This window comes from Casimicrobium huifangae (assembly GCF_009746125.1).
In the GTDB taxonomy this organism is placed as follows: domain Bacteria; phylum Pseudomonadota; class Gammaproteobacteria; order Burkholderiales; family Casimicrobiaceae; genus Casimicrobium; species Casimicrobium huifangae.
In genome coordinates this window covers 3,846,334-3,961,676 of the sequence record NZ_CP041352.1, presented here as the reverse complement: position 1 = coordinate 3,961,676, position 115,343 = coordinate 3,846,334, and the positions used below count along the sequence as shown (strand labels likewise).

The window sequence follows — 115,343 nt, the reverse complement described above, 5'->3', positions numbered from 1 at the left end:
CGCGGCGCCGGATGTCAGGACCGGAGCAGGCTACGATCATCTTTTCTCAAAAATGCCCATCTGATATGGGCTAATAGCGCATTTTCATCGAAAGTCGACTTTCGCAATTTTCCGCTATGAACCCTTATGAAATGGTAGTTTCATTAAAAAGCCAATATGACGATGCCCTGCCTTCCGGCTTGAAACGTCGCCGTCGCTACCTATAATTAGCACTCATCAGGGGCGAGTGCTAACAATCGGATTTCTCCGCAGTTAGCGCTCGCTACGGTTGCATCCTCTACGCAGGTTGCCAATCGTCCGCCAAGGCCCGATGCGGCTGGCGGATGCCTCCGATTTCAAAACCCGAGAATTGTTCAAGGAGAACTCTTCATGTCACTGAAACTTCGCCCCCTGCACGATCGCGTGATCGTCAAGCGCCTGGAAGAAGAGCGCAAAACCGCGTCCGGCATCGTGATCCCGGACACCGCCACCGAGAAGCCCGACCAGGGTGAAGTGCTCGCCGTTGGCCCCGGCAAGCGTGACGACAGCGGCAAGCAAAACGCGCCGGACGTCAAAGTGGGCGACAAGGTCCTGTTCGGCAAGTACGCCGGCCAGACGGTCAAGGTGGACGGTGATGAACTCTTGGTCATGCGCGAAGAGGACATCATGGCTGTCGTCACCAAGTAACTCGGGCGTACGCAACCGATTGCTTCGGCAATTCCAGATTCAAAAACTAATCAACGAACCCAATTTCGGGCGCCGCGAGCCGGGATGAGCACAAGGCGCCGTTGACCGACGTGTACTGATGTACACGAGGTCGACGGCAACGCAGTGATCGCCCGGCGCAGCAAGCCCAGGAGAAAAACATGGCAGCTAAAGAAGTTGTATTTGGCGGTGACGCACGTGCCCGCATGGTTGAGGGTGTGAACATCCTCGCCAACGCAGTCAAAGTCACGCTCGGCCCGAAAGGCCGCAACGTGGTGCTCGAGCGCTCGTTCGGCGCCCCGACGGTGACCAAGGACGGTGTCTCGGTCGCCAAGGAGGTCGAGCTCAAGGACAAGCTCATGAACATGGGCGCGCAGATGGTGAAAGAGGTTGCATCCAAGACCTCCGACAACGCTGGTGACGGCACCACCACCGCGACCGTGCTGGCCCAGGCCATCGTGCGCGAAGGCATGAAGTTCGTTGCCGCCGGCATGAACCCGATGGACCTCAAGCGCGGCATCGACAAGGCGGTCACCGCCCTCGTCGCCGAGCTGAAGAAGGCCTCGAAGCCGACCACCACCAGCAAGGAAATCGCTCAAGTCGGTTCGATCTCGGCCAACAGCGATGACTCGATCGGCAACATCATCGCTGACGCGATGGAAAAAGTCGGCAAGGAAGGCGTGATCACCGTTGAAGACGGCAAGTCGCTCGAGAACGAGCTCGACGTCGTCGAAGGCATGCAGTTCGATCGCGGCTACATTAGCCCCTACTTCATCAACAACCCGGACAAGCAACTGGCGTTGATGGACAACCCCTACATCCTGCTGCACGACAAGAAGATCTCGAACATCCGCGATCTGCTGCCGACGCTGGAGCAAGTGGCCAAGGCTGGTCGTCCGCTGCTCATCATCGCTGAAGAAGTCGATGGCGAAGCGCTGGCAACCCTGGTGGTCAACAACATCCGTGGCATCCTGAAGACCGTTGCCGTCAAGGCCCCGGGCTTTGGCGACCGTCGCAAGGCCATGCTGGAAGACATCGCCATCCTGACTGGCGGCACCGTCATCAGCGACGAAGTTGGCCTCAAGCTCGAAAGCGTCACACTGGCTGATCTCGGCCAGGCCAAGAAGATCGAAGTGGGCAAAGAGAACACCACGATCATCGACGGCGCCGGCAAGGAAGACACGATCAAGGGCCGTGTTGCCCAGATCCGCAAGCAGATCGACGAAGCGACCAGCGACTACGACAAGGAAAAGCTGCAAGAGCGCGTGGCCAAGCTGGCCGGCGGTGTTGCGCTGATCAAGGTTGGCGCTGCGACCGAAGTCGAAATGAAAGAGAAGAAGGCCCGCGTTGAAGATGCGCTGCACGCAACCCGTGCCGCCGTTGAAGAAGGCGTGGTCGCCGGTGGCGGCGTTGCGCTGCTGCGCGCCCGTCAGGCTGCTGGCACGATCAAGGGTGACAACCACGATCAGGAAGCCGGCATCAAGCTGGTGCTGAAAGCGATCGAAGCGCCGCTGCGCGAGATCGTTGCCAACGCCGGTGGTGAGCCGAGCGTGGTGGTCAACGCCATCCTCGCTGGCAAGGGCAACTACGGCTTCAATGCCGCCAACGACACCTACGGCGACATGATCGAAATGGGCATTCTCGACCCGACCAAGGTCACCCGCACCGCGCTGCAAAACGCCGCATCGGTCGCAGGCCTGATGCTCACCACCGAAGCCATGATCGCCGAAGCGCCGAAAGACGACGCACCGGCGATGCCTGGTGGCGGCGGGATGGGTGGAATGGGCGGCATGGGCGACATGGGCATGTAACGAGCTTCGTCTCCGGGCGCATTGCTTCGTTGCGCTCGACCTCGCGTACGTCAAGTACGCGTCGGCCGAGCGCGCCTCGCACTGCATCCCGGATACTCGCTCGTTGGCTGCTCCAGCCAACCGTAGCAAAACAAAAGGCACCTTCGGGTGCCTTTTGTTTTGTTTGTCGTCAGCGAAACAGGACCTTGGCGCAGCTAAACTGGTGCGGTACTTGCCTCTTTCTGTTCATGCTGCCTCGTTCATCGCTCTTTCGTTCCCTGCTGCTGTCACTTGCGGTGACATTTGGCCTGCTGTCTGCCGCCCTGGCCGGTCCGGTCCGTGACGGCAATTACGCCGGGCAGCTGCAGTGCAGCGCGGTAATCGGCAACCCGTCGAACGCTGGCTGGTCGTCGCCCGTTGAATTGCAGGTGGTGGGCGATACCGTGCTGTGGCAGCGTGGCAATGGGCAGTTCAGCGAGTCAGCGCAGGTGCGTTGGTCACGCGGTGGCTTCGAGATTGACGCGCTGGGCGCGTGGTCGCCCGCCTCGCGCAAGCAGGGGCGTTGGCGTACCGTGGGCTCGCTGCGACTGGAGGGCAACGCAGTCGCCGGTGCCATGCGGCAGATTTCCACGGCCGGGGACCAGGTATTCCGGCAGTGCAGCGTGAACATCCCAGTCACGCTCGCCGCTGCCACCCGCGCCGCTCCGCCAGCACCGTTGCCGCAACCGCCGCATGATCCAGTGCGCGCGCAGGCGACCGAGGACTGTGCGTGGAAGGGTGGAGCTGCGTGCGCAAACATGCTCAATGTCGAAGCGCGGGCACAGGCGAGTGACGCCAACGGCAACGCCGCAGCCGCGCGGGCGGGTGGGGATCAGCGGCGTCCTCCCGTCGGCAACGCAGGTGCTTCGGGCGCGGTTGTGGTCCCGCAACCGGGTCCGGCAGTTGTGCCGCAAGCGCCGCCGACCATGGAGCCGCCAATCACACCGCCTTCGTCAGGAGTGACCGCCAGTAGCGCGCCGTTTGCGCAGCCGGGAGCGACGCCGCAGCAGTCACCGGTCTCGACGAGCGTCGCCGATGCAACCCCCACGCCGGTGCCCGGCGCGGCGAATCCCTCGTTCCCAGTGGCAACGACGGCGGCAGACATAGGCAGCGCCCGTCGCTACATCGCGGCGGGCACCTTTGGCAGTTACTGGATCATTTGGGTGATCGTCGGCGCGGTACTGACGTTCTATCTGCCGCTGTCGTTCCTGCTGGCCAACCCGGCGGGCGCGATCAGCCAGTTGAGCTTCATGAACCTGCTCGACATCTTCAACCGTACCGGCAAGATCCGGCCCTACGCGGCCGAGGCACAGTCGTGGGCGATGATGGGTCTGTTCGGCGTCGCGATGCTGGTGACCGGCCCGCTCATCATCTGGTTCAACGCGGGGGTGCCGTGGGTGCACGGCAAGGATGGCGCCAATACGACGATCTGCTGCGTTGAACGACCTGAGTACACCGACGACAAACGGTTCGCCATTGATCTCTATCGTGACGACCCGTTCCTGCCCTGGTACATGATCAAGACGATCCTCACCAGCAAGGCCAACGGCCCGTGGAAGCTGCGTGTGCTCGACATCGAACGCGCGCAGTTTGTCGATCTGCGCGGCTTTGGCAAGACCGAAGATCAGGGCTCGACACTGGTGCTGGACCACAATGAAAAGTACCTGAAGACGCAAACCAGCGCTGATCGTTTGCGCATCATGGTCGAACGCGAACCGGTCGTGGTGGTGGACATCCCGGCCTCCGGCGTCGGCCTTCGTCGCTGGCCGACCAATGAGGGGCAGCAGGTCTCGCCTTACACTGTGATCAAGAAGGGCGGCAACGTCACCTATGAGGCGCAGGACGCACTCCGTCGTGGTGTTGCCGCATTCCCGGTTGCCGACGTCACCGACGCTGGTGCCCGCACACCGCTGTTGCTGGCACGCGAGAAGCCGGACAACGATGGTCTGCTCGGTGCGCTGAAAGGGCTATGGAGTCTGGTCGCCGACTGGGAGCGCTTCGCCTGGGTCGACGCCAACACCGGGCAAGTCAGGAAGACGGTCACCCTGTTCGGCAATGCCCGTCACGCCGGCAGCACGCCGGATGGCGGCGCGCATGTCTTCGTCGCGACTGGGGGTTATCTGAAAGTCGTCCGTACGCCGGAGCTGCGTAGCGGCGACTGATTCGCGCCGTCGCCGGCCAGATTGGCCCGGTGTTTCGCGAAAGGCGGAACCGGGCGAGCGGGCCGTAGCAGCGCGACGTACACTGAACCCATGCGCAAGCTGAAGTCACCTTCCCGCCGCCACGTCGAGGCCGAGCTTGCCGTGCTCCGGGCGTTGCCGCAGGTGCTCAATGTCGCTGCGCTCGAGCGTGGTGAAGCGCTGTTGACCGGTTATCACGGCGACTTGTCGACCGACGAAACGCTGTATGTGCTGCGTCTGTGCGCCTCCGGTTGCCAGGCAGCAGGACGCTGGCTCGAAGGCCTCCAGTTTGCCAGGCGCGGGCTCGATCTGGCGATTCGCGAACATAAAGCACGCGACAAGATTCCGCTGCTGGCCATTAGCGGCAATATCCACCTATTCCTGCAGAATTTCCACCTTGCCATTCGCGCCATGCGCGAAGCAATCACCATCGCCGAGCAGGAGCACCTGCCGGACGAGCAGGCCAAATTGCTGCAGAGCCTGGGACCGATGTACGCTCAGCTGGAGCAGCATGACACCGCGCTGTCGCTGTTCGAACGGGCCTGTGCGATCGCCACCACCAAACCGCTCGCTGCGGTTCGTACGGCGGCGCTCAACAACATGGCACGCGAGTATTGCGCGCTGGGGCGTCTGGATGAAGCTGCCAGCAAAATCGACGAGGCGATGACCATCGCGCAATCGCCCGTGTTGCGTGAATGGCTGCCCAACCTGCTGCATACGCGTGCCGAAGTCGCTGCCCGCCAGGGCCGATTGGCGGATGCCGTGGTTGACGCTGATGCGGCTGCCGTGCAGTTGCGCAGCCGCCGCAACGTTCATTCCTTGCTGCGGGTATTGATCGATAACGCGCGCTGGCTGGTCGCGCTTGGTCGTCATGATGACGCTCGCGCCCGGCTGGATGAAGCTGCCATGCTGCCCGCCGATCCGTCGCTGCACGCGATGCGTGAAGACGCCGCGCTGGCCCGCGTCCAGCTCGAACGCGATGCTGGCGATGTCGATCGCACGATGGATGCCGTTACCGACTTTCTCGCTGCCCGAGCCGACGCACATCGGGTGCATCTGGCAAGCCAGCGTATCGCCGTACAGTTTGTCGAAGAAGTGGAACGCACCGAGGCGCGCGGGCGTCGCGAGTCGGCAGCGGTCAACGAACTGACTTTGCGTCTGATCGAAACTCAGGCCGAGGCGCAGAAAATGGCGCGTCAGGTGGCGCGTGACCCGCTGACAGGAGCGCTCAATCGCGTCGCCTTCGAGGCGGCGATTGGCAAGCTGGCCGGCGGTCCGCAGCAACCGGTGGCGTTGATCATGATCGATGTTGACGACTTCCGCGCCATCAACGCCGAGCGCGGCCACCTCGCCGGCGATGCCGTTCTGGAGGGTGTTGTCGAGCGCTTGCGGCAGGCGCTGCGTGTCAATGACCTGATGGGGCGTGCTGGCGACGATGAATTTCTCGTGCTCTGTCCCGGTGTCGGTCCGCGCATCGCAGCAGCGATTGCAGCGCGGGTGTTGACCAAAGTTTCGGAGAGCCCGGTGGTGCATGACGGCAAGGCGATCGCAGTGACCGTCAGCGTCGGTGTGGCCTGCGCGCATAGCAAGGCGCTGGCGACGCTGCCCTATTTGTTGAAGCGGGTTGATGCGGCGATAAGGCGAGCCAAGCAGGCCGGCAAGAACCGCGCAGTGACGGTTCGGGTCAACGACTGACCCAACCGACGCCAGCCACGACGGTGGTTGCTTTCGCAGCGTGTAGCATGCGCCTTCGCATCCACTGTATCTGCGATTGCCGCGACTGCGTCAATGGCTGCTGACTCGCGCTGACCATCATGCCTGCCCCAAACCTGCGACCACTGGTGGTGGATCTCGACGGAACACTCTGCCGCACTGACACCCTGTGGGAGACATTTTTCGCGGCTTGGCGGCGGCGCTGGTGGCTGCCGCTGGCGGTGCCGCTCTGGCTACTGCGTGGGCGCAGTGCGTTCAAGCGACAGCTCGCATCGATGGCGTTGCCGGACTTCCCCAGCTTGCCCTGGAACACGGCAGTTGTCGATGCCCTGCGCGACGCGCGTGCGGCAGGGCGCACCACAGTGTTGGCCACGGCTGCCGATGACCTCGTGGCGCAAGCTTGTGCTGCTGAGCTCGGCCTGTTTGACCGGGTGATCGCGTCCGACGGCATACGCAATCTGAAGGCGCATACCAAGGCGGAACGACTGGTGCCACTGTTTGGCGAACAGGGCTTTGACTACATCGGTGATTCCCGCGCTGACCTCGCTGTATGGCCACACGCAGCGCAGCGCTTCACGGTGTCATCGCTGCTGCCGGCGGGCGGGCAGCGGTTGCCGGGTACACCCGCCGCAGGCGGTGTCGGTCGTTGGCTGAAATTGCTGCGCGTGCGGCATTGGGTCAAGAATGTGTTGGTCTTCGTGGCACCGCTTGCCGCTCATCAGTGGGCGGTGGCGGCGTCCTGGCACGCTACTTTGCTGACATTTGCCGCCTTCTGTGCTGTGTGTTCATCCATCTACGTGGTGAACGACCTGTTCGATCTCGCATCCGACCGGGCGCACCCAAGCAAGCGGAGACGGCCATTGGCGGCCGGGGATCTGCAACTGGCGCCTGCAGCGTTAGCGTCCGGGGCGCTGCTCGCTGGTGGTCTTGTGCTGGCCTGGTTCGCCGGATGGGCCGCCGTCGCGGTGATCGGTGCCTATGTGCTGGTGAACGCGGGCTATACCAGCTGGCTCAAGCGGTTGCCGGTGTACGACGTATTCTGTCTGGCTGGCCTCTACACGTTGCGCATTGTTGCTGGTGCGGTGGCAGTTGGCGTGCCGCTTTCGGCATGGCTTGCCGCGTTTTCCGTATTCGCGTTTCTGAGTCTGGCACTGTTGAAGCGGGCAGCCGACATTGATCGTCTGGCGCCTGACCAGGCGCTGCCCGGCCGTGGTTACACGGGGCGAGACGCAGCCTTCGTCAACGGTTTTGGTGTCGGGTCAGCGATTGCCGCCTGTCTGGTGCTCGCGCTTTACGTGGCGAGTGACCAGGTCAGCACGCTATACGGCGATCCGCTGTGGCTGTGGGGCATGGTGGCGGTAGTGCTGCTGTGGCTCGCCCGGATGTGGCGTCTGGCGATGGCGGGCCTGATGGACGATGACCCGGTATTGTTCGCCACCCGTGACGCGGTCTCATGGGGGTGCGCACTGGCAACCGGGGTCTGCGTTGTGCTGGCGGTTTAGCCAGCTGCGGCGATTTGCAGGCCGACGCGACAACGGCCGTTGTGAGGTCACAACGGCTGCAAGGCTGGTGAGCTTCTAGTGCACGGTGCGCGCAGCGAAAAAGCCGTTGCGATCAATGCTGCGCACCCAAAGCGTCAATTCCCGGTCACCGCGCATGACTTTCAGCGGGACTCGGACGCCTGCTTCGCCGCGCGCCCACACTGCGCGATAGAACTCAGCCAGCGTTTTGACGGCGGTGGGCCCGACGGCAGCAATGATGTCACCGCGCTCCAGCCCGGCCCTGTCACCGGGGCCATCCGGAGAGAGGCGACCGACGTTGACACCATCTTCATCCTCGAACGTCGTGATGCCCAACCACGGCCGCTGCGCACCCTTGCGCTGGCCGGTTTCAATCAGCTCATCGAGGATCGGTTTCAGGATATCGACCGGTACGAACATGTTGCCGGGTATGCCTTTGCCCTTGCCGTCGGCATCACGAACAAACAGCGAGCCGACGCCTACCAGCTTGCCCGAAGGCTCGATCAGCGCCGCGCCGCCCCAGTCGGCAATCGGCGGAAAAGTGAAGATCGCACTGTCGAGCAGATATTCCCAGCCGCCGGTGAATTCGCGGCGGGAGGTAACAAAGGCCGGAGCAATGTTGCCGCGCGCACCAGCAGCGAGCACGGCATCCTTCTCCTTGAGTGCCCTGGCGTCGCCCAGCACGAACGGTTCGCCCTGTGCTGGTGCCAGCAGACGCACGAGGCCTAGCCCGGTCTCCTGGTCGAAACCCGCCACTTTGCCGGGAAGCCTGCGGCCCTTGTGGTCGGTGATTTCCACTTCATCGGCCTCCATGATGAGGTAGCCGATGGTGAGCACGAGACGCGGCGACAGCAGCACACCGTTGCCTTCACGCTCGGCACCCAGCGTGGCATTGCTCCGGGCCGACGGCGCCGCCAGCGTCCGCAGCTTCACTACTCCCGAGATCGCCTTCTCGATAACCTCCGCGCTCATTTTGTCGGAGAACTTTTCACCCGTCGTTATGTCCTGGGCGAGCGTGGCAAACGCCGCAACAATCATCGCCAGCGTGGCAAAACCTGCGAACAAAGTGGTCAATCGGCGCATCGTCTCGCTCCTTGCTGCATCGGTGAACGACAAACCCTGGCCGTGGCCATAGCGTTGCTTTTCGGGGCAGAAACACTGCAGCACGGCTTGCCTGCCTAAAATACTCGCATGAATCAGGCCAATACCGCAACCGAAGTTTCTCTGTCGGTCGCCGAAAGCACACAAACGCCCGTAGCGACAGCGCGGCAACCGCGCAAGCTGCCGTTCTCGCTCACGCGCGAGGGCAAACGCCTGCGCAACATTGTGGGTGCCGCAGTCACCGATTTCGGCATGATCAGCGAAGGCGACCGCATCATGGTTTGCCTCTCGGGCGGCAAGGACAGCTACACACTGCTCGACCTGTTGCTCGCGCTGCAAGTGGTGGCGCCCGTGAACTTTGAACTGATCGCTGTCAACCTCGATCAGAAGCAGCCGGACTTCCCCGAGCACATCCTCCCGCAGTATCTCGAACAGCTCGGCGTCAATTTCAAGATTGTTGAATCGGATACGTACTCCATCGTCACACGAGTGCTCGAGGAAGGCAAGACCATGTGCTCGCTGTGTTCGCGGCTGCGCCGCGGCATTCTCTATCGCACCGCGAAGGAGTTGGGCTGCACCAAGATTGCGCTCGGACACCACCGCGAAGACATCCTCGAAACCTTCTTCCTGAACATGTTCTACGGCGGCAAGCTCAAGGCAATGCCGCCCAAGCTGGTCTCCGACAACGGCGAACACATTGTCATCCGCCCGCTCGCCTATGTGCGCGAGAAGGACATTGTGAAATACGCGAAGGAGCGCGAGTTCCCAATCATCCCCTGCAACCTTTGCGGCTCACAACCCAATCTGCAGCGCGCCGTGGTCGGCCGCATGATCGAGGACTGGGACAAGAAATTCCCCGGCCGCGTCGAAACCATGTTCCGCAGTTTGCAGAATGTGGTGCCGTCGCATCTGGCGGATTCGAAGCTGTTTGATTTTCAGGGGCTATCTTCCGTTCGTGGTGAGCCTGTCGAACCACACGCACTGGCGCAGTTCGACGGTGGCGACACTGCCTTTGACGTCGATCCCGAAATTGAATCAGCCATGCAGCGCGACGCGGTGCAGGCGCAGACCGACAAGCCCGTGTTCGCCGCGGTCTCGGCGCAATGAGCGCATCAACCGCGAATCTGACAGACGTCCTCATCGTCAAGGGCGCCTGCCCGCACGACTGCCCGGACACTTGCGCTCTGGAATATCACGTTTCCGATGGCAAGCTGGTCGACGTCAAGGGTTCGTCGACGCACAGCGTCACGGCCGGCGTGCTGTGCACCAAGGTCGCGAAGTACCCGCTGCGTACCTATCACCCGACCCGAGTCAAAACACCGCTCAAGCGCGTTGGCGCCAAGGGTGAAGGCAAGTTCGCACCGATCTCGTGGGACGAGGCACTCGCGACCATAGCGGACAAGTTCAGGTCAATCATCACGGACCACGGGGCCGAGGCGATCCTGCCGTACAGCTACGCCGGCAACATGGGCATGCTGCAGTACGGTTCGATGGATCGCCGCTTCTTCCACGTCCTCGGCGCTTCGCAGCTCGACCGCACCATCTGTGCGAGCGCCGGCGCGGCCGGCCTCACGGTGACGCTGGGCTCGCGCCTTGGGACCGACATTGAGGCCTTTGCACACAGCGAGCTGATCATCCTGTGGGGCACCAACCCGATCACGTCGAACCTGCATCTGTGGAGCCGCTGTCAGGAGGCCAAGCGGCGCGGCGCCCGGCTGATTGCGATTGATCCCTATCGCTCACTGTCGGCCGAGAAGTGCCATCAGTGGTTGCCAATCAAGCCCGGCACCGACGCCGCGCTGGCGCTGGCGATGATGCACGTATTGATTCGCGACGACCGTCTCGATCACGAATACATCGCTCGCCACACCCTCGGCTTTGGGCCGCTGAAAGAGCGTGTCGCCGACTGGACGCCAGAGCGTGCCAGCGCTATTTGCGGTATTCCGGCGGCAGACATCGAAGCGCTCGCTGCAGCCTATGGGGCCACGAAGAAGGCCGCCATCCGGCTCAACTACGGCATGCAGCGTCACGGTGGCGGTGGCATGGCGACGCGCACGATTGCCTGCCTGCCGGCGTTGACCGGCGCGTGGCGCGAGGCGAGCGGCGGCCTGCAGCTCTCTACCTCGGGCGCTTACCCGATGAATCTGGGCTATCTTGAGCGACCGGATCTGATGCCAAAGCGCGGCGGTAAGCTGCCGCGCGTGGTGAACATGAATGCGCTCGGCGATGCGCTGACCGTTACCAACGATCCACCGGTCAAATCGCTGTTTGTCTACAACTCCAATCCCGGCGCGGTTGCACCCGATGGCAACGTGGTGCTGCGCGGCCTCGCCCGCGAGGATTTGTTCACTGTCGTGCACGACGTGTTCATCACCGATACCGCCCGCTTCGCCGACATTGTGCTGCCGGCGACGACCTCGCCCGAGCACGACGACATCAACCGCAGCTACGGTCACTACGATCTCGTCATCAACCGGCGTGCGATTGCTCCGGTCGGCGAAAGTCTGCCCAACACCGAGCTGTTCCGTCGTCTCGCGCGGACAATGGGTCTCACCGATCCCTGCTTTGGCGAGGACGACGAGTCTCTGATCCGCCATGCCTTCGACTGGAATCATCCTTCGCTCGCCGGCCAGTCCTTCGACGCACTGGAACGCGACGGTTTCCTGCGTCTGAACTACCCGAAAAAGGACGGTTTCATCACCCCGTTTGCCGATGGCGGCTTTGGTACGTTGTCTGGCAAGTGCGAGTTCTATTCGGAAACCTTGGCCAGTCGCGGCCTTGACCCGCTGCCAAACTACGTGCCACCGCACGAAGGTGACGCGAGCGACGTGGCGAAGGAGTTCCCACTGGCACTGAACACGCCGCCGCTGCGCAACGCCATGAACAGCACCTTCGGCAACATTGACGAATTGATGGCCGGCTATGGCGCGCCGACGTTGCAACTGCACCCTGCCGACGCGCAAGCCCGCGATCTCACCGACAGCCAGCGTGTACGCGTGTGGAACCGCCGCGGCAGCATGCAGCTCACCATGCGGCTGAGCGAAAACACCCGGCCGGGCGTCGCCACCATTCTCTGGGGGCACTGGCGCAATCATCCCGGCGCCGATGGTTTCGTCAACGATCTCACCAGCCAGGCGCTGGCCGACATGGGCGGCGGCGCCACGTTCTACGATTGCCGGGTTGAGGTGGCTGCGCTATAAGGCTGCTTTCCGCTCTCGACCTCTTCACGAGCTTGCGCCATGCCCTATGCCCTTGGTGTAGTTGATCTGCTTATCGTCGTTTTCTTCGCCACGCACGTGCTGCGCACCGGGCGCCCCTGGTACTGGATCATGATCATGACGATGGCGCCGTTTCTCGGCAGCCTGATTTACTTCATCAGCGAGTACCTGCCGGAGATGCGCTATTCACGCGGCGGCCGCAAGGTATTGCGTGCAGTGGAGGCCGCCGTTGATCCCAATCGGGCAATGCGCGAGGCGGAAACCGAATTCGAGCGCTCGCCGACGGCTGCCAACCGCGCTGCGCTGGCGGCTGCACTGTCCGCAGCCGGTAGCTACGACGAAGCCATCAAGCATTACGACGAGTGCGCCAGTGGCAGCTACGCAAAGGATGTGCATTTCGTGCGCAGCCTTGCTGCCACCAATCTGCTTGCAGAGCGCTGGTCCGCTGCGCGAGCCAGCTACGAGCGCCTCTTCGCCCTCGGCAAGGATGCGCGGCAGCCGGACGACGATCTTGGCTACGCCTTTGCGCTTGCGCGTCTGGGCGATGGCAGTGCCGATGCGGCCTTCCAGCACGCCGTCACCACCGCCAATGGCCCGGTGGCCCGTTGCCGCTATGCGCAGTATCTGGACGAATCGGGCCGTCGCCGTGAAGCGCGCGAACTCTACGAGCAGGTGGTCAAGGAAGGCCGCCTCGCGCCCGCCCACACACAGGATTTGCACAAAGCCTGGTACAGGCTGGCCGCCGATGCCCTGAAAGCGCCGTAAGGATCATGGCCGATTCCACTACCAACGGCGTCAAAGCAGGATTTCTGTCATGGAAAAAATAGTCAAGACCGACGCCGAGTGGCGTGCCCAGCTCACCCCGGAGCAATACCGAATCACGCGCAAGCATGGTACCGAGCCCGCGTTTTGCGGCGGCTTCTGGGACCACGACAAGACTGGTGTCTATCACTGTGTCTGCTGTGACTTGCCGCTGTTCGCCAGCGACAGCAAATTCGATTCTGGCACGGGCTGGCCCAGCTACTTTCGTCCGACGGTCGCTGATCATGTCACGATGCACGAGGACAACAGCTTCGGCATGCGGCGAACAGAAGTGCTCTGCGCCCGCTGCGATGCCCATCTGGGCCACGTATTCCCCGACGGGCCGAAACCAACCGGACTACGCTACTGCATCAACTCCGAGGCCCTGCAGTTTGTAGAAACTGCGCCGGGCTGAAACCGAGGGCCGTAGCGGCCCTCAATCCAATGCAGAATCAGGCCGCCATTCCAAAACGGATGCGACCATCGTCACCGACGTTACGTGTGAGCCGCCCAATTCGCCAGCCGTGATTTACGTGCGCTACCGCTTCGGCGATGGCGAAGAAGAGCTGGTGATTGTCGAGCTTGCGGCGGAACAGCGTGGGGATCAGATCTGCTGCGGTTTTTGGACTTTCGGCGACGGCGCCGTAGAGCTCGTTCATGCGGTCTTCGTGGTGCGTCTCCAGCGCTTGCACGCGTGTCGCGATGCCACTAAACGGCAGTCCATGCGACGGCAGCACCAGGGTGTCGGCTTCGCAATACTTGAATGCCTGCAACGAACTCACGTAGTCAGTCACCGGGTCAGCAAGTGGCGTCACCGGCCACACATTGATGTTGGTGGAAATCTTCGGCAGCAGCATGTCGCCACTGATCAATACCTTCAACTCTTCGCAGTAGAAGCTCAGGTGCTCCGTGGTGTGACCGTAGCCACCGATCGCTGACCAGAACTTGCCACCCATTTCCACCGTATCGCCCGGCATGATGCGGTTGCAGCATGGCGGGCGCGTGGGCACGCCAAAGCTGTAGGTGTTGCCGCGATTGGCCGTGACATCAATCTGTTCTTCGGTCAGGCCGTGCGCCCGGAAAAACGCCGCCAGATTGCTGCGCTGATAGGCGCCACTACCCTCAGCCACGCTGTGCGCAGCGAGCAGTTCAGTCAGACTCATTTCCACAATGATCGCGCCCTGCGAGGTGGCGAAGTGCTCAGCCAGCCATTGCGCGTTGCCCAGGTGATCCGGGTGATAGTGGGTCACGACAATGCGCTTGAGCGGCTTGCCGCCCATCGTCTGCGCAAAGTGCTGTTGCCACAGCGCCCGCGTTGCATCGACGCCGAAGCCGGTATCGACCACTGTCCAGCCATCGCGCGGGTCGTCCGCACTCGCGGGTTCCTCGATCAGCCAGAGATTGATATGGTCGAGCGCGAATGGCAGCGGCATGCGGATCCATTTGATGCCGGGTGCGATGTCGATGAACTCGCCGGGTGCGGGCGGCGCAGCGTGCGGGAAGGAGAGTGCAGCAGTCATGCAGCCGATAGTAGCCGAATCGGTCGTCGGTTGACGTTAACGTCAACTTATCACGACACGATCAGGTGCGTTGCCATAAACTCCATGCATGCCAGAACCCATTGCTACTGCGCCCGGCGCACCGGCGACCGCTCGTCGCGAAACCTTCACCATTACCGAGCTCGCTGATGAGTTTGCGCTTACCACGCGCGCCATCCGCTTCTACGAAGACCAGGGTCTGCTCGCGCCGGAGCGGCGCGGCACGCGGCGCCTGTACACGCCGCGCGAGCGGGTGCGGCTGAAGCTGATCCTGCGCGGCAAACGGCTTGGCATGAGTCTGGCCGAGATCGCCGAAATCCTTGATCTTTACAAGGCGGACAACAGTGAGCGCTCGCAGCTCGAGAAATTCCTCGAAGTGCTGGCGCGACGTCGCGACATGCTGGAGCAGCAGCGCGAGGACATTGATGTCGTGCTCGCGGAAATTTCCGCGATTGAGAGGGACTGCCGCAAACGGTTGAAAGCGGCTCAATAAGCCAACCGTGTTCGGGCTGCGCAGACGCGGTCGACGACGACAGAATTTGAAGTTACGTTGACGTAAACGTCAACGTGTCGTCTAGAATGCTGACATGCTGACTGCGCAAAAAACAACCGATATCCTCAACATCCTGCAGGCGCAGGGCGCAATGCGGCTGATCGGTGCGCGCGTGACGGAGGTTGACGAAGGCGTGGTCGAGATGGAAGTTGACTTCAAGCCGGAGCTTTCGCAGCAGCACGGCTACTTCCATGCCGGCATCATCGCGACGCTGGTCGATACCGCCGGTGGCTGCGCAGGAGCCACCATGATGCCGCCCGGCAGCGGTGTGCTGACGGTGGAATACAAGCTCAACACGATGGCGCCCGGGGACGGCGAAAAACTGCGTGCCCGCGCCGAGGTCATGAAGTCAGGCCGTACGCTGACCATCACTCAGGGCAAGGTGTGGGTGATGAAAGACGGGAAGGAGACGCTCTGCGCCATGATGCAGCAGACGCTGATCGCACTGCCACAGAAATAGCACTCTGTAGGAGCGGTTTTGCCGCGACCTGCTTCGCCGCCGCGTTCGAATGCGGTCGCGGCAGAGCCGCTCCTACAGGAGGCCACCATGCAGTTCCCGCAACTCAAGTTCGACCTGGGCGAAGATATTGACATGCTGCGCGACAGCGTGCATGCGTTCGCGCAGGACGAGATCGCGCCACGTGCGGCCGAGATCGACCGCGACAATCTGTTCCCGATGGATCTATGGAAAAAGATGGGCGATCTGGGGATTCTCGGCATCACCGTGCCCGAGGAGTACGGCGGTACCGGGCTCGGCTATCTCGCGCATGTGGTGGCGATGGAGGAGATCAGCCGTGCCAGCGGTGCAGTGGGTCTGTCCTATGGCGCACATTCCAACCTGTGCGTCAACCAGTTGAAGCTCAATGGCAGTGACGCGCAGAAGAAGAAGTATTTGCCGAAACTGATTTCTGGCGAGCATGTGGGTGCGCTCGCGATGAGCGAGCCGGGGTCGGGGTCGGACGTGGTCAGCATGAAGTTGCGTGCAGACTTCAAGGGCGACCACTACGTGTTGAACGGCAACAAGATGTGGATCACCAATGGGCCCGACGCCGACACGCTGGTGGTCTACGCCAAGACCGATCCCGGCCTGGGCCCGCGCGGCATCACCGCGTTCATCATCGAGAAAGGCTTCAAGGGCTTTTCGACGGCGCAAAAGCTCGACAAGCTGGGCATGCGCGGCAGCAACACTTGCGAGCTGGTGTTTCAGGACTGCATTGTTCCTGCCGAAAACGTTCTCAAGGAAGTTGGCAAGGGTGTCAATGTGCTCATGAGCGGCCTTGACTACGAGCGCGCGGTGCTTGCCGGCGGTTCGGTCGGGCTTATGGCGGCGGCACTCGATGTAGTGATCCCGTACGTGCATGAGCGCAAGCAGTTCAACCAGTCAATCGGCGAATTCCAGCTCATGCAGGGCAAGCTGGCGGACATGTATTCGACGTATTCAATGTGCCGTGCCTACCTGTACGCCGTCGCGCAAGCCTGCGACCGGCAGGAGGTCACCCGCAAGGACGCGGCAGGCGTGATCCTGCAGTGCGCCGAAAAGGCCACCTGGATGGCAGGAGAGGCCATTCAGGCGCTCGGCGGCAACGGCTACATCAACGAATACCCGACCGGGCGCATCTGGCGCGACGCCAAGCTTTACGAGATCGGCGCGGGCACCAGCGAGATCCGGCGCATGTTGATCGGGCGCGAACTGTATAACGAGACTAAATAGCTCGCTTCGCGAGCAGGACGAGAGCGCTACGCGCAGGACGAAGGACGAATGATGTCGCGCTTCGCGCTAAGACGCAAAGCTTCACCGACCAGCCTGCTCGATCAATGCTTTCTGCCCTGCCCCAATGTGACGTTCGCACGCAATAATGTCGGAATGAAATTCTCAGTTTGCAAACCTTTGCGTCCTAGCCCGCAACGCGGGCGTCGTCCTTCGTCCTTCGTCCTTCGGGGGCAGCCCGATATGTCCTTCGTCCTGCGGGCGCAGCCCGCATGAGCGCTTCGCTCCAACAACTGTTCGCCAACAACCGCGCCTGGGTGGATGGGGTGTTGCGCGACGATCCGCAGTTCTTCGAGCGGCTCAAGCACCAGCAGGCGCCGGAATACCTCTGGATTGGCTGCTCGGACTCGCGAGTTCCCGCCAACCAGATCATCGGCCTGCCACCGGGTGATGTGTTTGTGCATCGTAACGTGGCGAACGTCGTTGCGCACAGCGACTTGAACTGCCTGTCGGTGCTGCACTTCGCGGTCGAAATTCTCAAAGTCAAGCATGTGTTGCTGGTCGGGCACTACGGTTGCGGCGGTATCGCGGCGGCCTACGACAATCTGCGCCTCGGCGTGGTGGATAACTGGCTGCAACATGTGCGCGATACGGTTGAAGCGCATCGCGCCAGCCTGCATGCCATTGAAGACCGCGACGCCAAGCTGCGTCGTTTGTGCGAGCTGCACGTGGCCGAGCAAGTCGTACACGTTGCGCGTACCACGGTCGTGCAGGACGCGTGGGCACGCGGACAGACGCTGACCATTCACGGTTGTGTTTACGGCATCGAGGACGGACTGCTGCGCACACTGGATATTGATCTCTCCGGTCCAAATGATGTTGATGCAGTGTCCGCCCGCGCGTTGAATGCCATCGAGTCACGAGCTGGCGAGGCGATTGCGCCGCATCCGGCGGTGCCAACGCCATGACCCGCAACCACTGGATGTTGTTCGGTTTCTTTATCGCCATCATTGGCATGGGCGTGTACGCGGTCGCGCCGCTCGCAGGTCGCCTGCTTGTGTGGCTCGGTGCCGTGCTGGCATGGCTGGGCATTGCGCTCGCCATTGAGCGCAAGCCGTGGCCCCCGGCCGGTCGTACGCTCCTGCAGGCCATCGTCGGTGCTGCCGCAGTGGCTATTGCCATGAGTGCCACGCGCTTTTCACTCGCGGGCGTTGGCCTTGCCACCGTGCTCGGCGCCGTGATCGGCGCGTTTGCCTCGCGCTGGACCCGCTTTTTCGTCAAGCCATGAACACAACCCTGTAGGAGCGGCTTTGCCGCGACCAGCGCCGGCCGGTACCAGGCAGGTCGCGGCCCCGCCGCCCCCATATCTCAACCATCAGGAGCAACCATCATGTCCGACCCCATCGTCATCGTCAGCGCTGCCCGTACCCCCATGGGTGGCATGTTGGGCGACTTTGCGGCCCTTTCTGCCAGCGATCTCGGTGCAGTGGCCGTGAAGGCTGCGGTTGAGCGGGCAGGGCTCAAGCCGGAGCAGATCGAGGAAGTGATTCTGGGCAACTGTTTGATGGCTGGGCAAGGGCAGGCGCCGGCGCGGCAGGCAACGCTGAAGGCGGGCTTGCCGAAAGAAGTCGGCGCACTGACACTGACCAAGATGTGCGGCTCCGGCATGAAGGCGGTGATGCTGGCGCATGACGCCATCGTGGCCGGTTCGCGCGAGGTAGTGCTGGCCGGGGGCATGGAGTCGATGACCAACGCGCCCTACCTGCTCGCCAAGGGCCGTCAGGGTTACCGCTACGGCCACGCCACGGTGTATGACCACATGGCGCAGGACGGGCTGGAAGATGCCTACGAGCGCGGCAAGGCAATGGGCGTGTTCGCCGAGAGTTGTGCCGCGAAATACGGTTTCACCCGCGAGCAGCAGGACGCTTACGCCATCGACTCGCTGAAGCGGGCGCAGACCGCCATTGCTGACGGGTCGTTCAAGTGGGAAGTGGCACCGGTCACGGTGAAAGGGAAGGCCGGCGATACCGAGATCGCCAACGACGAGCAGCCGCCCAAGGCAAAGCTGGACAAAATCCCGACGCTGAAGCCGGCCTTCATCAAGGACGGCACCATCACTGCGGCCAACGCTTCGAGCATCTCCGACGGTGCCGCAGCACTGGTGTTGATGAAGGCGTCAAAGGCCGCGGCGCTGGGGCTGAAGCCGCTGGCACGCATCGTGGCGCACGCAGAGCACGCTCAGGAGCCGGCATGGTTCGCTACCGCCCCCGCCGGTGCGATGAAGAAAGTGTTCACCAAGGCGGGCTGGACACCCGCCGAGGTTGATCTGTACGAAATCAACGAAGCCTTCGCCAACGTGACGATGGCCGCGATGAAGGAATTTGATCTGCCACGCGAGAAGGTGAATATTCACGGCGGCGCCTGCGCGCTCGGCCACCCGATCGGCGCCTCGGGCGCCCGCATTCTGGTGACGCTGATCGGCGCGCTGCGCAAGACGGGCGGCAAAAAGGGCGTCGCGTCGCTGTGCATTGGCGGTGGCGAAGCCACGGCGGTGGCCATCGAAATGATCTAGGGCGTGTTAACACTATTTTCGCGAGTGCGGCGGTCGTATTTTCGATGCACGCGATGTTGCCAAATAAGGCGCGAAGGCCGCCGTGGTGCGGGCATGGAGCGAAGCGACAAGCTTGTCGCAAGGACTTCGCAACAACACCGGGCGCCGCTTTTGGCTGCTCCGTACGACACGCCCCGCAGGGTTGCAGCGAGACGGCGCGTCTGCCGCGTCGCCCTGCTTGGCCGTGGAACCACCACGGCCTGCGCAGCGCTCCTTGCATCCATCGCCGACTCGCTGCAACGCATCTCGTGAAAATAGTGTTATCACGCCCTCGCCGGTGGATTCGCGGCACAATGTAGGCGAAGCCTGCTGTACCGCGCCTGCCAACGGCGCGTGACACCGTCGCAGGCCGGACCCACAGCGAGAAAAACATGGCAAAAACAGTTCTTATCGTCGGCGCCAATCGGGGTTTGGGCCTCGAGTTCGCCAAACAGTACGCAGCGGATGGCTGCAACGTCATCGCCACCTGTCGCCGTCCGGCCGAGGCTGCCGAGCTGCGTCGCGTTGGCGTCACCATCGAAGCGCTCGATACCAGCACCTCGTCGTCGATCGAGGCGCTGGCCAAGAAGCTGGCCGACGAATCAATCGACGTGATGATCTGCAATGCCGGTGTCTACGGCCCGCGCAGCGATGGCCTGACCGACATGCCGACGGAGGATTTCGATCTCGTGATGCGCACCAATGTGCTCGGCCCGTTGCGACTGACGCTGGCGTTTGCGCACAACGTGGCCAGGGCGCGCGGTGCCATGGTGTTTCTGTCGTCGCGCATGGGCTCGATCGGCACCATGAGCAGTTCGTCCGGTATCGCCTATCGCGCCAGCAAGGCGGCGCTCAACGCGGTGGTGAAAGCCACGTCGCTGGAGCTGGGCAAGAAGGGTGTTCGCGTAATGGCGCTGCATCCTGGCTGGGTGCGCACCGACATGGGCGGGCCGCAAGCCTCGCTGACGCCGACCGAGAGCGTCGCCGGCATGCGCCACGTCATTGAGAACGCGTCCGACAAGCACGGCGGCTTTTTCGACAACACTGGCGCCACCATTCCCTGGTAGTCAATTTTCTGGCCGCGCTGACGTGACAGCTTTTCGATGTAATCCTTGTTTGATGTGGGCTCAGGCGAAAAATTCGCCAAAGTCGACTTTTCCTGATTTTTCGTGCAAGCCCTCATCTGGTAACGCTTTTGCAGAAAAGTCACTGGTGCTGGCACTTGCGGTACCGAGAGGCGATCGGTGAGCGAATCCCGCGTCAAGGCAAGCCTCGCGCCACTGCTGGCGCAGTTGCCACGCAGCCCCAGCGACCGCTGGCCCGCAGGCGAGCCGTTCGTCCGCGCGCTGGCTCATGGTTCAATGAGTGTCGAGCTGTTTGCGCCGAACGAACTCGACCGCCAGAAACCGCACGCTCAGGACGAGCTCTACTTCATCCAGCGCGGCAACGCGACGTTAACCATCGAAGCGGTGGCGCACTCATGCGCATCGGGGGATGTGTTCTTTGTTGCAGCTGGCCAGGATCACCGATTTACCGATTTCAGTCACGACTTCGCCACCTGGGTCGTGTTCTGGGGGCCGCAGGGCGGCGAACAATCATGAGGAATCGAGCCGCACATGCTGCTTAACGAAGACCAGCGCATGGTGCGCGACAGCGTCCGCGCATTCGTGCAGGAACGCATCGCGCCCAAGGCCGCGGCGTGGGACAAGTCACACGAATTTCCTGCGGCCGAACTCAAGGGCCTCGCCGAACTCGGCTGCTACGGCATCGCCGTGCCCGACCAGTATGGCGGCGCCGGGCTCGACTACATGACGCTCGCGATCATCCTCGAAGAGATCGCGGCCGGCGATGGTGGCACCAGCACGGTGGTGTCGGTCAACAACTGCCCCGTGTGCTCGATCATGATGAGCTTCGCGAGCGAGCAGCAGAAGCAGGACTGGCTGGTGCCGCTGGCGCGCGGCGAGATGCTCGGCGCGTTTTGTCTGACCGAGCCGCACGTCGGGTCCGACGCCTCGGGTCTGCGCACGACCGCGACCCTGGACGGCGATCACTATGTGCTGAACGGCGTCAAGCAGTTCATCACATCGGGCAAGAACGCCGACATGGCGATCGTGATGGCGGTGACCGACAAGGCGGCCGGCAAACGCGGCATCAGCGCATTCATCGTGCCGACCAAGACTCCCGGCTACACGGTCGCACGCATCGAGGACAAGCTGGGCCAGCATTCGAGCGACACCGCGCAGATCCTGTTCGAGAACTGCCGCGTGCCCGCGAGCCTGATGATTGGCGAGCCGGGCGCCGGTTACAAGATCGCGCTGGCCGGGCTCGAAGGCGGCCGCATCGGCATCGCGTCACAAAGCGTGGGCATGGCGCGCGCAGCGTTCGAGGCGGCGCTGCGTTATGCGAAAGAGCGCGAGGCCTTCGGCAAGCCGATCTTCGAGCATCAGTCGGTGCAGTTCAAGCTCGCAGAGATGGCAACACAGATCGAAGCGGCGCGGCAGTTGATTCATCACGCCGCGAGCCTCAAGGACGCAGGCGTGCCCTGCCTGACACAGGCCGCGATGGCCAAGCTGTTCGCCAGCGAAATGGCCGAGCGCATCTGCTCCGACGCGATCCAGATTCATGGTGGCTATGGCTACGTCACCGACTTTCCGGTCGAACGCATCTATCGTGACGTTCGCGTGTGCCAGATCTATGAAGGCACCAGCGACATCCAGAAGATCCTGATCGGGCGCGGGCTGGCGACGGGCGCGCACGAGGCCGCATGACCGCTGCCGACGCCATCGTCACCATGTACCGGCCCGTCGGGCCGGTCGAGCTTCAGCTCGTGCACGATTCGGGTGACAAGCTGTGGCCGCCGCGGCTACCGGACCAGCCCATCTTCTATCCGGTGACCAACCAGAAGTACGCGGCCGAGATTGCGCAGCAGTGGAACGTGCGCGACAGCGGTTACGGCGCCGTGACGCGCTTCGCAGTACGTCGCGAGTTCGTTGACCGCTACGAGGTGCAGCAGGTCGGCGCATCGCATCACACCGAATGGTGGATACCGGCCGAGGATATCGACGAGCTCAACCGCAACATCGTCGGCAGCATCGAGGTCATCGAGGAATTTGGCGTCAAGCAGGACAAGTAAATGGCATCAGCAATCGACTTCTACTTCGACTTCTCCTCCCCTTACGGCTATCTCGCCGCCGAGATGATCGAGGAGCTCGGGCAACGCTGCGGGCGTGCCATCAACTGGCATCCGATCCTCCTCGGCGTGGTGTTCAAGTCCACCGGCGGGCAGCCGCTGACGCAGGCGCCGATGAAGGGGCCGTACTCCGAGAACGACTTCCGGCGCAGCGCGGCGTTTTATGGCATTCCGTACAAGGCGCCCAGCCTGTTCCCGATCGCGGGGCAAAACCCATCGCGGGCCGTGCTGTGGATGCAGAAGAACCACCCGGCGCACGCGAAGAAGTTCGCGCTCGAGCTGTATCGGGCGTTTTTTCGCGGTGATCGCGACATCAGCAAGCTCGACGTCGTGGGTGACATCGCGGCCGGGCTCGGCTACAGCGCCGACGAGGTGATCGCTGCGACGCAGACAGACGAGATCAAGAACCAGCTCAAGGGCGAGGTCGAGGCGGCCATCGCCAGGGGCGTATTCGGTTCACCGTTTTTCATTGTCGATGGCGAACCGTTCTGGGGCGCCGACCGACTGCCGATGCTCGAGCAATGGCTCAAGCGCGGCGGCTGGAAATACTAAGGTTCGCGCATGCCAGTCATTGAATCGAAACTGAATCTCCGCGACGCAGCGACTGTCGCGTCGACTGCCGCCATGCAGGCGCTCGTCGACGACTTGCGCGCCAAGCATGCCGCCGCGGCGCTCGGCGGCGGCGAAGGTCCGCGTGCCAAACACACCGCGCGCGGCAAACTGCTGCCGCGTGACCGCGTCAAGCAGCTGCTCGATCCGGGCTCGCCGTTCCTCGAACTGTCCGCGCTGGCGGCGTACGAGATGTACAGCAACGAGTCACCGGGCGCCGGCATCATCACCGGTATCGGTCGCGTGAGCGGGCGTGAGTGCGTGATCGTGGCCAACGACGCGACAGTCAAGGGCGGCACCTATTACCCGATGACCGTCAAGAAGCATCTGCGCGCGCAGGAGATTGCTGCGCAGAACCGCCTGCCGTGCATCTATCTGGTCGATTCGGGTGGCGCCAACCTGCCCAATCAGGACGAGGTATTCCCCGACCGCGAGCACTTCGGCCGCATCTTCTACAACCAGGCGACGATGAGCGCCGACGGCATCGCGCAGATCGCCGTGGTGATGGGATCGTGCACGGCCGGTGGCGCCTATGTGCCCGCGATGAGCGATGAGTCGATCATCGTCAAGAATCAGGGCACGATCTTCCTGGCCGGCCCGCCGCTGGTCAAGGCCGCGACTGGCGAGGTGGTGAGCGCCGAGGACCTCGGCGGTGGCGACGTGCACACGCGGCTGTCGGGCGTAGCCGATCAACTGGCGCAGAACGATCCGCATGCGCTGGGCATGGCGCGCCAGGTCGTCGGTCACCTCAACACGGTCAAGCCGGCGCAACTCGCGATGAGTGAGAGCGTCGAGCCCCTGTACGATCCGCATGAACTCTACGGCGTGATCCCGACCGACACGCGCAAGCCGTTCGATGTGCGCGAAGTCATCGCGCGCATCGTCGATGGCAGCGAGTTCGACGAGTTCAAGCCGCGCTACGGCACGACGCTGGTGACCGGCTTTGCGCGCATCTACGGCATGCCGGTCGGCATCGTCGCCAACAACGGCGTGCTGTTCTCGGAGTCGGCGCTCAAGGGCGCGCACTTCATCGAGCTGTGCTGCCAGCGCAAGATCCCGCTCGTCTTCCTGCAGAACATCACGGGCTTCATGGTTGGCCGCAAGTACGAGAACGAGGGCATCGCGCGCAACGGCGCCAAGATGGTCACGGCGGTCGCCTGCGCCAGGGTACCCAAGTTCACGGTGATCATCGGCGGCAGCTTCGGCGCCGGCAACTACGGCATGTGCGGCCGCGCCTATTCGCCACGCTTCCTGTGGATGTGGCCCAACGCGCGCATCAGCGTGATGGGCGGCGAGCAGGCAGCTAGCGTGCTGTCGACCGTGCGCCGCGACAACATCGAGGCCAAGGGGGGCGCGTGGTCCAAGGACGAGGAAGATGCGTTCAAGGCACCGATCCGCGAAAAGTACGAGCGCGAAGGCCATCCGTACTACGCGACGGCACGTCTGTGGGACGACGGCATCATCGATCCGGCGGACACGCGGCGGGTGCTGGGTCTTGGGCTGTCAGCGAGTCTGAATGCGCCGATTGAGGACACACGGTTTGGCGTGTTCAGGATGTAGCAGATGAAAACACTGAAAATTGAGCGCGATGCGCGTGGCGTGGCGATGGTGGCGTTCAACCGCCCCGAAGTGCACAACGCCTTTGACGAGACCATGATCCGTGAGGTGATCGAGGCCTTTCGCGATCTGGGTGAAGATGAATCGGTGCGCGTGATCATCATCGCCGCCGAGGGCAAGAGCTTCTGCGCTGGTGCCGATCTCAACTGGATGAAACGTGCGTCCGAGTACGACGAGGACCAGAACCGCGAGGACGCGGGCGAGCTCGCGCTGATGCTCAACGCGATCTATGCCTGCCCCAAGCCTGTGATCGCGCGCGTGCAAGGCAATGCGTTTGGCGGCGGTGTCGGCGTCGTGGCAGCGGCCGACATCGCGATCGGCGTGTCTGACGTGCAGTTCGCATTGTCCGAGGTCAAGCTGGGCATCATCCCGGCTGTGATCAGCCCGTACGTGATCGAGGCCATGGGCGCTCGCTATGCCCATCGCTACTTCATCACGGCCGAGCGCTTCTCGGGATCGGAGGCCTACCGCATCGGCCTGCTGCATGACCTGGCACCGTCAATCGACGCGATGGACGAGATGATTGCCGGTCTCTGCACCGTGCTGCTCGGCAACGGCCCCAAAGCCATCGAGGCTGCCAAGAACCTGATCCAGGCCGTCGCACAGAAGCCGATCGACGACGAGCTCATGGAAGACACCATCGAGCGCATCGCCCAGATCCGCTCGACGCCCGAAGCGAAGGAAGGCATTGGCGCTTTCCTTGCGAAGCGGCGGCCGGACTGGGTGAAGGAATAGCTTATGTTCGCCAAAATTCTCATCGCCAATCGTGGGGAGATTGCTGTTCGCGTCGCCCGTACCGCGCGCCGCATGGGCATCCAGACCGTCGCGGTGTTCTCCGAAGCCGATCGTGATGCGATGCATGTTGCCGCGTGCGACGAGGCGTATTGCATCGGTGGCGCTGCGCCGAAAGAGTCCTACCTGCGCGGTGACAAGGTGCTCGAGATCGCCAAGCTCACGGGCGCGCAGGCGATCCATCCCGGCTACGGCTTCCTGTCCGAGAACGAATCGTTCGCGCGTCAGTGCGCCGACGCCGGCATCGTGTTCATCGGACCGCCGCCTGCTGCGATCGAGGCGATGGGGCTCAAGGCCGAATCGAAGCGCCTGATGGAGAAGGCCGGCGTGCCGCTGGTGCCGGGCTATCACGGCAGCGACCAGAGCGAGGCCTTGCTCGCGTCCGAAGCAAAGCGCATCGGCTTTCCGGTGCTGATCAAGGCCAGCGCTGGCGGCGGTGGCAAGGGCATGAAGGTGGCCGAGAGCGAGGCCGACTTTGCGGCGGCGCTGGCATCGGCCAAGCGCGAGGCGAAGAACTCGTTCGGCGACGACAATGTGTTGATCGAACGCTATCTGCAGCGCCCGCGCCACATCGAGATCCAGGTGTTCGCCGACGAGCTCGGTCACTGCGTCTACCTGTTCGAGCGCGATTGTTCGCTGCAGCGCCGCCACCAGAAGGTCGTCGAAGAAGCGCCCGCGCCCGGCATGACCGAGGCGCGTCGCCGCCAGATGGGCGAAGCCGCCTGCGCCGCGGCACACGCCGTAGGCTACGTCGGCGCGGGCACCGTCGAGTTCATCGCCGAGCATGACTTTGCGACCTCGGGCCGCTTCTACTTCATGGAGATGAACACGCGGCTGCAGGTCGAGCACCCGGTCACCGAGATGATCACCGGGCTCGACCTCGTCGAGTGGCAGTTGCGCGTCGCTTCGGGCGAACGCCTGCCCAAGCTGCAGGACGAGCTGCGCATCGACGGCCATGCCTTCGAGGCGCGCGTCTACGCCGAGAATCCGCGCAACCAGTTCCTGCCCGCGATCGGCCCGATCGATCTGCTGCGCGCGCCCGCGACCAACGCCGACGTGCGCATCGACACCGGCGTGCGCGAGGGCGATGCGATCACGCCACACTACGACCCGATGATCGCCAAGCTGATCGTGCATGGCGACAATCGCGAGCAGGCGCTGCAACGCCTGGCGCTGGCGCTCGACGACTATGCCGTCGTCGGCTTCACCAACAACGTGGAGTTCCTGCAGCGCGTTGCGCGGCACCCCGCGTTCGCGGCCAGGGAGATCGATACCGGTTTCATCGCGCGTCACGCCGACGCGCTGCTGCCGCCGCTACCGGTGCCGAGCGACGCGGCACTCGCGGCCTGCGCGCTGGTCGAGGCCGCCGCCGCGCGTGCGGTGGCGCAGGACGCCGCGCGTCGCGCCGGCAAAGCTTCGTCGCCGTGGGCGCTGGCCGATGCGTTCTGGCCAAACCAGCCCGATTGCGGCATCGACTTCGACTACGCACAGGGCGAGCAGCGCCTGGCCGTCAGCGTGATCGCGGACGGCGACGGCTATCGCATCCGCATCGCCGGCCGCGAACTGCGCGCCCGCGCCGACATCGATGGCGAGCGCATCACCCTCACGCTGGGCGACGCGCAGCGCGGCGCGCGCGTGCTGCGCTCGGGCGGGCACCGGGTCGTGCTGCTCGCAGGCGAGCGGTTTGAGTTTGACGCCGTCGACCGCTACGCGCCGCCCGAGTCCGAGGACGGTCATGGCGGCCATCTCGTTGCCCCGATGCCGGGATCAGTGGTCAGCGTGCTGGTCAAGGTCGGCGACACGGTCAAGAAGGGCCAGCCGCTGATCATCATGGAGGCGATGAAGATGGAGCACACCATCGTGGCACCATTCGACGGTGCCGTCGAGGCGATCTACTTCGCGGCGAAGGAACAGGTCAAGGAAGGCGCCGAACTGGTCGCGCTGGCCGAGGCGAAGGCCACCGCCTAGCGCGGCGCGCTGCGCAGCTTGTGCAGCAGCCGGTCCGCGCGCTCGGGCCGGAACTGCGCCAGCCACGCGATGCGGCCGAGCAGTTGCGACCGCTGCGCGTCGTCCGGCGGCGCATTTACATGGCGGTGCACGGCCGCCTTCAATGCGTCGTAGTCCTGACGGCACAGGTTCATCGTCTGGTTGACCACGATGCCCGTCACGCGCTGCCGGTTCGACTGCGGCATCACCAGCGTCTTGCGTTCGTTGAGCAGCCAGCCCTCGGTCGCGACGATGGTCCGTACCTGATCGACGAAGCGCAGGCTGTTGCAGTCGCTGGCATCCGTCGAAAACGTCAGGTCATCCGCGTAGCGCGAATAGCGCATGTCCCAGGCCGCCGCCAGCCCTGACAGGCGGCGGTCGAGCCGATACGCGATCCAGTTGGCGAGCGCCGGCGAGGTCGGCGCGCCCTGCGGCAGATGCGGCACGCACAGCGTCTGCTGCCAGTCGCGCACGTGTCCGACGATGCGGGTCTGCGACGCAAACGCATCGTGCCGGCGCAACGCCGCGCGCAGCGCACCCGCGCGCTGCACCGATGTGCACAACGCCGTTAGTGCGGTGGCAACGCGCGGCGGCATGCCCAGGCGCAGGAACGCGCTGTGCACGCGCCCGGCGGTGATGGACGTGAAGAAGTCCGCGATGTCGAGGCGCAGCACGAGGCGTCGCCCGCTGTGCAACGCCGCATGCGTCAGCGCCGAGCGACCGCGCACGAAGCCGTGAGCGGCCGGATGCAGATCGGCGGTCGCCAGCACCTCGCGCAGCACGCGTCGCTGCAAGACGCGCAGGGCATCCTGCGGTTGCTCGATCACGCGCAGGCCACCACTCTGCTTGCGCATCACGAGCAGCCGGAACGCGTGCGGCGTGCGGCTGGTGCGCAGTGCGGCGTCGAGTTCGTCTTCCGATATCTCGATCCGTCGCGCGAGGTCAGCAAGCGGCTGCAGGCCGGACTCGACCCGCGGCGGGTCAGACCCGGCCGTCGCCGCAACCGGCCAGATGCGCGGCAGATCCGCCTGCAGGCGTGCACGGCGTGCCTGCAGCCCGGCGACCCAGTCGGCGTGCTCGCCGCGCTCCTTCTCATCGGCCGCATGCGCCAGCGTCGCCGTGATGTCTTCGATCGCTGCAGTCAGCAGGACAGACTGAGTGACCAGACGCTCGAACGCGGGCAGCTTGCGGATACGTGCCGCGAGTTGCGCTGCGCTCCAGTGCGGCCACGCCAGTTCGGCGTGCAAGGCCAAATCGCGTCGCGCGGCACCAAGCAGCGCCGAGCACCCCACGAATCGCGCCGACGCGCGAGCGGTCAGGGCGCGCGCCGTGAGGGAACGGCCCGCCGTGTGTTCGGCCAGCATGAAAGCGGCCAGCGCGTCGGCGATGGCGTCGACTTCGGGGGGCGGAGTGGTCTCGGAGGGCACGGTCGCTGGCAATCAGGGTGTCGGGTGACCGTGCGTACGCCACGCAGTTCGCAGCTTCTCACGTGATGCGCGCGAGCGCATCCGGCGAGTGCCAACGCATAAACCAGCCAGACGATCACCCGGGGCAACCCCGGGCGCCGGGAACCTGCCGAAGCACGCTTCCGGTCACAACTGGCGTACGCCACGGTCACGCCAATCATAGTGCGGCAATGGCCCGCGCGCGACCGTGACCGCGTCACGCACGGCAAAATAGCGGCATGAAGATCCTAGTCCAATCCACCGGCCTCGACATCGTGCCCGGCATCATCGCCGAGCTGCGCAAGCATCAACCTGACTGGCAGTATTTCGCCTGGCCGTCCGACGAGCCCTGCGACTACGTCGTGGGCTGGAAGCCGCCGGCCGAGCTGTTCGCGCGGCAACCCAAGCTGAAAGCCGTGATCAATTACGGCGCCGGCGTCGACGCCATCCTGGCGATGGGTGCGGTGCCCGCGCATCTGCCGATCGTGCGCCTCGAAGACGCCGGCATGGCGCAACAGATGGCCGAATACGCGATCTACGGCGTGATCCACCACCAGCGCCACATGCAGATCTACCTCGCGCAGCAGCGCGACAAGCACTGGCAGCAGCACGAAGACCGCGGCAATGTGCGGCGGCCCACCGTCGGCGTGCTGGGCCTCGGCGAGATGGGCGGCACCGTCGCGACGCGGCTCGCGGCGTTTGGCTATACGGTGCAGGGCTGGTCGCGATCGCAGCGCCAGATCGATGGCGTCAAGACCTTCGCGGGTAGCGACCGGCTCGCGGCCTTCCTGGCCGGCACCGATGTGCTGGTGTCGATGCTGCCGCTGACCAAATCGACGCGCGGCCTGATCAACGCACAGACGCTTGCGCAGCTGCCGCGCGGTGCGTTCCTGGTCAACGCGGGCCGCGGCGGCCATCTGGTCGATGCCGACGTGCTGGCGGCGCTCGACAGTGGCCAGCTCGGCGGCGCCCTGCTCGACGTCTTTCACGAGGAGCCGCTGCCGAAGGATCACGCGTATTGGTCGCACCCGAAGGTCATCGTGACGCCGCACATCGCCGCGACCACGCCGATCAAGGACGCCTGCGCCCAGATCGTCGCCAAGATCGGCACCATGGAGCGCGGCGAGCTTGTGTCGGGCATCGTCGATCCCAAAGTGGGTTATTGATCAGCGAAGCGAGGTCAGCATGAAGTACCCGAGCCGCGTCAGCATCGTCGAAGTCGGCGCCCGCGACGGCCTGCAGAACGAAAAGCAGGAGGTCACGGCTGCGGTCAAGATCGAGCTGGTCAATCGCCTCAGCGCGGCGGGCTTCCGCAACGTCGAGGCCGGGTCCTTCGTGTCGCCCAAGTGGGTGCCGCAGATGGCGACCTCGGCCGACGTGATGGCCGGCATCGAGCGCAAGCCCGGCGTCATCTATTCGGTGCTGACGCCCAACCTCAAGGGCTTCGAAGGCGCGCTCGCGGCCCGTGCCGACGAGGTGGTGATCTTTGGCGCCGCATCCGAGGCGTTCTCGCAGAAGAACATCAACTGCTCGATCGCCGAAAGCATCGAGCGCTTCCGTCCGGTCGCCGAAGCCGCCAAGGCGAACGGCATGCGCGTGCGCGCCGCCGTGTCGTGCGCGCTCGGCTGCCCCTATCAGGGCGAGGTGCCCATCGAGTCGGTCGTCGATTGCGTCAAGCGCTTCGCCGATCTCGGCTGCGACGACATCGGCATCGCCGACACCATCGGCGTCGGCACGCCGGCACGCACCTCGGCGGTATTCGAGGCGGCGGCCAGGGCCTATCCGCTGGCGCAGATCTCCGGGCATTTCCACGACACCTACGGCCAGGCCTGCGCCAACGTGCTTGCCTGCCTCGAGCTGGGCGTGTCTACGTTCGACACCTCGGTCGCCGGCCTCGGCGGCTGCCCGTACGCCAAGGGCGCGACCGGCAATGTCGCGACCGAGGACGTGCTGTACATGCTGCACGGCATGGGCATCGAGACCGGCATCGACCTCGATCTCGTCTGCGAGGCGGGCCAGTTCATCTCGCAGGCGCTGGGCCGCGCGCCGCACTCGCGCGTGAACCGGGCGCTGGCGGCGAAGCGGGCCGGGTAGTGGCCTGGCGCCCGCAGCGCATGCCGGCCTTTATCCTCCCTTCGTCGTCCCGCTTCCATTCTGCGTCGGGACGACGAATCAAAATTGGTTCGCCAGCTAACCATGTGGATCGACAGCCACTGCCACCTTGACGCCCCCGACTTCGACGCTGATCGCGACGAGGTGGTGGCGCAGGCGTCGGCGGCGGGGGTAGCGGCGATCGTCAACCTGCCGGGCCACGTTGACCATTTTGCCAAGGCCAGCAAGACGCGTGAACGCTACGGCTGCATCACGGGCTTCGGCATCCATCCCATGTGGGTGGCGGGGCCGTCGGCGCATTCTGCACGCGAGCACGTCGCGGTACTACGGGAGTGGGTGCAGCGGGAGAAACCCGAGCTCATCGGCGAGATCGGTCTGGATTTCTTTATCCCTGACTTCAATCAGGAGGAGCAGGAGTGGTTCTTTGCCGAGCAATTGAAGATTGCTCGCGATTTCGATCTACCGGTGTCACTGCATGTACGGCGCAGTCAAGACCACATCCTGAAGCATCTTCGCCGCATCCGCGTGTGTGGGGGATTTGCACACGCCTTCAACGGCAGCGCCCAACAGGCTGCGGAATTCATCAAACTGGGCTTCTGCCTGGGTTTTGGTGGTACGGCGACCTTTCCGCAGGCGCAGCGTATCCGTGCGCTGCTACGCGAGATACCCATTGCAAACGTGGTCGTCGAGACTGATGCACCCGATATTCCTCCCAGCTTTCTCGGCACGATGAGCTCGCGTACCCGCAACAGCCCGGTGTACTTGCCGCAGATAGGACAGATGCTGGCGGAAGTCCGAGGCATGTCGCCCGCCGCTTTCGCTGCTGCAACTACTGCCAACGTGCGGCGAATCGTAGCGTCACGACTTGTTTCACAGGAGGGCGACTGAGGTGAGTTTCCGATATCTGCTGACCCCGGGAGGGGCGGAAGCGCCTCCAGCTGAATCGCCTTGCGTGAAGATTTGTGTCATCGAAGCGGACGGACTTTGCGTGGGGTGCGCCCGCACGCTGGAAGAGATCGCACGCTGGCAGCAGATGACGCCGGCACAAAGGCAGGAGGTGATGGCGCAATTGCCTTCCCGTCGACGGGCGGATGGTGCGTAGCAACCGCCTTGTGGGATAGCGTCAGCGGCCCTGATGCGCGGCGCAACGTGCAAAAGTTGCCGATGACTTCACGTCGATAGCCGTATCATCTTTTTGTCAGAGGGCCCATTAGCTAAGGGCTAGGCGGTCATTATGCGGAAAGTCGACTTGGTGGCGAATGGGCCGTGAAGCCCAATTTGAATGCGGCTTTGCGGATCAAGCTGATAGTGTCAGCGACGATCGCCCTTGGGTAATGGCAATACGTCGCGTGACAGAGCAGCCATGAAAAAAGGGCACCTAAGCGCCCTTTTTTGATCTGTCGATTCGATTAGAAGCGATGGATCAGGCCGATGGCCGGCGTGTTGAGCTTGCCGCCCGTTTCGTTCTTCATCGAAGAGAAGTACGCGTAGAACTGCGTACGCTTCGAGAACGTGTAGTCATACACGAGCGAAACGTGCTTGCCGCCACCGATCGACCAACGGCTCACGAGCTGAGCAGCCGTCGGAGCGGTGTAGCCAACCGGCGGAGTCCACGCCCAAGCAGCGCCATTGTCGCGCTGGCTGTATTGAACGCCGACGTTATGCGCACCCAGCGGAACCTGCGCTGCTACGTCGAAGTATTTCATCTTCAACGTGCCGGTCGACAGTTTGTAGCTGGTTACGTCGTAGGAACCGTCGATACGGGCAACACCGAAGTTGTAGCGGCCGTAGACGCGGAACGCGTTCTGGTCATGGGCACCGGTGGTGACGCCGGCGAGACCACCGAAGTCCTTATGCAGTGCGTAGGTGGCGCCGAGGGTAACCGGGCCATTCGAGTAAATAAGGGACGTATCCCACAGACGAGCCTTCGGCGATGCAGCTTGCTCTTCGATGAGCGAGTACATCGTGCGGAGCTTGAAGCCGCCCATCGTCGGCGTCGCGTAACTAATTGCATTAGCAGCGCGAGCGTCGAAGTGACCCGTATTGTTGGCGCCAGAGGTGCCGCCGCGGCCGTAGTTCGTGAACAGCTGGTTGAAGCCGAAGCCAGGACCGCCTGACAGACCGTTGTTACGGTTCTGCGCACCGGTCGAACCGATGTTCTGGTGAGCAAGACCGAGCACGTCATCGTACGGCGTCAGGCCATAGCCAAACTTGACTTCGCCCCAAGCCGTGCCGGCAAGACCAACCCATGCCTCACGACCCCACATGACGCCGCCGCCGAGGCTGCCGTCGTCAGAGCCGAAGCTGTTTTCGAGCTGGAAGAAAGCGCTAAGACCACCACCGAGGCTTTCCGAGCCACGGAAGCCGAAGCGCGACGAGTTGGCTGTCATGCGGTTGACTGTAGAACCGCTGCCACCTTTGCCGATCGCCGTATTCGGATCTTGCGAGCCGCGGTTCGATTCGATCGAGGTGTTGATGTAACCGTACAGCGTGACGTTCGCGGACTGTGCCTGAGCAGCAACTGCTGCACACGCAACCGCAACGCCAAGCGCGATTTTCGTAAATTTCATGAAAGTACCCTTTTGCAAAGCTGGTATTGGACTTGGCAACCTCACACGAGCAGCGATGGCGGTAGCCACCGCCGCTCTAGTCAGATCGCAGTTACATCAACACAAATTAGAACTTGTGCTTGACGCCAAGACCAAGCAGGCTGGCGGTCATGCCGTTAACACCGGCGGTCGACCAAGCGGTGTTGCCGTCAGCTACGCAGACCAGACCCTTGTTCTTGCACTGGTAGTACACGGCATACGCTTCGGTACGCTTCGAGAAGTCGTACTCACCGAGCAGACCGAAGGCTTGAGCCTTGGCGCTACCCGACTTGCTTTGAGCCAGTTGCAGACCAACGCGAGCCGAGCCGAACGGCACGGTGACGCTGCCGATCAACGGCTTGGTCTTGTTGCCAGCGGTGTCTTTGTTCTCGATGTAGGTCAAGCCAGCGTAAGCAACGCCGAAGTTGTACGAACCGCCAACGATGAACTGCTTGTTGGAAGCGGTTGCCGCAGCGTTCTTCTGATCGCTGAAGCCGACGCCCACGTACAGCGGACCGTTTTTGTATTCGATGTTGCCGCCGAGGGTACGCGAACCCGAGGACGTGCCAGCAACTTCACCCAGCGCCCAAGCCAGCGACGCGGTCAGACCGCCCATGTTCGGGGTCTTGTAGTACACCTGATTGTTCTGGCGCAGCGTGTTGGCGAAGAAGCCACCCATGTTGGCAACAGCCGACCAGCCGTTCAGGCAGCCGCCGAACGAGTCGTCCGAGTTGCACATCACCCAGAAGTTCGGCGAGTAGTCACGACCCATCTGGATCGAGCCGAAACCACCGGACAGACCGACGTAGGCGCGACGACCGAACAGCAGGCCGCCTTGACCGAGCGAGCCATTGTCAACGTTGAAGCCATTCTCAAGATTGAAGAACGCATTCAGACCGCCGCCAAGGCTTTCAGAGCCGCGCAGGCCCCAACGCGAACCGGAGATGCCGCCGGACACGAGGCCAGTCGTGGAAACCTTGTTCGCGGCTACGGTCGGTGAACTGCCACGCTCCGATGCCAGGTAGGTGTCGATGATGCCGTACAGCGTGACGTTTGCGGTTTGAGCCGACGCCGCGCCAGCTGCAATCGCGCTCACTGCCAAAGCAACGAGTTTCTTGTTCATAACAGTCTCTCCTCAGATATTGACGGTCGACACCGCATCACGCCGCACATTCATGCTCGAGGATTTGATGCCAACAATTTTTCTTCCAACGCAATCTCGGAAGCTGCTTTAATTCTGCCAAATCGGCCGGTTTCGGCCAACCTTCTGACTGGTCGTGTGCGATTTGGCGATGCCCGAATTGTTGTCAATTTGCAACAAGCCGATGCGACAACGCTGTTCTCGTTGAACACATTAGCGGGCTCGAATAACCGCATATAACTTATTGAATTAAAAGACTTTATGTTCTGGGTGCTGTTCGTCGCGGTCGCCTGCGCCTCGCTCTCATTTCTGCTTTGTACAGGCGTGCTGACGGGGCGGCTTGTTAGTCCGTACAGTATTCCGGGTGAGCGCTCACTTCACGGCCGGCCGGTTGCTCGGGGTGGTGGTCTCGGCATCGCCGCTGGAGTTCTGTTCGGTGCCGTTGTGCTCATCCCGCAATGGCAGATTCCTTTGGCGCTGACCTTGATGTGGATGGTCTCCGCGTGGGATGACTGGAGTGACGCTTCTCCGACGTTGCGCCTGGCGGTGCACTCCCTGTCGGCGATGCTGGTGGTAGCCGCTTGGGGTGAAGGCGGACTGTCGACAATTGTGGCTATACCCCTGATTATTGTCGTCATCTGGTCGGTAAATCTGTTCAATTTCATTGATGGCGTAGACGGCGTCGCGGCATCGGCAGCGATCATTGGCGGCACGGCGCTGGCGACAATTGCCGTCTTTCTGCCTGGCACGGATGCCGCTCGACCAGCCTCGATGGCTCTCATCGGGTCTGCCGTCGTTGTTGCAGCGTCGGCGCTCGGCTTTCTGCCGATGAATTTGCCGCCGGCCCGACTGTTTATGGGCGATGGAGGATCGACGGTGCTCGGACTTGCGCTCGCAGCCGTGAGCATCAAAGGGGTCGCCGACGGTGTTTGGCAGGCCGCCGTACCACTGGCGATATTTATGCCGTTGTGGGCGGATGCAACTTACACGCTGGTCAGGCGCCTGCTGCGGGGACACAATCCGCTGCGTCCGCACCGTGAACACCTGTACCAGCGTCTTACCCTCGCCGGCCTTGGGCATCGCGGCGTGCTGTTCTGGATCGTGGGATGGATGCTGCTATCGATTGCTGTTGCCGGTCTCGTCCGCAGCCTTGCGGTACCGCTGGCGACTGCAGCCGTGACGGCTTACGCGGCGTTCTATGTGGTGCTCACCGAGTGGACGTTACGCAGGCAGCCCAATCTGCTGATGAACCCGCGCGCATTTCTCGCGCTGCTCTACGATGTGGCGGCTGCAGCGAGCGCATGGGCGCTGCTGTTCTGGGCCCGATTCAATTTCAATATCGACGGCGCCGAGTTCACCGCAGGGGATGTCGCCCGCAGTCTGGCTTTTGTTGTTCCGGTGCACGCGCTGGTGTTCGTCGGGCTGGGCCTCTATGAAGGGCTCTGGCGATTCGCCAGCATGGCTGACTTGCGTCGTATCGTTCTCGGTGCATTTGTCGCTGCCGCCAGCACTGCGGTCCTTTTCGTGATCGTACGGCCGGACAGCTTTATCTGGCCGCGATCCGTGCTGTTGCTGCAGCCCGCACTGCTGATCTTGTTGATGGGCGGTGCGCGATTTGCATATCGCAGCTGGAAGGAACACCGTCTATATGGACTGGCTGCTGCCCAGGGAGAGCCCGTGCTGGTGCTGGGTGCAGGCGCGGCAGGCGCCAGACTGGTCAGCGAGCTTTCCAGGTCCGATACGTGGCAGGTCGTCGCGCTGCTTGACGACGACATGACAAAAGTTGGCGCCCGCGTCCACGACACGCCCGTTGTCGGGCGACTGGCACAAGCCGAGGATGTGGCGCGGCGCTTCGGTGCACGTCACGCGATCATAGCGATGCCGAATACGACGCACGAAGCGCGCCGCCGCGCCGTTGAGATCGCGGCAAGCGCCGGCCTGAGCGTGCTCACAGTGCCGTCGTACGACGAACTGCTGTCGGAAGAGTCTCCGCTGGCAAAGTTGCGGGCCATCGAGCTGGAAGACTTGTTGGGGCGCGACCCGGTAGTTCTGGACAACCCGGGGCTGGCGAGCTGGATCTCGGGTCGCACAGTGCTGGTCACTGGAGCGGGCGGCTCGATCGGGACGGAGCTTTGCAATCAGGTCGCGCGCTTCCATCCCGGACGTCTGGTGATGGTGGATATTTCCGAGTTTGCCTCGCACGTGGTCGGCGAACACATCGCAACCAAGCTGCCTCGCGAGCGTATCGAGGTGTACGTGGGCAATGCCCGCAACCGCGAGCGCATGCTGGAAATCTTCGAGCGGGAGCGACCTCATATCGTCTTTCACGCCGCCGCTTACAAACATGTGCCGCTCACGGAAACGGTCAACGCTTGGGAGGCGGTACGCAACAACGTACTGGGCACGCTGGTGGCCGCTGAGTGCGCCCGTGCAGTAGCCGCCGAGAAGTTCGTGCTGATCTCGACTGACAAGGCCGTTCGCCCATCGAGCATCATGGGTGCCAGCAAACGCCTCGCGGAGCTGGCGATCATGAGCCTCCCGGAAACGCCGACAAAGTTTGTCGGTGTGCGATTCGGCAACGTGCTCGGCAGCAACGGCAGCGTAATTCCGAAATTCCGTGAGCAGATTGCAAGCGGTGGCCCGGTGACGGTGACACACCCGGAAATGACCCGTTACTTCATGTCCATCCCGGAGGCCGCACAACTGGTGCTGCAAGCTGGCCTGATGGGCCATCCACAATCACTCTTTGTGCTTGATATGGGCCGTCCGGTCCTGATTGTGGAGCTGGCTCGTGAGCTGATCCGGCTTGCGCGCGGCTCTACGAATGCTATCCCGATCGTCTACACCGGTCTTCGACCTGGTGAAAAAATGCATGAAGAACTGACGGGGGATGGCGAACAATTTCTCCCGACAGCGCATGCCAAAGTGCGCCGGGTGGTCGCCAGTCTCGAAGCCGCGATAGACATCGATGAACTGCTGCGGTGGCTGGATCAGCCTTCGCCGTACGATGTGAGGGCGGAGTTGAAGCGATGGGTGATTGACTTCAGCCCGCCTGCGCCGCCAGCAGCTTTGAGTACGATCCTCCCGCCGCAGCCAGCGTGACGTGACTGCCGCGCTCGACGACGCGACCGCCCTCGAAAACGAAGATCTCGTCAGCGTCGCGAATGCTGCTGAGCCGATGCGCCACCTGTACGACCGTGTGTCCATCGCCGAGCACACGAAGAGAATCCTGCACCACCTTCTCCGAACCACTGTCGAGCGCCGAGGTCGCTTCATCGAAGAGAATGATCGCCGCCTGCTTGTACAACGCGCGGGCAATCGCGATGCGCTGACGCTGGCCGCCTGACAATAGTCCTCCGCCTTCACCTACCGATGTGTCGTAGCCTGACGGCAGCGCGCTGATAAAGGCGTCGGCAGCTGCCGCTGTGGCTGCCCAGTGCACGCGGTTGCCATCAACAGCGGCCGGCTCCACGCCAAACGCGATATTGGCCGTTACAGTGTCGTTTACCAGCAGGACATCCTGTGACACCAGCGCCAGATTGTCGCGAACAGTCCGCAGACCAAGTTGTGCGACTGGCTTGCCGTCGATCAGTACATCGCCCTGCTGAGCGGAGTAAAAGCCCGCGAGAAGTGCCATCGCTGTACTTTTGCCGCTACCCGAGGCGCCAACGAAGGCAACCCGGCGCCCGGCCGGGATGTTGAGTGACACGTCAGTGAGGGCATCCACGTCACGACCCGGATAGCGCAGCGACACGGCGTCGAACCGGATGTCACCGCGCAGGCGTTCTGAAACGCCAGCGGTCGGCAGTGGCTCCGTCGATTGATCAAGCACGGAGAAAACGCTGCTCGCTGCCGCGAGACCACGTTGCAAGACCGCATTGACTGACGACAGGCTCTTGACGGGGGGCAGCAACGAGAGCAACGCAGTAAAGAACACGAAAAAGTCACCGGCGGTCATTGCCTGTCGCTGGCCTTCCTGAATGGCAAGCGCAACGATGCCGGCAATCGCCACGGAGACCACCACGTGCATCAGTGGTGCGCTCGCCGCATTGGCGGTTTCCTGCTTCATGATCGTGCGCCGGACAGCGTTGGCTCGCAGTGAAAAAGCCCGTTGAATCTGCTCGAAAGCCGAATAGATTTTGATCGAGCGCTGGTTGCTCAAGCCCTCATCTGCGAAGCGTGCCAGTTCTCCCATCTGTGTTTGCAATGCCACGCTCGCAGCCCGCAGACGACGGGTCATGGCCCGCACGACGACGGCGACCACTGGAGCGATGACGAAGACACCGAGCGTCAATTTCCAGCTGACCGATGCCATCATCGTAATTGCCACAATCAACTTGAGAGAGTCCTGCACCAGTGTTGTCAGCGCCTGGCTGGTCACCGCGCCGATCTGTTGCGTGTCATAAGTAATCTTGGAGGTCAATTCCGCCGGGGAGTGCCGGTCAAAAAAGCTCACTGGCAGGCGCAAAAGATGCGCGAATATGACTTGCCGGAGGTCAAACACCACCCGGCTGGCAACCCAGTGCAGTGCCAGATCACCGACAAAATTGGCGGCACTGCGGACTGCGAACAGGCCAACCAGCAGCGCCGGGAACCAGAGAATCGGTATCGCCAGCAACACTGCAGTGACCGGACCCAGGAAGCCTTTCGCCAGTGCACTCTGGCCGGCCAGGCTGGCAACTGCGTTGGTACCAACCGCTGCGTCGACGATGAATGCGCGGTCAAGAATCTGCGAGAAAGCGACCTGGATGAGCGGTTCCACCAGTGACACCGCAGCCAGCATCGCCATGCCCGCGAGCAAGCGGCCGCGATAAGGGCGCACGTATGTCAGCAGCCGCCAGTAACGTTGCCAGTCAGAGGGGTTGGAAGCCATGGGCAAATTGTTGCATGCCACTGATAAACTGCACGACGAAGCAAGGTGCTTGCTGGTGACCAGATTCTTCGGTTGCCATCAAGTGAAACGGGAAAGCGGTGCATCGTGCCAGCACGATAAAGCCGCTACTGCCCCCGCAACGGTAAGTCGCATCAACGCTGGTTGCCGTGCTGTATCGTTTCCGATTCAGCCATGCCACTGGGAGTCCACTCCCGGGAAGGCGCAACCAAACTGCGGCGACGAGTCCGGAGACCGGCCCGGCTTTTCTGTCGCCTTCCTCGGACGACGGATCATTGCCCACTGCGCGGGGATGCGCGGTGCCGGGCGCATGCACCGTCGTTGACGATCGCCTGACCCGTGCCACCTGAGCCTTGCCAGCGGGACCACCCACCGTCGGGCGGAGGGCCCGATTCGTCAGGATCGTCATGCAATCAGACAAGCACCTACTCACCCCCGTCCAGGTACGGACTATTCCCGACCACCGCTCAACGCCATGCGCACTCGCCATTGCATTGGCGTTTGCATCGGCAATAGTGCCGGCTGGCATCGCTGCCGCCCAAGCCCCCCAGCAATCACAAAGCAAGCTGGATCGCGTGGTTGTCACCGCCACGCGGATGCCGGAAGACATCAACACGACGATGCGCGACATCTCGGTGCTGGACGGCACCAGTCTCCGCGCGGCGGGTATTGTCGACATCGCCGATGCCTTGCGGCTGCTTCCTGGCGTTGAATTTGCAACGACTGGTCCGGGAGCCACCCCGTCGATTTTTCTGCGTGGGGCCAACAGCAACCAGACGCTGCTGCTGATTGATGGACAACGGGTTTCCTCCTCGTTCAGCGGGCTGTCTGCCTTGCAGCACATCAACGTTGACCAGATCGAACGCATCGAAGTGTTGCGCGGCCCGGCAGCCAGTCTCTATGGCGCCGACGCTGTCGGCGGTGTCATCCAGATATTTACCCGCCGCGACCGAGGCATGGGGATACGCGCGGCGGCAGGTGAATGGCGGTCGCAACAACTGAGCGCCAACGCCGGACTGGGTGATGCCGCCAACGGCGTGACGGTGACCGCGGCCCAGAATGCAAGCCGTGGCTACAACGCCATCGTCAACAAGGCAGACTACAGCTACAACCCGGACCGCGACGGCTATCGCTTCAACACCGTCCAGCTCAACGGCAATTGGTCGCCGTCGTCCACGCTGAAGTTTGCGCTGCACGCTTTTGAAACGCGAGGCAACGTCCAGTACGACGGTGATGCAATGCACGATGATCGCATTCGTTCGCTGGTCAACAGCGTTGCTGCAACTGCGGATTTCTCGCTCACATCAAATTGGACCGGTTCGCTGCGCATTGGATCGTCGACGGACAAGTCCAGCTTCGAATCGGCTTTTCCTGGCGACTACAGGACGCGCAATGATCTGCTGGGATGGCAGAACAACTTCCGCGTCAGTTCAGCACTCAATCTGCTGGGCGCGTTCGAGTGGCGGCGTGAAACAGTGCAAGGCAGCGATGCATTGCCGGTGACTGCACGCCGGACCTCAAGTGTGCTGCTGGGCGGTGACTGGGCCGCCGACGACTTGCGGGCCAATGCAACCCTGCGTCTGGACGATAGCAGCCAGTACGGCACCCGCACCACGGCCAGCGGCAGCGTTGGCTATCGTCTGGCGCCGCAGTGGCGGGCGGTGCTGAGTGCGGGCACCAGCTTCAAGGCGCCAACCTTCAACGATCTTTACTACCCCGGCTACGCCAATCCCACCCTCAGGCCCGAGCGTGGTCAGAATATCGAGTTCGGTTTCCGCTGGTCTGTCGCGGAATCGAACGCGTCGCTGACTGTCTATCAGAACAATGTTCGCGATCTCATCCAGTTTGAGTGCGACGCCAACTTCAACTGCGCGCCACAGAACGTCGCCAAGGCCCAACTGCGGGGCGTGACGCTTGCGGGCGGTACGCAGTTGGGGGGGGTACGCGTGGACGGCAGCTTTGATCTTGCGGATCCGCGCAACACCACGACTGACACGCAGCTCGCACGGCGTGCCCGCGAGCATGGTGCCGTGAAACTCAGCGGCGACCTGTTCGGCGTAACCACGGGCATTGAGTTGCTCGCGTCAGGCAGGCGTTTCGACAACGCGTCCAACAGCCGCGCGCTGCCCGGTTACGCTGTGCTCAATCTGCACGCGTCAAAGCAGCTGTGGCCCGGTGTGCGTCTTGGCATGCGGCTTGAAAACGCCACTGATCGCGACTACCAGCTCGCCTACGGCTACGCAACCGGCGGTCGGCGCGCCTGGCTCACGGTTGCGATTGACCGCTAGCGGCAAGCCGTGATCAGCACAGATATTGCAGCTTGCCGGCGAACGGTGAGGGCGATCTCAATCGTTGTGAGACGGTTCGCCGTATTGCTGCTCGCCGGCATTGCCGTTGCCCACGCCGGCACACCGCAACGCATTGTGAGTCTGTCACCGCACGCGACCGAGCTTTTGTTCTCGGTCGGTGCTGGTGATCGCGTGGTTGCCGTCAGCGAGTCCTGCGACTTCCCGGAGGCAGCGAGACGACTGCCCAAAGTCAGCGGTTACCGCGGCACCAATATCGAAGCAGTGATCGCGCTGAAGCCCGATCTGGTGGTGGCATGGCCCGGCGGCAATCGTGCTGCTGACCTCGACGCGTTGCGGCGTCTGGGCGTTCGCGTTTATGAGAGTGAGCTCAATACGTTAGGCAGCATCCTCGCTGAAGCCCGTCACTTCAGCGAGTGGGCAGGCGATGATGACAGTCGTCGTACGGCAATGCGTCTGGCGGGGGAAGCGACAGCGCAGATTATTGCGTTGCAGCGGCGTTATGGCGATTCGAAGCGGGTAAAGGTGTTCTACCAGCTCGGCGCCGGGCGACTGTTTACGCTTTCCGATCGCCACGTGGTCGGCGAGGCGCTGTCTGTTTGCGGTGCTGAAAACGTGTTCGGTCGTCTGCCGCTGCCGGCCCCGGAGGTTTCGTCCGAGGCCGTGCTGGCTGCCAAACCGGATGCAGTGCTGGTCGCTGATCCAGGGTCGCTCGCGGCGGTCCGCGAGCAGTGGAAGTCAGCGCGACTATTCGACGCTCGCGTGGCGGACGCGCGGGTGCTTGGCGTAGACGGCGCGCGATTGCATCGCCCGACACTGCGCACGTTTGCAGCGGTGCAGACGCTCTGCGAGTCGATCGACCGCGTCCGGCAGACGCTGCGCTGAATGCGGCGAGTGCTGCTTGGCTAACATTCGCTTAGGGCCTGTTCACACTACTTTTGCAATAGCGTGAACAGGCCCTGGTCTGCCCGTGAGGAAGGACTGGAAGCTATGAGCAAAGCATTTACCAAAGAAGATTCTGACGCGCCGGACGACGATGAAGACATCGTGTTGCCGCCGTTGCCAGCGGGCACAAAGAACTACATGACACCGGGCGGTCACGGTCGCCTGAAGGCCGAGCTTGACCATCTGACAACGGTCGAGCGGCCGGAAGTGACGCGCATCGTCTCCTGGGCCGCGAGCAACGGCGACCGCAGCGAAAACGGCGACTACCTGTACGGCAAGCGGCGCCTGCGCGAAATCGACCGTCGCACGCGCTACCTGATCAAGCGGCTTGACGATGCCGAGGTCGTGGATCCGGTGACGCGGGATACCGATCAGGTCTTTTTTGGCGCCACCGTGACCGTGGCCAACCAGCACGGTGCCGAGCGCATCATTGCCATTGTTGGCCTGGATGAGGTTGACCCGCAGCGCGGCTATGTGAGCTGGATCAGTCCTATTGCGCGGGCGCTGACCAAAGGGCGAGAGGGTGACATCATTGCGCTACGGACCCCTGCAGGCGTTGAGGAGCTGGAGATACTGGCGGTGGAGTACAAGGCGCTCGATACTCATCTGGCGCCGAGTCACACCCAACTGGCGGCAGAATCGGCGGATAAACGGCATGCACAAATGCCACCGGCTTGATATAGTTGCCGGATGCACTCGAATTCCTCGCTCGAACAACTCGAATCCGCGCTCAAGGATGCGATGCTGCGCCTGAAAGCGCTGGCCGAGGAAAACTCGCGTTTGCGTGCCGAGCTCGTTGACAAGAGCGAGCGTATGCGTACTGCCGGGAACAAACTTCGTGTGGTTGCCGAGCGTCTGCCCAAACCGGCGGAAGAAACCGCGCAGAGCACGCCTCAGGTACAGCAACCGCCGCAAATCAAGGTGGCATGAGCACCACGCTCGAAGCCACCATCCACGGACGTACATTTCGCCTCGCCGCACCGGACTCCGAGGCCAGAGCCTTGGCGGAGGCCATTGCGGTGGTCGAGGCTGAATGCGCACTGATTGCACAGAAGCAACCCACCGCCGAGATCGAGCGTGTGCTATTGCTCGCCGCGCTCGAGCTGGCGGCCAAACAGCCTGCGGGCGACATTGACCCGAGGGTCGAATCCCGCATCGCGGCGATGACGGCCAACCTGCGCCGCACGCTCGCCGAGACCAACGCTGGCTGAGCACCACGCCGCCTGCCGGCACGATTTACCCGTCACGCGATCATTGTTTTGTACTGCCGCACGTTGTCGTTGCAGTAGCAATTCGCCCGCAAAATTGGTTGAGGAAGCGTAGAATCCATCCTGCTCCTGCGCTGTGCGTTGCGGTCGAAAATTTCTTTGAACCAATGCGCTTGTCGCGAGGACGCCTCTGCTACTGTGGCCGTGTGCGCGGCTCTTCGCGAGCACTTCGGTGTTCGAGTCGCCAGCTGTACCTGGTAGTCATGGTGGAGGCATCCGAATCTTGAACCCCGGTTCAAGATGACGACCATGACGGCATGTGCGGGAGTCTTCGAATTTGCAACGGGGAGCATGGCTCCCCGTTTTCATGTGGTCTTTGGGAGAGTTGCATGCGCTACTGGCTGATGAAGTCGGAACCCAACGAGTACGGCATTGACGATCTCAAGCGCGATGGCCGGAGTGCGTGGTTTGGTGTGCGCAACTATCAGGCGCGCAACTTCATGCGCGACGACATGAAGGTGGGGGACCTCGCCTTCTTCTATCACTCCAGTTGCCCGGAGCCCGGTATTGCAGGCGTCTGCAAGATCGCCAAGGCTGCAGCGCCGGACGTCACGCAGTTTGACAAGGAAAATCCGCACTACGACCCGAAATCGAAGCCTGACAACCCGCTCTGGGTATGCGTCGAAGTGGCTTTCGTCAAGAAATTTGAGCTGATCCCGCTCGCTGCGCTGCGCGCGGCGCCCGAGCTGGCCGAGATGCGCATCCTGCAACGCGGTAACCGCCTGTCGATCACGCCGGTAAGCGATGACGAGTGGGCCTTCATCACGAAACAGCTCGCCAAAGCGGCGAAGTAGGCGGCGCAGGCGCCGACGCGGCGACACAATTGCGGGCGGCGTGATTTGCGGGCGACGTTGTGGCCTCCGGCACGGAAAGTGACCCCGTCTCAGCCTCCCGTCAGCGCTGCCGCGTAGACTTGTTGCGTCGCATCAAAACCCCGCTTCGCGCCGCGTAGCGCTGCTCAATGGAATACATCAACGCCTGGTTTTTCGGTTACATCGCGCTGGGCGTGCTGGTCGGCTTTCTCGCCGGGCTGCTGGGCATCGGCGGTGGCATGACGATGGTGCCGATCCTCGCCATCATGTTCCCGGCGCAGGGTTTCCCGTTCGAGACCAAGATGCAGGTGATCCTTGCCACCTCAATGGCGACCATCATGTTCACCTCGATCTCCTCGGTACGTGCGCACAACGCACGGGGTGCGGTGCACTGGAAGGCGCTATGGGCGATGGCGCCGGGCATCCTGGTCGGCAGCCTGATCGGCACCCGCATCGTTGCGATGCTGTCAACCGTGTTTCTCGCGGTGTTCTTCACCTGCTTCCTGTTCTACACCGGCACCCAGATGCTGCTCAACTTCAAGCCGAAAGCGTCGCGAACTTTGCCCGGCACTGCCGGATTGTTTGTCGCGGGTATGGTCGTCGGCTTCCTCTCGGCGATGGTAGGGGCGGGCGGTGGTTTCTTCTCGGTGCCTTTCCTGTCGTGGTGCAACGTCCCGGTGCATACCGCGATCGGCACCTCGGCCGCGCTGGGTTTCCCGATTGCGTTGTTCACCACCATCGGTAATGTGATGAACGGCTGGAACGTGCCCAACGTGCCGCAGCCCTCGCTCGGTTACATCTATCTGCCCGCGCTGGTCGGTATTTCGATCACCAGCGTGCTGGTCGCGCCCTACGGCGCGCGGCTGTCGCACAAGCTGCCGGTCGCCACCCTGAAGCGAATCTTCGCGGTGTTGCTCTACGTGCTCGGCCTGCGCATGCTGTGGGGCGTGCTGGTGGCGTAAAAGGATGATCGTGCGCTACAGGAACCCGGTTGCGAGCAACCGGGCTACGGCGCTACCAATTTGGCGGATGTGAACCCGGTGGCATGGATGGCCGGGTCCAGCGCGCTCGCGTGCGCTCGAATCTGGCGCTGTGCGTGAGCGCGCTCAATCGGCCAAAGCCCGAGTCCACCGTTTCGATGAACGGTGCCATGTCAGGCTTGCTCACCGCGAAACCGTCTTCAATACGACCAAGGCTGCGCAGCCACGCCGCTGTCTGCGCGAGCGAGAGCATCACGTGCCAGCTACCGCCTTCGATGGCCTGACGGCGCAACGCGACCGCTGTGGCGAACGCCATCAGATGCCCGGTCGCGAAATCCAGGATTTGCATCGGCAGTGCTTTCGGATCAGCGCTGCCTGCCGCAGCGCCCGTACTGCGCTCCAACGCATCGGCTTCGGCGCGATTGAAGCCGGTTGCCGTCTGCACCAGTGAATCGAAGCCGCGACGCTGGCCCCACGGCCCCACGTCGCCGTAGGCTGACAGCGAGACGTAGACAATCCCCGGCCGCAGGCGCGCCGCTTCATCGGGCCCAAAGCCAAGCGCAGCAAGGCCGCCGGGTCGGTAGCCCTGCACGAAGACATGACTGCCAGCCAGCAATTGCTGCAAGTCCCGCCGCCCGCTCTCGCTACGCAGATCAACGTGTGCCGAGCGTTTGCCGCGACTGGTGTCGGCGATGGACTCGATGTTGGGCAGATGCGGCGAATTGACCAGCATCACGTCGGCGCCGTAGGCTGCCAGCATACGTCCGCACACCGGGCCAGCGAGGATGCGGGTGAGGTCGAGCACGCGCACGCCGGTGAGCGGACGCTCGTCGTCGCGCAAGGGTGGCAAGGGCAGTGGTGGTGCGTCACCGATGCGCCGCCATCGGATTAGCGGCAAATCGGCCAGCGCGGCGGCTTGCGGATGCGCGTCCCATTCGTCAAAGCTGCGGCACGCAGCAGCAACGAGACCGGCGTCGGCGGTCGCCTGCTCGAAGTCTGCTGCGCGCCACTGGCGCAGGGCGGATTCGGCATCGGCTCGCGTGGCAACACCCGGTGTGAGGCCCAGCAGGCGCAGCGCACCGTCGCGATGATGCGCGAAGTTGGCGTGAACGCGCACCCAGCCGTCCGCCGTGCGATAGAGCCCCGAGAACGCGTCCCAGACATTGGGCGTCTTGCCGTCGAGCGCAAACCAGCCGCTGCATTCGAGCGCCGCGTGCGTCATGTCCACACTCACGCGCTGGCGCCGCTGCCCGCGCGTGTGGGCCAGTTCGACTGCGGCAAGCGCGCCGGCAGCAATGCTCGCTTGCGCCGCGGTACCGACGGCAAACGACGAGGGCAGCACCGGGTCGGCGCCGGTCAGCGTCACCGTGGCGAGCGAGTCGCCCGGCAGTTGCGCCAGCTGCCAGAGGTTCGCCAGCGTTGTGTCCGGTCTCATCGCCGACATGCCCATGCTCCTTGCTCAATGACCACTGCTTCTCGGTGCAACAATCGTAGGTGAAGATCCGAATTTCGTCGATGCAACTTTTGCATCAAACGACCATTGAATATGGGCTCAAGGCACTAAACTACCTGAAGTCGACTTTTGAGTAAAAGACGACTTGAGCCCATAGCTGATGGGGGTTTCATGAAAAAGCCATCAGTGCAACAGATACACTCCGGCAGATCATTTGCAAGCATGACGCTATTGGTACCTGCGCCGTGAGTTTCCCCCAGTTACCCATCAAACTCGTCGTCGGTCTCGGCAATCCCGGGCCCGAATATGAGCGCACGCGGCACAACGCTGGTTTCTGGTTCGCCGAAGACGTTGCGCATGAGATCGGTGGCAGTTTTGCCAGCGAAGCAAAGTTCTTTGGCCAGCTGGCACGCGGCGTGGGCGCACATAACGAAGTTCGTGTCCTGAAACCGATGAAGTACATGAATCTTTCCGGCCAGAGCGTGGCGGCGGTGGCGAAGTTCTTCAACATTGCGCCCGAACAAATGCTGGTCGCGCACGACGAGCTGGATTTGCCGGCAGGTGACATCAAGCTCAAGTTCGGCGGCGGTCACGCGGGGCACAACGGCCTGCGCGACATCCAGGCCAAGCTCGGCAGCGGTGATTACTGGCGGCTGCGCATCGGCATCGGGCATCCGCGCGACAGCATCAACGCGCAGCAACCGGTGGCTGACTGGGTGCTGCAACGGCCGCGACGGGAAGAGCAGGACGCCATTGAAGTCGCGATCGAACGTGCCTTGGCGCAGTGGCGCTTTCTCGCTGCCGGTGACATCGAAAGCGCAGTGAAAAATCTGCACACCAAACCGAAACCCGACAAGCCACCGAAGCCGGTCAGCGATGTAGCAACCAAGGTGAACGCATGACGTCGCTCACGGAGTACATCGCATGACGTCGCTTGCTACGGCGGCCGCGCTGCTCGCTGCCGCAGTGCTGCTGGTGCCATTGTTCAAGAAGCTGGGCCTCGGCTCGGTGCTCGGTTATCTGTTCGCCGGCGTGGTGATCGGGCCGTCGGTGATCGGCGTGGTGCACGAGCCGGAGACGATCCTGCACACCGCCGAGCTCGGCGTCACGCTGCTGATGTTCATCATCGGTCTGGAGCTGCAGCGTGAGCGGCTGTGGGCGCTGCGGCGCTCGATTTTTGGCATCGGCGCGCTGCACCTGCTGGTGTGCGGTGCCGCGCTGGCTGCGCTGGCGTGGTGGGCCAATCTGCGTCCGGCGGGCGCCCTCATTGTCGGCATTGCACTGGCGATGACTTCCACCGCGTTCGCACTGCCGGCGCTCGCCGAGCGCGGCGAGATGGACAGCCCGCACGGTCGCGAAACCTTCTCGGTGCTGCTGTTTCAGGACCTGAGCGTGATCCCGGTGCTGGCGCTGGTGGGTGTGCTCGGTGCCGCCGCCGTTGGCGACGCGCAGACGCAGGCAATTGGCTGGCCAGCACTGGCGGCGGTCGTCGGCGTGGTGCTGCTCGGCCGCCCCTTGCTGTCGCTGATGTTCAAGTTTGCGCTGAAGTGCGGTTCGCACGAGATCTTCACCGCTGCCGCGCTGCTCACCACCATCGGCCTCGCGTGGCTGATGACCACGGTGGGCCTGTCGTCCACGCTCGGCGCCTTCCTCGCCGGCGTGCTGCTCGCTGACTCGCAGTTCCGGCATGAGCTCGAAGCCAGCATCGAGCCCTTCGAGTCCCTGCTGCTGGGCCTGTTCTTCATGGCGGTGGGCATGGGCGTCAATCTTGACCTGCTCAAACGCGCGCCGTTCGCGATGCTGGGCCTGGCGCTGGCAATTCTGCTGATCAAAGCCGCGATGTTCTACCTCGCGCGCCGCTTCATCACCGGGGCGCCGGACCGGCTGGCGCGGCCGACCGCGATTGCACTGGCGGTGGGTGGCGAATTTGCATTCGTGCTGCTGACCGCCGCGCAGTCAGCCAAGCTGATTTCGAACGAAGAGGGCGAGGTGATCGCGCTCGCGGTTGCTTTGACGATGGTCTTGGCGCCACTGCTGTGGATCGTCAACGATCGTGTGATTGCCCGCTGGTTCGCCACCAGCGACGAGCCGCCGCCGTTCGACCGCATCGACGATCCGGGCACGCCGGTGATCATCGCCGGTTTCGGTCGCGTCGGGCAGATCGTCGGCCGTGTGCTGAACATGCGCAACATCAAGTTCACCGCAGTAGATGCCAGCCCCGATCACGTGGATTCGGTGCGCCGCTTCGGCAACAAGATTTACTACGGCGACGCCACCCGGCTTGATCTGATGCGCGCGGCGAAGGTCGAGCAGGCGCAACTGCTGGTCGTTTGCGTGGACAACACCGAGGCCTCGCTCGACATCGTGCGGCTGGTGCGACGGAACTTCCCCAACGTGAAGATCCTCGCCCGCGCACGCAATCGCATCCACCTGATGGAATTGCGCGATCTCGGCATCGAGGCGCCGATTCGCGAGACCTTCGCGGGCAGCGTGGAACTGGCGAAACTGGTGCTGGCGGACCTCGGTGAGGACGCGGAGCGCATTGACCGCCTGGTCGCTACCTTTGTGGCGCACGATCAGGAAATGCTCGACAAGGCGCAGGCGGTATTCCGCGATGAAGACAAATTGATTGCCCTGTCGAAAACATCACGGGCCGAGCTTGCCAACATCCTGCGTGAAGACGCTGAGGCGGATGGCCGCAGCGACAATCTGGCACCCGAGCAACAGGCAGAGAAGGAGATCCGCAGTGCGACACAAGCGACTTGAATGGGGCGGCCTGATCGCCGCCGCCGCGCTGCTCTCAGGCTGCGCCACGCAATTTGACTTGCAGGGCCATCGCGGCGCCCGCGGACTGGTGCCGGAAAACACGTTGACGGCGTTCTCGAAGGCGCTCGACATCGGCGTGACCACGCTGGAACTGGACGTCGGCATCTCCAAAGATGGTGTCGTGGTCATCTCGCACGACCGCTACCTCAATCCCGACATCACCCGCGACGTGACGGGCCAGTTCCTCAACGAACGCGGCCCGGTGATTGCCACCGTCACCTTTGCCGAACTGCAGCGTTACGACGTCGGTCGCATCAAGCCGGGCAGCAACTACGCGAAGGCATTTGCCATGCAGCAGGGCACCGATGGCGAGCGCGTCCCGGCGCTCGCTGCCCTGTTCGACCTGGTCGCAAAACGCGGCGCCGACGTACGCTTCAACATTGAAACCAAGATCTCTCCTGCCGCTGCGGCAGAGACGCTGGCACCCGAGCCTTTTGTCCGGGCGCTGATCACCGAGATCCGCAAGGCAGGGCTCAGCGGTCGCGCCACCATCCAGTCGTTCGACTGGCGGACGCTGCAGATTGCGCAGAAGGAAGCCCCGGAGATCGTCACCGTTTACCTCACCAGCCAGCAGGGCGCCGGCGACACGGTGCAGGTGGGCAAGCCGGGTGCCTCGCCGTGGCTGGCCGGGTTCGACGCTGATGATCATGGCGGCTCGGTGCCGCGTACGGTAAGGGCTGCGGGTGGCCGCGTGTGGTCACCCAACTATCGTGACGTGACCGAGGCGCTGGTGCGTGAATCGCATGGCCTCGGGCTCAAGATCGTGCCGTGGACGGTCAACGACGAAGCCGATCTCAAGCGGCTGCTGGACTGGCAGGTGGACGGCATCATCACCGATTACCCGGATCGCCTGCGCGCCCTGATGCAGGCGCGCGGCATGCCATTGCCGCCGCGCTATCCAGCAAAGTAGCGGGAAACCGCTACTTCGTCATCCGCTGACGGATGGCGGGTAGCAGTTTGGTGTCGACATCCTCTTCACCGAGCGCGTAGACCACCAGCTTGTCACCTTCGTACAGGCTGAAGCTCGGGTAGCCCTTGATCTTGCCGTCGGTTTCGTTCTTCACGCGCGGCCACAGCCATTTCTGCTCCGGCTTGAAGTCTTCTTCAACGAAGGGATTGGCGAGGCGTGGCTTCTTGACCACCGTGTAGCGCACCGCCTTGCCCTCGGGGCTATTGAGGAACTTCGCCTCACCGCCGGAGCCGATGACCGAGCCTTCCCACCAGGTGCACCAGCGGCAATCCTTGGCCGACCAGTAAACCAATGTCAGCGGCTCGCTGGCCGCGAAGGCGCTGCTGACGGCGACCGCCGACAGCAAACCCAGCGCAGCGGCTATCGCGCGTTTCATGCCAGCAGCTTCTTGACCAGCGCGACGTAGCCAGCCATGGCGTCATCGTTGCTGGTGCCTTTCTTGCCGGCCCAGGCGTCAAATTTGGCGCGACCGACCGGGTCCATGATGCCGGGGCGGCGACCGGAGGCGTCACCTTCGGTGCCCTGTTTGTAGAGCGCGTAAAGCTCAAGCAGCGTGTTGTTGTCCGGCTTTTCTTTCAGCGTTTTGACATCCGCCTGCGCTTTTTCGAAATCGTCCTTGATGGCCATGACGGCAGCCTCCTCTCGGGTTGGGTGTTGCGGCTATTATTGGTCCGGCAAGCATACCCCAGCGAGCTGCGCACCGCGCCGCCGCTGGCGCACCGGCGAAGGAGGAAAAGTCGTGGCCAGAGAGAAGATGAGCAGCGTCGATACCGCGTGGCTGCACATGGATTCCACTACCAATCTGATGATGATCGTGGGGGTCATGACGTTTGATACGCCGTTGAGCCTGGCGCGTTTGAAGACTTTGCTCGAAGGCCGCCTGCTGGTGTATCCGCGTTTCCGGCAATACGTGGTCGACGATGGCATGACGGCGCACTGGGTTGATGACGACAAGTTCGATCTCGACGCCCACGTGCGCCGCGTGCGCCTGCCTGGCGCCGGTGGCGAGCGCGAGCTGCAATCGATGGTGGCCGATCTCGCCAGCGAGCGCCTCGACAAGGGCAAGCCGCTATGGCAGATGCACGTGATCGAGAACTACAACGGCGGCTCGGCGCTGATCACCCGCATTCACCACTGCATTGCCGACGGCATCGCGTTGATCGGTGTACTGCTCAACATGACCGACGAAGACCCGAACGCGCCGGACACGCCGCGCGTGCATCCGGCGCTCGGCAAATCAAAGGTCAAGAAGTTCAACAAGGGCGCGGCATCGCCGACCAGCATTCTCTCTGCGCTGGGCCCGATCGGCGAGCAGCTGCAGGGCATGCTCGCGCCCGCCATGAAGGCGCTGGCGCCGGTCGCCGGTGTGGCACAGCAGGCGTTTGACCAGCTCGGCCCACTGAAAGCGCCGATCGAGAACGCGCTCGAAACTGCGATGGACGAGGGCGCCCGTATCGGCAGCACTGTGGTGGCCAAATACAACCGCTGGGTCGACAACCCGGCGGAGGCGATGGACACGGCGAAGATGGTCGGTGGCTTCGCGCAGGAGCTCGCCTTTCTCGCCACCATGCCCAACGATACGCCCACCCAGCTCAAGGGCAAACCGGGCACCGTGAAGTGTGTGGCCTGGAGCGAGCCAATCAGCCTCGAGCGCGTCAAGGATGTGGGCTATGTGCTCGGCTGTTCGGTCAACGATGTGCTGCTGGCGTCGGTCGCCGGTGCCATTCGTGGCTATCTGGTGGAGCGCGGCGACAAGGTCGCGCCCGACGCACTGTTGCGTGCGTTCGTGCCAGTCAACCTGCGACCGCCAGGCAAGGAGTACAAGCTCGGCAACCAGTTCGGTCTCGTCGGGCTCGAGTTGCCGATTGGTGAGGCCAATCCGGTGGCCCGCGTGTTTGAAGTACGCCGCCGCATGAACGGGCTCAAAAACGGTTATCTGGCGGCCGTGAGCATGGCGCTGCTCGGCGTGGTCGGCTATCTGCCGAAGGCTGTGCAGCGGCAGGCGCTGGGTCTGTTCTCCGACAAGGGGACGGCGGTGATGACCAACGTGCCCGGCCCGGCCAAGCCGCTTTACCTTGCCGGCAGCAAGATCGTTCAAAACATGTTCTGGGTGCCGCAGAGCGGTAACGTTGGCGTCGGCGTGTCGATCCTGTCCTACGCGGGCGGCGTGCAGTTTGGCCTGATCACCGACCGCAAGCTGTGCCCTGATCCCGAGGACATCATCCGCCGCTTCGAGCCGGAGTTCGACAAGCTGATCACGTCACTGATGTGGTGCGAGAACGGTTACGTCGGCGCCGATGCGCGGGCGTTTGATGCGATGCTCAATGCTGGAGGCGCCGACGCCAACGCCGTCGCGCCAGCCCCCGTGCCACGCATCAAGGCGAAAGCGGCAAAGCCGCGTGCGCGCGCGAAACGAGCAGCTTGACCGCGAAAACGGGTGCCTCAGCTTTTTGCTGAAACGCCCGTCGGGTAAGGGCACAGGTGCCGGTTTGGGGAAAAGTCGAGTTTTTGTTTTTCCGCCGCTTCGCCCTTTAGCAACGGTCGTTTCTGCAAGAAGCCATATCTCCATGCGCACGCTATGGACGGCTCGCGGCGTACTTTGTTAGATTGATTCAGCAAATTAAAATTGCGCTTCCCATCGCTTTTGCCGAACTCATAGTAGTCGGCTGCATCCCGCAGATCATTCATGGCCGCCCTGCCTTCACTGCAACAACTCCGCTACCTGATCGCGCTGCACGAGGAGCAGCACTTCGGTCGTGCGGCAGAGAAGAGCTTCATCACGCAAAGCACGCTGTCGGCCAGCCTGCGTGACCTGGAGAGCACGCTGGACGTCACACTGGTCGAGCGCGACCGCCGCCATGTGGCCTTCACGGCGGTGGGCGATGCCGTCGTGGCGCGTGCACGCGATCTGGTGGCGCAGGCCAACGATCTGGTGGAGCTATGCGCGACGGCACGCAACCCGCTGACCGGCAATTTCCGCCTTGGCGTCATCCCCACCATCGCGCCGTTTGCGCTGCCGTCTTCGCTGGCGACGTTGCGTGTGCAGTACCCGAAGTTGAAGCTCTTTTTGCGCGAGGATCTGACCGAAGTCTGTCTCGATCGTCTGCTGGCCAGCGCGCTGGACGCCGCGCTGATCGCGCTGCCGTACGACTTGCCCGCCGGCATCGACACGCTGCCGCTGTTCGATGATGAGTTCCTGTTCGTCACCGCCGACCCGAAGCTCGGCTCGGCGCATTCGCCGCTGCCGATCGACAAAATCGAGCCCGAGCAATTGCTGCTGCTGGAGGATGGCCACTGCCTGCGTGAGCACGCCATCGCCGCCTGCGGGCTGAAGAGTGCGCAGACCAACCGCACGCTGTCCGCCACCAGCCTGATTACGCTGACCCACATGGTCGAAAGCGGCCTTGGCCACACGCTGCTGCCCGAGATTGCCATCGCTGGCGGCGTGCTCTCCGGCTCCAGCCTCTACGCCCGCCGCTTCACGCCACGCGGGCCGGCACGCACCATTGCCTTCGCGTTCCGCAAGACATCCGCCCGCCGCGAGGAAATCGTTGAGCTTGGCAAGGTGTTCATGCAGAGCAAGGGCTTCACTGGGGCGCTGCGGGCAAAGACTGCGCGGCAGGCCCGCAAGCCGGCGGCGGCAGGTGGCGCCGCGCGATGAGCCAGATTGCCGTCTGATCCGCTAAGGAAGGGTTGCGACGCCTGCTCGGGGGTGGCGCTGTGCCTTCCCGGTGCCACGTTCGCCGTTGTTGATTCGCAGGGAGACCCGTTGTGAACGCCATCAAACAGACCATTGCTACGGTATGCGCAAGCTTCGCTGCACTGGCGATCGCCACGCCGGGCCAGCCCGGCACACTCGATGCCTCGTGGGCCACGCTCAGCGCGCAGGGCGCCGGCAAACTGCTCACCTCATTCGGCAACAGCAATGACGTTGCCAACGCGCTGCTGCTGCAGCCGGATGGCAAGGTCATTCAGGTTGGCCACTGCAATGCCAGCACCAACGGCAGCGTGCTGAGCGTCTGCATTGCCCGTTTCTTGCCAGGCGGCGCGCCGGACACGAGTTTCAACGCGACCGGCCAGATCAAAACCACCTACGCCGCCGCGCCCGAGTTCGGTCCAGTGGGTGCGGCGTTGCGCGGTGATGGCAAGCTGGTGGTCGCCGGTCGCTGCGCGCCGGCCGCCGTCGGCCAGGCTTGTCTGCTGCGCTACACCAGCAGCGGCGCGCTCGACAGCAGCTTCGGTAACGCCGGCATTGCCCTCGGCGGCATGATCGGCAGCACTGGCATGTCCATCTACAACATGGCCCTGCAACCTGACGGCAAGATCATCGTCGTCGGCACTTGTCAGGGCACCACCACCTACGATTTCTGCGTGCAGCGCTTCACTGCCGATGGCGCCATTGACGCCGGCTTCAACGCCAGCGCTACTGGCAGCCTGGTGCTCGACATGAACGCGAACTTTGACTACGCCACCTCGGCGCTGGTGCAGAGTGACGGCAAGATCGTCATCGCTGGCGGTTGCAGCAACGGTGGCGTCTATCTTTATTGTGTGCTGCGCTTGCTGGCAAACGGCAGCATCGACAGCAGCTTCGGCCAATCGGGCAAGCTGCTGGCCACGCCGTCCGGTGGCGCCCAGGCGGTGGCCGTGCAACCCGACGGCAAATTGATTCTTGCCGGCCAGTGCGCACACACCGTGGGGCAGTTCCTGAAAGGTGACTTCTGCATCCTCCGCTTCAATGCCAATGGCGCAGTCGATAGTGGCTTTGGCAGCGCGGGACAAGTGCTGACCACGGTCGGCAACTACGGCAACATGGCGTATTCCATAGCCGTACAGCCGGACGGCCGTATCGTGGTGGCCGGCAGTTGCGGCAATGGCGGCAACAACAGTGCAGCCGACATCTGTGTGCAGCGGTTTACCCCTGAAGGGGCGCTCGATACCACTTTCAATGGCACGGGTTACGTCATCACTCCGATCGGCAGCGGCGGCTTCTATTTCCTCTACTCCCCCAAGCCGGCCGTTGCGCTGTATGCCGATGGTCGCATCATGGTCGGTAGTTCCTGCCCTGGCGGCAGTGGCGACTATGACTTCTGCTCGGTCCGCTACGACGGCGGTCCGTTCGGGTACCGCGCCTGCAGCAACGATCTTGATGGCGATGGCCGTGTGCTGGCGACCACCGATGCGCTGATGCTCGCCCGCGTCGCGCTGGGCATGACTGGCGGCGCGGTGACGGCAGGCATCAGCTTCCCGGTGGAAGCGAGCCGCACGTCATGGACAGCGGTCCGCGACTATCTGGTCAACCAGTGCGGGATGGCGCTGCCGTAACGAGGTTGGGGGCGTAGTTTGCCGTAGTTGTGCGTTGCAGCATAATCGGCGCATGAATGCCGCCACTGCTCCGGAAAACGCCACCCACAGCGCCGATGGCGCTGCCGAGTCCGTCAAGGACGCCCCGCTCAAGGCCGATACCCGATTGCTCGGGCGGCTGCTCGGTGAGGTGATTCGCGCCCAGCGCGGTGACGCCACCTTCGACAAGATCGAAACCATCCGCCAGGAGTCGGTGCGCTTTCACCGCGACGGCGCCTCGCACCGGCCGCTGGAAGCATTGCTCTCCGATCTTTCGGTCGAGGAAACGCTCGACGTGGTGCGCGCCTTCACCTATTTTTCGCACCTCGCCAACATTGCGGAGGACGTGCATCAGAACCGCCGCCGTCGCCACCACAAGCGCAGCGGTTCGACGCCGCAACCCGGTTCGCTGACGGCGGCGTTCGCGCACCTGAAGGCTGCCGATGTCTCCGGCAACGAAATCTGGCATTGCCTGGCGCGCGCGCTGGTGAGCCCCACGCTCACCGCACATCCGACCGAGATCAAGCGGCAGAGCACACTAGATGCTGAGCGCCACATTGCCGCTGCGCTCGCCAGCGACAACGACGAGCGCGACGGCGAACTGCATCGGCTGGTGTTGCAACTGTGGCAGACGGCGATGCTCCGGCTGACCAAGCTGCGCGTGCGCGACGAGATTGACAACGCACTCTCGTACTTCCGTGCCAGCTTCCTGTCGGAAGTGCCGCGCCTGCTTGGCAACACGCTCAAGCATCTTGCTGCGCATGATCGCACGGTGGCCGAGCTGCCGCCCTTCTTCAAGGTGGGCATGTGGATCGGTGGCGACCGCGATGGCAATCCCTTCGTCAACGCCGACACGCTCGCCTACGTGATCGATACCCAGTGCGAACTGGCACTGAGCCACTATCTGCGCGAGCTGCATGCACTCGGTGCCGAGCTCGCGATGTCGAGCCGTTTGGTTGAGGTAACTGCGGCACTCACCGATCTCGCCGACCGTGCAGGCGATGACTCGCGCTTTCGCATCGACGAGCCGTATCGCCGCGCACTGGTCGGTATCTACAGCCGGCTCGCGGCCAGCTATCGCAGCCTGAGCGGCAACGCGCCGGCGCGCCTGCCACACAACGCGGACGCCGCGCCCTACGCTACACCGGACGAGCTGGCGGATGATCTGGAAACCATCGCTGAATCGCTCGCGCAGCATGGCTCCGGCGTGATTGCCGACGCCCGCGTGCTGCCACTCAAGCGCGCGGTGGAGACCTTCGGCTTTCATCTGGCACCGGTCGACTTGCGGCAGAACTCCGCCGTGCATGAGGCGGTGGTCGCCGAGTTGCTGACGGGTTGCGGCGTATGTGCGGACTATGCAAAGCTCAGCGAAGCGGAGAAAGTGGCGCTCCTGAGCCGCGAGCTGGAAAGCCCGCGCCTGCTGGCCTCGCCCTACACGCGACTGTCGGAGACGGCGCTGTCGGAGCTGGCGATTTTCCGCCGTGCTGCCGAGGTGCACGCGCGTTTCGGCGCTGCCGCGTTGCCGCGCATGATCATCTCCAAGGGCGAATCGGTATCCGATCTGCTCGAAGTCGCCACCCTGTGCAAGGAGGTCGGCCTCGCGCGCGGCGGCGAGGTGCCACATCTGGCGGTGGCTATCGTGCCGCTGTTCGAAACCATTGAGGACTTGCAGAACGCGCCGGCGGTGATGGCTGCCGCCTTCGCGCATCCGCTCTACCGCCGCTGGATCAAGGCGCAGGCCGACGCGCAGGAGATCATGCTCGGCTACAGTGACAGCAACAAGGATGGTGGCTATTTCACGGCCAACTGGGCGCTGTATCGGGCCCAGCGGGCGCTGGTGGATTGCTTCGCGCAGCATGGCGTGCGGCTCTGCCTGTTCCACGGTCGCGGCGGCAGCGTCGGCCGTGGTGGTGGCCCGAGCTACGAGGCAATCCGCGCGCAGCCAGCGGGTGCGGTAAACGGCTTCCTGCGCCTCACGGAGCAAGGTGAAATCATCTCCAGCAAATACAGCGACCCGGATCTCGCACAGCGGAATCTTGAAACGCTGTTGGCCGCCGTTCTCGAAAGCACGCTGCTGCCCAATGTCGTCGGCGACACCGCGCAGCAGGCGAAATTTGAAGCGCTGGCCGAAAAGCTGAGCGGTTACGCCTATCAGGCGTATCGCACGCTGGTCTATGGCGACGATGGTTTCGTCACCTACTTCCGCGAGAGCACACCGATCAAGGAGATTGCCGAGCTCAACATCGGCTCCCGTCCGGCCTCACGCAAGGCAGGCGCCCGCATCGAGGACTTGCGGGCCATTCCGTGGGTATTCAGCTGGGCGCAGGCGCGCGTTGCGCTGCCAGGCTGGTACGGCTTCGGCAGCGCCGTCGCTCGCCTGATTGACGAATCACCCGAGGCGATGGCCGACCTCAAGGCGATGGCGAGGCAGTGGCCGTTCTTCGCCGCTGTACTCTCGAACCTTGGCATGGTGTTGTCAAAGACCGACATGCAGATTGGTGCCGCCTACAGCACGCTGGTGCAGGACCGCACCGTCCGCGAACGCATCTGGAACGCGATTCATGTCGAATGGGAGCGCACTCAGGCGGCCTATCGCGAAATGGTCGGCGCCGCGCCGCTGGAAGACAACCCGACGCTGGCGCGCTCGATCCGCAACCGTTTCCCGTATCTCGACCCGCTCAATCATCTGCAGATCGAGCTGATCCGCCGGGTGCGCTCCGGCGACGTCGAGGAGCGCACTCAGCGGGCGCTGCATCTCACCATCAACGGCCTGGCAGCGGGGCTGCGCAACACGGGATAGGCGTCCGTCCCCCCCTCGTTGCGCACTACAGCGCATGACAGAAAGCGCGGCGAAATTCCGTCTGAACAAACGCCGGCCCGCGGCAGTGCAGGCCTGTTGTCTGCAGCGATGATCAGAATGAGGGGAGTGCCATGCCAATGAATGCAGTGAATGGGCGAATGTCGCCCACCTGGCGCGCCAGTCGCTGCACCGTGGCTACGGTGCTCGCGGGTATGTGCGCTGGGGTGCTTGCACAGATATCCCCGATCTCGGTGACGCAGGGTATCAGTGGCAATGCCGGGCGCACTGGCGATGGCTACCAGTGGACCGACGCATCGGGTCGCAGCCGGCAGGCGATTCTTGCCCGCAACAATGTTGCCGGCGGCGGATTCCTTGACCGCTATACCTACGTGCTCAACGGTGGCAGCACCCGCGTCGTCAACGCCACGGCTGGTGGCGCGGGCGGTTTTGGTTATGTTGTCTCACACGCGCGCTATGTCGAGAGCTGCGCGGCGGAACCGAACACGCAGTATTGCGAACTGCAGCGCTGGATTGGTGACGACAGCCCACTGGGCAGGGGCTTTGCGGGTACTTATAGCGTCCGTTTCGCAGGGCGGCATCATGCCATTCACGAGTTTCGTACCACCTACCCGCGCGTTTCCGGCCCGCATGCGCCTGGCAACACCTTTGTCCGCTATCAGCTCCCGGTCACCATCCAGTGGTTGTTCGCCAATGGCCGCGATCATCCGGTCTGGACGGTCACTTGGGATTGGTCTGCAGCGCCGGCCAATCTGCCGCTGGCCGAGCAGATTGAGGGGGACGCACGCGGACCGTACGGCGAAGTCGAGTTTGCCGGCGTTACCGGCAGCGCCATCGGTGGCATTGCCTGGGCGGTCGACCAGCGGCGCTTTGCCACCACCGGCGCGCCCTTTACCCTGAATGCGAACTGGAGCTGGGCAGCCAGCGGTCGCGCGGCAATTCCGTTCAATCAGCTCTGGGTCAACGGTGGCAATGCGCAGATGGGTATTGTCCAGACCAGCCTGCTGGCGACCCATGACGCGGGCAACGGTGGTTACTCGGGCAATTTTCAGGGCACCACCAGCGCCGCCGGGCAAGCCTGCCCTGCAGAGGGCTACCGCATGTTCTGTGTGTGGGACTGGCCGTTCCAGAGTGTTGAGAACGACTTCTGGGGTGTTGCAGGGCTCGAAGTCAACAGCAGCACTACCGGTCGCCGGTTTGCGTGGGGCGCCAAACTTGGCGCCATCGGTCGTTCCAGCTACGACAACTACGTGGGCGCGACGGTCACCCAGCCCCGCTACAAAAGCTACAGCACGGCGGTGGTACTGGGCGAGCACAACCCGGCGCAGGGCGTGAACCCGACGGCGGCGGTACTGGCCGAGTACGAAGCGATCCTGATGTCGGCGGGCATCGCGCTTACTGCGAGTACCGGCAGCGTTCCAGCGAGTGGCGCGGCTGGCGTGGGCCGCAGCGACACGCAGGCGTGGACGCGGCCGGGCTGGAACCCGGTATACGGTAGCTGGGAGGCGAGCGCGGCGGGCAATGCGCTGGCGGTCAACTGGTCGGTGCCAGCAGGCGATACGCTGCGCAATCCGGTGCTGCGTGTCCGCAACTACACGGCGGCTGCCGCTCCAGCCGATGTCCGGCTCAACGGCGCGGCGATGGTCGCCGATACCGATGTGCTGATAAGTCTGGATAGCGGCAACAGTGAACTGTGGATTACGGTGCTGCGCACGCTCTCCGGTAACAGCAACACGCTCGATTTTGGCGTCGCCAGTGCCGCCAGCTGCACTGTGGACATTGATGGCGATGGCGCGATCCTGCCGACCACCGATGGTCTTGTCCTCCTGCGGGCCATGCTCGGATTGACCGACGCCGCAGCGCTCGCGGCGGCGCCAGGTGCGCCACGGCGCACTTGGGCCAGCATTCGCCCGATTCTTGTTGCCTGCGGCATGAATGTCGCGCCCTGAGGTATCCGCTACCGTTCACAGCCAGATTCCAGCCTGCCTTGATGCGCGTCACGTCGGCTTCGTCCATTCGCGACGGAAAACGGGCATACTGGCAAGAGAAGACACGGAGGTCGCGCGGGTGAGGGCGTCTGCGCGTATGAACACATGCTGCGAGAACAATTGCCGGAACGGGTCGTGGTCAATCCCGACGAACTGGAGTCGCTGCTGGACGCGCACGCGGAGTCAAGCTCCGCCTACGGCCAGTTGCTCAAGCGTGGTGAGCCGCCGAGCCGGCAGGACGTTGAGCGTGCGCGCCTGCTGGTGACGACCACGGCCGGCAGCAAGTCGCCCCCGCCCAATCTGGAGGTGGCGAAGCAGACGTTGCATGCGATCCGTGACGTTCCCAAGGTGGACCTCACCCATTTCGATAGCACTCCGGCGATTGCCGCGCTGCTGACCAGCGCCGTGGTGGAGCGCTATCGCGTGGTGCCGGTGATGCGCTGGCGCGATGCGGTGGTGCTGGCCGTGTCTGATCTGCTCGACGACGACGCACTGACCGTGCTCCGCTTTGCCTTGCAGCGCCATTTCGTCTTCGTTCGCGCCAGTGGGGTGCAGATTGATGAAGCCATCAACCGGCTCTATCGCACCGCGCAGGAGGCGGAGGAGCTGCGCGCCCTGACCGAGCTGGCGCTGGAGCAGGAGCGCCACGCCGAGCAGGACGACGAGCGGCTCTGGCGCGATGCCGAGCACGTCGCCAAGCGGGCGCCAATCGTCAATCTGGTCGATACGCTGCTGCATGAGGCGGCCAGCATGCGCGCGTCCGACGTGCACATCCGCCCCGGCAAGCACGAGTTCGAGGTGCTCTATCGCATCGACGGCTCGCTGGTGCCAATGCGCAGTCTGCGCGCCGCGCTGTTGCCGGCGGTGGTCAGCCGCATCAAGATTTTGTCCAGCCTGGATATCACTGAACGTCGGCTGCCGCAGGATGGCCGCATCCGGCTGGATGTCGGCGAGCAGCCGATCGACCTGCGCATTTCGATCATTCCGGTGCAGTACGGCGAAAGCGTGGTGATCCGCATCCTCGACAAGAGCGCCGGTCTCCGTTCGGTTGACGAGATTGGCTTCAAGGACAGTGACAAGGCGCGCTTTCTCGACCTGATCCGCCGCAGCTACGGCATCATTCTGGTGACCGGTCCGACCGGCTCCGGCAAGACCACGACGCTTTACGCCGCACTGCAGGCGGTGAAGAAGGAAAACGTCAACATCATCACGGTCGAAGACCCGATTGAGTACGAGCTTGGCAAGACCCGGCAGATTCAACTGTTGCCACAGATCAATTTCGGCTTCCCGCAGGCGCTGCGGCACATCTTGCGGCACGACCCTGATGTGATCATGATCGGTGAAATGCGCGATCTCGAAACCTGCAAGATCGCGGTGGAGAGCGCGCTCACAGGCCATCTGGTGTTCAGCACGTTGCACACCAACGATGCGGCGAGCACGCTGGTGCGCCTGCTGGAGATCGGCATCGCGCCTTACATGATCCGCTCGGCGGTGATCGGTGTGCTGGCGCAGCGGCTGGTGCGCAAGAATTGCCCGCACCGCCGGGTCGAAGAAAAGATCGACCCGCTGCTTGCCGAAAACCTGGGACTCAAACCGGGCGAGAAGTTCCTGCGTGGGGCCGGCTGCGAGCAATGCCATTTCACGGGCTTTGCCGGGCGCATGGCGATCTACGAATTGATGGTGATGAATGATCAGATTCGCGGCCGCGTCGCCGAAGGCGTGGCCAGCGACGAGTTCCGCCACCTTGCCGTCGAAAGCGGCATGATTCCGCTGCCGGTAAACGGCGTCGAACAGGCGCGCACCGGCAACGTGTCGATCGCCGAGATTTATCGCGCCTGCATGTAGCAGCGCGGGCCGCAGTTTGCGGTGAACGCGCAAAACCCTGAAAATACGGGGCTTTCCGATCACCGCATCCCGCTTTGAGTACTTCTTCGCTCGACCTGTCGCTCGAGCCCATCGACAACGCCACGCTCGCCACTGTCTGTGGTGCGATGGATGATCATCTTCGCCGCATTGAGGCCGCCTTTGCCGTCACCATCCGGCGGCGCATGGCGCAGTTCACCATCAGTGGTGAATCGGCGGCAACGCAGGCGGCGAAAAAGGCGATTGAGCGCTTCCGCTACGTTGTGCGCGGCAGCAAGCGCGACTTGAGTGATGACGATGTCGAGTTGACGCTGACCGAGCTACGGCTGCCGATCAGTTCCGGCGATGCGTCGGAAGGCGAAGACGACGCTGCGGCAAAAGCGAAACTCGCTGAAGAGTTTGCCGCGCTGGAGGCTGCTGCTGGTGCCATTCCGCTGAAGGTGAAGCGCGCCGATCTGACGGCACGCACACCAACGCAGCTGACCTACCTGCAGAACATTCGCGACCACGACATCACCTTCGGCATCGGCCCGGCCGGCACCGGCAAGACTTACCTTGCCGTTGCCTGCGCAGTGGACGCCTTCGAGCGCGACCTGATCAAGCGCATCGTGCTGGTGCGCCCGGCGGTGGAGGCGGGCGAACGGCTAGGCTTTCTGCCCGGTGATCTGATCCAGAAGGTGGACCCGTACCTGCGCCCGTTGTACGACGCGCTGTTTGACCTGATGGGCTTCGAGAAGACAACCAAGCTCATGGAGCGCGGCACTATTGAGGTGGCGCCGCTTGCCTTCATGCGCGGGCGCACGCTGAACGGCGCCTTCATCATCCTCGACGAGGCGCAGAACACCACGCCCGAGCAGATGAAGATGTTTTTGACGCGCATCGGCTTTGGCACCAAGACGGTGGTCACCGGCGACCCGACGCAGATTGATCTGCAGAAGAGCCAGAAGAGCGGCCTGATTGACGCCCAGCATGTGCTCGGTGGTGTCAAAGGCATTGCCTTCACCCGTTTCACCAGCGTGGACGTTGTGCGGCATCCGCTGGTGCAGAAGATTGTGAACGCCTATGAACGGCAAAGCGCGCGGGATAACAGTTAGCGGCTGTTCGCCGCAGGACGAATGACCAATGACGAATGACGACATGGGTGCGCGGACTTGGCGATGTGATTTTCGTCACTCGTCATTCGTCTTTCGTCCTCGCCGCTGTAAAGCAGAGGTGCTCACGCCATGACTCTACACCTCAGCGTGCAGTTTGCCTCAGCGGCGGCGCATCTGCCCTCGCGCGCGCAGGTGCGTCGCTGGGCGCTGGCCGCGCACGCGGGGAATGCGGGTGCCGGTGACGGCGTGGTGACCATTCGCTACGTCGATGAGAAAGAGGGCCGCGCCCTCAACCGCGATTTCCGTGGCAAGGACTACGCAACGAACGTGTTGACCTTTGTTCACGAACCCCTCACCAGCAGGGCGGGCAGCACCGTTCGTCATTCGTCATTGGTCATTCGTCCTGCGGCGCAGCCGTACCAGGCCGACATCGCCATCTGCGCGCCGGTGATCGCCCGCGAGGCCCGCGAGCAGAAGAAGGCAGTGCACGATCATCATGCCCACATGGTGGTGCATGGCATGCTGCATGCTCAGGGCTTCGACCATGAAGACGCCACCGAGGCAGCGGCAATGGAAGCGATCGAGATAGCGGTGCTGAAACGATTTCGTATAAAAAATCCGTATGAGACCGAGTAGCGCCGCAAGGCCAGCCGCCCTGATCGAACAGCTTTTCGTTGAAATGGCGTTCGCAATGGGCTTACGGCCACATTTAAGCAATAGCCGACTTTTCGCGTTTTCGCCCATCAAGCCCAGTGCTGACGCCATTTTCCGGCAAAGCCAATCGGGCTGGCGGCCCACTGATCGTCCATGAGCGACAGCGAACCGCGCCCCAAGCCGTCGTTCTTTGAGCGGCTGTCGACGATGCTCTCCGGTGCGCCAGAGGATCGCGAGGACCTGCTCGACATGCTGCGCGACGCCCACGAGCGCAAACTGCTCGACGCCGACGCGCTCTCCATTTTCGAGGGGGCGCTCGAAGTCGCCGAGATGACAGTGAGCGACGTGATGGTGCCGCGCTCGCAGATGGACGTGATCGAGATTGACGACGCGCCGGCCGAAGTGATCGCCGAGATGGTCGAAACGCGCCACTCGCGCTACCCAGTGATCGGCGAAAACCGCGACGAGGTCGTCGGCATCCTGCTCGCCAAGGACCTGCTCGCCTATCTGGTCAATCCCGATGCGTTCTCGCTGAAGGCAGTGGCGCGGCCACCGATCTTCGTGCCCGAGACCAAGCGCCTCAACGTGCTGCTGCGCGAGTTCCGATCGCAGCGCAACCACATGGCCATCGTGATCGACGAACACGGCTCGGTGGCCGGGCTGGTCACGCTGGAGGACGTGCTGGAGCAGATCGTCGGCGAGATCATCGACGAATACGACTACGACGAAGAGGCCGACAACATCGTCGCCGAGACGGCCACCAAATGGCGCGTCAAGGCCTCCACCGAGATTGACGCCTTCAACGAGAAATTCGGCACCACCTTCAGCGATGACGAATCCGGTACCGTCGGCGGCCTGCTGATGCAGGAATTCGCCCGCGTCCCGCATCGCGGCGAAAGCATCACGCTCGGCGGCTTCAGGTTCACCGTGCTGCGCGCCGATGGCCGCCGCGTGTGGCTGATGACGGTGGAGCGGGTCTAGTCGCGCGGGCGCGACAGGACGAAAGACGAATGACGAGTGACGAAGGTAGTAGCGTGGGCAGGGGGCTGCCGACCCTCCTGACGCTGTCTTCGGCTGCGTTCGCGGGCGCACTCACCGCCTGGCTCGGCTTCGCGCCGGTTGGCTGGTGGTGGTTCCCCTACCTGGGCTTCGCCGCGCTGGCCGCGCTGATTGCCCGCGCGCCGACGGTTCGGCGTGGTGCGCTGCTCGGTTTTGCATTTGGCCTCGCCTACTTCCTCGCGGGTGTGTCCTGGGTGCGCGTCAGCATGAACGAGTTCGGCGGCATGCCGCTGCTGCTGGCGTGGTTCTCGGCGTTCCTGTTCTGTGCGTTTCTGGCGTTGTATCCGGCGCTGGCGTGCGCGTTTGCGACATGGACAAGAGCGCGCAGTCCCGTGTTCTTCGCTTTCGTGTTCGCGTCGGCTTGGACGTTTGCCGAGTACTTGCGGGCGCATTTATTCACCGGGTTTGAGTGGTTGAGTGTCGGGGTGTCGCAGGTTGGCCCATTTGCGCCATCTGTCATCGCTACGCTGCTTGGGCACTTCGCAATGGGTTTTGTCGTGCTGGCCGCCGGCGGATACATCGCTGCGGCCGGTGCCAAGTCCTTGGCAGAAGCGAACGGTGCGGTTCGACGAAGGGCCGCGTATTGGCTCGCGGCAGCGCAGTTCGTCGGGTTGCTTTGCTTCCTTGGTTTGTTCGGGTTGACTGGCAACGCGTTCACCTCACAAAGTGGCAAGCTGATTCAAGTTTCGCTGCTTCAAGGCAACGTCCCCCAATCGATGAAATGGGAACCCGAGAAATTCGTGCAGACGCTGCAGCTTTACGAGAAGCTGGTCTCACAGGCGAAGGGCGAGCTGATCATCCTGCCGGAGACGGCGCTGCCGGCGCCGCTGTCGCGCATTCCGCCGGAGTACATCGAGAAGCTGCGCGGCATTGCCTTCAGCAAGAACGCGAACCTGCTGATCGGTGTGCCGGTCGAGGAGAACGGCAAGTACTTCAACGCTGCCGTGTCGATGGGGGTGGAGGACATCCAGCAGTACCGCAAGGTGCATCTGGTGCCGTTTGGCGAATACATGCCGCTGCGCGGGCCGCTGGCGTGGTTCTACGCCAACCTGACCATTCCAATGAGCGACTTCACGGCCGGCGACCCGGCGCAGTCGCCGATCAAGGTGAACGGGCAAACGCTCGGCATCTCCATCTGCTACGAGGACGCCTTTGCGCGCGACGTGCTGCGCACCATGCCGGACGCGACGCTACTGGTCAACATCAGCAACGACGCCTGGTTTGGCAAGAGCGCGGCTGCCGAGCAGCATTTGCAGCTCGCGCAGATGCGTGCCATCGAAACCGGCCGCCCGATGCTGCGCGCCAACAATACCGGCATTACGGCGGTGATCGACGACAAGGGCCACGTCACGCAACGGCTGGAGCCGTGGACGGAAGGCATCCTCGAAGCCACGGTGCAGGGTCGCAAAGGCGCGACGCCGTACAGCATGTGGGGCGATCTGCCGATCCTGCTGATCTGCATCGCAGGCATAGGAATCGGCGCCGCGCAGCGCCTGCGCCGCGGCAGCGCAACAGCCTGATACGCGAGCCAGCCTCGAAGCCCCATAAAATCGGGGAAACAACGTAGAACACGGGTGACCGGATGAGGTGAACGACATTCGTCATTCGTCATCTGTCACTCGTCCTGCTTTCGCAATGATCACCTTTCAAGAAGCCATCCTCCGCCTGCAAAACTACTGGAACCAGCAGGGCTGCGCCGTCATTCAGCCGTACGACATGGAGGTTGGCGCTGGTACATCACACACCGCCACCTTCCTGCGCGCACTCGGACCGGAGCCGTGGCGCGCGGCCTATGTGCAGCCGTCGCGCCGCCCGAAGGATGGCCGTTACGGCGAAAACCCGAACCGCTTGCAGCACTACTACCAGTATCAGGTGGTGCTAAAGCCCTCGCCGCCGAACATCCTCGAGCTCTATCTGGGTTCGCTGGAAGCGCTCGGCTTCAACCTGCAGGAGAACGACGTCCGCTTCGTCGAGGACGATTGGGAGAACCCGACGCTTGGCGCCTGGGGACTGGGCTGGGAGGTTTGGATGAACGGCATGGAGGTGACGCAGTTCACCTACTTCCAGCAGGTCGGCGGCCTGCCGTGCAAGCCGATCACCGGCGAGATCACCTTCGGTCTTGAGCGTCTGATCATGTATCTGCAGGGCGTGGACAATGTTTACGACCTGGTGTGGACGACGTGGCAGGAGCACGGCGAAACACGCACGCTCTACTACCGCGATGTGTTTCACCAGAACGAAGTCGAACAGTCGACCTACAACTTTGAATACAGCAACGCCGAGGCGCTGTTCCGCCACTTCGGTGACTACGAGGCGCAGGCCAAACTGCTGATGGAAAAGCAGCTGGCACTGCCCGCCTACGAGCAGGTGCTCAAGGCCGCGCACACCTTTAACCTGCTGGACGCACGCGGCGCCATCAGTGTCACCGAGCGTGCGGCTTACATCGGCCGCATCCGCAATCTCGCACGCAGCGTGGCGCAGAGTTATTACGAAAGCCGCGAGCGGCTGGGCTTCCCGATGCTGCCCAAATCGTCTGCGGCGGTTGCTGCGAAGGTGGCCGCATGAGCGCCGCCGCCAAACCACTGCTGATCGAACTCTTCACCGAGGAGCTGCCGCCGAAGGCACTCAAGAAACTGGGCGACGCATTTGCATCCGGTATCGAGGCCAGCCTTCGCGTCGACGGCCTGCTGGCGAACGGTGCCACCACTGTCTCCTTCGCGACACCGCGCCGCCTTGGTGCCCGTGTTGATGCGGTGCTGACCGAAGCACCCGCAAAGGCGATCAAGGAAAAACTGATGCCTGTCGCAGTGGCACGCGATGCGGCGGGCAATGCGTCCGTCGCCCTACGCAAAAAGCTGGCGGCGCTCGGGCGTGAGGCGCTAGCGGAGGGTTTCCCGAACGCAATGCTCGGCTCGGACAAGCTGCTGATCGAGAGCGATGGCAAGGCTGAATACGTCTACCTCGTGGGGCTCGCGACCGGCACAACGCTGGCAGCAGGCGTGCAGAACGCGATTGAAGCCACGCTGGCCAAGTTGCCGATCCCGAAAGTGATGACCTACCAGCTCGCCGACGGCGAAACCGATGTCAACTTCGTGCGTCCGGCGCACGGGCTGGTGGCGCTGCATGGCGACGATGTCATTGCCGCGAAGGCGCTGGGCCTTGACGCCGGCCGCATCGCGCATGGCCATCGCTTCCAGGGGGCGAACAACGTCGAGCTTGATTCGGCCACGCGGTACGAAGAATTGCTGCGCCAGTACGGCAAGGTCGAACCGGTGTTCGCGGCCCGTCGCGACATGATCCAGGCGCAGCTCGACACCAAGGCGAAATCGCTCGGCGCCAACCTCGGCACGCCGGCCAGTTACGCCGACCTGCTCGATGAAGTCACGTCACTGGTCGAGTGGCCTACGGTCTACGTCTGTCAGTTCGAACCGGAATTTCTCGCGGTGCCGCAGGAATGCCTGATTCTGACCATGAAGACGAACCAGAAGTATTTCCCGCTGTTCGACGACGCCGGCAAGCTGAAGAATCACTTCCTGATCGTGTCGAACATGGCGCTGGCGGATCCGAAGAAAGTGATCGAAGGCAACGAGCGCGTGGTGCGGCCACGTCTGGCCGATGCCCGCTTCTTCTTCGAAACCGACAAGAAGACCAAACTCGCTGATCGCGTGCCCGAGCTGGGCAAGGTGGTCTATCACAACAAGCTCGGCACCCAGGGCGAACGCATCGCCCGCGTGGCGCAGCTCGCAGGTGAGATCGCCGGCCTGATCGGCGCAGATCGGGCGCGCGCCGAGCGCGCGGCGACGCTGGCAAAGGCCGATCTGGTGACGCTGATGGTGGGTGAGTTCCCCGAGTTGCAAGGCACGATGGGGCGCTACTACGCACTGAACGATGGCGAGCCTGCCGATGTCGCTGCGGCCTGCGCGGAGCACTACCAGCCTCGTTTTGCTGGTGACGCATTGCCGTCGTCGGGTGTGCCGACAGCGGTGGCGCTGGCGGACAAGCTGGAAACGCTGGCAGGCCTGTTTGGGATCGGGCAGACGCCGACGGGGGACAAGGATCCGTTTGCGTTGCGGCGGCATGCGCTTGGCGTAATTCGTATTCTGGTTGAGCAGAAACTGACCGTGCCGCTGGCATCGTTGCTGAACGCAGCGTTTGAGAGCTTTGGTGGCAAAGTCACCGATGCCAGCGCAGAACTTTCCGCGTTCATCTACGACCGTCTGCGTGGTTTCCTGAAAGACGCTGGCGCCAGCACCAACGAAATCGAGGCCGTCGTCGCACCGCTGCCCGCCATGTTCGCCACCGTACCGGCGCAACTGGTGGCGGTGCAGGCGTTTGCATCCTTGCCTGAAGCCGCAAGCCTCAATGCCGCCAACAAGCGCGTCGCCAACATCCTCAAAAAGGCCGTGGAGGGTGGCGAGGCGATTGCTACCAGTGACGCCGCACAGGAGCCCGCCGAACAAGCCCTGCGTCAGGCGCTGGATGCGGTTGGCCCAAGCGCTGATGCGCTCTACGCTAATGGCGACTTCACCGGCTACCTCAAGTCCTTCGCCGCGCTCAAGGCACCCGTTGATGAGTTTTTCGACAAGGTCATGGTGATGGCCGAGGACAAGGCCGTGCGTGCCAACCGTCTCGCGTTGCTGCGTGACTTGCGTGACGCAATGAACAAGGTCGCCGATTTGTCGAAACTGGCGGCATAGTGCGTCGATTCAGCAATCCTTCGTCAGCCAGTCTCTCCTGCGCAACAGGGGAGATGTCGGCGCAGCCGACAGAGGGGGTGCCTGCGAAAGGCGTGCCATTGCCGCACGCGGACCCCTCCGGCTCCGCGCGTCACCTCCCGTACTGCGCAGGGGAGGCTGGACTATGAAGCTGGTGATTCTCGACCGCGACGGCACCATCAACTTCGACAGCGAGCGCTTCATCAAGACGCCGGACGAGTGGCGGCCGATTCCTGGCGCGCTGGAGGCGATTGCGCGTCTGAATGGTGCCGGCTATCACGTGGCGGTAGCCACCAATCAGTCTGGCATCGAGCGCGGGTTGCTCGACATGAATGCACTCAACGCCATCCACGCCAAGATGCTGAAGGCGGTGCAGCAGGCCGGTGGCCGCATTGACGTCATCTATTACTGCCCACACTCAAGCGACACCGATTGCCGCTGTCGCAAGCCGTTGCCCGGCATGTTCATCGATATCGGCCAGCGCCTTGGCGTGCCGCTGGATGGCGTGCCCTGCATTGGCGATGGGCTCCGTGACCTGCAGGCGGCCGCCGCCGCAGGCGCGCGACCGATGCTGGTGTTGAGCGGCAAGGGGGCGGCCACGCTGGCTGGCGGCAATTTGCCGACCGGCACACAAACGTTCAACGATCTGTCGGCAGCGGTCGACGCAATCCTGTCGGCTGGCTGAGCCGAAATCCGACACAGCGAGTATTGAAGGCTGACCATGCAGGCACTGCGCAACACCCTCTACGTCCTGCTGCAACTGGTGATGACGCCGCTCTACGCCTTCGCCATCTGCGGCTGCTTCTGGCTGCCACCACGGCAGCGCAACCTGATGTGCGCCTCCTACACTGAGCTGTTCATCTGGTTTGCCAAACACCTCTGCCGCATCGACTATGAAATCATCGGCGGCGAAAACATCCCCGCCAGACCGTTTATCGTGCTCGCCAAGCACTCCTCCACTTGGGAGACGCTGATGCTGGAGACACACTTTGCACCGGGCAGTTTTGTCGCCAAGAAGGAGCTGCTGTGGGTGCCATTCTTTGGCTGGGGCTTTGCCCTGTCGTCACCAATAACTATCAACCGCAAGGCAGGGGCGCAGGCGATGGAGCAGATGATCGTGCAGGGCAAAGAGCGCCTCAATGAGCGCGGCTTCACCATCGTGGTCTTCCCCGAGGGTACCCGAATCAAGGCGGGCACCAAGGGCAAGTACAAGACCGGTGGCGTGCGGCTGGCGATGGGCTGTGACGTACCGATCCTGCCTGTCGCACACAACGCGGGTTACTGCTGGCCGCGTCATCCGTGGAAGAAGTTTCCCGGCAAGGTGACGATGTCGATATTGCCACCGATTTCGCCGACCGGCCGCGCGCTGGCGGAACTGAACGACGAGGTTGAGCGCGCCATCGAGACGGAGGTTGCCCGCCTGGGTGACTCGCGCGCAGGATCAGGGCGCACAGCGAGCTGAGTGATGGGTTTCTGGAGCGCGTTGCTTTTTGGCGATCCGGCACCACCTCCCGCGCCGCGTCGTGCGCCACGGCAGCGACTGGCACCGAGCCCCGCAGAATCGAAGCCGCGCGTCAGTTCCGCAGGCATCAGCTATCGACTGGAGCGTGCGCGCCGCAAGTCAATTGGCCTGATCATCACCACCGACGGCTTGCTGATCCGGGCTCCCAACTGGACGCCGCTTTATGAGATCGACGCTGCCATCGTCGAGCGCCGCGAGTGGATCGGCAAGGCGCTGGCGCGGCAGCAGGCGCGACGGGACCAGCTGGCGGAGCACCGCGATGGCGGTCACATGCTGTTTCGCGGCAAGCGGCTCAAGGTTGAATTGCGTGCCGGATTGTTCGATAGTGTGGACCTGACCGAGTCACGCTGTGTGCTCACCAGCTCGGCGGGTGAGTTCGACACGGCCGCCCTCGATGCCGAGCTGATGCGGATTGCCAAACAGGAGTTGCCTTCACTGGCCCAGCGTATGGCAGCCGAGGCGGCGCTACCGCTCCGTGCGGTCACCATCAGTAGCGCCCGCACGATGTGGGGGAGCTGCACGTCGGATGGACGGGTGCGACTCAACTTCCGGCTGTTGCAGTTGCCGCCTGAATTGATGCGGCACGTCGTAGCCCATGAGCTGGCGCATCTGGTGGAGTTCAACCACTCGCCACGGTTCTGGGCGATCGTCGCCCAGCTGGATGCCAATTCAAAGGCACACAAACGGGCGATCAAGAACTACTCGGTGTTGCTGGAGCTCTGAGCCATTGCCGCTCAGGCAAATTTGACCGTCACTCCGGTTTGTTCGCGGACGACGCGGGTCATGGCGCTGGCCAGTGTCTCGCTGCTGCGGGTGTCGACCCAGCCCTGATCCGTTTGCCGGAAGTGATAGCCACCGCTTCTGGCAGCCACCCAGATTTCCTGCGTTGGCGCATGGCGATTGACGATGATTTTCGAGCCATCTTCGCAAGTGACTTCGAGCACCCCCTGATTGAGCTCGACGTCATCGACGGCGTCGGCACTGTCCAGCGCCTCGACAAACTGGTCGAACAGTGCATCGACGATCTCGTTGAATTCAGTGGCTGAGGGCATTTGCTACTATCGACTGAGACTAATTTCCACACAAGTCTATGCGCTTTCGACATCTGCTCATCACCCTGTTTCTCGTGGCGCTGGCTGCGGTCGGCATCACCGGTTGTGGCCAGAAGGGACCATTGGTGCCGCCTAAAGCCTCGACGGTACTGGCGGTTGCGTCGGCCGCGCCGTGCGTTAATGCCGACGGCATGATCGCGACCACCTGATCAGCGTTCTGGCGTTTCGTCCAACGCCCAAGCGTAGGACTGACGCACAGAGCGAGCAGCACGGCGCGCGGTACAGATTTACCAGCGCGTCTCCCCGCAAAATTCCTTCGCAATCATCACCTCATGCTCACCCCACACCTTCAGCGCTCGCCGGATGGCGAGCTCCTTTGCGAGAACGTCCGCCTTACCGACGTTGCACGCCAGTTCGGCACGCCCGCCTACGTTTACTCGCGCGCCACCATCGTCGACAACTTCCGCGCCTATCAACGGGCGTTTGCGGCGTCGAAGCCTTTGATCTGCTACGCGGTGAAGGCGAATTCCACGCTGAGCGTGCTGGCCCTGCTGGCCGCAGAGGGGGCCGGTTTCGACATCGTCTCCGCTGGTGAACTGCAACGCGTGATCGCTGCCGGCGGCGAAGCCGGCAAGGTGATCTTCTCCGGGGTTGCCAAACGGCATGACGAAATCGCGCTGGCGCTGGCGCACAACATCTTCTGCTTCAACATCGAGTCCGAAGCGGAGTTGCACCGTGTGAACGAGGTGGCGCAGGCCCATGGCAAACGCGCTCGCATTACCTTCCGCATCAATCCGGATGTCGATGCGAAGACGCATCCCTATATCTCCACCGGCCTGAAGTCGAACAAGTTTGGCGTGGCGCACGCTGATGCCGTACGCCTGTACACACTGGCAGCGTCAATGCCCGGCATTGAAGTGCACGGCATCGAGTGCCACATCGGCTCGCAGATCACGGAACTGTCGCCGTATGTGGATGCACTGCGTCGCCTGTTGTCGCTGGTTGACGACTTGTCGGCGCGTGGCATCCACCTGCAGCACCTCGACATCGGTGGCGGACGCGCGATCAACTACCAGGGCGAATCGCTGGTGCCGATGGATGAATTTGCACACGCGGTGGAGCGCGAGATTGCGGGCCGCCATCTTGATCTGCTCATCGAACCAGGTCGTTCGATCGTTGGCGATGCGGGCCTGTTGCTCACGCGCGTTGAATTCCTCAAACCGGGGGAGACGAAGAACTTTGCACTGGTCGATGCTGCGATGAACGATCTCATCCGGCCGACACTTTACGATGCGTTTCATCCGGTGGCGCCGGTGCTTGAACGTACCGGTGAAGCAGTGCTCTACGACATCGTCGGGCCCGTGTGTGAAAGTGGTGACTGGCTCGCGAAGGCCCGCCAGCTGGTGCTTTCACAGGGGGACCTGCTTGCCGTGCTGTGCGCTGGTGCGTATGGAATGACGATGGCGTCGAACTACAACACGCGCTCACGTCCATGCGAAGTGTTGATTGATCGTGATGAAGCGCATCTCATTCGTGAACGCGAACGCTTCGAGGATCTGATCGCACACGAGCGCATCGTCATTTGAATTTTCTGCACGCACATCGTTGCAAATTTCGTGTGCAACAAAACAACAAAGCGTTTCTGCACGAGGAGCGCGCGCGCGAATAATATTGTTCGAGAAAAAAATCAAGCTAGAATTCGCGACATCAGGAGTGTGTGTTGTAAACAAGTTCGTGTGCCTTGAACCGTTTGCAGCAGCGCCTGACACTGAGGTGTGTTGCGTTGTAACTCTCGATGATCGTTGCGTTTTTTCGTGATGAACACCGCGTGTAATGGCCCAAAGGATCACCTCAAGTGATGTTCAAAACTGTGAGAGTCAACCTTAGGAGACCACTATGAGCGACATGATGACGATGGCAGCACCGGCTGCAGCAGCACCGGCACCGGCCAAGAAAAAGCCGGCCGCGAAGAAGAAGCCCGCTGCCAAGAAACCTGCTGCGAAGAAGGCTCCGGCCAAGAAAGCAGCAGCCAAGAAGCCGGCCAAGAAAGCAGCAGCCAAGAAGCCCGCTAAAAAGGCAGCAGCCAAGAAGCCGGCTAAGAAAGCAGCAGCCAAGAAGCCCGCTAAGAAGGCAGCAGCCAAGAAGCCGGCCAAGAAAGCAGCAGCCAAGAAGCCCGCTAAAAAGGCAGCAGCCAAGAAGCCGGCTAAGAAAGCAGCAGCCAAGAAGCCCGCTAAAAAGGCAGCAGCCAAGAAGCCGGCTAAGAAAGCAGCAGCCAAGAAGAAGTAATTTCCGCGAGGAAGTTCTTCTGCAGAAAACGGCGCGGTTTCGCGCCGTTTTTTTTTGCACATCGGAGCAGCAATGACCAAATCCCGTCGCCCCGTCAGCACCGTACCTGCGCCAGGCAACAAACTTGCGGCGACAGTGGCAGTCGTGCCGGCAAGCAAGCCACGCAATCGCCTCGCCGCAGACCCGCTGCTACGCAAGTCAGGGGCGCACGTAGCCGATGATGGCAAAGGCGGGACGAAGCGCTCGCGCGTCGCCGAACAGGATCTTCGAAATGAGATTGCCGCACTGCCAGTGCATGGGCGTCGTCGCCCTTCTGCCGCAGAAGAGGACCGCTGAGTTAGTGCCCTGTCGGGACGGTGACCAATAAAAAACGCGCCATCAGGCGCGTTTTTTATTGAAGCGATCAAATCCTAACGCCGCCGTTTGCTGACTTTCTTGCCACTCACTGCCGCGCCACGTTTGCCGGGTGCCACCGCGCGTACAGTCTTGCCACCACGCTTGACCTGGACCACGCGACCGCCCTTGCTGGCGACTTGCCGTACCGGTGCCGGGCCGCTGACATAGAGCACCTGACCGACGCGCACGTTCTGCTTGCCCATCCGGTTCCACGACGCCAGCGTCGATGCGCTGACGCCATAGCGCCGGGCGATGCTGGCGAAGGTTTCACCGCGACGCACCTTGTGGCTGCGCGCAGCGACGTGTTCGGGGAACTTGGTGAACACTGCATTCTGGATGCTGCCCAGCGCGTCTTCCGACGGGCCATCGGAAGGCACCAGCAGGTTGTATCCGGCGGGGAGTGTCGCGGCGACGCTGCGAATGCCGTTGACTGACTTGATTGCAGCGACCGTGGTGCCGAAACGCTGCGCCAGCGCTTCGATGCGGTCCCCTGAGCGCGTGCGATAGGCCATCCACGACACGCGCGGCTTCTCATTGGCTTCGAGACGGGAAAGGAAGCCATCGGCCTTGTCGGCCGGCAGCAGCACCTGATACTCGCTGCGACCGCCAATCACCGGGCGGTTGTGCGCCGGGTTCAGTGCGACAAAGTCGGTCTCGCTCATCTCGGCCAGCTGCGCGGCACGCTTCAGGTCAATCGGATGCGCCAGCGTGATCGTCTTGAAGTACGGCTCGTTGGGAATACCGGCGATGGTGACGCCGTACGCCGCCGGGTTGCGGATGATGTTCTTGACTGCCTGCAGCTTCGGCAGGTAGTTGCGTGTCTCGGCCGGCATGTCGAGCGCGAGATAGGTGCCGTCCTTGCCACGAGCCTTCGAGCGCTGCACGGCGCGGGCGACCGAGCCTTCGCCCCAGTTGTAGGACGCCAGTGCGAGCTGCCAGTCACCGAACATGCCGTGCAGTTTGCCGAGATAGTCGAGCGCGCCATTGGTTGCAGCGACGATGTCGCGCCGCGAGTCCGCCCACCAGTCCTGCTTCATGCCGTAGTTCACACCCGTTGACGGAATGAACTGCCAGATGCCCGCAGCTTTTGCCGAAGAATGCGCGATTGGATTGAACGCGCTCTCGATCATCGGCAACAACGCGATCTCGAGCGGCATGCCGCGCCGCTCCAGTTCGGTCACGATGTAGAACATGTACTTGCCCGAACGGTCAACGATGCGTGCAAGGTAGTCGGGGCGTTCAGCGTAGAACTTCTCCCACTTCGCGACCAGTGGGTCGTCAAGGTCGTCCATCGCATAGCCGGCACGTATGCGATCCCAGAGATCGGTAGGTGGCGCTTCAGCGGGCACTTCGCTAACCACGCCGATCAGCGCCGGCTCTTTCGCGGCACTGGCGGTGGCTACGACTGCTGCAGGTGCGGTCGGGGCGGCATTGGTGGCAACTGTTGCCGTGTTCTGGATGGGCGCTGCGCCCGTCGCGGTCACACCAGCACTGGCAGGTGCGGACGTGGGTTGTGGCGTGAGCGCAACCGGCACCGCGTTTTGCGTACCGATTGCGACTGGCGTGGTGACGGAACGCGCCGCAGCTAAGGTTGCCGCGGTCGTCGTCACCGGATGCGACAACGGCGATGCGATACTGTTTGTTGCCGGAATTCCCGTTGCATAGGCGCTGAACGCCGGCGCCTGCGAGGTGCTGGCCATCGCCGCGCCTGTCACGCTGGCGGCAGTGGTTGCGAGCCCGCTATCGGCGCTTGCGTTCGCGTTGGCGTCAATAGAACCCAGGCCAAGGCCGACCAGCAACACCGACAGTGCCAGAGGCGACAGACGTGAGGTACTGCGAAGCGGGAAGGGAAGGGCGGCTATCGCGGACGACTGGTCGTCGCGAACGGGATTGACGAAACCTGAACGGATGGAACGGGTGAGTTGGCTGATCTTGAAGCGCTGCACGCCTTCTCCTGTCACTAAATACCACGCTGACGGGATCATGTGTCAACACGATTCGGGCCAGCAAAATCTCGCGCGATGCTACTCATTTAGGCCGCTCAGGTCAAATACATGCGCCTGAATCCGCAGTGAAATCAGTGCTAACAGCCCGCGAAAAACACGCAATCGTGACGCCCGGAGAATACTCAGCGGAAATCGTTCTTCCACTGTCGCAACACTGCGAAAACCGCTTCCGGATCCGAGGCGTTGAGCGCCGGTGCATCCGGCAGATCGCGCGTACGGGCAACCGCGCTGGCGATGACTTGCGGCGCCGTTACCCGCAGGAACGGATTGGTTTCGCGCTCAAGCACAATTGTTGACGGCAGTGTCGGCTCGCCACGCGCGCGGCGATCCTGTTCGGTGAAACTGCGCGCAATCAACGCATCATTGTCAGGCTCGACTGCCAGCGCGAAGCGCAGATTGGCGAGCGTGTATTCGTGAGTGCAGAAAACACGAGTCGATGCTGGCAGACTGGCAAGGCGAGTGAGCGACGCGTGCATCTGCGCAGGCGTGCCCTCGAACAGCCGGCCGCAACCTGCCGCGAACAGCGTGTCACCGCAAAAAAGCAGGTCATCACCAAAATAAGCAATGTGACCGCGCGTATGCCCCGGAATGCTCATGACCTGCCAGAAGATGTTCGGCATCATCGGCAGATTGACGGTGTCGCCGTCGATCAGCGGGTGCGTCACGCCGGCAATCGCCTCTGCGGCTGGGCCGTACACCGGCAAGTCTGGGCGCGACGACGCCAGTGACGCGACACCGCCGACATGATCGGCGTGATGATGGGTGATCAGGATGGCGTCCAGGGTGAGCTGACGTTCGGCGAGAAACGCTTCCACTGGCGCGGCGTCGCCCGGATCGACAACGACACAATGGCCTCGGTGCACCAGCGCCCAGATATAGTTGTCGGCAAACGCGGGGATCGGAACGATCGAAACTGCGGTCGCAGGCACAGCAACGGAAGCATCGGTACTCATTGAATTCATCCAGTTCACAGCAGATGCAGGACGGGCCACCGCCGCTGTCTGAGCAGCCCGGCGGCTGCCAGACTTTTGACGAATGGCTGGCGACACCGCTAGGGTGCTACGTGATGGCGCGCGAGCAGGTGATTTTCGACCACGCGCTGCCCGATCTGTTTGGATTTTATGCGCTGCAAATGGGCTGCGCGGCAGTGCCGTTGATGCAGACCAGTCGCGTGACGCACCGCTTTACGCTGGCATGGGACACCACGGCGTCACTGCTGTCCGAGCCTGATCAATTGCCTTTTGCTGCAAACCAGTTTGACGTGATCGTATTGCCGCACACCCTTGAGTTTCAGGCCCTGCCACACGAAGTGTTGCGCGAAGTGTTTCGTGTGTTGCGTCCGGAGGGACGGCTGCTGATTTCCGGCTTCAATCCGTATTCACTGTTTGGCATCAAGCGCTACTTCGGGCGCGATCGCGACGGCCCCTGGGGCGGCGAATTCATGTCGCTGTCGCGGGTGAAGGATTGGCTGAACCTGCTTGGCTTCGATATTGTCGGCGGCCAGTTCGACACCTACAACATGCCTGCGCAGAATGAACGCACACTACGGCGTCTGTCCTGGCTGGAAAGTGGTGGCGAGCGCTGGTGGCCATTCGCTGGTGGCGTGTACTTCCTGCATGCGGTGAAACGGGTGGCCGGGGTGCGGCTGATGCGGCCCGACTGGGCGCGCTCGACGCGCCGCCGGCGCGCGGCGGCAGCAGTGCCAACGCGCGTGACCCGATCGACCAGCGAGCCGGGCGGGGGTGGACAATGAGTGCACGCAATGAGGCGCAGGAGCCGGAGGTGATCATCTACACCGATGGCGCCTGCAAGGGCAACCCCGGGCCGGGCGGCTGGGGGGTGCTGATGATCTCGGGGGATCATCGGCGCGAGCTGCACGGTGGCGAGACGATGACCACCAATAACCGCATGGAACTGACTGCCGCGATCGAAGCGCTGCGTGCACTCAAGCGCCATTGCCGTGTGCGCCTGTTCACCGACTCAAGTTACGTGAAGCAGGGTATCGAGACGTGGATTCATGGCTGGAAACGCAACGGCTGGCGTACCGCCGACAAAAAACCGGTGAAGAACGCTGACCTCTGGCAGACACTCGACGAACTGGCGGCGACGCATCGCGTGGAGTGGCGCTGGGTCAAGGGCCACGCGGGCGACCCCGGCAACGAGCGGGCGGACGAGCTGTCGAATATCGGGATTCCGAAGTAGTCAATTTTTCTATTGGCTTTTTAACGAAATCCTTACTGAATAAGGGCTAGATGGCATTTTTAGTCATAAGTCGACTTGCTACTATTTATCATCACAAGCCTTTATTAGACGCCATTTGACGAAAAAGTTGATGCTCCCGTCACCGTCAAAAACTAACAACCTGGGTGCGGCCGGCTGTCGGCGGGCGCCGCGTTACAACTCTCCCATCATCGCCATCGAACGCACCGGCATCGCGCCTTGCGTGGCGGCCTCGGTAGCGCCGACGATGCAGTGATCGAGCACCGCAACGTCGATCAGCGCCAGGGCATCCTTTAGCACCCGAGTGAGCGAACGGTCGGCCTGACTCGGCTGCGTTGAACCGGACGGATGGTTGTGGGCGAGGATCACCGCCGCGGCGTTCTTCGCCAGCGCCGCGCGCACCACCTCGCGTGGATAGACGCTGGTCTGCGCCAGCGTGCCACGGAACAGCGTCTGCATCTCAATCAGCCGGTGCTGCGCGTCAAGCCAGAGTGCCACGAACACTTCAACGCGTTCGTGCCCAAGCGACAGCCGCAAGTAGTCCTTCACGATGTCGGGTGAATTGAGCAGGGGGCGTTCCGCCATTTCGCTGGCAAGGGCCCGGCGGGCGATTTCTACGGTCGCCTGAAGCTGGACAAACTTCGCTTCGCCCATGCCATGCAGGCTGCAGAACTCGTCGCGCGGCGCCGCCACGACACCAGCGACGGAGCCGAAGCGCTGTAACAGCTCGCGCGCCAACTCCACCGCACTCTTGCCGGCGACGCCGATACGCAGGAAGATGGCCAACAGTTCGGCGTCGGTCAAGGCCTGCGCGCCATGCTCCAGCAGTTTTTCACGCGGCCGGTCATCGGCCGGCCAGTCCCGAATGCTCATCACGCCCTCCACCGCCACCAATGGCAATTTGCAGGCGTATTATGTGTTTATTTACAGTATTTGCAAACGATCATCGCAAGCGGGTCAGCGTGACACGTACTTGCCGAGCTCCGTCTTGGCAATGGCATTGCGATGCACTTCGTCGGGACCGTCGGCAAAGCGCAGTGTGCGCAGGTTCGCCCACGCGCCCGCGAGCGGGAAGTCGTCGCTGACACCACCACCGCCGTGCGCCTGAATGGCCCAGTCGACGACCTGCAGCGCCATCGTCGGTGCCACCACCTTGATCATCGCGATCTGCTGCTTGGCCACCTTGTTGCCCGCGACGTCCATCATCCATGCCGCGTTGAGGGTGAGGAAGCGCGCCTGATCGATCATGCAGCGTGCCTCGGCGATGCGCTCATGCCACACCGATTGTGCGGCGACCGGCTTGCCGAAGGCGACGCGGCTGGCCAGCCGCTTGCACATCAATTCCAGCGCGCGCTCGGCCACGCCGATCGAACGCATGCAGTGATGGATGCGGCCCGGCCCGAGACGACCCTGGGCAATCTCAAAACCACGTCCTTCGCCAAGCAGGATGTTGCTCACCGGCACCCGGACGTTCTCGAACAGGATTTCGCAGTGCCCGTGCGGCGCGTGGTCATAGCCGAACACATTGAGTGGGCGGACTACCGTCACGCCGGGCGTGTTGGCGGGGACCAGCACCATCGACTGCTGCAAATGCTTGGGTGCGTCCGGATCGTTTTTGCCCATCAGGATGTACACCGCGCAGCGCGGGTCACCGGCGCCGGAGATCCACCATTTGCGGCCGTTGATGACGTAGTGATCCCCATCGCGCACGATGCGGGTCTCGATGTTGGTGGCGTCAGACGAAGCCACCGCTGGCTCGGTCATCGCGAATGCCGAGCGCGTCTTGCCAGCGAGCAGATCGGGCAACCACTGCGCCTTCTGTTCCGCCGTGCCGTACTGGATGATGGTCTCCATGTTGCCGGTGTCGGGCGCCGAGCAGTTGAACACCTCGGAGGCCCACATCACGCGGCCCATGATCTCGGCCAGCGGCGCGTATTCCATGTTGTTGAGCCCGGCACCGTACTCGGTGTGTGGGCAGAACAGGTTCCACAGCCCCTGCGCGCGGGCGATTGGCTTCAGCTCCTCAACGACTTTGGTTGGCGCCCAGCGATTGCCCGCCTTGGTGTTGTCGGCCACGTCATTCTCGTAACGGTGCTCATTCGGGTAGATGTGCTCGTCGAAGAAGCGGAGCAGCCGTGCCTGATAGTCCTTGACCTTGTCGGAATGCTGAAAGTCCATGTTTTATCCCTTCGGGAAATGACGAATGACCAATGACGAGTGACCACAGGTGAATGACGGCAAAGCGCGTTATGCCATACGCCATTCGACGCGAGTCACCACCTTACTGAATGCTCTTTGCGATCTGCCAGCCCTGTTCGGCGATCGGTCGTGCTGATTTGCCCATTGCCACCGCCTGCGCGCTCGCAGCCGTGCCATCGACGACGCGCTTCATGATGCCCTGCAGGATGCCGGCGAGGCGGAACATGTTGTAGGCGAGGTAGAACTCGAAATTGGGGATGCCATCCGGGCGCCCGGTGCGTCCGCAGTAGCGTGCGGTGTATTGCTGCAGCGACGGGATGCCGGTGCCGGCAAGATCGACCCCCGCCATGCCGCGGCCGCTGCCTGGCGGCAGCACCCAGGTCATGCAGTGATAGGCAAAGTCCGCCAGCGGGTGCCCCAGCGTCGAAAGCTCCCAGTCAAGCACCGCCAGAATGCGCGGCTCGGTCGGGTGAAAGATCACATTGTCGAGGCGATAGTCGCCGTGCACGATGCTGGTTTCTTCACCTGCCGGAATGTGCGCTGGCAACCACTCGATCAGTGCGTCCATCGCGGCGATCGATTCGGTCTCGGAGGCCCGGTACTGCTTGGTCCAGCGGGCAATCTGGCGCGACAGGTAACCCTCGTGGCGACCATAATCGGCAAGCCCCGCAGCAGTGAAGTCGACGCGATGCAGCGCGGCCATCACCCGGTTCATTTCGTCGAAGATGGCGGTGCGCTGCGGAGGCGTCATGCCCGGCAACTGCGGCTCCCAGAGCACACGGCCATCGACAAAATCCATCACGTAGAACGCGCGACCGATGACTGACTCGTCCTCGCACAATGTGTGCATGGTGGCGACTGGTACCTCGCTGCCAGCCAGCCCGCGCATCACGCGAAATTCACGATCAATGGCGTGTGCCGAAGGCAGCAGTTTCGCCGCCGGGCCGGGCTTGGAGCGCATCACGTAGGTCTTGCCGGGTGTGATGAGCTTGAAGGTCGGATTCGATTGACCGCCCTTGAACTGCTCGACGCTCAGCGGACCAGCGAAGCCCTCGACGTGCTCGCGCAGATAGGCCTCCAGCGCAGCAACGTCGAAGCGATGCTGTTCGGCCACCGGTCGCGTGCCCGTGAACAATTCCGACCGACTGACTGTGTCCGACACCTGCATCCTCCTGATCCGTGTCTGTTTTTGATGCTAAGGCAGGCGAATGGAGCGTTCGCTCAACTTGCCGCACTGATGTTGCTAGCTGTCGAACCCCGGAAAGCGGCGCTGCAGCCGCCGCAATACGCCAGGCCACGACAACTGCCCGCCCTGCCCGCGGGTGACCTGGCGGGACTGCGCCGCCGCGTTGTCGATGATCGCCTGCGGAATCGGAATCAGCTCACCGCCCGCCTGTGCGCGGACCTGAATCGTGCAGGCCGCCTCGAAGATGTACATCAACTGGAAGGCGTCGGGGATCGTCGGCGCCACCGTCAGCAGGCCGTGATTGCGCAGCATGAAGAAATTCTTGGCGCCGAGATCCGCGACCAGCCGCGGTTTCTCGTCGTCCATCAGCGCGACGCCCTCGTAGCTGTGATAGGCGAGATTGGCCAGCACAAAGATGGACTGTTGCGAGATCGGCAGCACCCCGCCCTTTTGCGCACTCACGGCCACCCCGTTCAGGCTGTGCGTATGCAGCACGCATTTGGCATCGTCGCGGGCGGTATGAATTGCACTGTGAATGACGAAGCCAGCGGGATTGATGGGGTGCGGATTGTCGTCGAGCTTGTTGCCTGCGAGATCAATCTTGACCAGTGACGAGGCAGTGATTTCCTCGAACATGAAGCCATAGGGATTGATCAGGAAGTGATGCCCCTCGCCGGGAATTTTCGCGGTGATGTGGGTGAACACCAGATCGTCCCAGCCCATCATCGCCACCGCGCGATAACAGGCTGCGAGGTCAACGCGGGTCTGCCATTCCTCGGCCGAGACGCTGGCTTTCACCTTGTCGCCATTCCATTCGCTCATCACCGTCCTCCATCCTTCTTGTGCGGCTGCTACTGCCGGCTCGCGGCAGTAGCAGCCATGTAGGCGCGCACGATATCGTCAAAATCGTCGTCCGCAGTCATCCCCAGCGCCCGCCCGCGGTCGGCGGCAAACGCCTGCGGCCACGACGATACCAGCCGGTCAATCGCTGGATCAAGTTGCCACGACACGCGCCCTGCAACTGCGTCTCCGGCCACGCGGCGCAACGACGCCACCATATCACCCACCGCGACCGAAATGCCAGGCACGCTGATGCTGCGGTCAAAGCCGAATGCGGTAGCCGGAGCGTCATGGCCGATCAGCAGGTTCTCGATCACTCGCGGCGGGCTCTGTACCCACATGCGTGTTGCTGGCACCACCGGGCAGACGGCATCGACGCCGGCGAGCGGTTCGCGAATGATGCCGCTGGCGAAGCTCGACGCCGCCTTGTTCGGCTTGCCTGGGCGCACCGTGATGGTGGGCAGCCGCAAAGCGCGGCCATCAATCATGCCGCGCCGCGACATATCGCTGACCAGCAGCTCTCCCATCGCCTTTTGGGCGCCATACGAACCCTGTGGCGTCAGGCGCTGATCATCCGGCAGCACGGCGGGCAGGTTGCCGCCGAACACGGCGATCGAGCTGGTGAACACAAATTTGGGTGGCTCGGGCAGCGCGCGGGTGAGCTCAAGCAGCGTTCGCGTGGCGTCGACGTTGACCCGCATGCCGATATCGAAATCCGCCTCGGCCTGACCGCTGACCACTGCTGCCAGATGAAAAATGCTGCCGGTTGCAGCTGTCAACGCGCGGGCTAGCACGGCGCGATCGGCAATATCACCCACCACCTGCGACACACGACTGTCGGCAAGCCAGGGTTCGTCCTGCGCGGCGGTCATGTCCACCAGAACCAGTTCGCTGACTTCACGCAGCACGCCGTGAGCATCATTTAATTGCCCGCGCGACAGTATTTTCTGCGCCAGCAATTTGCCCAGGAAACCGGCACCACCGGTAATGACGACGCGCATTGCAGAACCGTTCAAAGCGTAAGGAGCGATCTGCCGATTCTAGAATCGACGGATGATCGCATCTGCCATCCATATCAATGAACAGATCGCCGACCGGCTGGCGAGCGACGGCTGGTATGTCGGCGAGTCGATCTTTGACGCGGCGTTAGGTGCACGCCTGCGAGATCGCGCTCACGAGCTGGCGCGGCGGGGCGCCCTGCAACCCGCGCGCATTGGCCGCAGCACGGCTGCGCAGGGCCAGACGGACCTCCGCCGCGACGACACCCTGTGGCTTGCTGATGCTCCGGAAGACGCGGCAGAACGGGACGCGCTGGTGGCGGTCCACGCCCTGCGAACGACACTCAATACATCGCTATACATCGGCGCGCGATCAGCGGAACTGCACTTTGCACGCTACGCGCCGGGCGCTTTCTACCGCACGCATCGCGATCGCTTTCGCGATGACGACGCCCGGATGATTACGTTGGTGTTCTATCTGAACGATGACTGGAGCGCCGGTGCTGGTGGCGAGCTGGTGCTTTATGAGCGCGACGACAGCGGAGCGGTGCTCGCCCGCGTGCCGCCGCGCGCCGGAACGATGGTGTGTTTTCGCAGTGAACTGTTCCCGCACGAGGTGCTGCCGGCAGCGCAGCAGCGCTTTTCGCTTACCGGCTGGCTGCGACGTGATGAACGGATGACGGTATGAGAGTGCTGGTGCAGCGGGTGTCCGCAGCGAACGTCGTGGTTAATGGCGCCACTACCGGCGCCATTGGCAATGGGTTGTTGCTGTTGGTTGGCGTGACGCATGACGATAGTGAGGCCATCGAGGACCGCATGGCCGACAAGATCGTCAAGTTGCGCATTTTCAGCGACGACGCGGGACTGATGAACCGCAGCGTGCTGGACGTCGGCGGCGAAATTCTCGCGGTCAGCCAGTTCACGCTGTACGCCGACGCCCGCAAGGGCAACCGGCCGAGCTACACCGACGCCGCGCGCCCGGAGCAGGCGTCACCGGCCTTCGACCGCTTTGTCGGCAAGCTCGCCGCGCGTCTTGGCAAGCCGGTACCGACGGGAATCTTCGGCGCCGACATGAAGGTCAGCCTGACCAACGATGGCCCAGTGACCATCTGGCTGGATTCGGCGGTGCTGTGATGAACGCCGTCACCACCACGCTGGATCACATCGTCGTAGCCGCACGGTCGCTGGATGAAGGGCGAGCGTGGTGCCGCGAGACGCTGGGGGTCGAAGCCAGCGGAGGCGGCAAGCACGACGGCCTTGCTACGCACAATACCTTGCTCAGGTTGGGAGCGCCTGACGAACGGCGCTACCTCGAAATCATCGCCATTGATGCCGATGCCGGCGCGCCCCGGTTTCCGCGCTGGTTCGGTCTGGACAGCGCCGCGGTGCAGCGGGAGATCGCGCACGGTCCTCGGCTCGTGGCGTGGGTTGCGCGTTGCGCCGGGGCACCCGACGCCATCGAGCGGTTCGCAGCGACACCTGGCTACGCAGCCAACGTAGTGCGACCGGCGTCGCGCGGCGACTTCCGCTGGCGCTTCGCGTTCACGCCGGACGGCGAGCGCATCGCCGGTGGCGTGTTGCCGCACCTCATTCAATGGGACGTTGCCGCCCATCCGGCCGAGCGATTGCCTGACAGCAGTGTGAGACTTTCATCCCTGCTACTGGGGGCGCCCGACCCCGACGCGGCTCTGGACATGCTCGGCCTGCTCGCGCTTGACGACGGTTTCGTTCATGTCGGGCAGAGCGCCACGCCGCATCTGGTGGCGACGCTGACCACGCCGAACGGCATCGTGATCCTGGACTGACAGACCGAGCGGACCCTGGGGCACCGGGGTGTCATCGGCGCGGCAACGGCCCGCGTTATGCTTCGCGCCACTTTGGTGCCGGAACCCCCGAATGAAATCTCTTCTGTTTGGCCTCGCTGCGCTGTGCGGTGCTCTTGCGATGCCGGTCGCGCAGGCGCAGCAACTCAATATCCTGTGCTCGACCGAGGCGGACTGGTGCGAGAGCAAGGCCCGTGAATTCTCGGTGGCGACCGGTATCAAGGTCAGCATGGTGCGCAAGGCAACCGGCGAGGTGTACGCGCAGATCAAGGCCGAAGCAGCCAATCCCAAGGCGGACGTCTGGTATGGCGGCACCCATGATCCGCACCTGCAGGCCGCCAACGAAGGTCTGCTGCAGCCGTACGTCAGCGCCAACATGAAGGAGCAGTACCCGTGGTCAGCGGATTTGCTGGCCAAGAGCGGCAATCAGGTCGCCGGCATTTACCGGATCACCCTGGGCTTCGGCTACAACCGTGAGCTGCTGGCGAAAAAGAACCAGAAGCCGCCCGCCTGCTGGAGCGATCTGGTGAAGCCGGAGTACGTCGGCGAGATTGAGACCTCCAGCCCGGCTACCAGCGGCACCGCTTACACCATCCTCGCAACCGTTGTGCAACTGATGGGTGAGGATCGCGCGTTTGACTACTTGCGTGCGCTCCACAAGAACGTGAACCGCTACACCACCAGCGGCACCGCGCAGCGGCAGAGCGTGTCGCGCGGTGAATCGCTGATTGGGGTGACCTTTCTCGACGAGTTCATCCCGGAGCAACACGTAGGCGCACCGGTCGAAACTGTGCTGCCCTGCGAGGGCACCGGTTACAGCGTCGGCGCGATGAGCATCGCGAAAGGTGCCCGCAATCTGGCCGAGGCGAAAAAGTTCTACGACTGGGCACTGACCGCCGAGGCACAGACTATCCGTGACCAGACCAAGGTAATCGCCATTCCGTCGAACCGCAGCGCCTATGCGCCAGAGCCAGTCAAGGCGCTGGAAAAGGCGAAGCTGATCAATTACGACTTCGTGAAGTATGGCTCCAGCGCCGAGCGCAAGCGGCTCATCGACAGATGGGATCGTGAGGTTCGCAGCGCGCCGCGTTGATGCCTGCAGGCGAGCGTCCTGCCCGCTGCCGGACTATCAGGGCGTTCCCCGTATCCAGGCTGGCGTGATTTTCGCTATCCTCGACATTTGCATTTTCAGTTCCCCGTCTTTCGTACCTTTTTGCAGTAAAGAGAATTCCATGAAAAAGACAATCACCGCGTTGGCCCCTCTGGTTCTTGGCCTGATGGCGGCACCCTCGTTCGCACAACAGGTCAATGCCTATTGCTCCACCAATCAGTCGTGGTGCGAAATGGCAGCGACCGAGTTCACCAAGGCGACTGGCGTCAAGGTCGTACAAACCCACCTTGGCACCGGCGAAGCGCTGGCGCGCCTGAAGGCGGAGGCGAGCAATCCGAAGACCGACATCTGGTGGGGCGGCACCGGTGACCCGTTTCTCGCCGCCGCCGAGCAGGGCCTGCTGGAACCGTATCGCCCGGCGTACCTCAAGGACCTCTACGACTGGAGCGTGCGCCAGTACGACATGAGCGGCAACATGGTGGGCGGCTTCTACACCAGCTTCATTGGCATCGGTTACAACGAAGAAGTGCTGACCAAGGCGAAGCTGCCGGTGCCGAAGTGCTGGGCTGATCTGGCCGATCCGAAGTACAAGGGCCACGTTGAAATGGCGAACCCGGGCTCCTCGGGCGGTGCCTACACCATCGTTGCCGGACTTGTGCAGCAGATGGGCGAAGACAAGGCCTTCGACTACATGAAGAAGCTGCACAAGAACATTACGCAGTACACCAAGAGCTCGCAGGCGCAGGCGAAGAACGTCGCTCGCGGCGAGGCCACGATTGGTATCTCGTTCCTGTTTGGTTTTGAGGAAGAGCGTCAGGCTGGTTTCAAGGCGGTGAAGTCGTTCGCGCCGTGTGAAGGCACCTCCTACGAAGTAGGCGGCATCGCGCTGATCAAGGGCTCGCGCAATGGCGACAACGCGAAGAAGTTTTACGACTGGCTGATGGGCCCGGTGGGGCAGGGCATCGGCGCCAAGGCGAATTCGCTGCAGAACCCGGCCAACAAGACGTTCAAGCAGGACGCCAAGATCCCGACGATGGATGGCGTGAAACTGATCAACTACGACTTCAAGAAATACGGCGCCTCGACCGAGCGCAAGCGCATTCTTGAAAAGTGGGAAAAAGAAGTGAATTCGCTGCCGCGCTAGTCGCCTCTGGATCACTTTCGGGTGATCAGCTTTTCGCTAGAAGCCCCATTTCGATGGGGCTTTTTCATTGTTTTGACGATAGTCGACTTATTGCCGATACGGCGTCGTAGCCCAATTTGAATAGGCATCTCGCAAGAAAGCTGTTGCTTGCCTGCACGGTGACCGTTTCGTGGTCCATCGCGGACGGTGCATCCGGCATCAGCGCTCGGCTCGCCTGGCTCGCAACAGCAGTCCCGCCGCAATGAACGACGTTGAGGCGCTGACCATGAAGGCGGTTGTCGATCCAGCGTGGCTCCAGAGCCATCCAAAAAGCGCCGAGGCTGGCAGCAGCATCACGCCGCTGACCAGATGGAACCACCCGAACGCCGTGCCCAGCTGTGCCTGTGGTGCCAGCTCCGCGATCAGCGCCTTTTCCGCGCCCTCGGTGGCGGCGATGAAGATGGCGTAACCCACGAACAGTGCGATGGTGGTCCCGACGCGGGACGGCAGCAGGCCGAACGCGGCAAACAGCAGGGCGTAAACCACCCACGCGCCGCACAGCAGGGAGCGGCGGTCCACACGATCAGACAGCGCCGACAGCGGCGTCGACAGCAGCATCGCCAGTGCCGAGAACCCAGCCCACAACAGGGGAATCTGGGTATCGGTAAAACCGGTCTCTTTGGCCCGGAGCAACAAAAACATATTGCTCGCCTGCGACAGCGTGAACACCCCGAGCGCAACGAGGTAGCGTTTCAATGGTGCCGGCAGACTCTGCCACTGCCAGTCGATTTTGCCGTTGCCGACTGCCAGCCCCTCGGGCTCTCGCAGCATCGCCACCAGCAGCACACTCAGCACGCCGGGCACGATGGTCCACAGGATCACTTCACGCACACTCCAGCCGGCAGCGAGCAGGGCGGCAGCAGCAAGCGGCCCTGCCACGGCACCGGCGTGATCCATGCTGCGGTGCAGACCGTAGGCGAGGCCACGGCGGTCAGCCGGTACGGCGGCGGCCAGCAGTGCGTCGCGCGGACTGGTGCGTAGCCCCTTGCCGATCCGGTCGCCCATCCGCAACAGCAGCACCACCGGCGTTGAACTGGCCAGCGCGATCAACGGCCGCGACAGCGCAGGCAACGTATAGCCAATGATCAACCAGCCCTTGGCCCGTTGCGAACGATCATAGAAATAGCCCGACACCAGTTTCATCAGGGCTGCCGTGGCGTTGGCCGCGCCTTCGATGATCCCCAGCGCCTGCGCACCGACGGCGAAGGTGGCGGCGAAGAAAAGCGGCAGCAATGGATAAATGGCATCGCTGGCCGCATCGTTGAGAAAGCTCACCGCCCCGAGAAACCAGACCGTGCGGGGCAATTTCAAGGCGACGTTCAGCATGGCACCGATAATAGCGGCCCATGCGTGCGCTTTTTCGCTCCAGTGATCAACCGATGCGGGTTTCCGGCGCCTGGGTATTGCTCGCCTGCCTGCTGGTCGGCTGGGCCTATGTGCGCACGGCGGCGGTGACCGAGGATGCCTTCATCACCTTCCGCGTCATCGACAACGCATTGCACGGTCATGGGCTGGTATGGAACGTTGGCGAACGGGTACAGCCGTACACGCATCCGCTATGGGCACTACTGCTGCTGGCCGTCAGCGCTGTCAGCGGCGAAATCTTCCACACGTCGCTTGGCTTGTCGCTCGCGCTGACCCTCGCGACGGTGGCGCTGGTCGTGCGCCATGCCAAAGGGCGATTGATTGCACTGTGGGCGCTGCTGGCGCTCCTGTTCTCGGAAGCCTTCATCGAATATTCCAGCGCAGCGCTGGAGAACGCACTGGCGCACGCACTGGTGGCAGCGATGGTGGTGGCGTGGCGTCGCTTCCCGCTGACCGACCGCCACGTCTGGATCACTGCGCTGTGCGGCGGTCTGCTGGTCATCACCCGGCACGACTTTGCGGTGCTGGTGGCTCCTGCGATGCTGTCGCTTTTCCTGCGTGCGTCGGGGCGCGCACGCTGGGCAGTGCTGTTCGCTGGTGCCGGCCCGCTGGTCGCCTGGAGTGCCTTCTCGCTGGTTTACTACGGTAGCCCGTGGCCAAACAGCGCGTATGCCAAGCTCAACAACGGCCTCTCGATGGCAGAGTCGTTCGCCGCGGCCGCGCCCTACTTTCGCGACCTTGTGAAGTACGACGCTGTCACTGCGCTGGTCATCGTTGTCGCTGCTCTGCGCGGGCTGCTGCACGGCTCTTGGCAAATGCGGCCGCTGGCGCTGGGGCTCGCGTTGTACATGCTGTATCTGGGTAGCGCTGGCGGTGACTACATGGGCGGGCGACTGTTCTCTGCGCCGTTTGTACTCGCCGTTGCCATGCTCGCAATGAATGTGCGGCTGCGCTGGTGGTGGACCGCACCGCTGTGGTTCGCGCTGACCATTGGCCTCGGCCTCCACCGCGGCTGGATGGTGTGGAACGTGCATCCGCATGCCGAGACACGCAAGCTGAGCCAGCACGCCTGGATGTATCCGGCCACCGGGTGGTTGTCACCACAGCGAACTGCTGACTTCCACGATATGCCCTGGGGCAAACAGGGCTTGACTGCTCGCAGCGAGCAGCACGCAGTCGTCGCGAAGTGTGCGGTGGGACTCTACGGCTTTAACGCCGGGCCGGGTGTCTACATTGTTGACCCATTGGCCATCGCCGATGGCTTTCTGTCGCGCTTGCCGTCGAAAAAGCCGGCTTATCCCGGCCACTACGAACGGGCGTTGCCCGAGGGCTATGTCGAAACCATCGTGTCGGGCAAGAATTCGCTGCGCGACCCGGCGCTGGCCGAGCTCTACGATCAGATGCGATTGCTCCAGCGGGCACCGCTGTTGGCGCCGGTACGTTGGCAGGCGATCTGGGCGATGAACACGGGCGGTGATCGCCGCCTGGCCGTGCAGGCACACTATGACCCGAACAAAACCTGGACGCCCGGCTTACCTGACTCGTCTGCCGCTTCCGCGCAGCCGTTGTCCTGTATGGGGCAACTCGACCCGCTGCTGACCGTGCGGCTGAAGTAGGCGCTGCGGCGGCGATTGCAGAAGTCAGTTCTGTGAAGTGCGCGGCGGCTCCGGGGCTGACTCGCGTTTCGGCATCGGCTTTGGTGGTGGTGCTTGCTCGACGACGGCAGGCTTCGGCTGCGCCGGGCGTTGCTCAGCGTGAGGCGCTACCGGTGTAGGTGGGGCTGACGGCGGTTGCAACGCGGGGGTTGGCGTGACGCGGCGCTCGTTGCGCTCGACGGCTCTCGGTGCTGGAGCCGGTTGCTCAACGACCGCTGGGCGCTGCATCGTGCCGCGGTCTTTCGGCATCGGGATGCCGGGCTCGCGCAGGGCCGGGTTCGGCGACACCTGCCCTGGCGGCACGCCGTACTGTTGCTGCGGCACCGGGCGCGGTTGTGCCGGCTGGACCTGCGGCGACGGCATCACCCCCGGCCGTCCTGCCACCGGATTGGGATCCTGTCGCACGGGCGGCTGCACCACGTTGCTATTTGGCACCACAGGTGCCCGTTCGCGGACACCGCCACTGGCCGGAAAGCGATTGATTTCTCCCGGTCGGACCGACGGCGCGGGCGCCGATCCCTGCACCGACGGCGGCAGGCCACGAACGATGTCCGGCGCGGCGCTTCGCGAAGGCGCAAACTGCGGCACGACTTCCCCGATGCGGGCCGGTGGTGCGTTGCGAACGACTCCTTCCGCAAGATTGCGGACGTAGGTCTGGGCAACCGGCCGCCCCGACACGAAGGCGGCACTCGGGACTGCTGTCACAGCGCCCGGAATTGCTGCGTGGACGTAAGTGCGCGGGCGCCACGGTTCCTCCGCCACGTTGCGCACGTAAGGGCGATTGACTTGCCGCCAATAGTTCGGCGAGTAGGTGTACCACGGAACGTAGGGCTCGTTCCAGCCGAGCGGCACCCAGGAGAACGTCGGACCAACGCTGGCGTTCACACTCCAGCCGTTACCGCCAAAGAAGGTAACCAGCGCTGGCGCATAGACCGGGCGACCCGAGTATTCGCCCGGACACCAGCCCCAACGCCCGCCGATGCGTACCCAGCGCCCATAGTGTGCCGGTGCGAAACCCCAAGGTGCGTCGTCAACCCAGGTCCAGCCCCACGGCTGCACCCACGCCCAGCGGCCGAAGCGATAGGGCGCCCAGTTCGCGGCGACGGTCGTGGGATACCAGACACGGCCGTATTCGTAGGTTGTCGTCCACGAGCCGTAATCGTCGAGGTCGCGCAGGCCGATCAGCCAGGGGTTGCTATAGCTGCCATAGCGACTTTCCCAGCGGTCGATGCGGCGGTCGCGCGTATTGGCCCATGCTTCGAAACCGCCGGGCAGTCCCGGTGGGTAGCTGTCGTAGCGAACACCAATACCATCAAGAACCACGGTTTCACCACGATTGACCACCTGCGGCGCACCGCCCGCTACCACTTCGGCGCGGCCGCGGCGCACAGTCAGCGCACCGGGAGAGCCTGGCGCGTAACCGGCGCCCGCACTGACCACGTAAAAGCCGGGTTCCAGCAACGCCAGCTCCCCTTGTGGCAGCAGCACTCGCGTGGCGTCTCCAGATTCCATCGCGCGAACACGCACGATCATGGCGCCCTGCGTCAGCCGGGCGACGACCGCAAAATCGTCGAATTGTTCGAAATAAACATTGGCGCCACCAGCCAGCCAGAACTGCAGGCCGCCAACGTCAAGCTCGGCGCGGCCACCGTCACTGACCCACAAGTTGTCCCCGGCTGTCACCGCGAAATTGCGGGAAATGGGATGCCAGTCCTCGCGCTCGTTGGCGAGCTGTACATCACCTGTGTACTCACCAAGTCGGGCGACGCGACCTGGCGCATCGGCCCAGGCGGTATTGCCGGCAGAAAGCAGTGCCAAGCAGGCAAAGATGATTGCAAGAAGGCGACCAGCCATCGATGCGGTGCCGACTGAGGGTGTCCGGGACAAAGTGTGAAGATTCAGCATTGCAATGGGACCTTCCTGGCAGGGAGGCGATATTTCGCGCCATAGGGGTGACGCGGATAAGCCCGCCTAAGATTAACGTGGTGGAAGTGCCCCAAGTTGACGCTCCCCGTCGACGGGGGCTCGACCCGGCCCGGCCGCCGGCCAACTGACAGTGACGGCAGCTGCAATTTGCTGTACATTAAAACAGTTGTTTTCGTAAGCTGTCTTGCGCCGCCGTGTCACTCGCCATCACCTACAGTCGCGCTCTCGCGGGCCTGCACGCCGAGCTGGTCACCGTTGAGGTGCATCTGGCCAACGGTTTGCCCGCGTTCAATCTGGTCGGACTGCCCGACGTCGAGGTCCGCGAGGCCCGGGATCGGGTACGCGCTGCGATTCAGACTGCTGGTTTCGAATTCCCGATGCGCAAACTGACGGTCAACCTCGCACCGGCCGAGTTCCCGAAAGAATCAGGTCGGTTTGATTTGCCGATTGCCATCGGCATTCTGGTAGCGAGCGGCCAGCTTCCGGCGGAGCGGTTGAAAGGCCTCGAATTTGCCGGTGAGCTCGGCCTCAACGGCGATCTTCGCGTGGTGCGAGGCGCCCTGGCGATGGCGATGGCGGCCGCCCGTGATGAACACACACTTGTGTTGCCGAAAGCCTCTGCGGCCGAGGCTGCGCGCGTGCGCAGCGCACAGGTTCTGGCGGCCAATACCCTACTCGAAGTTGCCGCGTTCATCGCCGGGCGTCATACCCTGGATAGCCCGGAAGAATCGGCGCAGATTGAGCCGCCCCGCTACCCCGACCTGCTCGACGTCAAGGGGCAGACGCAAGCCAAGCGGGCACTGGAGATTGCGGCTGCTGGCCGGCACAGCCTGCTGATGACCGGGCCGCCTGGTACCGGCAAGAGCATGTTGGCGCAACGGCTCCCCGGTATCCTGCCACCAATGGCCGAAGGCGAAGCCATCGAGAGTGCCGCGTTACTTTCGCTGGTCGGTAAATTCAAGCCGGAAATGTTCGGTACCCGGCAGGTGCGGGCGCCGCACCATACTGCCAGTGCAGTGGCGCTGGTCGGGGGTGGCAGCGACCCGCGTCCTGGCGAAATTTCACTCGCCCACCACGGCGTGCTGTTTCTCGATGAAGTGGTGGAATTCGATCGCCGGGTACTTGAGGTACTGCGCGAGCCACTGGAAAGTCGCGCAATCAATATTTCCCGGGCGTCGCGGCAGGTGACGTTTCCGAGTCACTTTCAGTTGATCGCCGCCATGAACCCCTGCCCGGACGGCTATCTGGGCGCCAACCTCGCGGCGCGCCCCTGCCGTTGCACGCCCGATCAGATCGCCCGTTATCGCGGCAAACTGTCCGGGCCGCTGCTTGACCGAATTGACCTGCAGATTACGGTGCCGGCACTGGCGTCGGAATCGTTGCGGGCCGCACCGGACGGGGAACCTTCGGCCGCCGTGCGACAGCGGGTGGTCGCCGCCAGTGAGCGCCAACTCGCCCGACAAGGCAAGACGAATGCTGATCTTTCGCCCGTCGATATTGATCAGCATTGCGCACTGGACGAGCATGGTGAGCAACTGATGCGGCAGGCCGCCGCGAGAATGGGGTTGTCCGCGCGTGCGCAGCACCGCATTTGCCGGGTCGCCCGGACGGTGGCGGATCTGGCCGGCGCTGAGCGGATTGGCGTTGCCCATCTGGCTGAAGCCATCGGCTACCGGCGTATGGAAAGCTGATCCGCAAGCTGTCAGGCAGCCTGCGGAATGCGAGCCTTCGCTATGGGGCGGTGGGAAGGGTTTGCGCAGACGCGATGTCAGGCGGCGCAAGCCAGTGGTCAAACACGGCTGCGCACTCCTTCATGCCAAGCCCGGTATGCGCCGAGAACAGGACAACCGAGTCGCTCTCGGCGACCACGTCTCCCGCTTCGCCGCGGAAGGCGTTGCGCGCTTTCATGCGTTCGCTCTGCGTCAGCTTGTCGGCCTTGTTCAGCAGCCACAGCACAGGCGGACGCAGGCGCCCTAGCTCGCCCAGCCAGCGCACAAACTGGACATCCAGATCAGTTGGTGCCCTGCGTACATCGAGCACCAGCACGACGCCAGCGAGGACGTCCCGCTCGCGAAAATACTGTTCGATGACGCCTGTCCACACTCGTTGCTTGTCACGCGGCGTGCGCGCAAAACCGTAGCCGGGCAGGTCCACCAGGTAGCCGCCTGCGCGCAGCGGGAAGAAGTTCAGTTCCCGCGTCCGGCCCGGCATCTTGCTGGCGTAAGCCAGGCGGGTTTGCCCTGCCAGGCGGTTAATTGAACTCGACTTGCCGGCGTTGGAGCGGCCGGCGAAGGCGATCTCTGGCCCGCTCGGTGATGGCAAACCTTCCCGGTCGACCACGGACTTTTCAAATGTAGCCCCCGCGAATTGCGGGATCCGTTCCAGCCGGGCCTCGGCTGCAAGCGGTGTTCGCTTGGGCGGCGCGCGCTTTGCGTCGTTCATGGCAGCCTCGCAAAGCTATAATTTTAGGTTGTCAGGCGCTGTCGGCTAAGCCCTTTGTTGCTTTGCTGCCGGGAGCCCCCATCACTGTTCCTCTTTCATCGGCCATGATCTCAATTCGCCGCACCACCGCCTCCGCACTCCTGTTCGCTGTTGTTGCCATGATGGCGCTGCCCTCGGCAGCTGAAGCCGAAAAGAAAGGCGACCGCAAACCCGATGCAACCAAGGGTCAGGCTCTGGCCGGCGTCTGTGCCGGGTGCCACGGCGCTGACGGGATCAGCCCGGTGCCTACCCAACCGAACCTGGCTGGCATGAGCGGCACCTATATCGCCAAGCAATTGCAGCACTTCAAGACCGGGCAGCGCGACAACGCGATCATGAAAGGCTTCGCCGCCAATCTGAGCGCTGACGACATGAAGGACCTCGGCGCCTACTTCGCAGCCAAGCCGACTCGTCCCATTGGCACCAAGGACGAGAAGCTGGCGAAAACGGCTGAAAAGCTTTACCGTGCAGGCGACGCTGCGCGCGGCATCCCGGCCTGTTCGGGTTGCCACTCGCCCACCGGTGCCGGCATCCCGGCACAGTATCCGCGTATCGGCGGTCAGCATGCTGAGTACACGCTGGCACAACTCACCAGTTTCCGCACCGGCAAGCGTGGTGGTGCGACCAAGGAAGATCCCAACAGCAACGGCAAGCTGATGGCGAGCATCGCCGCCAAACTGACCGACGCCGAAGTGAAGGCGTTGTCGGAATACACCGCTGGACTCAAGGCCAACTGAGCACCTGCGAAATGAGTGCCGAACAAGGCCCGGACGACGTCAAAGTCTCCGGGCTTTTTTCTTATCCGGTCAAGGGCTGCCGCGCGGTGGAGCATGCCGCAGCCGGACTGCTGACCAGTGGCTTGCGCAACGATCGCGAATGGATGCTGGTGGATTGCCGACGCAGTCCAGCGCAATTCCTGTCGCAGCGAGAGCTGCCAGCGATGGCGACAATTGCCGCAGAAGTCAGGGTGCAGGACGGGGCTGAGGTGCTGGTGCTATCGGTACCAGGCCAGGGGCCGCTTGTTGTTTCAATGCCGCAGGAACTGCAACGCATCGAGGTGCGCGTCTGGAATCATGAGACGCAAGCAATGGATGCTGGTGACGCCGCAGCGGAATGGTGTGCACACGTAACCGGCTTCGGGGTCGGACAAGTGCGGCTGGTTCGCTTCGACGCATCGCTGCGGCGCGATTGCAATCGCGTTTACGCAGGAGACAGCGGTGCACACACGTTCTTTGCGGACGGTTACCCGGTTCTCGTCGCCAGCGAAAGCTCGCTGGCCGACCTGAATCAACGCATGGGACGGACCGAAGGCAATTTGCTGCCAATGAATCGCTTCCGCCCCAACATTGTGTTGTCCGGGCTTCCTGCGTGGGACGAGGACCACATCGACACGATTGGCATCGGCTCGGCGACTTTGCGGCTGGTCAAGCCTTGTGTCCGCTGCCAGGTGACGACCACGGATCAGCATAGCGGCGCAAGATTGTCGGACGAACCGCTCGTCACGTTGGCGAGGTTCCGCAATAACCCGGATCTGGGCGGAGTTACGTTCGGCTGGAACGCAATCGTCCTTCAGGCTGGGTTGATTGCGAGCGGCGACGCGGTGGCGGTTGAATATCGCTTTTAGCTGCTGAGGCTACCGCTGTCGCTACCGCCACTGCGGACCCGGGCGACGAATCGCCCGAGCCCGGCTGCACTAGGGTTTAGCGCAGAACGCAACGCCCTCGCCGGCCCAACCTTGGTCGGAAACCATGTAACTGTACATCGACGAATTGACCAGATAGCGGTGATTGCCGTCGTCCGTTGCGCCACGGAACGCGCGGTAGATTGGTTGCTCGCTACTCAGGCACGATGCCGACGAACCGGTGCCAATCGGTGCTGCGACGTAAGAGTCGATGCCTTCGTTGCAGAAGTAGGTGTTCGGCACGCCTGCACAGCCCGAAGAAAAACGTTCCTTGCCCGTCGAGGTAATCAGCGCCCGATCCGAGTTCAGCGCTGTGTAGAAGTGCGTACCGCGGGTGCCATTTTTCGCCGCGCCGGGAATGAAGTAGCGGGTGATGGACGAAGTCTGGCTGGACGATGCCGGATCGGTCTTGAACCAGTATCCGGTGCGATACCAAAGCGGATTGCTGAGCGAGTCAGTAATGCTGTCGAGTACCGTTTTTTCGCTCTCGCGTGACGAGATGAAGTAGAAGTTGAACTGCGGATTGAAATATTCAACCATGCTCGCCTGGGCGGACGTAGTCGTCGGAATGATCGCTGCCGGGGCGAGATAGGGCGACAGCCGCGTGAACAACAGGTCCATCCGGGAGAAGCGGTCGATACCGCTCAGGTTGCTGCACGATGCCGCCCCGCCTTCCAGACCGCCACGCAATTCGTAGTAGGCACCGCTGGCGTTGTAAGTAAACACGCCCGAGCCACTGGAGCCTCCCTCGGTAGTGCCGTTGACCCAGCGCACTGTGATGAAGCTGTCCTTGTTCGCCTGAAAGCGTGGCGTGCTGCCGTACGCTTGCGGACCTTGGGCATACCCCTGCATGCTGCCTTGCGAGAATTTCTTCAGGTCGCCACTCGGATGATGAATGCCGACTACCGTCGTGCCGGTCGGTATCACCGACGCATTCCAGCCAGCACGTACAGTGCCGGCGGGAGGAGCAAGACGCAGGCGCAGCAAGGTGCCATCCATTGTCGGTTCCGTCATCATCAGATCGGCACCGCCGGTAAGCAGCTGGTACGGCGGAGTTGCCAGACTATCGCAGGCGACCGCGTCGAAGAACCAGTAGGTATTGAGGGTCGAGGCTGCTGCCTGACTGCTGATGCAGTGCGCCGCCGTGTAGAAGTAGTTGGCACCCGATGACGAATTGATCAACGTGCCAGTGCAGAGGTAGGTGCTGGCGCCCTCATTGAAAACCATCTTGGCCGTTGCTTTGGCAATGTTCAGTAACGCCGCACTCGGATTTGACACGCAGGCGACGTCGATATTGCAGGAGTCGGAGTCACCAATCTGCAATACCTTGGTCTTTTGCCCAAAGTCACGCGCCGCCACAGTAAGGTGCGAGAGAGTCTCCAGTTGCAATCCAAACTGCGAGACGTCGAAGCCCCGTTTGACATGCACCTCGATCGTTCCCTGGCTACCTTCAAGCACGGGTGACCAGCTCAGTCCCGAATCGGCAGTGGCCCCGGCGAGATAGACCTCGTCGCGATCACTGCCCGCGAATCGGATCGCCACACCGTCTGCGGGGCCGCTGACGCGGTATCCAATGCGCATCCCGGCTGCGCCAGTTGCTAACACGGTCACCTTTGCTGCTTTGCCGCCGTCAGCAGTGGATGCCCATGACAGTGAACCAAGCGGAACCGTCTGGGCACTTTCGGCGATGCCGCGTGGGAAGCCGACCTGTACGGGCTTTGCGCGTTCTGCGTCAACTGCAGCGGACTTTGCGGAAGTCAGTTGCTGCGCGTCAAATGGCAACGCGTCGACACGATACGCAGTTCCCGCTGAGCTGACGAATCGCTCCGCAGCTATCGCCTTTTCGGCGGTCACTTCAACCGGGGGCATGCTTCGTACCGAGTCCAGCACAAAGCCACCTGCGAGTGCTGCCGAGCTCGCGCCAAGCAAACAGAGTGAAACGATTCGCTGAATCATGATCAACTTTTCTCCATTAATGAAACTACGTGTCTGCCGGGCGCAACGTCGACAACTCTGCGACCAGGACCGACAATTTACGCCGGTCATCCCCGCGCGGCAAGGCAGCGCCGCAATCCGTCTCGCCATTCCGGAGGATTCCATCCGAATGTCGCCGCGAAGCGACTGCCGTTGAGTGCGCTGAATGCTGGCCGCTTTGCTGCTGTCGGATAGTCAGACGTAGAAATTGCCTCGACCGTGACACGCTCAGCCATCGCCGCACCTCGAATGATCGCGCGGGCGAACTCACACCAGTTGGTCGTCCCCGTCGCGCTCAAGTGGTAGAGCCCTGCCAGCTTCGACAGTTCAGCACGTGGCCGGTTAATCGCGATGGCAACGGCATCGGCGAGATCGGCGGTGTAGTTGGGAACGCCCCATTGATCGGCGACTACACGGAGCGTTGGGCGCTCCGCTGCAAGTCGCAGCATGGTCTTGTAAAAGTTGCCGCCATCGTTGCCATAGACCCAGCTCAGCCGCAGGATGAGATGGTCTGCCCCGCTGTCGATCACCGCACGTTCGCCAGCCAGCTTGCTGGCGCCATAGACGGATTGCGGCGCCACGCGGTCGGATTCGACATAAGGCTGACCTGCGGCACCGTCAAAGACATAGTCTGTCGAAAAATGAACCAGCGTCGCACCTGCATCACGACATGCTGATGCAAGATTGCCCGCACCTGCAGCATTGACTGCAAACGCCGCATCCCGTTCCGATTCGGCACGATCAACCGCCGTGTAAGCTGCGCAATTGAGCACCAGATCGGGCCTGGTGTCAGCAATAGCCTGTGCGCAGCGTTCCCGATTCGTGATGTCGAAATCGCCACGACCAGGAGCCAGCAGCTGATGTGCACCGGCGAGACGACGCGCCAGCGCCAGTCCTAGCTGGCCGTGGGCGCCAGCGATGAGAATTTTCATGGGTTTGGGTCTGGCCGACTGCTGATCATGCGTACGTTTGCGCCTTCGCAAACGGCAGGCCAGCGGCGTCCTTGGCGTTCACCAGCGGATCGGCAACGGGCCATTTCACGCCAAGCGCGGGGTCGTTCCAGAGAATCGTTCGTTCATGTTGCGGTGCGTAGTAGTCGGTCACCTTGTACAGAAAAACCGCGTGGTCACCTGTCACTACGAAACCGTGCGCGCAGCCAGCAGGCACCCAAAGCATGCGCTGGTTCTCGGCATTCAAATCAACGGTCGTCCACTGGGCAAATGTGGGCGACGATCGACGCAGGTCCACCACCACATCACACACTGCACCCGACACCACCCGCACCAGCTTGCCCTGAGCCTGCTCGATCTGATAGTGCAGACCGCGCAGTACCTTTGCCTTTGAGTAGCTCTGGTTGTCCTGCACGAAGTTCACCATCGCGCCAGTGGCGTTGCGGAATTTCTGCAGGTTGAATGTCTCGAAAAAGTAGCCACGATCATCGGCGAATACTTGCGGCTCAATCGCCAGCACGCCGGAGAGATTGGTCCTGACGACCTTCATCAAAACACCTGTTCTTTCAGTACGTCGAGCAGATACTTGCCGTAGCCACTCTTGGCCAGCGGTTGCGCCAGCCGCTCCAGTTGCGCTGCATCGATGAAGCCCTGCCGATAAGCCACTTCCTCGGGGCAGCAGACTTTTAGCCCCTGGCGCCGTTCGATGGTTTGCACGAATTGCGCCGCTTCCAGCAGTGAGTCATGGGTGCCAGTATCCAGCCACGCCATGCCGCGCCCCATGATCTCGACGCTCAGCGTGCCGTCGTCGAGGTACAGGCGGTTGAGGTCGGTAATTTCCAGCTCGCCGCGGGCCGAGGGCTTGAGGTTCGCGGCCCGCTCCACCACGCTGTTGTCGTAGAAATAGATCCCGGTCACGGCATAGCGGGACTTGGGCTGCTTCGGCTTTTCTTCCAGGCTGATCGCTCGCCCGCCGGCGTCGAATTCGACCACACCGTAGCGCTCTGGGTCGCTGACCGGGTAGGCGAATACCGTGGCGCCGCTTTGCCGGGTATGGGCATGCTCCAGCAGTTGCTGCAATTCGTGGCCGTAGAAAACGTTGTCGCCCAGCACCAATGCCGCGTGGTCATCGCCAATGAAGTCGCGGCCGATGATGAAGGCCTGCGCAAGCCCATCCGGCGAGGGCTGCACCGCATATTGCAGATTCAGGCCCCACTGGCTGCCGTCACCCAGCAGATCGCGGAAGCGCGGCGTGTCCTGCGGCGTTGAGATGATCAGGATGTCACGCAGCCCGGCCAGCATCAGCGCGGACAGCGGGTAATAGATCATCGGCTTGTCGTAGATCGGCATCAACTGCTTGGACACCGCCTGCGTCACCGGATGCAGCCGCGTACCGGCGCCGCCGGCGAGAATGATGCCCTTGCGACGAGGGCTAGTCGGATTCGTCATTCGTCACTCATCATTGGTTAACTCGCTGCCCATCAGCCGCGAGCAACGTAATTCTTCTCAACCCACTGCTTGTACTCGCCCGACTGCACGTCGGCCACCCATGCGGCGTTATCGAGATACCAGCGCACGGTCTTTTCGAGACCAGTGGCGAAGCTCTCGGTTGGCCGCCAGCCCAGTTCACGCTCCAGTTTGGAGAAGTCGATGGCGTAACGGCGATCATGTCCCGGCCGGTCGGCAACATAGGTGATCTGCTGCTCGTAGTCGCGCCCCGGTACGTACTGGCCCATCAGGCGGCAGATGGTTTTCACCACATCGAGATTGGGTTTCTCGGCGTCGCCTCCGATCAGGTAAAGCTCGCCTGGACGCCCTGCCTCAAGCACGCGGCGGATAGCACTGCAATGGTCGCCCACGTACAGCCAGTCACGGATCTGCTGGCCGTCGCCGTACACCGGCAGCGGCTTGCCGGCGTGGGCGTTGACGATCATCAGCGGAATCAGCTTTTCCGGAAACTGCCGTGGGCCGTAGTTGTTCGAGCAATTGGTCACCAGTACCGGCATGCCATAGGTGTGGAAGTAGGCCCGAGCCAGATGGTCCGAGCCCGCCTTCGATGCGCTATAGGGGCTGTTGGGCTGGTACTGCGAAGTTTCGGTGAACTTGCCGTCGCCCGGCCCGAGTGAACCGAACACTTCGTCGGTGGAGACATGCAGAAAGCGGAACTTCGTCGCCTGCTCTCCGGTAAGGGCTTTCCAGTAATTTCGGCTCGCCTCCAGCAGCGTACCGGTTCCGATCACATTGGTCTGCATGAACGCCATCGGGCCGTGGATGGAGCGATCGACATGGCTCTCGGCGGCGAAGTGCACCACCGCACGCGGCTGGTACTTCGCCAGAATCGCGTCAATCGCCGCGCGGTCGCAAATATCGGCACGCTCAAAGGTGTAGCGGCTGTCGCCATCAAGGCTGGCGAGCGTCTTCGGGTTGGCAGCGTAAGTGAGCACGTCGACGTTGACGACAGGCTCGTCGTGCAGCGCCAGCCAGTCGAGAATGAAGTTGCTGCCGATGAATCCGCAGCCGCCGGTGACCAGAATCATGTTTTGCCGTTCGCGGTATGTTGCACTGCGATTTTAGGGAAAGCCTGTCGTCGCACCGTTTCCAGGCGAAGCCGATGACTCTGGCAGGCCATAATCTCCTGCCATGCCCCTCTGGTTCCGTCTTTTCTACAGCGCGCTATGGCGGCTGGTCTTGCCCTTTGCGCTGCTGCGGCTTTGGTGGAAAGGCCGGCTGAATCCGGGCTATCGCCAGCATTGGCGCGAGCGGTTGGGACGGGCGCAGCCTGTTGGGCCGTTCGACGTGTGGATTCATGCAGTTTCGGTTGGTGAGGCCCGCGCAGTGCTGCCGGTCGTACGCGCACTGCAGTTGCGCGGGCAGCGACTGCTGATCACCTGCACAACACCTACCGGGCGGGCGACGCTGCAATCGCTGCTTGGCCAGCAAACCGGCGTCGGCACTGCAATCTGCTACCTGCCGTTTGACGCACCATGGCTTTTGCAGCGCTTTTTTGCGTCGGCGCGGCCGAAACTGGGCCTGCTGGTCGAAACCGAGCTGTGGCCCGGTGTTTGCGACGTTGCCAGTCGTTCGGGCGTGAAACTCTGGCTGATCAACGCGCGGTTGTCACAGCGTTCCGCCGCTGGCTATGCGAAAGGCGGTGAACTGACGCGACGCATGCTCGGCCTGCTTGCCGGCATTGCAGCGCAATCCCAAGCGCATGGCGAGCGCTTTCGTGCCCTTGGCGGCGGCAACGTTCACGTCACCGGCAACATCAAGTTCGATCTCGATGTTCCTGCTGATATCAACGAACAGGGCCGCGGCCTGGCGCAATTGCTCTCGCATGGGCGACCGTTCTGGGTGGCCGGCTCGACGCGGGAAGGCGAGGAGACCCTGCTGCTGCAGGTGCTGGCGACTCATCCGCTTCGCCAGCAGGCGGTTGCCGTGATCGTGCCACGTCATCCGGAACGGTGGGACAGCACCGTGGCACTTGCCCGCGAGCTTGGCTTTCGCGTTGCTCGTCGCAGCGCAGTGGAGGTTGACGCCAACGCCGAGGTCGTCGTTGGCGACAGCATGGGCGAAATGCTGGCCTACTATGCAGAAGCCGTTGCCGTGGTGATGGGGGGAACGCTGGCTGGCACCGGCGGACAGAACCTGATCGAGCCTTGCGCGCTCGGCGTGCCGGTCATCCTTGGACCTTCGGTGTTCAATTTCCAGCAGGCTGCCGACGAGGCATTGGCGGCCGGTGCCGCGTTGGCAGTAAACGACGCACCCGCCGCACTCGATGCTGTTGCTGCCTTGCTGGATGAGCCGCAGGCGCGCGCACAGGCAGCCGATGCGGCCCGCCAGTTCGTCGCTGCGCACCGTGGCGCCACCGCCCGTACCCTGGCCCTGCTGCAACTCACGCCGTAGACACGGCTTCGGCCAGCGCTGCCACTCCTTCCGCGATCAGATGCGTCGGAATCGCCGAGATCCCCATGCGCAGGTACTCTCCCGGTGGTGTGCCGCCGAAGAAGCCACCGCCAGGCTCGGCGACAATGTCAGCATCGCGCGCACGCGCCACCACATACTCCGCCGTCAAGCCTTCCGGCAGCCGCACCCATAGCGAGGAACCAGCGCCCTCCGGGCTCTCGATGTGCCACGTCGGCAACGATTTCGCCAGCGCTTCGCGCAACAGCTTCAGTCGCACCTGATAGGCGTGGCCCAGCCGGCGTTGCAGCGATTCAAAGTGCCCCTGCGCGAGGAAGAGTGCCAGCGCGCGTTCGTTGTTGCTTGCCACATGCCGCAGCATCAGGCGACGCAGGCGGCGCAGCGCCACAATCGCCTCGCGCGGTGCCACCACGTAACCAAGCCTGAGCCCAGGCGCCAGTGTCTTCGACAGGCTGCCCACATAGAAGACGCGGCCGTTCATGTCGATACTTTTCATGGCCGGACACGTGTCATGGCCGGACCCGAGCTGTGGCTCGTAGTCGTCCTCGACGATCAGGCCGTCACACTCGGTCGCCCACGACAGCAGGGCACGCTGCCGCTCGCCGCTCATGCGGGCACCGCTTGGGCAATGGTGCGATGGCGTCACTACCACCACATCGGGCGCCGACGCGGGATCGACGCCGATGGCGGTCAGACGCATGCCCTCCGCGTCCACCGGTTGCGGCAGCAGGCTCGCCCCGGTCATCGCAAAGATGGCACGCACATCGGGGTAGCAGGGCTCCTCCACCGCAATCCGCCGCCCTTGTCCGCCGAGCAACTGGCCGATCAGATACAGCGCTTGCTGGGCGCCGACCGTCACCAGAATCTCGTCCGCAGCAGCCCATACGCCGCGCCGTGGCAGCACCCGGGTGCGCAATTGTTCGATCAGATCGCGATCATCCTGGTCGCCACGATCCACCGTCCAGGTCTCGACGCTTTCCTGCTTGGTCGCGCGTTCGACGCATTCCCGCCAGTCGGCCAGCGGGAACAGCCGGGCATCGATCTGACCATAGACAAAGGGGTAGCGATAGCGGTACCAGTCCTGCGGATTGCGTACCGGGCAATACGGTACGTCAAGCGAGCGGAAGTGACGGGCCCAGTCGGGTGGTGGCAGTAATGAGAGCTGGTCACTCTCGTGAAACTCTGGCCGCTTCTGCGCGAACGTGGCGGTTACGAAAAAGCCGCGCCGCTCACGCGACTCGATGGCGCCTTCGATCTGCAGCCGTTCGTAGGCAATCGCCACAGTGGCACGCGCCACGCCCAGCTCGGACGCCAGCTCCCGTGTTGAGGGCAGCGGGGCATCCAGTGGAATGGCCCGCTCCAGTACGGCGCGGCGCAGCATCCCGGCGATACGCTGTTGCAGCGTCTCGGTAGGATCGCTCAGGGCAAACCGGGTTTGCCACAACTGGCCTAATCGCTGTCGCATAACTGGCTCTATTGTCGCGCCTGGCGCTTGCCTACCCTGTCGACTGTTCCGACTGCCGACCGTTTTGCGTCAAGGATGCCAACCATGGGCCACGCTGACCCCCATCTTAATACCGTCACCACCGCCAGCGCCTTTGCGCAGGACGCCCACGCGCTTGACAACTACTGGATGCCGTTCTCGCCTAACAAGGAGTTCAAGGCGGAGCCGCGGATGTTCGTCAAGGGCGAAGGCATGTATTTGTGGACGGCCGACGGCCGCAAACTGCTGGATGCTTCGTCCGGCCTGTTCTGCGTCGCCGCCGGTCACTGCCGGCCGGAAATCGCCGAAGCTGTCTACCAGCAGTTGACCACGCTCGACTATTCGATGCCCTTCACGCGCGGCCATCCGCTTGGTTTCCAGCTCGCCCGTGAGGTGGCCGAATTCACGCCGAAAGGGCTCGACCGGGTTTTCTTTGTCTGTTCCGGGTCGGAATCGATCGACAGCGCGATGAAGATGGCGCTGGCCTATCACCGTGCCCGTGGGCAGGGTCACCGCCAGCTCTTCATCAGTCGCGAGCGGGCGTATCACGGCGTCAACATGGGCGGCGTGGCGCTGGCCGGCATGATCAACAACCGCAAGGCGTTCGGCGTAGGTTTGCCGGGCGTCTATCACATGCGGCATACGGCGCTGCCGCAGAACAAATTCGTCAAGGGCCAACCCGAACACGGGGCCGACTTGGCTGACGATCTGCAGCGCTACTGCGCGCTGTACGGCGGCGAAAACATCGCCGCAGTGTTTGTGGAACCCACTGCCGGATCGTTCGGCTGCCTGCCACCGCCCAAGGGCTATCTCGACCGCCTGCGCGCAATCTGCGACCAGCACGGCATCCTGCTGGTGTTCGACGAGGTGATCACCGGCTGGGGCCGCATGGGCGCCAACTTCGCTGCGCAGGCGTTTGGCGTGACGCCCGACCTGATGACGATGGCGAAGGCCATCACCAATGGCGCACAGCCGCTGGGCGCGGTGGCTGCCCGCACCGATATCTACGACACCATCACCAACGCCGGCCCGGCGAAGGGCATCGAGTTCTTCCACGGCTACACCTACAGCGCGCACCCCGCGTGTGCAGCGGCGGGTCTCGCCATGATGAACATTTTCCGCAAGGAGAAACTGGTCGAGCGGGCGGCGCAGATGTCGCCGTATTTCATCGATGCCATGTTCTCGCTGTCCGACTTGCCGGTAGTGGTCGACATCCGCGCCGTCGGCATGCTGGCAGCGGTGGAAGTGGCGGTGGACGGTACGCCCGGTGCGCGTGGCCACGAGATGCAGAAGCGCCTGTTTGATGCGGGCGTCAACATCAAGAGCACCGGCGACAACCTGATCATCGCGCCACCCTTCATCAGCGAGAAATCACACATCGACCACGTCGTCTCGGTCATGCGCGACGTGCTGGCCAAGGCATGAGGCATTGGCGGTTCCGGAAAGTGCGTAGTGCGCTGCGATTCATATCGTTAGCCGAATAAATTGGTGGCCGGCGGCGGTAGCGTCGGCTACAGTGCTGGATTGTTTGACTTCTTCGAGAGGACACCAACCATGAATCGTGGATTGCTTGCCGGCGCGGTCGCAGCGCTTGTTTCGACATCGGTCTTCGCGCAGGCGAAAGAGGTGACCATCGGTTATCAGGACATGGTGGTGCCTTATCGCATGGCGCAGGAAGCCAAGGCCCTCGAAGCAGCGACCGGCTACAAGATCAACTGGAAGCAGTTCGGTGGTGGCGGCGAGGTGATCAAGGCGATGGCCTCTGGCGCGGTACAGGTGGGCGAAGTGGGCTCTGCCGGCATTGCGGCAGCAGTGTCGCGCGGCGAACCGCTGGAACTGTTCTGGATTCTCGATGACATCGGCGACGCCGAGGCGCTGGTGGCGAGGAAAGGTTCCGGCATCGCCAAAGTGGCCGATCTGAAGGGCAAGCGCATCGCGATGCCCTTCAACTCCACCACCCACTTCCACACCATGGTGGCGCTGGATCAGGCCAAGATCAATCCCGCTGACGTGAAGATCCTCAACATGCGGCCGCCGGAAGTGCGTGCTGCCTGGCAGCGCGGCGACATCGACGCCACCTTCATCTGGGACCCTGTGCTGGCTGAGGCCAAGAAGGATGGCGCGGTGGTGATCACCTCCGGCCAGATCACGGCCGCTACCGGCAAGGCCACCTTTGACGGCTACGTCGCCAACAAGGACTGGGCCAAGGCCAATCGCGACTTCATGATCAAGTTCGTCAAGGTGATGGCCGACGCGGATGCGAAATATCGCGATGGGGGCAAGAACTGGAAGGCCGATGGCGCTGAGGTGAAGGCAATCGCCAAGTGGTCGGGCTCCAAACCGGAAGATGTCCCTGCGGCCATTGCACTCTACAAGTTTCCGAGTGCGAAAGAGCAGGCGACCCGTTGGCTGGGCGGCGGCAAGGCGGCGATCGCCGCCAAAGCGCTGGCAGCCACGGCTGAATTTCAGCTCTCGCAAAAGCAGATCGAGAAGACCTTGTCGGACTATTCGGCAGTCGTCAACGCCAGCTACGCGGCCGAGGTGGCGAAGTAGTCGTCGACCGCGAGGCCTGAACCCGGTGTCGACACTCGAGATCAGCAACCTCAGCGTCAACTACGCAGGAACCAACGGACAGGGCACGCTGGCGCTATCCGGCGTCAACCTCAGCATGAAGCCGGGCGACTTTGTCGTCGCGCTTGGCGCCTCCGGCTGCGGCAAGACCACCTTGCTGTCCTGTATCGCCGGCTTCATGCCGCCCTCCAGCGGGCAGATTCTGCTGGGCGGGCAGCCTGTGCTCGGCCCCGGCGCCGAACGCGGCGTGGTGTTTCAGAAGCACGCGCTGATGCCGTGGCTTTCGGTGCTGGAGAACGTTGAATTCGGCTTGCGCATGCGCGGCATGGCGAAAGCCGAGCGGCGTGCCATCGCCATGGACAAACTGCGCCTCGTGCAACTCGAAAAGTATGCTGACTACCCGATCTACCAGATCTCCGGGGGCATGCAGCAGCGCGCCGGCGTGGCGCGGGCGCTGGCGAGCGATCCTGCTGTGATGCTGATGGACGAGCCGCTGGGCGCTCTCGATGCGTTGACCCGCGCGCACATCCAGGACCTGATCGTGAACCTCTGGTGGCAGACGAAGAAGATGTTTTTCTTCATCACTCACAGCGTCGAGGAGGCGCTGTTTCTCGCCACCGAGCTGATCGTGATGACGCCGTCGCCGGGCCGCATTGCTCACCGCTTTCAACCGCCTTTCTCGAAGCAGTTCATCGACTGCCAGGATTCGCGGGCGGTGAAGTCGTCGCCCGCCTTCATCGACATGCGCGAGGAAGTGCTGGCGCTGATCCACGCGTCACCGGGGGCTGACGATGGCCAGTGACCCGCGCGGCACCGCGCCGCCAACCGTCCGCGCGGTGAAGGGCTACAGCCTGCCCGGCGAGGGCAGCAGTGTGGTCATCAGCGTGGTCACGGTGGTGCTCCTGCTGGCGTTTTGGTGGCTCGCTACCCATCTCGGCTGGATCAGGGATCTGTTTTTGCCGACGCCGGAGAAGATTTTCAGCGCCTTCGTGAGCGCCATGAAAGGCGACATTCAGGGCGGCAAGGCGCTGCCGGAGCACTTCATGTGGAGCATGATCCGCGTGTTCTCGGCGTTCTTCCTTGCCGTGCTGACGGCGGTGCCGGTCGGTGTGGCAATGGGCGTGTCGCGCGTGATGCGCGGCATTTTCGATCCGCCGATCGAGTTTTACCGGCCGCTGCCGCCGCTCGCGTACCTGCCGCTGATCGTGATCTGGTTCGGCATCGACGAGACGGCCAAGATCATCCTGATTTACCTGGCCTGCTTCGCGCCACTGGCAATGGCAGCGCGGGCCGGCGTGAAGTCGGTCACTATCGAGCAGATCAATGCGGCTTACTCGATGGGCGCGTCGAAGTGGCAGGTAATCTGGCATGTCATCGTGCCTGCGGCGCTGCCGGAAATTCTCACCGGTATGCGCATCGCCATTGGTTTCGGCTGGACCACGCTGGTTGCAGCGGAAATGGTCGCAGCGACCGAGGGGTTGGGGCAGATGGTGCTCAACGCGTCAAACTTCCTGCGCACCGACATCGTGATCATGGGCATCATCGTGATTGGTGTGGTCGCTTACCTGTTTGACCTCCTGATGCGCCGCATCGAGCAGTGGCTAGTGCCGTGGAAGGGGCGCGTGTAGCACTTCGGCGGGAATCAGCTTTTCTCCAGAATGCCCGTGTGAACTGGGCTCAGTGGCCAAAAAAGCAGGATATCGACTTTCGTCGAATACGGCCTTCGGCCCTTGTCTCTTGGTCATTTAGCCAAAAAGATGAAAGACTGGCACAAGGAAAAAAGGCTCCCGCAGGAGCCTTTTCGTGCGGTTGCAGCCCGCGATCAGTCGCTGCTGCTGAGACCCAGCAGACTCAGCAAGTTGCTGAAAATATTGAACAAATTGACGTAGATCGACAGCGTCGCCGTGATGTAGTTGGTCTCGCCGCCAGTGATGATCTGGTTCAGGTCGTACACCGTCCACGCCGAAAACAGGCCGATGAACAACACCGAGCAGGTGATCATCAGCGCCGGCATCTGGAACACGATGCCTCCGATGGCCGCAAGCAGGATCACGCAGAAGCCGATCCACAGGAACTTGCCCATGCCGGACAGCGAGGTTTTGATGCTCGATGCGATGGCCGCCATGCCGGCAAAGATCAGTGCGGTGCCACCGAACGCGTAGGCGATCAGTGTGGCGCCATCCTTGAGCACCAGGATGCGGCCGAGCAGTACCGACAGCCAGAAGCCCATGAAGAACGTGAACGCCAGCAGCACCGCCACACCGGCGCCGGAATTCTTGGTGCGCTCAATGCCGAAGCCAAATGCCATCACGGCACCCATCAGGATCACGAAGTTGAGCCACCAGGCGCCAAAGCCCTTGAAGCCAAGCGTCACGCCCAGCGCCGCGCCGGCGATGGTGGGCAACAGCGAGATCGCCAGCAGCAGATAGGTGTTGCGCAGAACGCGGTTTTGCGATGCGGCGACGAAATCGCCGGAAGCGATGGGGGTTACGTTGTCACTGCTCAAGTGAGCCTCCAGGGCAATAAGTCCAGAACGCCCGTAATGTAGGGCAAAGTTTCTGCGTATCAACCGGGAAATCACGCAGAATTGGTCATTTACAAACGAAAAAACAAAAAAAGCAAGCACAAAAACGAAATTTGTGGCATTCTTTCGATCACGTGGATGAACGTCACTGCGTATAGAAGCGTTTTTCCTCGCCCTGGCGAGTTTCCTGGTTCCCGAGTGTGTGGGCTGCTTTTCGAGCGGCTGCGATACTGACGAGTCCTTGAAATCCGCGTTTTTTGTTAGTCAAGGATAGATTTACACACTATGGGTAATCGTTTGTTTGTGGGCAATATCAGCTTCCGCGCTACGCCGGATATGATTCGCTCGGAATTCGCCACTTTTGGCGAAGTGTCGGATGTTCACCTGCCGATGGACCGCGAAACCGGTCGTATGCGCGGGTTTGCCTTCGTCACGATGGCAACTGACGCGGCTGCACAAGCCGCGATCGCAGGCATGAACGGCAAGTCGATCGAAGGTCGTCCGCTGGTCGTCAATGAAGCGCGTCCGGCTCCGGCCGGCGATCGTCCGCCGCGCGGTCCTGGTGGCGGCGGTGGTTTCCGCGGTCCGCGTACCGGCGGTGGCGGCTACGGCGGTGGTGGCGGTGGCGGTGGCCGTGGCGGCTACGGCGGTGGCAACTACTAATCGTTGCTGTCTGCAACGTGAAAAAGCCGGGTTCGCCCGGCTTTTTTGTTTTTTGGCGAGGACTTTGTGATGTACGAACGCAGATCAGAGTTGACCGGAGGCCACAATCTTCGACGACTGCTGGCCCTCACCGCAGCCGCGCTGATTACGGTGGCGAGCGCGGCTGCCCAATCTACCCTGTCAAATGCGGTTTCAGGTCGCGCCACGGCGACGGTGGTCGCCGAACGGCTCGATCACCCCTGGTCGCTCGCCTTTCTGCCTGGCGACGGCCCGCTGCGCATGCTGGTAACCGAACGGGCTGGCCGCCTGCGTGTGGTCACCGCTGACGGCAAGGTCAGCGCGCCGATTGCCGGCGTGCCATCGGTGCACGCCGTGAATCAGGGCGGACTGCTCGACGTAGCCGTAGCGCCGGACTTCGCGCAGAGTCGCCGGCTTTATCTCTCGTTCGCGCAGGCGGTGGAAGGCGGTGCCCGCACGGCAGTGGTCAGTGCGCGGCTCGCCGATATGGCACTGACGGAGGTGAAACTGATTTTTGCGCAGGCCGATATCGTTGCTGGTGGGCATCACTTTGGCTCGCGGATTGCCATTGCACGCGATGGTTCGCTTTATGTCACCACCGGTGAACGCTACGTCGCAAAAGATCGCGCCCAGGCCCTCGACTCGCACTTGGGCAAAGTCATTCGCATCAATCCCGACGGCAGCGTTCCGAAGGACAATCCGTTTGTCGGGAAGACCGGCGCCAAGCCGGAAATCTGGAGCTATGGCCACCGCAATTTGCAGGGCGCAGCCATCCATCCGGTCACCGGCAAATTGTGGACGCATGAGCACGGCCCCAAAGGGGGGGACGAGATCAACATCCCGGCGGCTGGCAAGAACTATGGCTGGCCGGTTGTCGGCTACGGTATCGACTATTCCGGACAAAAGTTGCATGACAGCACCGGCAAGGCAGGCATGGAGCCGCCCGTTCACTACTGGGTGCCGTCGATTGCGCCGTCGGGCATGGCCTTCTACACGGCCGACCGGTTTCCAGCGTGGAAAGGTTCGCTGTTTGTCGGCGCCCTTGCCGGCCAGCATCTGGCTCGTCTCACACTTGACGGCGAACGCGTGGTGGCTGAAGAGCGACTGCTCGGTGAACGCAATGAGCGCATCCGCGATGTGCGGCAGGGACCTGATGGCTACCTGTACGTCCTGACTGACGAACGCAATGGCAAGATACTGCGCGTTTCACCCTAACCGGGTTTGACGCCGTCGCCTTGCAGCGAGTCGCGCTGCGCCAGCGTCGGGAACCAGCGTAGCCACGCCAGTGCGACCGCGACCGTTCCCAGCCCACCAACAACGACCGAGCCGACCGGTCCGAGCCAGGCTGCGGTGGCGCCGGACTCAAACTCGCCCAACTGGTTGCTGGCGCCGATAAATACCGAGTTCACCGCACTGACGCGCCCACGCATGTCGTCGGGCGTTTCCAGCTGCACCAGCGTCTGCCGGATCACCACGCTCACCATATCTGCCGCACCGGTGATGGCCAATGCGATCAACGAGAGCAGGAAATTGGTCGAGACGCCGAACACCACGGTAGCGATACCAAACACGGCCACGGCAGCAAGCAACCGTTTACCCACGCCCTGCGATACGGGCCATCGTGTCAGCGCAATTGACATCATCAGGGCGCCGACTGCCGGAGCCCCGCGCAACAACCCCAACCCCCACGCGCCGACATGCAGAATGTCGCGGGCGAACATGGGCAGCAGCGCAGTAGCGCCACCGAGCAGCACCGCAAAAAGGTCAAGCGAAATGGCGCCCAGCAGCAGTTTGCGCTCAAAGATAAAGCGCACGCCAGCCAGCAGCGTAGCCATGCTCGGTCGCTCGCTGCGGGGTGGCGAGTGTTCGTAACGGAGGCATAACGCCAGCACCATCCCCAGCGCGAAAAGCAGCGCGCAGGTGCCGTACACCGCTGCCGCGCCCGCCACGTAGATCACACCACCAACCGCTGGCCCGGCGATGACTGCTGCCTGCAGGCCGGAAGCGCTGAAGGCCATCGCTCGCGGCAACAGCTGCGTCGGTACCAGCAGGGCGATCAACGCCTGCTGGGCTGGCATCTGGAAGGCGCGGGCGACGCCCAGCAGCACTGACACGGCAAGCAGCAAATCCCGCGACAGCAATTGCGCGGGAAGGGACGGCGTTCCGGCGTCGCGTTCAAACTGGTAACTCGCCACCGCCAGCATTCCGGCAGCCACCAGTTGCACGACCAGACAGACGGCCACAATGCGCGCCCGGTTAACCCGATCCGCCACATAGCCCGCGACCAGTGTCAGCAGCAGCGCCGGCAGAAACTGGTAGAGCCCGACCAGTCCGAGATCCCAGGCGCTGCCGGTCAGCTCATACATCTGCCAGCCCACCGCCACCATCAACATCTGGTTGGCAGCCGTGCCC

The 115,343-nt window shown here is 62.9% G+C and carries 102 protein-coding genes, 1 pseudogene and 1 riboswitch (1 of these 104 running past the window's edge); of the genes and pseudogenes, 73 read left to right on the top strand and 30 right to left on the bottom strand.

What is annotated here, in order from left to right:
- Positions 1 to 375: 375 nt before the first annotated feature.
- From groES to FKL89_RS17875, 5 genes are all read left to right on the top strand, one after another.
- On the top strand, positions 376 to 666 hold the full coding sequence (gene groES, locus FKL89_RS17895; protein ID WP_156864778.1) for a co-chaperone GroES: 291 nt from the start codon (positions 376 to 378) through the stop codon (positions 664 to 666).
- A gap of 179 nt (positions 667 to 845) precedes the next feature.
- Entirely contained in the window at positions 846 to 2,495 is a 1,650-nt protein-coding gene (groL, locus tag FKL89_RS17890; RefSeq protein WP_156864087.1) for a chaperonin GroEL, read from the top strand.
- A gap of 227 nt (positions 2,496 to 2,722) precedes the next feature.
- Positions 2,723 to 4,675, top strand: coding sequence for a hypothetical protein (locus FKL89_RS17885; RefSeq protein ID WP_156864086.1), 1,953 nt, complete (start codon positions 2,723 to 2,725; stop codon positions 4,673 to 4,675).
- 90 nt (positions 4,676 to 4,765) lie between these two features.
- Positions 4,766 to 6,388, top strand: coding sequence for a tetratricopeptide repeat-containing diguanylate cyclase (locus tag FKL89_RS17880; RefSeq protein WP_156864085.1), 1,623 nt, complete (start codon positions 4,766 to 4,768; stop codon positions 6,386 to 6,388).
- A 119-nt stretch (positions 6,389 to 6,507) separates the two neighbouring features.
- Positions 6,508 to 7,908 (top strand): UbiA family prenyltransferase, encoded by a 1,401-nt coding sequence (locus FKL89_RS17875; protein WP_156864084.1) that lies wholly within the window; start codon positions 6,508 to 6,510, stop codon positions 7,906 to 7,908.
- Positions 7,909 to 7,983: 75 nt separating this feature from the next.
- On the opposite strand, the gene FKL89_RS17870 is transcribed toward FKL89_RS17875, so the two are convergent.
- The gene (locus tag FKL89_RS17870) at positions 7,984 to 9,009 is read right to left on the bottom strand and encodes a S1C family serine protease (protein WP_156864083.1); all 1,026 of its coding nucleotides are present in this window, start codon (positions 9,007 to 9,009) and stop codon (positions 7,984 to 7,986) included.
- A gap of 108 nt (positions 9,010 to 9,117) precedes the next feature.
- On the opposite strand from FKL89_RS17870, the gene ttcA reads away from it, so the two are divergent.
- From ttcA to msrB, 4 genes are read left to right on the top strand one after another with little or no spacing between them, the layout of a single operon-like run.
- Entirely contained in the window at positions 9,118 to 10,134 is a 1,017-nt protein-coding gene (ttcA, locus tag FKL89_RS17865) for a tRNA 2-thiocytidine(32) synthetase TtcA (RefSeq protein ID WP_156864082.1), read from the top strand.
- Entirely contained in the window at positions 10,131 to 12,227 is a 2,097-nt protein-coding gene (locus tag FKL89_RS17860) for a molybdopterin-containing oxidoreductase family protein (RefSeq protein ID WP_156864081.1), read from the top strand. The genes ttcA and FKL89_RS17860 overlap by 4 nt, the downstream gene beginning before the upstream one ends.
- A gap of 39 nt (positions 12,228 to 12,266) precedes the next feature.
- Positions 12,267 to 13,010, top strand: a complete 744-nt coding sequence (locus tag FKL89_RS17855) for a hypothetical protein (protein ID WP_156864080.1) — start codon at positions 12,267 to 12,269, stop codon at positions 13,008 to 13,010.
- Positions 13,011 to 13,059: 49 nt separating this feature from the next.
- The gene (gene msrB, locus FKL89_RS17850; protein ID WP_156864079.1) at positions 13,060 to 13,461 is read left to right on the top strand and encodes a peptide-methionine (R)-S-oxide reductase MsrB; all 402 of its coding nucleotides are present in this window, start codon (positions 13,060 to 13,062) and stop codon (positions 13,459 to 13,461) included.
- Between the two features lie 37 nt (positions 13,462 to 13,498).
- Here the strand turns inward: msrB and FKL89_RS17845 are convergent, their stop codons facing one another.
- Entirely contained in the window at positions 13,499 to 14,566 is a 1,068-nt protein-coding gene (locus FKL89_RS17845; RefSeq protein ID WP_156864078.1) for an MBL fold metallo-hydrolase, read from the bottom strand.
- An 88-nt stretch (positions 14,567 to 14,654) separates the two neighbouring features.
- Here FKL89_RS17845 and FKL89_RS17840 point away from each other — a divergent pair, with 88 nt between their 5' ends.
- The 14 genes and pseudogenes from FKL89_RS17840 (at position 14,655) to FKL89_RS20515 (ending at position 27,611) form a co-directional block, all read left to right on the top strand.
- Complete coding sequence (locus FKL89_RS17840) at positions 14,655 to 15,077, top strand: MerR family transcriptional regulator (protein ID WP_156864077.1); 423 nt, start codon at positions 14,655 to 14,657, stop codon at positions 15,075 to 15,077.
- A gap of 94 nt (positions 15,078 to 15,171) precedes the next feature.
- On the top strand, positions 15,172 to 15,597 hold the full coding sequence (locus FKL89_RS17835; RefSeq protein WP_156864076.1) for a PaaI family thioesterase: 426 nt from the start codon (positions 15,172 to 15,174) through the stop codon (positions 15,595 to 15,597).
- Between the two features lie 87 nt (positions 15,598 to 15,684).
- On the top strand, positions 15,685 to 16,848 hold the full coding sequence (locus tag FKL89_RS17830) for an isovaleryl-CoA dehydrogenase (protein ID WP_156864075.1): 1,164 nt from the start codon (positions 15,685 to 15,687) through the stop codon (positions 16,846 to 16,848).
- A gap of 269 nt (positions 16,849 to 17,117) precedes the next feature.
- Positions 17,118 to 17,765 (top strand): annotated as a pseudogene (gene can, locus FKL89_RS17825) (carbonate dehydratase); the annotation flags it as partial.
- 44 nt (positions 17,766 to 17,809) lie between these two features.
- Positions 17,810 to 18,133: a hypothetical protein gene (locus FKL89_RS17820; RefSeq protein ID WP_156864073.1), complete on the top strand. Its 324-nt coding sequence runs from the start codon at positions 17,810 to 17,812 to the stop codon at positions 18,131 to 18,133.
- 102 nt (positions 18,134 to 18,235) lie between these two features.
- Positions 18,236 to 19,417 (top strand): acetyl-CoA C-acyltransferase, encoded by a 1,182-nt coding sequence (locus FKL89_RS17815; RefSeq protein ID WP_156864072.1) that lies wholly within the window; start codon positions 18,236 to 18,238, stop codon positions 19,415 to 19,417.
- 410 nt (positions 19,418 to 19,827) lie between these two features.
- Positions 19,828 to 20,502 carry an SDR family NAD(P)-dependent oxidoreductase gene (locus tag FKL89_RS17810; RefSeq protein ID WP_156864071.1) on the top strand — a complete coding sequence of 225 codons (675 nt, stop codon included), beginning with the start codon at positions 19,828 to 19,830 and terminating at the stop codon, positions 20,500 to 20,502.
- Positions 20,503 to 20,679: 177 nt separating this feature from the next.
- Positions 20,680 to 21,036, top strand: coding sequence for a cupin domain-containing protein (locus tag FKL89_RS17805; RefSeq protein ID WP_170293823.1), 357 nt, complete (start codon positions 20,680 to 20,682; stop codon positions 21,034 to 21,036).
- Between the two features lie 15 nt (positions 21,037 to 21,051).
- The gene (locus FKL89_RS17800) at positions 21,052 to 22,203 is read left to right on the top strand and encodes an acyl-CoA dehydrogenase family protein (RefSeq protein WP_156864070.1); all 1,152 of its coding nucleotides are present in this window, start codon (positions 21,052 to 21,054) and stop codon (positions 22,201 to 22,203) included.
- On the top strand, positions 22,200 to 22,568 hold the full coding sequence (locus FKL89_RS17795; RefSeq protein WP_156864069.1) for a hypothetical protein: 369 nt from the start codon (positions 22,200 to 22,202) through the stop codon (positions 22,566 to 22,568). Before FKL89_RS17800 ends, FKL89_RS17795 begins: the two co-directional genes overlap by 4 nt.
- On the top strand, positions 22,569 to 23,177 hold the full coding sequence (locus FKL89_RS17790; RefSeq protein ID WP_156864068.1) for a 2-hydroxychromene-2-carboxylate isomerase: 609 nt from the start codon (positions 22,569 to 22,571) through the stop codon (positions 23,175 to 23,177).
- Positions 23,178 to 23,186: 9 nt separating this feature from the next.
- Positions 23,187 to 24,794 (top strand): carboxyl transferase domain-containing protein, encoded by a 1,608-nt coding sequence (locus FKL89_RS17785; protein ID WP_156864067.1) that lies wholly within the window; start codon positions 23,187 to 23,189, stop codon positions 24,792 to 24,794.
- A 3-nt stretch (positions 24,795 to 24,797) separates the two neighbouring features.
- The gene (locus FKL89_RS17780; protein WP_156864066.1) at positions 24,798 to 25,586 is read left to right on the top strand and encodes an enoyl-CoA hydratase/isomerase family protein; all 789 of its coding nucleotides are present in this window, start codon (positions 24,798 to 24,800) and stop codon (positions 25,584 to 25,586) included.
- 3 nt (positions 25,587 to 25,589) lie between these two features.
- Positions 25,590 to 27,611: an acetyl-CoA carboxylase biotin carboxylase subunit gene (locus tag FKL89_RS20515; RefSeq protein ID WP_156864065.1), complete on the top strand. Its 2,022-nt coding sequence runs from the start codon at positions 25,590 to 25,592 to the stop codon at positions 27,609 to 27,611.
- On the opposite strand, the gene FKL89_RS17770 is transcribed toward FKL89_RS20515, so the two are convergent.
- Positions 27,608 to 29,068 carry a reverse transcriptase family protein gene (locus FKL89_RS17770; RefSeq protein WP_156864064.1) on the bottom strand — a complete coding sequence of 487 codons (1,461 nt, stop codon included), beginning with the start codon at positions 29,066 to 29,068 and terminating at the stop codon, positions 27,608 to 27,610. The two genes, FKL89_RS20515 and FKL89_RS17770, sit on opposite strands and share 4 nt — an antisense overlap.
- A 281-nt stretch (positions 29,069 to 29,349) precedes the next feature.
- Here FKL89_RS17770 and FKL89_RS17765 point away from each other — a divergent pair, with 281 nt between their 5' ends.
- From FKL89_RS17765 to FKL89_RS20415, 4 genes are all read left to right on the top strand, one after another.
- A complete protein-coding gene (locus FKL89_RS17765; protein ID WP_162527571.1) occupies positions 29,350 to 30,240 on the top strand; it encodes a 2-hydroxyacid dehydrogenase in 891 nt (296 codons plus the stop codon).
- A 19-nt stretch (positions 30,241 to 30,259) separates the two neighbouring features.
- Positions 30,260 to 31,168 (top strand): hydroxymethylglutaryl-CoA lyase, encoded by a 909-nt coding sequence (locus tag FKL89_RS17760; RefSeq protein WP_156864062.1) that lies wholly within the window; start codon positions 30,260 to 30,262, stop codon positions 31,166 to 31,168.
- 84 nt (positions 31,169 to 31,252) lie between these two features.
- Entirely contained in the window at positions 31,253 to 32,074 is an 822-nt protein-coding gene (locus FKL89_RS17755) for a TatD family hydrolase (protein ID WP_238363415.1), read from the top strand.
- Position 32,075: 1 nt separating this feature from the next.
- Entirely contained in the window at positions 32,076 to 32,288 is a 213-nt protein-coding gene (locus FKL89_RS20415; RefSeq protein ID WP_337786218.1) for a DUF1289 domain-containing protein, read from the top strand.
- 307 nt (positions 32,289 to 32,595) lie between these two features.
- On the opposite strand, the gene FKL89_RS17745 is transcribed toward FKL89_RS20415, so the two are convergent.
- Positions 32,596 to 33,756, bottom strand: a complete 1,161-nt coding sequence (locus FKL89_RS17745; protein WP_156864061.1) for a porin — start codon at positions 33,754 to 33,756, stop codon at positions 32,596 to 32,598.
- 106 nt (positions 33,757 to 33,862) lie between these two features.
- Positions 33,863 to 34,897: a porin gene (locus FKL89_RS17740; protein WP_156864060.1), complete on the bottom strand. Its 1,035-nt coding sequence runs from the start codon at positions 34,895 to 34,897 to the stop codon at positions 33,863 to 33,865.
- A gap of 279 nt (positions 34,898 to 35,176) precedes the next feature.
- On the opposite strand from FKL89_RS17740, the gene FKL89_RS17735 reads away from it, so the two are divergent.
- Positions 35,177 to 38,017 (top strand): polysaccharide biosynthesis protein, encoded by a 2,841-nt coding sequence (locus FKL89_RS17735; protein ID WP_156864059.1) that lies wholly within the window; start codon positions 35,177 to 35,179, stop codon positions 38,015 to 38,017.
- Here FKL89_RS17735 and FKL89_RS17730 read toward each other — a convergent pair.
- Complete coding sequence (locus tag FKL89_RS17730; protein WP_156864058.1) at positions 37,959 to 39,788, bottom strand: ABC transporter ATP-binding protein; 1,830 nt, start codon at positions 39,786 to 39,788, stop codon at positions 37,959 to 37,961. The two genes, FKL89_RS17735 and FKL89_RS17730, sit on opposite strands and share 59 nt — an antisense overlap.
- Positions 39,789 to 39,819: 31 nt before the next feature.
- A riboswitch (cobalamin riboswitch) is annotated at positions 39,820 to 40,063 on the top strand.
- A gap of 150 nt (positions 40,064 to 40,213) precedes the next feature.
- On the opposite strand from FKL89_RS17730, the gene FKL89_RS17725 reads away from it, so the two are divergent.
- The 7 genes from FKL89_RS17725 to FKL89_RS17695 all read left to right on the top strand — a co-directional run bounded on the left by FKL89_RS17725 (position 40,214) and on the right by FKL89_RS17695 (position 46,099).
- Positions 40,214 to 42,094 carry a TonB-dependent receptor domain-containing protein gene (locus tag FKL89_RS17725; RefSeq protein WP_156864057.1) on the top strand — a complete coding sequence of 627 codons (1,881 nt, stop codon included), beginning with the start codon at positions 40,214 to 40,216 and terminating at the stop codon, positions 42,092 to 42,094.
- A gap of 66 nt (positions 42,095 to 42,160) precedes the next feature.
- Positions 42,161 to 42,997, top strand: coding sequence for a helical backbone metal receptor (locus FKL89_RS17720; protein WP_162527570.1), 837 nt, complete (start codon positions 42,161 to 42,163; stop codon positions 42,995 to 42,997).
- A 105-nt stretch (positions 42,998 to 43,102) separates the two neighbouring features.
- A complete protein-coding gene (gene greB, locus FKL89_RS17715; protein ID WP_156864055.1) occupies positions 43,103 to 43,735 on the top strand; it encodes a transcription elongation factor GreB in 633 nt (210 codons plus the stop codon).
- A 12-nt stretch (positions 43,736 to 43,747) separates the two neighbouring features.
- Positions 43,748 to 43,987, top strand: a complete 240-nt coding sequence (locus tag FKL89_RS17710; RefSeq protein ID WP_156864054.1) for a hypothetical protein — start codon at positions 43,748 to 43,750, stop codon at positions 43,985 to 43,987.
- The gene (zapA, locus tag FKL89_RS17705; RefSeq protein ID WP_156864053.1) at positions 43,984 to 44,268 is read left to right on the top strand and encodes a cell division protein ZapA; all 285 of its coding nucleotides are present in this window, start codon (positions 43,984 to 43,986) and stop codon (positions 44,266 to 44,268) included. The genes FKL89_RS17710 and zapA overlap by 4 nt, the downstream gene beginning before the upstream one ends.
- Positions 44,269 to 44,654: 386 nt before the next feature.
- Positions 44,655 to 45,119 carry an EVE domain-containing protein gene (locus FKL89_RS17700; protein WP_156864052.1) on the top strand — a complete coding sequence of 155 codons (465 nt, stop codon included), beginning with the start codon at positions 44,655 to 44,657 and terminating at the stop codon, positions 45,117 to 45,119.
- Between the two features lie 167 nt (positions 45,120 to 45,286).
- A complete protein-coding gene (locus FKL89_RS17695) occupies positions 45,287 to 46,099 on the top strand; it encodes a sulfite exporter TauE/SafE family protein (protein WP_156864051.1) in 813 nt (270 codons plus the stop codon).
- Positions 46,100 to 46,151: 52 nt separating this feature from the next.
- On the opposite strand, the gene FKL89_RS17690 is transcribed toward FKL89_RS17695, so the two are convergent.
- Positions 46,152 to 47,552, bottom strand: coding sequence for a CoA transferase (locus FKL89_RS17690; RefSeq protein ID WP_156864774.1), 1,401 nt, complete (start codon positions 47,550 to 47,552; stop codon positions 46,152 to 46,154).
- Positions 47,553 to 47,815: 263 nt separating this feature from the next.
- Between FKL89_RS17690 and pth the strand changes: the two genes are divergently transcribed.
- Genes pth through FKL89_RS17675 form a run of 3 tightly spaced genes read left to right on the top strand, consistent with a single transcriptional unit; the run spans position 47,816 to position 51,306 of the window.
- The gene (pth, locus tag FKL89_RS17685) at positions 47,816 to 48,472 is read left to right on the top strand and encodes an aminoacyl-tRNA hydrolase (RefSeq protein ID WP_156864050.1); all 657 of its coding nucleotides are present in this window, start codon (positions 47,816 to 47,818) and stop codon (positions 48,470 to 48,472) included.
- Positions 48,473 to 48,494: 22 nt separating this feature from the next.
- Entirely contained in the window at positions 48,495 to 50,336 is a 1,842-nt protein-coding gene (locus FKL89_RS17680; protein WP_156864049.1) for a monovalent cation:proton antiporter-2 (CPA2) family protein, read from the top strand.
- Positions 50,317 to 51,306: a glycerophosphodiester phosphodiesterase gene (locus tag FKL89_RS17675; protein WP_238363413.1), complete on the top strand. Its 990-nt coding sequence runs from the start codon at positions 50,317 to 50,319 to the stop codon at positions 51,304 to 51,306. Before FKL89_RS17680 ends, FKL89_RS17675 begins: the two co-directional genes overlap by 20 nt.
- Before the next feature lie 10 nt (positions 51,307 to 51,316).
- On the opposite strand, the gene FKL89_RS17670 is transcribed toward FKL89_RS17675, so the two are convergent.
- Positions 51,317 to 51,742, bottom strand: coding sequence for a hypothetical protein (locus tag FKL89_RS17670; RefSeq protein ID WP_156864047.1), 426 nt, complete (start codon positions 51,740 to 51,742; stop codon positions 51,317 to 51,319).
- Positions 51,739 to 51,993: an acyl-CoA-binding protein gene (locus FKL89_RS17665; protein WP_156864046.1), complete on the bottom strand. Its 255-nt coding sequence runs from the start codon at positions 51,991 to 51,993 to the stop codon at positions 51,739 to 51,741. The genes FKL89_RS17670 and FKL89_RS17665 overlap by 4 nt, the downstream gene beginning before the upstream one ends.
- A gap of 112 nt (positions 51,994 to 52,105) precedes the next feature.
- On the opposite strand from FKL89_RS17665, the gene FKL89_RS17660 reads away from it, so the two are divergent.
- Complete coding sequence (locus FKL89_RS17660; protein ID WP_238363412.1) at positions 52,106 to 53,791, top strand: WS/DGAT/MGAT family O-acyltransferase; 1,686 nt, start codon at positions 52,106 to 52,108, stop codon at positions 53,789 to 53,791.
- A gap of 17 nt (positions 53,792 to 53,808) precedes the next feature.
- Here FKL89_RS17660 and FKL89_RS17655 read toward each other — a convergent pair whose 3' ends face one another.
- Positions 53,809 to 54,054, bottom strand: coding sequence for a hypothetical protein (locus tag FKL89_RS17655; protein ID WP_156864045.1), 246 nt, complete (start codon positions 54,052 to 54,054; stop codon positions 53,809 to 53,811).
- Between FKL89_RS17655 and FKL89_RS17650 the strand changes: the two genes are divergently transcribed.
- From FKL89_RS17650 to FKL89_RS17585, 14 genes are all read left to right on the top strand, one after another.
- Positions 54,053 to 55,027 (top strand): hydrogen peroxide-inducible genes activator, encoded by a 975-nt coding sequence (locus tag FKL89_RS17650; protein ID WP_156864044.1) that lies wholly within the window; start codon positions 54,053 to 54,055, stop codon positions 55,025 to 55,027. The genes FKL89_RS17655 and FKL89_RS17650 overlap by 2 nt on opposite strands.
- Before the next feature lie 110 nt (positions 55,028 to 55,137).
- On the top strand, positions 55,138 to 56,688 hold the full coding sequence (locus tag FKL89_RS17645) for an NHL repeat-containing protein (RefSeq protein WP_156864043.1): 1,551 nt from the start codon (positions 55,138 to 55,140) through the stop codon (positions 56,686 to 56,688).
- Positions 56,689 to 56,740: 52 nt separating this feature from the next.
- Positions 56,741 to 59,506 carry a phosphoenolpyruvate carboxylase gene (gene ppc, locus FKL89_RS17640; RefSeq protein WP_156864042.1) on the top strand — a complete coding sequence of 922 codons (2,766 nt, stop codon included), beginning with the start codon at positions 56,741 to 56,743 and terminating at the stop codon, positions 59,504 to 59,506.
- 131 nt (positions 59,507 to 59,637) lie between these two features.
- Positions 59,638 to 61,473, top strand: a complete 1,836-nt coding sequence (locus FKL89_RS17635) for a hypothetical protein (RefSeq protein WP_156864041.1) — start codon at positions 59,638 to 59,640, stop codon at positions 61,471 to 61,473.
- 144 nt (positions 61,474 to 61,617) lie between these two features.
- Complete coding sequence (locus tag FKL89_RS17630; RefSeq protein ID WP_156864040.1) at positions 61,618 to 63,357, top strand: GspE/PulE family protein; 1,740 nt, start codon at positions 61,618 to 61,620, stop codon at positions 63,355 to 63,357.
- Between the two features lie 74 nt (positions 63,358 to 63,431).
- Positions 63,432 to 64,469, top strand: a complete 1,038-nt coding sequence (locus FKL89_RS17625) for a PhoH family protein (RefSeq protein ID WP_238363411.1) — start codon at positions 63,432 to 63,434, stop codon at positions 64,467 to 64,469.
- 129 nt (positions 64,470 to 64,598) lie between these two features.
- Positions 64,599 to 65,105: an rRNA maturation RNase YbeY gene (ybeY, locus tag FKL89_RS17620; protein ID WP_156864039.1), complete on the top strand. Its 507-nt coding sequence runs from the start codon at positions 64,599 to 64,601 to the stop codon at positions 65,103 to 65,105.
- Positions 65,106 to 65,276: 171 nt separating this feature from the next.
- On the top strand, positions 65,277 to 66,104 hold the full coding sequence (locus FKL89_RS17615; protein ID WP_156864038.1) for an HlyC/CorC family transporter: 828 nt from the start codon (positions 65,277 to 65,279) through the stop codon (positions 66,102 to 66,104).
- 29 nt (positions 66,105 to 66,133) lie between these two features.
- Entirely contained in the window at positions 66,134 to 67,702 is a 1,569-nt protein-coding gene (lnt, locus tag FKL89_RS17610; RefSeq protein ID WP_156864037.1) for an apolipoprotein N-acyltransferase, read from the top strand.
- 115 nt (positions 67,703 to 67,817) lie between these two features.
- Positions 67,818 to 68,747, top strand: a complete 930-nt coding sequence (gene glyQ / locus FKL89_RS17605) for a glycine--tRNA ligase subunit alpha (protein WP_156864036.1) — start codon at positions 67,818 to 67,820, stop codon at positions 68,745 to 68,747.
- On the top strand, positions 68,744 to 70,879 hold the full coding sequence (glyS, locus tag FKL89_RS17600) for a glycine--tRNA ligase subunit beta (protein ID WP_156864035.1): 2,136 nt from the start codon (positions 68,744 to 68,746) through the stop codon (positions 70,877 to 70,879). Before glyQ ends, glyS begins: the two co-directional genes overlap by 4 nt.
- 163 nt (positions 70,880 to 71,042) lie before the next feature.
- Positions 71,043 to 71,582 carry a D-glycero-beta-D-manno-heptose 1,7-bisphosphate 7-phosphatase gene (gene gmhB / locus FKL89_RS17595; protein WP_156864034.1) on the top strand — a complete coding sequence of 180 codons (540 nt, stop codon included), beginning with the start codon at positions 71,043 to 71,045 and terminating at the stop codon, positions 71,580 to 71,582.
- Between the two features lie 36 nt (positions 71,583 to 71,618).
- Positions 71,619 to 72,359 (top strand): lysophospholipid acyltransferase family protein, encoded by a 741-nt coding sequence (locus FKL89_RS17590; protein ID WP_238363410.1) that lies wholly within the window; start codon positions 71,619 to 71,621, stop codon positions 72,357 to 72,359.
- Between the two features lie 3 nt (positions 72,360 to 72,362).
- Positions 72,363 to 73,142, top strand: a complete 780-nt coding sequence (locus FKL89_RS17585) for a M48 family metallopeptidase (protein WP_156864032.1) — start codon at positions 72,363 to 72,365, stop codon at positions 73,140 to 73,142.
- An 11-nt stretch (positions 73,143 to 73,153) separates the two neighbouring features.
- Here FKL89_RS17585 and cyaY read toward each other — a convergent pair whose 3' ends face one another.
- Entirely contained in the window at positions 73,154 to 73,471 is a 318-nt protein-coding gene (gene cyaY, locus FKL89_RS17580; RefSeq protein ID WP_156864031.1) for an iron donor protein CyaY, read from the bottom strand.
- A gap of 38 nt (positions 73,472 to 73,509) precedes the next feature.
- On the opposite strand from cyaY, the gene lptM reads away from it, so the two are divergent.
- Entirely contained in the window at positions 73,510 to 73,680 is a 171-nt protein-coding gene (lptM, locus tag FKL89_RS17575; protein WP_156864030.1) for an LPS translocon maturation chaperone LptM, read from the top strand.
- Between the two features lie 123 nt (positions 73,681 to 73,803).
- Positions 73,804 to 75,057: a diaminopimelate decarboxylase gene (lysA, locus tag FKL89_RS17570; protein WP_156864029.1), complete on the top strand. Its 1,254-nt coding sequence runs from the start codon at positions 73,804 to 73,806 to the stop codon at positions 75,055 to 75,057.
- A gap of 297 nt (positions 75,058 to 75,354) precedes the next feature.
- On the opposite strand, the gene FKL89_RS20270 is transcribed toward lysA, so the two are convergent.
- The 3 genes from FKL89_RS20270 to gloB form a co-directional block, all read right to left on the bottom strand.
- Positions 75,355 to 75,915: a hypothetical protein gene (locus tag FKL89_RS20270; RefSeq protein WP_181955207.1), complete on the bottom strand. Its 561-nt coding sequence runs from the start codon at positions 75,913 to 75,915 to the stop codon at positions 75,355 to 75,357.
- 252 nt (positions 75,916 to 76,167) lie between these two features.
- Positions 76,168 to 78,099, bottom strand: a complete 1,932-nt coding sequence (locus tag FKL89_RS20200) for a transglycosylase SLT domain-containing protein (RefSeq protein WP_162527568.1) — start codon at positions 78,097 to 78,099, stop codon at positions 76,168 to 76,170.
- 182 nt (positions 78,100 to 78,281) lie between these two features.
- The gene (gloB, locus tag FKL89_RS17550; RefSeq protein ID WP_156864027.1) at positions 78,282 to 79,112 is read right to left on the bottom strand and encodes a hydroxyacylglutathione hydrolase; all 831 of its coding nucleotides are present in this window, start codon (positions 79,110 to 79,112) and stop codon (positions 78,282 to 78,284) included.
- Here gloB and FKL89_RS17545 point away from each other — a divergent pair.
- Complete coding sequence (locus FKL89_RS17545) at positions 79,112 to 79,912, top strand: class I SAM-dependent methyltransferase (protein WP_238363409.1); 801 nt, start codon at positions 79,112 to 79,114, stop codon at positions 79,910 to 79,912. The two genes, gloB and FKL89_RS17545, sit on opposite strands and share 1 nt — an antisense overlap.
- Positions 79,909 to 80,361, top strand: coding sequence for a ribonuclease HI (rnhA, locus tag FKL89_RS17540; RefSeq protein ID WP_156864026.1), 453 nt, complete (start codon positions 79,909 to 79,911; stop codon positions 80,359 to 80,361). The genes FKL89_RS17545 and rnhA overlap by 4 nt, the downstream gene beginning before the upstream one ends.
- 192 nt (positions 80,362 to 80,553) lie before the next feature.
- Here rnhA and radC read toward each other — a convergent pair whose 3' ends face one another.
- The 5 genes from radC to denD all read right to left on the bottom strand — a co-directional run bounded on the left by radC (position 80,554) and on the right by denD (position 85,605).
- Positions 80,554 to 81,252: a RadC family protein gene (gene radC / locus FKL89_RS17535; protein WP_156864025.1), complete on the bottom strand. Its 699-nt coding sequence runs from the start codon at positions 81,250 to 81,252 to the stop codon at positions 80,554 to 80,556.
- A gap of 84 nt (positions 81,253 to 81,336) precedes the next feature.
- Positions 81,337 to 82,557 (bottom strand): acyl-CoA dehydrogenase family protein, encoded by a 1,221-nt coding sequence (locus tag FKL89_RS17530; RefSeq protein WP_156864024.1) that lies wholly within the window; start codon positions 82,555 to 82,557, stop codon positions 81,337 to 81,339.
- Positions 82,558 to 82,660: 103 nt separating this feature from the next.
- A complete protein-coding gene (locus FKL89_RS17525) occupies positions 82,661 to 83,740 on the bottom strand; it encodes a phosphotransferase (protein ID WP_238363408.1) in 1,080 nt (359 codons plus the stop codon).
- Positions 83,741 to 83,821: 81 nt separating this feature from the next.
- Positions 83,822 to 84,586, bottom strand: a complete 765-nt coding sequence (locus FKL89_RS17520; RefSeq protein ID WP_156864022.1) for a class II aldolase/adducin family protein — start codon at positions 84,584 to 84,586, stop codon at positions 83,822 to 83,824.
- Between the two features lie 29 nt (positions 84,587 to 84,615).
- Positions 84,616 to 85,605 carry a D-erythronate dehydrogenase gene (denD, locus tag FKL89_RS17515; protein ID WP_156864021.1) on the bottom strand — a complete coding sequence of 330 codons (990 nt, stop codon included), beginning with the start codon at positions 85,603 to 85,605 and terminating at the stop codon, positions 84,616 to 84,618.
- A 52-nt stretch (positions 85,606 to 85,657) separates the two neighbouring features.
- Here denD and FKL89_RS17510 point away from each other — a divergent pair, with 52 nt between their 5' ends.
- From FKL89_RS17510 to FKL89_RS17490, 5 genes are all read left to right on the top strand, one after another.
- Positions 85,658 to 86,290 (top strand): 2OG-Fe(II) oxygenase, encoded by a 633-nt coding sequence (locus FKL89_RS17510; RefSeq protein WP_156864020.1) that lies wholly within the window; start codon positions 85,658 to 85,660, stop codon positions 86,288 to 86,290.
- Entirely contained in the window at positions 86,287 to 86,736 is a 450-nt protein-coding gene (gene dtd / locus FKL89_RS17505; protein WP_156864019.1) for a D-aminoacyl-tRNA deacylase, read from the top strand. The genes FKL89_RS17510 and dtd overlap by 4 nt, the downstream gene beginning before the upstream one ends.
- The gene (locus FKL89_RS17500; RefSeq protein ID WP_156864018.1) at positions 86,736 to 87,407 is read left to right on the top strand and encodes a VOC family protein; all 672 of its coding nucleotides are present in this window, start codon (positions 86,736 to 86,738) and stop codon (positions 87,405 to 87,407) included. Before dtd ends, FKL89_RS17500 begins: the two co-directional genes overlap by 1 nt.
- Positions 87,408 to 87,498: 91 nt before the next feature.
- Entirely contained in the window at positions 87,499 to 88,518 is a 1,020-nt protein-coding gene (locus FKL89_RS17495; protein WP_156864017.1) for an ABC transporter substrate-binding protein, read from the top strand.
- Positions 88,519 to 88,657: 139 nt separating this feature from the next.
- Positions 88,658 to 89,680, top strand: coding sequence for an ABC transporter substrate-binding protein (locus tag FKL89_RS17490; protein ID WP_156864016.1), 1,023 nt, complete (start codon positions 88,658 to 88,660; stop codon positions 89,678 to 89,680).
- A gap of 198 nt (positions 89,681 to 89,878) precedes the next feature.
- Here FKL89_RS17490 and FKL89_RS17485 read toward each other — a convergent pair whose 3' ends face one another.
- On the bottom strand, positions 89,879 to 91,045 hold the full coding sequence (locus tag FKL89_RS17485; protein WP_156864015.1) for an MFS transporter: 1,167 nt from the start codon (positions 91,043 to 91,045) through the stop codon (positions 89,879 to 89,881).
- 20 nt (positions 91,046 to 91,065) lie between these two features.
- Between FKL89_RS17485 and FKL89_RS17480 the strand changes: the two genes are divergently transcribed.
- Positions 91,066 to 92,700, top strand: coding sequence for a hypothetical protein (locus FKL89_RS17480; protein ID WP_156864014.1), 1,635 nt, complete (start codon positions 91,066 to 91,068; stop codon positions 92,698 to 92,700).
- A gap of 24 nt (positions 92,701 to 92,724) precedes the next feature.
- Here the strand turns inward: FKL89_RS17480 and FKL89_RS17475 are convergent, their stop codons facing one another.
- Positions 92,725 to 94,557, bottom strand: coding sequence for a DUF6600 domain-containing protein (locus FKL89_RS17475; RefSeq protein ID WP_156864013.1), 1,833 nt, complete (start codon positions 94,555 to 94,557; stop codon positions 92,725 to 92,727).
- A gap of 302 nt (positions 94,558 to 94,859) precedes the next feature.
- Between FKL89_RS17475 and FKL89_RS17470 the strand changes: the two genes are divergently transcribed.
- The gene (locus tag FKL89_RS17470) at positions 94,860 to 96,356 is read left to right on the top strand and encodes a YifB family Mg chelatase-like AAA ATPase (protein ID WP_156864012.1); all 1,497 of its coding nucleotides are present in this window, start codon (positions 94,860 to 94,862) and stop codon (positions 96,354 to 96,356) included.
- A 40-nt stretch (positions 96,357 to 96,396) separates the two neighbouring features.
- Here the strand turns inward: FKL89_RS17470 and yihA are convergent, their stop codons facing one another.
- Positions 96,397 to 97,107 carry a ribosome biogenesis GTP-binding protein YihA/YsxC gene (yihA, locus tag FKL89_RS17465; protein WP_156864011.1) on the bottom strand — a complete coding sequence of 237 codons (711 nt, stop codon included), beginning with the start codon at positions 97,105 to 97,107 and terminating at the stop codon, positions 96,397 to 96,399.
- A 104-nt stretch (positions 97,108 to 97,211) separates the two neighbouring features.
- Here yihA and FKL89_RS17460 point away from each other — a divergent pair, with 104 nt between their 5' ends.
- Together FKL89_RS17460 and FKL89_RS17455 are read left to right on the top strand one after the other, a co-directional pair.
- Positions 97,212 to 97,883, top strand: a complete 672-nt coding sequence (locus FKL89_RS17460) for a c-type cytochrome (protein WP_156864010.1) — start codon at positions 97,212 to 97,214, stop codon at positions 97,881 to 97,883.
- Between the two features lie 11 nt (positions 97,884 to 97,894).
- The gene (locus FKL89_RS17455; protein ID WP_156864009.1) at positions 97,895 to 98,770 is read left to right on the top strand and encodes an MOSC domain-containing protein; all 876 of its coding nucleotides are present in this window, start codon (positions 97,895 to 97,897) and stop codon (positions 98,768 to 98,770) included.
- 69 nt (positions 98,771 to 98,839) lie between these two features.
- Here FKL89_RS17455 and FKL89_RS17450 read toward each other — a convergent pair whose 3' ends face one another.
- The 5 genes from FKL89_RS17450 to rfbB all read right to left on the bottom strand — a co-directional run bounded on the left by FKL89_RS17450 (position 98,840) and on the right by rfbB (position 104,288).
- Positions 98,840 to 100,783, bottom strand: coding sequence for a trypsin-like serine peptidase (locus FKL89_RS17450; RefSeq protein WP_156864008.1), 1,944 nt, complete (start codon positions 100,781 to 100,783; stop codon positions 98,840 to 98,842).
- Between the two features lie 86 nt (positions 100,784 to 100,869).
- Entirely contained in the window at positions 100,870 to 101,733 is an 864-nt protein-coding gene (gene rfbD, locus FKL89_RS17445; RefSeq protein WP_156864007.1) for a dTDP-4-dehydrorhamnose reductase, read from the bottom strand.
- A gap of 25 nt (positions 101,734 to 101,758) precedes the next feature.
- Positions 101,759 to 102,301, bottom strand: coding sequence for a dTDP-4-dehydrorhamnose 3,5-epimerase (rfbC, locus tag FKL89_RS17440; RefSeq protein WP_156864006.1), 543 nt, complete (start codon positions 102,299 to 102,301; stop codon positions 101,759 to 101,761).
- A complete protein-coding gene (gene rfbA, locus FKL89_RS17435; RefSeq protein WP_156864005.1) occupies positions 102,301 to 103,200 on the bottom strand; it encodes a glucose-1-phosphate thymidylyltransferase RfbA in 900 nt (299 codons plus the stop codon). The genes rfbC and rfbA overlap by 1 nt, the downstream gene beginning before the upstream one ends.
- A 32-nt stretch (positions 103,201 to 103,232) precedes the next feature.
- Positions 103,233 to 104,288: a dTDP-glucose 4,6-dehydratase gene (gene rfbB, locus FKL89_RS17430; protein WP_156864004.1), complete on the bottom strand. Its 1,056-nt coding sequence runs from the start codon at positions 104,286 to 104,288 to the stop codon at positions 103,233 to 103,235.
- Between the two features lie 103 nt (positions 104,289 to 104,391).
- Between rfbB and FKL89_RS17425 the strand changes: the two genes are divergently transcribed.
- The gene (locus FKL89_RS17425; protein ID WP_156864003.1) at positions 104,392 to 105,654 is read left to right on the top strand and encodes a 3-deoxy-D-manno-octulosonic acid transferase; all 1,263 of its coding nucleotides are present in this window, start codon (positions 104,392 to 104,394) and stop codon (positions 105,652 to 105,654) included.
- Here FKL89_RS17425 and FKL89_RS17420 read toward each other — a convergent pair.
- A complete protein-coding gene (locus FKL89_RS17420; protein WP_156864002.1) occupies positions 105,644 to 107,137 on the bottom strand; it encodes an aminotransferase-like domain-containing protein in 1,494 nt (497 codons plus the stop codon). The two genes, FKL89_RS17425 and FKL89_RS17420, sit on opposite strands and share 11 nt — an antisense overlap.
- An 84-nt stretch (positions 107,138 to 107,221) precedes the next feature.
- Here FKL89_RS17420 and aptA point away from each other — a divergent pair, with 84 nt between their 5' ends.
- The 4 genes from aptA (at position 107,222) to FKL89_RS17400 (ending at position 111,354) form a co-directional block, all read left to right on the top strand.
- The gene (gene aptA, locus FKL89_RS17415) at positions 107,222 to 108,580 is read left to right on the top strand and encodes an omega-aminotransferase AptA (protein WP_156864001.1); all 1,359 of its coding nucleotides are present in this window, start codon (positions 107,222 to 107,224) and stop codon (positions 108,578 to 108,580) included.
- Positions 108,581 to 108,709: 129 nt separating this feature from the next.
- Entirely contained in the window at positions 108,710 to 109,708 is a 999-nt protein-coding gene (gene tauA, locus FKL89_RS17410) for a taurine ABC transporter substrate-binding protein (protein WP_156864000.1), read from the top strand.
- Positions 109,709 to 109,733: 25 nt separating this feature from the next.
- Positions 109,734 to 110,528: a taurine ABC transporter ATP-binding protein gene (locus FKL89_RS17405; protein WP_156863999.1), complete on the top strand. Its 795-nt coding sequence runs from the start codon at positions 109,734 to 109,736 to the stop codon at positions 110,526 to 110,528.
- Positions 110,518 to 111,354, top strand: a complete 837-nt coding sequence (locus FKL89_RS17400; RefSeq protein ID WP_156863998.1) for an ABC transporter permease subunit — start codon at positions 110,518 to 110,520, stop codon at positions 111,352 to 111,354. The genes FKL89_RS17405 and FKL89_RS17400 overlap by 11 nt, the downstream gene beginning before the upstream one ends.
- Before the next feature lie 194 nt (positions 111,355 to 111,548).
- Here FKL89_RS17400 and FKL89_RS17395 read toward each other — a convergent pair whose 3' ends face one another.
- Positions 111,549 to 112,232 (bottom strand): Bax inhibitor-1 family protein, encoded by a 684-nt coding sequence (locus tag FKL89_RS17395; protein WP_156863997.1) that lies wholly within the window; start codon positions 112,230 to 112,232, stop codon positions 111,549 to 111,551.
- A 303-nt stretch (positions 112,233 to 112,535) separates the two neighbouring features.
- On the opposite strand from FKL89_RS17395, the gene FKL89_RS17390 reads away from it, so the two are divergent.
- Both FKL89_RS17390 and FKL89_RS17385 read left to right on the top strand, forming a co-directional pair.
- Positions 112,536 to 112,913, top strand: a complete 378-nt coding sequence (locus FKL89_RS17390) for an RNA recognition motif domain-containing protein (protein WP_156863996.1) — start codon at positions 112,536 to 112,538, stop codon at positions 112,911 to 112,913.
- 69 nt (positions 112,914 to 112,982) lie between these two features.
- Complete coding sequence (locus FKL89_RS17385) at positions 112,983 to 114,146, top strand: PQQ-dependent sugar dehydrogenase (protein WP_156863995.1); 1,164 nt, start codon at positions 112,983 to 112,985, stop codon at positions 114,144 to 114,146.
- Here the strand turns inward: FKL89_RS17385 and FKL89_RS17380 are convergent.
- Positions 114,143 to 115,343: the 3' portion of an MFS transporter gene (locus FKL89_RS17380; RefSeq protein WP_156863994.1), read on the bottom strand. It continues 71 nt past the right edge of the window; the window shows 1,201 of its 1,272 coding nt (coding positions 72-1,272); its start codon lies beyond the right edge, outside the window — the gene reads right to left on this strand; its stop codon occupies positions 114,143 to 114,145. The two genes, FKL89_RS17385 and FKL89_RS17380, sit on opposite strands and share 4 nt — an antisense overlap.

Coding starts and splice junctions, on each gene's coding strand:
- groL (WP_156864087.1), top strand. CDS start 846: ATGGCAGCTAAAGAAGTTGTATTTGGCGGTGACGCACGTGCCCGCATG.
- FKL89_RS17885 (WP_156864086.1), top strand. CDS start 2,723: ATGCTGCCTCGTTCATCGCTCTTTCGTTCCCTGCTGCTGTCACTTGCG.
- FKL89_RS17880 (WP_156864085.1), top strand. CDS start 4,766: ATGCGCAAGCTGAAGTCACCTTCCCGCCGCCACGTCGAGGCCGAGCTT.
- FKL89_RS17875 (WP_156864084.1), top strand. CDS start 6,508: ATGCCTGCCCCAAACCTGCGACCACTGGTGGTGGATCTCGACGGAACA.
- FKL89_RS17870 (WP_156864083.1), bottom strand. CDS start 9,009: ATGCGCCGATTGACCACTTTGTTCGCAGGTTTTGCCACGCTGGCGATG.
- ttcA (WP_156864082.1), top strand. CDS start 9,118: ATGAATCAGGCCAATACCGCAACCGAAGTTTCTCTGTCGGTCGCCGAA.
- FKL89_RS17860 (WP_156864081.1), top strand. CDS start 10,131: ATGAGCGCATCAACCGCGAATCTGACAGACGTCCTCATCGTCAAGGGC.
- FKL89_RS17855 (WP_156864080.1), top strand. CDS start 12,267: ATGCCCTATGCCCTTGGTGTAGTTGATCTGCTTATCGTCGTTTTCTTC.
- msrB (WP_156864079.1), top strand. CDS start 13,060: ATGGAAAAAATAGTCAAGACCGACGCCGAGTGGCGTGCCCAGCTCACC.
- FKL89_RS17845 (WP_156864078.1), bottom strand. CDS start 14,566: ATGACTGCTGCACTCTCCTTCCCGCACGCTGCGCCGCCCGCACCCGGC.
- FKL89_RS17840 (WP_156864077.1), top strand. CDS start 14,655: ATGCCAGAACCCATTGCTACTGCGCCCGGCGCACCGGCGACCGCTCGT.
- FKL89_RS17835 (WP_156864076.1), top strand. CDS start 15,172: ATGCTGACTGCGCAAAAAACAACCGATATCCTCAACATCCTGCAGGCG.
- FKL89_RS17830 (WP_156864075.1), top strand. CDS start 15,685: ATGCAGTTCCCGCAACTCAAGTTCGACCTGGGCGAAGATATTGACATG.
- FKL89_RS17820 (WP_156864073.1), top strand. CDS start 17,810: ATGACCCGCAACCACTGGATGTTGTTCGGTTTCTTTATCGCCATCATT.
- FKL89_RS17815 (WP_156864072.1), top strand. CDS start 18,236: ATGTCCGACCCCATCGTCATCGTCAGCGCTGCCCGTACCCCCATGGGT.
- FKL89_RS17810 (WP_156864071.1), top strand. CDS start 19,828: ATGGCAAAAACAGTTCTTATCGTCGGCGCCAATCGGGGTTTGGGCCTC.
- FKL89_RS17800 (WP_156864070.1), top strand. CDS start 21,052: ATGCTGCTTAACGAAGACCAGCGCATGGTGCGCGACAGCGTCCGCGCA.
- FKL89_RS17795 (WP_156864069.1), top strand. CDS start 22,200: ATGACCGCTGCCGACGCCATCGTCACCATGTACCGGCCCGTCGGGCCG.
- FKL89_RS17790 (WP_156864068.1), top strand. CDS start 22,569: ATGGCATCAGCAATCGACTTCTACTTCGACTTCTCCTCCCCTTACGGC.
- FKL89_RS17785 (WP_156864067.1), top strand. CDS start 23,187: ATGCCAGTCATTGAATCGAAACTGAATCTCCGCGACGCAGCGACTGTC.
- FKL89_RS17780 (WP_156864066.1), top strand. CDS start 24,798: ATGAAAACACTGAAAATTGAGCGCGATGCGCGTGGCGTGGCGATGGTG.
- FKL89_RS20515 (WP_156864065.1), top strand. CDS start 25,590: ATGTTCGCCAAAATTCTCATCGCCAATCGTGGGGAGATTGCTGTTCGC.
- FKL89_RS17760 (WP_156864062.1), top strand. CDS start 30,260: ATGAAGTACCCGAGCCGCGTCAGCATCGTCGAAGTCGGCGCCCGCGAC.
- FKL89_RS17745 (WP_156864061.1), bottom strand. CDS start 33,756: ATGAAATTTACGAAAATCGCGCTTGGCGTTGCGGTTGCGTGTGCAGCA.
- FKL89_RS17740 (WP_156864060.1), bottom strand. CDS start 34,897: ATGAACAAGAAACTCGTTGCTTTGGCAGTGAGCGCGATTGCAGCTGGC.
- FKL89_RS17735 (WP_156864059.1), top strand. CDS start 35,177: ATGTTCTGGGTGCTGTTCGTCGCGGTCGCCTGCGCCTCGCTCTCATTT.
- FKL89_RS17730 (WP_156864058.1), bottom strand. CDS start 39,788: ATGGCTTCCAACCCCTCTGACTGGCAACGTTACTGGCGGCTGCTGACA.
- FKL89_RS17725 (WP_156864057.1), top strand. CDS start 40,214: ATGCAATCAGACAAGCACCTACTCACCCCCGTCCAGGTACGGACTATT.
- greB (WP_156864055.1), top strand. CDS start 43,103: ATGAGCAAAGCATTTACCAAAGAAGATTCTGACGCGCCGGACGACGAT.
- FKL89_RS17710 (WP_156864054.1), top strand. CDS start 43,748: ATGCACTCGAATTCCTCGCTCGAACAACTCGAATCCGCGCTCAAGGAT.
- zapA (WP_156864053.1), top strand. CDS start 43,984: ATGAGCACCACGCTCGAAGCCACCATCCACGGACGTACATTTCGCCTC.
- FKL89_RS17700 (WP_156864052.1), top strand. CDS start 44,655: ATGCGCTACTGGCTGATGAAGTCGGAACCCAACGAGTACGGCATTGAC.
- FKL89_RS17695 (WP_156864051.1), top strand. CDS start 45,287: ATGGAATACATCAACGCCTGGTTTTTCGGTTACATCGCGCTGGGCGTG.
- FKL89_RS17690 (WP_156864774.1), bottom strand. CDS start 47,552: ATGAGACCGGACACAACGCTGGCGAACCTCTGGCAGCTGGCGCAACTG.
- FKL89_RS17680 (WP_156864049.1), top strand. CDS start 48,495: ATGACGTCGCTTGCTACGGCGGCCGCGCTGCTCGCTGCCGCAGTGCTG.
- FKL89_RS17670 (WP_156864047.1), bottom strand. CDS start 51,742: ATGAAACGCGCGATAGCCGCTGCGCTGGGTTTGCTGTCGGCGGTCGCC.
- FKL89_RS17665 (WP_156864046.1), bottom strand. CDS start 51,993: ATGGCCATCAAGGACGATTTCGAAAAAGCGCAGGCGGATGTCAAAACG.
- FKL89_RS17650 (WP_156864044.1), top strand. CDS start 54,053: ATGGCCGCCCTGCCTTCACTGCAACAACTCCGCTACCTGATCGCGCTG.
- FKL89_RS17655 (WP_156864045.1), bottom strand. CDS start 54,054: ATGAATGATCTGCGGGATGCAGCCGACTACTATGAGTTCGGCAAAAGC.
- ppc (WP_156864042.1), top strand. CDS start 56,741: ATGAATGCCGCCACTGCTCCGGAAAACGCCACCCACAGCGCCGATGGC.
- FKL89_RS17635 (WP_156864041.1), top strand. CDS start 59,638: ATGCCAATGAATGCAGTGAATGGGCGAATGTCGCCCACCTGGCGCGCC.
- FKL89_RS17630 (WP_156864040.1), top strand. CDS start 61,618: ATGCTGCGAGAACAATTGCCGGAACGGGTCGTGGTCAATCCCGACGAA.
- ybeY (WP_156864039.1), top strand. CDS start 64,599: ATGACTCTACACCTCAGCGTGCAGTTTGCCTCAGCGGCGGCGCATCTG.
- FKL89_RS17615 (WP_156864038.1), top strand. CDS start 65,277: ATGAGCGACAGCGAACCGCGCCCCAAGCCGTCGTTCTTTGAGCGGCTG.
- lnt (WP_156864037.1), top strand. CDS start 66,134: ATGACGAGTGACGAAGGTAGTAGCGTGGGCAGGGGGCTGCCGACCCTC.
- glyQ (WP_156864036.1), top strand. CDS start 67,818: ATGATCACCTTTCAAGAAGCCATCCTCCGCCTGCAAAACTACTGGAAC.
- glyS (WP_156864035.1), top strand. CDS start 68,744: ATGAGCGCCGCCGCCAAACCACTGCTGATCGAACTCTTCACCGAGGAG.
- gmhB (WP_156864034.1), top strand. CDS start 71,043: ATGAAGCTGGTGATTCTCGACCGCGACGGCACCATCAACTTCGACAGC.
- FKL89_RS17590 (WP_238363410.1), top strand. CDS start 71,619: ATGCAGGCACTGCGCAACACCCTCTACGTCCTGCTGCAACTGGTGATG.
- FKL89_RS17585 (WP_156864032.1), top strand. CDS start 72,363: ATGGGTTTCTGGAGCGCGTTGCTTTTTGGCGATCCGGCACCACCTCCC.
- cyaY (WP_156864031.1), bottom strand. CDS start 73,471: ATGCCCTCAGCCACTGAATTCAACGAGATCGTCGATGCACTGTTCGAC.
- lptM (WP_156864030.1), top strand. CDS start 73,510: ATGCGCTTTCGACATCTGCTCATCACCCTGTTTCTCGTGGCGCTGGCT.
- lysA (WP_156864029.1), top strand. CDS start 73,804: ATGCTCACCCCACACCTTCAGCGCTCGCCGGATGGCGAGCTCCTTTGC.
- gloB (WP_156864027.1), bottom strand. CDS start 79,112: ATGAGTACCGATGCTTCCGTTGCTGTGCCTGCGACCGCAGTTTCGATC.
- rnhA (WP_156864026.1), top strand. CDS start 79,909: ATGAGTGCACGCAATGAGGCGCAGGAGCCGGAGGTGATCATCTACACC.
- radC (WP_156864025.1), bottom strand. CDS start 81,252: ATGAGCATTCGGGACTGGCCGGCCGATGACCGGCCGCGTGAAAAACTG.
- FKL89_RS17530 (WP_156864024.1), bottom strand. CDS start 82,557: ATGGACTTTCAGCATTCCGACAAGGTCAAGGACTATCAGGCACGGCTG.
- FKL89_RS17520 (WP_156864022.1), bottom strand. CDS start 84,586: ATGAGCGAATGGAATGGCGACAAGGTGAAAGCCAGCGTCTCGGCCGAG.
- denD (WP_156864021.1), bottom strand. CDS start 85,605: ATGCGCGTCGTCATTACCGGTGGTGCCGGTTTCCTGGGCAAATTGCTG.
- FKL89_RS17510 (WP_156864020.1), top strand. CDS start 85,658: ATGATCGCATCTGCCATCCATATCAATGAACAGATCGCCGACCGGCTG.
- dtd (WP_156864019.1), top strand. CDS start 86,287: ATGAGAGTGCTGGTGCAGCGGGTGTCCGCAGCGAACGTCGTGGTTAAT.
- FKL89_RS17500 (WP_156864018.1), top strand. CDS start 86,736: ATGAACGCCGTCACCACCACGCTGGATCACATCGTCGTAGCCGCACGG.
- FKL89_RS17495 (WP_156864017.1), top strand. CDS start 87,499: ATGAAATCTCTTCTGTTTGGCCTCGCTGCGCTGTGCGGTGCTCTTGCG.
- FKL89_RS17490 (WP_156864016.1), top strand. CDS start 88,658: ATGAAAAAGACAATCACCGCGTTGGCCCCTCTGGTTCTTGGCCTGATG.
- FKL89_RS17485 (WP_156864015.1), bottom strand. CDS start 91,045: ATGCTGAACGTCGCCTTGAAATTGCCCCGCACGGTCTGGTTTCTCGGG.
- FKL89_RS17480 (WP_156864014.1), top strand. CDS start 91,066: ATGCGTGCGCTTTTTCGCTCCAGTGATCAACCGATGCGGGTTTCCGGC.
- yihA (WP_156864011.1), bottom strand. CDS start 97,107: ATGAACGACGCAAAGCGCGCGCCGCCCAAGCGAACACCGCTTGCAGCC.
- FKL89_RS17460 (WP_156864010.1), top strand. CDS start 97,212: ATGATCTCAATTCGCCGCACCACCGCCTCCGCACTCCTGTTCGCTGTT.
- FKL89_RS17455 (WP_156864009.1), top strand. CDS start 97,895: ATGAGTGCCGAACAAGGCCCGGACGACGTCAAAGTCTCCGGGCTTTTT.
- FKL89_RS17450 (WP_156864008.1), bottom strand. CDS start 100,783: ATGATTCAGCGAATCGTTTCACTCTGTTTGCTTGGCGCGAGCTCGGCA.
- rfbD (WP_156864007.1), bottom strand. CDS start 101,733: ATGAAAATTCTCATCGCTGGCGCCCACGGCCAGCTAGGACTGGCGCTG.
- rfbC (WP_156864006.1), bottom strand. CDS start 102,301: ATGAAGGTCGTCAGGACCAATCTCTCCGGCGTGCTGGCGATTGAGCCG.
- rfbA (WP_156864005.1), bottom strand. CDS start 103,200: ATGACGAATCCGACTAGCCCTCGTCGCAAGGGCATCATTCTCGCCGGC.
- rfbB (WP_156864004.1), bottom strand. CDS start 104,288: ATGATTCTGGTCACCGGCGGCTGCGGATTCATCGGCAGCAACTTCATT.
- FKL89_RS17425 (WP_156864003.1), top strand. CDS start 104,392: ATGCCCCTCTGGTTCCGTCTTTTCTACAGCGCGCTATGGCGGCTGGTC.
- FKL89_RS17420 (WP_156864002.1), bottom strand. CDS start 107,137: ATGCGACAGCGATTAGGCCAGTTGTGGCAAACCCGGTTTGCCCTGAGC.
- aptA (WP_156864001.1), top strand. CDS start 107,222: ATGGGCCACGCTGACCCCCATCTTAATACCGTCACCACCGCCAGCGCC.
- tauA (WP_156864000.1), top strand. CDS start 108,710: ATGAATCGTGGATTGCTTGCCGGCGCGGTCGCAGCGCTTGTTTCGACA.
- FKL89_RS17400 (WP_156863998.1), top strand. CDS start 110,518: ATGGCCAGTGACCCGCGCGGCACCGCGCCGCCAACCGTCCGCGCGGTG.
- FKL89_RS17390 (WP_156863996.1), top strand. CDS start 112,536: ATGGGTAATCGTTTGTTTGTGGGCAATATCAGCTTCCGCGCTACGCCG.
- FKL89_RS17385 (WP_156863995.1), top strand. CDS start 112,983: ATGTACGAACGCAGATCAGAGTTGACCGGAGGCCACAATCTTCGACGA.